General features: G+C 70.3%; 84 protein-coding genes and 3 pseudogenes. 46 read left to right on the forward strand and 41 right to left on the reverse strand.

From position 1 onward, the window contains the following. Positions 1 to 59: 59 nt before the first annotated feature. A pseudogene (locus tag ACIP6N_RS24170) lies at positions 60 to 1,724 on the forward strand (SpoIIE family protein phosphatase); the annotation flags it as partial. 303 nt (positions 1,725 to 2,027) lie between these two features. Next, complete coding sequence (locus tag ACIP6N_RS24175; protein WP_401818656.1) at positions 2,028 to 5,531, forward strand: phosphodiester glycosidase family protein; 3,504 nt, start codon at positions 2,028 to 2,030, stop codon at positions 5,529 to 5,531. 46 nt (positions 5,532 to 5,577) lie between these two features. Here ACIP6N_RS24175 and ACIP6N_RS24180 read toward each other — a convergent pair whose 3' ends face one another. From ACIP6N_RS24180 to ACIP6N_RS24195, 4 genes are all read right to left on the reverse strand, one after another. Beyond that, entirely contained in the window at positions 5,578 to 6,474 is an 897-nt protein-coding gene (locus tag ACIP6N_RS24180; protein WP_401818659.1) for an oxidoreductase, read from the reverse strand. A 417-nt stretch (positions 6,475 to 6,891) separates the two neighbouring features. After that, positions 6,892 to 7,029 carry a hypothetical protein gene (locus ACIP6N_RS24185; protein ID WP_401818662.1) on the reverse strand — a complete coding sequence of 46 codons (138 nt, stop codon included), beginning with the start codon at positions 7,027 to 7,029 and terminating at the stop codon, positions 6,892 to 6,894. A 16-nt stretch (positions 7,030 to 7,045) separates the two neighbouring features. Continuing rightward, on the reverse strand, positions 7,046 to 7,687 hold the full coding sequence (locus ACIP6N_RS24190) for a phosphotransferase (RefSeq protein WP_401818663.1): 642 nt from the start codon (positions 7,685 to 7,687) through the stop codon (positions 7,046 to 7,048). 108 nt (positions 7,688 to 7,795) lie between these two features. Continuing rightward, on the reverse strand, positions 7,796 to 8,380 hold the full coding sequence (locus tag ACIP6N_RS24195; RefSeq protein WP_401818666.1) for a TMEM165/GDT1 family protein: 585 nt from the start codon (positions 8,378 to 8,380) through the stop codon (positions 7,796 to 7,798). Between the two features lie 385 nt (positions 8,381 to 8,765). Here ACIP6N_RS24195 and ACIP6N_RS24200 point away from each other — a divergent pair, with 385 nt between their 5' ends. Then, positions 8,766 to 9,638, forward strand: a complete 873-nt coding sequence (locus tag ACIP6N_RS24200; protein WP_401818668.1) for a serine protease — start codon at positions 8,766 to 8,768, stop codon at positions 9,636 to 9,638. Between the two features lie 116 nt (positions 9,639 to 9,754). Here ACIP6N_RS24200 and glgX read toward each other — a convergent pair whose 3' ends face one another. The 7 genes and pseudogenes from glgX to ACIP6N_RS24235 form a co-directional block, all read right to left on the reverse strand. Then, positions 9,755 to 11,938: a glycogen debranching protein GlgX gene (gene glgX, locus ACIP6N_RS24205; RefSeq protein ID WP_401818671.1), complete on the reverse strand. Its 2,184-nt coding sequence runs from the start codon at positions 11,936 to 11,938 to the stop codon at positions 9,755 to 9,757. A gap of 153 nt (positions 11,939 to 12,091) precedes the next feature. After that, a complete protein-coding gene (locus ACIP6N_RS24210) occupies positions 12,092 to 12,955 on the reverse strand; it encodes a SigB/SigF/SigG family RNA polymerase sigma factor (RefSeq protein ID WP_401818837.1) in 864 nt (287 codons plus the stop codon). Positions 12,956 to 13,125: 170 nt separating this feature from the next. Next, the gene (locus tag ACIP6N_RS24215; protein WP_401818673.1) at positions 13,126 to 14,358 is read right to left on the reverse strand and encodes an ATP-binding protein; all 1,233 of its coding nucleotides are present in this window, start codon (positions 14,356 to 14,358) and stop codon (positions 13,126 to 13,128) included. Continuing rightward, entirely contained in the window at positions 14,355 to 14,972 is a 618-nt protein-coding gene (locus tag ACIP6N_RS24220) for an SAM-dependent methyltransferase (protein WP_401818675.1), read from the reverse strand. Before ACIP6N_RS24220 ends, ACIP6N_RS24215 begins: the two co-directional genes overlap by 4 nt. Continuing rightward, entirely contained in the window at positions 14,969 to 15,211 is a 243-nt protein-coding gene (locus ACIP6N_RS24225) for a hypothetical protein (RefSeq protein WP_401818676.1), read from the reverse strand. The genes ACIP6N_RS24220 and ACIP6N_RS24225 overlap by 4 nt, the downstream gene beginning before the upstream one ends. 140 nt (positions 15,212 to 15,351) lie before the next feature. Further along, positions 15,352 to 15,552, reverse strand: a pseudogene (locus ACIP6N_RS24230) (PIG-L family deacetylase); the annotation flags it as partial. Between the two features lie 194 nt (positions 15,553 to 15,746). Next, on the reverse strand, positions 15,747 to 16,706 hold the full coding sequence (locus ACIP6N_RS24235) for an acyl-CoA dehydrogenase (protein ID WP_401818839.1): 960 nt from the start codon (positions 16,704 to 16,706) through the stop codon (positions 15,747 to 15,749). Between the two features lie 359 nt (positions 16,707 to 17,065). Between ACIP6N_RS24235 and ACIP6N_RS24240 the strand changes: the two genes are divergently transcribed. From ACIP6N_RS24240 to ACIP6N_RS24270, 7 genes are all read left to right on the forward strand, one after another. Continuing rightward, a complete protein-coding gene (locus tag ACIP6N_RS24240; RefSeq protein WP_401818677.1) occupies positions 17,066 to 17,200 on the forward strand; it encodes a hypothetical protein in 135 nt (44 codons plus the stop codon). After that, on the forward strand, positions 17,197 to 18,345 hold the full coding sequence (locus tag ACIP6N_RS24245; RefSeq protein WP_401818678.1) for an enolase C-terminal domain-like protein: 1,149 nt from the start codon (positions 17,197 to 17,199) through the stop codon (positions 18,343 to 18,345). Before ACIP6N_RS24240 ends, ACIP6N_RS24245 begins: the two co-directional genes overlap by 4 nt. Positions 18,346 to 18,763: 418 nt before the next feature. Further along, a complete protein-coding gene (locus tag ACIP6N_RS24250) occupies positions 18,764 to 19,900 on the forward strand; it encodes a type III polyketide synthase (protein ID WP_401818680.1) in 1,137 nt (378 codons plus the stop codon). 157 nt (positions 19,901 to 20,057) lie between these two features. Beyond that, positions 20,058 to 20,606, forward strand: a complete 549-nt coding sequence (locus ACIP6N_RS24255) for a cupin domain-containing protein (protein WP_401818683.1) — start codon at positions 20,058 to 20,060, stop codon at positions 20,604 to 20,606. Between the two features lie 36 nt (positions 20,607 to 20,642). Then, positions 20,643 to 21,446, forward strand: coding sequence for an alpha/beta fold hydrolase (locus ACIP6N_RS24260; RefSeq protein WP_401818684.1), 804 nt, complete (start codon positions 20,643 to 20,645; stop codon positions 21,444 to 21,446). Continuing rightward, positions 21,446 to 22,711, forward strand: a complete 1,266-nt coding sequence (locus ACIP6N_RS24265; RefSeq protein ID WP_401818685.1) for a SpoIIE family protein phosphatase — start codon at positions 21,446 to 21,448, stop codon at positions 22,709 to 22,711. Before ACIP6N_RS24260 ends, ACIP6N_RS24265 begins: the two co-directional genes overlap by 1 nt. After that, a complete protein-coding gene (locus ACIP6N_RS24270) occupies positions 22,708 to 23,064 on the forward strand; it encodes an STAS domain-containing protein (protein WP_401818687.1) in 357 nt (118 codons plus the stop codon). The genes ACIP6N_RS24265 and ACIP6N_RS24270 overlap by 4 nt, the downstream gene beginning before the upstream one ends. Positions 23,065 to 23,409: 345 nt before the next feature. Here ACIP6N_RS24270 and ACIP6N_RS24275 read toward each other — a convergent pair whose 3' ends face one another. From ACIP6N_RS24275 to ACIP6N_RS24295, 5 genes are all read right to left on the reverse strand, one after another. Then, positions 23,410 to 23,802: an SCO5389 family protein gene (locus ACIP6N_RS24275; RefSeq protein WP_401818688.1), complete on the reverse strand. Its 393-nt coding sequence runs from the start codon at positions 23,800 to 23,802 to the stop codon at positions 23,410 to 23,412. A 3-nt stretch (positions 23,803 to 23,805) separates the two neighbouring features. Continuing rightward, positions 23,806 to 24,777: an ATP-binding protein gene (locus tag ACIP6N_RS24280; protein WP_401818690.1), complete on the reverse strand. Its 972-nt coding sequence runs from the start codon at positions 24,775 to 24,777 to the stop codon at positions 23,806 to 23,808. A gap of 121 nt (positions 24,778 to 24,898) precedes the next feature. Further along, entirely contained in the window at positions 24,899 to 25,267 is a 369-nt protein-coding gene (locus ACIP6N_RS24285; RefSeq protein WP_401818692.1) for a YciI family protein, read from the reverse strand. A 207-nt stretch (positions 25,268 to 25,474) separates the two neighbouring features. Next, positions 25,475 to 27,085: an MDR family MFS transporter gene (locus ACIP6N_RS24290; RefSeq protein ID WP_401818841.1), complete on the reverse strand. Its 1,611-nt coding sequence runs from the start codon at positions 27,083 to 27,085 to the stop codon at positions 25,475 to 25,477. 98 nt (positions 27,086 to 27,183) lie between these two features. Then, entirely contained in the window at positions 27,184 to 27,828 is a 645-nt protein-coding gene (locus tag ACIP6N_RS24295; RefSeq protein ID WP_401818693.1) for a TetR/AcrR family transcriptional regulator, read from the reverse strand. Positions 27,829 to 27,889: 61 nt separating this feature from the next. Between ACIP6N_RS24295 and ACIP6N_RS24300 the strand changes: the two genes are divergently transcribed. From ACIP6N_RS24300 to ACIP6N_RS24310, 3 genes are all read left to right on the forward strand, one after another. Further along, a complete protein-coding gene (locus ACIP6N_RS24300) occupies positions 27,890 to 28,882 on the forward strand; it encodes an aldo/keto reductase (protein ID WP_401818696.1) in 993 nt (330 codons plus the stop codon). 282 nt (positions 28,883 to 29,164) lie between these two features. After that, positions 29,165 to 29,368, forward strand: a complete 204-nt coding sequence (locus ACIP6N_RS24305; protein WP_041994569.1) for a cold-shock protein — start codon at positions 29,165 to 29,167, stop codon at positions 29,366 to 29,368. Between the two features lie 290 nt (positions 29,369 to 29,658). Beyond that, the gene (locus tag ACIP6N_RS24310) at positions 29,659 to 31,125 is read left to right on the forward strand and encodes a hypothetical protein (protein WP_401818698.1); all 1,467 of its coding nucleotides are present in this window, start codon (positions 29,659 to 29,661) and stop codon (positions 31,123 to 31,125) included. Positions 31,126 to 31,215: 90 nt separating this feature from the next. Here the strand turns inward: ACIP6N_RS24310 and ACIP6N_RS24315 are convergent, their stop codons facing one another. Continuing rightward, complete coding sequence (locus ACIP6N_RS24315) at positions 31,216 to 32,715, reverse strand: MFS transporter (protein ID WP_401818699.1); 1,500 nt, start codon at positions 32,713 to 32,715, stop codon at positions 31,216 to 31,218. Positions 32,716 to 33,020: 305 nt separating this feature from the next. Then, positions 33,021 to 33,662, reverse strand: coding sequence for a histidine phosphatase family protein (locus ACIP6N_RS24320; RefSeq protein WP_401818702.1), 642 nt, complete (start codon positions 33,660 to 33,662; stop codon positions 33,021 to 33,023). 231 nt (positions 33,663 to 33,893) lie between these two features. Here ACIP6N_RS24320 and rpmG point away from each other — a divergent pair, with 231 nt between their 5' ends. Both rpmG and ACIP6N_RS24330 read left to right on the forward strand, forming a co-directional pair. Then, complete coding sequence (gene rpmG, locus ACIP6N_RS24325) at positions 33,894 to 34,058, forward strand: 50S ribosomal protein L33 (protein WP_401818704.1); 165 nt, start codon at positions 33,894 to 33,896, stop codon at positions 34,056 to 34,058. Between the two features lie 72 nt (positions 34,059 to 34,130). After that, positions 34,131 to 34,379, forward strand: coding sequence for a type B 50S ribosomal protein L31 (locus tag ACIP6N_RS24330; RefSeq protein ID WP_401818707.1), 249 nt, complete (start codon positions 34,131 to 34,133; stop codon positions 34,377 to 34,379). Positions 34,380 to 34,476: 97 nt separating this feature from the next. Here ACIP6N_RS24330 and ACIP6N_RS24335 read toward each other — a convergent pair whose 3' ends face one another. Then, positions 34,477 to 34,935, reverse strand: coding sequence for a MarR family winged helix-turn-helix transcriptional regulator (locus tag ACIP6N_RS24335; RefSeq protein ID WP_401818709.1), 459 nt, complete (start codon positions 34,933 to 34,935; stop codon positions 34,477 to 34,479). Between the two features lie 156 nt (positions 34,936 to 35,091). On the opposite strand from ACIP6N_RS24335, the gene ACIP6N_RS24340 reads away from it, so the two are divergent. Continuing rightward, positions 35,092 to 36,306 (forward strand): MFS transporter, encoded by a 1,215-nt coding sequence (locus tag ACIP6N_RS24340; RefSeq protein WP_401818710.1) that lies wholly within the window; start codon positions 35,092 to 35,094, stop codon positions 36,304 to 36,306. 78 nt (positions 36,307 to 36,384) lie between these two features. Continuing rightward, positions 36,385 to 37,209 carry an aldo/keto reductase gene (locus tag ACIP6N_RS24345; protein WP_401818711.1) on the forward strand — a complete coding sequence of 275 codons (825 nt, stop codon included), beginning with the start codon at positions 36,385 to 36,387 and terminating at the stop codon, positions 37,207 to 37,209. A 146-nt stretch (positions 37,210 to 37,355) separates the two neighbouring features. Here ACIP6N_RS24345 and ACIP6N_RS24350 read toward each other — a convergent pair whose 3' ends face one another. Continuing rightward, positions 37,356 to 38,462: a DNA alkylation repair protein gene (locus tag ACIP6N_RS24350; protein ID WP_401818713.1), complete on the reverse strand. Its 1,107-nt coding sequence runs from the start codon at positions 38,460 to 38,462 to the stop codon at positions 37,356 to 37,358. Between the two features lie 232 nt (positions 38,463 to 38,694). Between ACIP6N_RS24350 and ACIP6N_RS24355 the strand changes: the two genes are divergently transcribed. From ACIP6N_RS24355 to ACIP6N_RS24370, 4 genes are all read left to right on the forward strand, one after another. Next, entirely contained in the window at positions 38,695 to 40,143 is a 1,449-nt protein-coding gene (locus ACIP6N_RS24355) for an acyl-CoA synthetase (RefSeq protein WP_401818715.1), read from the forward strand. 83 nt (positions 40,144 to 40,226) lie between these two features. Continuing rightward, positions 40,227 to 41,210, forward strand: a complete 984-nt coding sequence (locus ACIP6N_RS24360; protein WP_401818718.1) for a DUF2510 domain-containing protein — start codon at positions 40,227 to 40,229, stop codon at positions 41,208 to 41,210. A gap of 498 nt (positions 41,211 to 41,708) precedes the next feature. Continuing rightward, positions 41,709 to 43,193 carry a UDP-N-acetylmuramoyl-L-alanyl-D-glutamate--2,6-diaminopimelate ligase gene (locus tag ACIP6N_RS24365; protein ID WP_401818720.1) on the forward strand — a complete coding sequence of 495 codons (1,485 nt, stop codon included), beginning with the start codon at positions 41,709 to 41,711 and terminating at the stop codon, positions 43,191 to 43,193. Between the two features lie 99 nt (positions 43,194 to 43,292). Further along, positions 43,293 to 44,045: a YqjF family protein gene (locus tag ACIP6N_RS24370; protein ID WP_401818723.1), complete on the forward strand. Its 753-nt coding sequence runs from the start codon at positions 43,293 to 43,295 to the stop codon at positions 44,043 to 44,045. Between the two features lie 117 nt (positions 44,046 to 44,162). Here ACIP6N_RS24370 and ACIP6N_RS24375 read toward each other — a convergent pair whose 3' ends face one another. Continuing rightward, positions 44,163 to 45,164, reverse strand: coding sequence for an alpha/beta fold hydrolase (locus tag ACIP6N_RS24375; protein ID WP_401818724.1), 1,002 nt, complete (start codon positions 45,162 to 45,164; stop codon positions 44,163 to 44,165). Positions 45,165 to 45,406: 242 nt separating this feature from the next. Here ACIP6N_RS24375 and ACIP6N_RS24380 point away from each other — a divergent pair, with 242 nt between their 5' ends. Further along, positions 45,407 to 46,366: an SDR family NAD(P)-dependent oxidoreductase gene (locus ACIP6N_RS24380; RefSeq protein WP_401818727.1), complete on the forward strand. Its 960-nt coding sequence runs from the start codon at positions 45,407 to 45,409 to the stop codon at positions 46,364 to 46,366. Positions 46,367 to 46,535: 169 nt separating this feature from the next. Here the strand turns inward: ACIP6N_RS24380 and ACIP6N_RS24385 are convergent, their stop codons facing one another. Continuing rightward, complete coding sequence (locus tag ACIP6N_RS24385) at positions 46,536 to 47,012, reverse strand: spore-associated protein A (RefSeq protein ID WP_401818728.1); 477 nt, start codon at positions 47,010 to 47,012, stop codon at positions 46,536 to 46,538. Positions 47,013 to 47,392: 380 nt separating this feature from the next. Beyond that, positions 47,393 to 48,421 (reverse strand): LacI family DNA-binding transcriptional regulator, encoded by a 1,029-nt coding sequence (locus ACIP6N_RS24390; RefSeq protein ID WP_401818730.1) that lies wholly within the window; start codon positions 48,419 to 48,421, stop codon positions 47,393 to 47,395. 265 nt (positions 48,422 to 48,686) lie between these two features. Between ACIP6N_RS24390 and ACIP6N_RS24395 the strand changes: the two genes are divergently transcribed. The 5 genes from ACIP6N_RS24395 to ACIP6N_RS24415 all read left to right on the forward strand — a co-directional run bounded on the left by ACIP6N_RS24395 (position 48,687) and on the right by ACIP6N_RS24415 (position 55,911). Then, on the forward strand, positions 48,687 to 49,994 hold the full coding sequence (locus ACIP6N_RS24395; protein ID WP_401818732.1) for an ABC transporter substrate-binding protein: 1,308 nt from the start codon (positions 48,687 to 48,689) through the stop codon (positions 49,992 to 49,994). Between the two features lie 149 nt (positions 49,995 to 50,143). After that, positions 50,144 to 51,157 carry a carbohydrate ABC transporter permease gene (locus ACIP6N_RS24400; RefSeq protein WP_401818734.1) on the forward strand — a complete coding sequence of 338 codons (1,014 nt, stop codon included), beginning with the start codon at positions 50,144 to 50,146 and terminating at the stop codon, positions 51,155 to 51,157. Between the two features lie 18 nt (positions 51,158 to 51,175). Then, on the forward strand, positions 51,176 to 52,099 hold the full coding sequence (locus ACIP6N_RS24405) for a carbohydrate ABC transporter permease (protein ID WP_401818736.1): 924 nt from the start codon (positions 51,176 to 51,178) through the stop codon (positions 52,097 to 52,099). A 155-nt stretch (positions 52,100 to 52,254) separates the two neighbouring features. Continuing rightward, the gene (locus ACIP6N_RS24410) at positions 52,255 to 53,679 is read left to right on the forward strand and encodes a GH1 family beta-glucosidase (RefSeq protein WP_401818739.1); all 1,425 of its coding nucleotides are present in this window, start codon (positions 52,255 to 52,257) and stop codon (positions 53,677 to 53,679) included. Between the two features lie 285 nt (positions 53,680 to 53,964). Next, a complete protein-coding gene (locus ACIP6N_RS24415) occupies positions 53,965 to 55,911 on the forward strand; it encodes a protease pro-enzyme activation domain-containing protein (RefSeq protein WP_401818741.1) in 1,947 nt (648 codons plus the stop codon). 181 nt (positions 55,912 to 56,092) lie between these two features. Here the strand turns inward: ACIP6N_RS24415 and ACIP6N_RS24420 are convergent, their stop codons facing one another. The 3 genes from ACIP6N_RS24420 to ACIP6N_RS24430 all read right to left on the reverse strand — a co-directional run bounded on the left by ACIP6N_RS24420 (position 56,093) and on the right by ACIP6N_RS24430 (position 58,720). Beyond that, on the reverse strand, positions 56,093 to 56,338 hold the full coding sequence (locus ACIP6N_RS24420) for a hypothetical protein (protein ID WP_401818742.1): 246 nt from the start codon (positions 56,336 to 56,338) through the stop codon (positions 56,093 to 56,095). Positions 56,339 to 56,367: 29 nt separating this feature from the next. Then, positions 56,368 to 57,513 carry an anion permease gene (locus ACIP6N_RS24425; protein ID WP_401818744.1) on the reverse strand — a complete coding sequence of 382 codons (1,146 nt, stop codon included), beginning with the start codon at positions 57,511 to 57,513 and terminating at the stop codon, positions 56,368 to 56,370. Positions 57,514 to 58,132: 619 nt separating this feature from the next. Further along, a complete protein-coding gene (locus tag ACIP6N_RS24430; RefSeq protein ID WP_401818746.1) occupies positions 58,133 to 58,720 on the reverse strand; it encodes a hypothetical protein in 588 nt (195 codons plus the stop codon). A gap of 570 nt (positions 58,721 to 59,290) precedes the next feature. Here ACIP6N_RS24430 and ACIP6N_RS24435 point away from each other — a divergent pair. The 3 genes from ACIP6N_RS24435 to ACIP6N_RS24445 all read left to right on the forward strand — a co-directional run bounded on the left by ACIP6N_RS24435 (position 59,291) and on the right by ACIP6N_RS24445 (position 60,359). After that, a complete protein-coding gene (locus ACIP6N_RS24435) occupies positions 59,291 to 59,542 on the forward strand; it encodes a hypothetical protein (protein WP_401818748.1) in 252 nt (83 codons plus the stop codon). A 3-nt stretch (positions 59,543 to 59,545) separates the two neighbouring features. Then, the gene (locus tag ACIP6N_RS24440) at positions 59,546 to 59,923 is read left to right on the forward strand and encodes a toxin Doc (protein ID WP_401818751.1); all 378 of its coding nucleotides are present in this window, start codon (positions 59,546 to 59,548) and stop codon (positions 59,921 to 59,923) included. Between the two features lie 124 nt (positions 59,924 to 60,047). Continuing rightward, positions 60,048 to 60,359, forward strand: coding sequence for a hypothetical protein (locus ACIP6N_RS24445; protein ID WP_401818753.1), 312 nt, complete (start codon positions 60,048 to 60,050; stop codon positions 60,357 to 60,359). A 54-nt stretch (positions 60,360 to 60,413) separates the two neighbouring features. Here the strand turns inward: ACIP6N_RS24445 and ACIP6N_RS24450 are convergent, their stop codons facing one another. The 4 genes from ACIP6N_RS24450 to ACIP6N_RS24465 form a co-directional block, all read right to left on the reverse strand. Further along, complete coding sequence (locus ACIP6N_RS24450; RefSeq protein ID WP_401818755.1) at positions 60,414 to 61,142, reverse strand: class I SAM-dependent methyltransferase; 729 nt, start codon at positions 61,140 to 61,142, stop codon at positions 60,414 to 60,416. 27 nt (positions 61,143 to 61,169) lie between these two features. Further along, positions 61,170 to 62,336: an MFS transporter gene (locus tag ACIP6N_RS24455; protein WP_401818757.1), complete on the reverse strand. Its 1,167-nt coding sequence runs from the start codon at positions 62,334 to 62,336 to the stop codon at positions 61,170 to 61,172. A 31-nt stretch (positions 62,337 to 62,367) separates the two neighbouring features. Beyond that, on the reverse strand, positions 62,368 to 63,795 hold the full coding sequence (locus tag ACIP6N_RS24460; protein WP_401818759.1) for a PLP-dependent aminotransferase family protein: 1,428 nt from the start codon (positions 63,793 to 63,795) through the stop codon (positions 62,368 to 62,370). Between the two features lie 331 nt (positions 63,796 to 64,126). Beyond that, the gene (locus ACIP6N_RS24465) at positions 64,127 to 65,101 is read right to left on the reverse strand and encodes a phosphotransferase (RefSeq protein WP_401818760.1); all 975 of its coding nucleotides are present in this window, start codon (positions 65,099 to 65,101) and stop codon (positions 64,127 to 64,129) included. Positions 65,102 to 65,171: 70 nt separating this feature from the next. Between ACIP6N_RS24465 and ACIP6N_RS24470 the strand changes: the two genes are divergently transcribed. Beyond that, positions 65,172 to 66,119, forward strand: coding sequence for an NAD-dependent epimerase/dehydratase family protein (locus tag ACIP6N_RS24470; RefSeq protein ID WP_401818762.1), 948 nt, complete (start codon positions 65,172 to 65,174; stop codon positions 66,117 to 66,119). A 42-nt stretch (positions 66,120 to 66,161) separates the two neighbouring features. On the opposite strand, the gene ACIP6N_RS24475 is transcribed toward ACIP6N_RS24470, so the two are convergent. Beyond that, positions 66,162 to 67,358 (reverse strand): PP2C family protein-serine/threonine phosphatase, encoded by a 1,197-nt coding sequence (locus ACIP6N_RS24475; protein WP_401818764.1) that lies wholly within the window; start codon positions 67,356 to 67,358, stop codon positions 66,162 to 66,164. Between the two features lie 113 nt (positions 67,359 to 67,471). Continuing rightward, entirely contained in the window at positions 67,472 to 67,729 is a 258-nt protein-coding gene (locus tag ACIP6N_RS24480) for a hypothetical protein (protein WP_401818766.1), read from the reverse strand. 529 nt (positions 67,730 to 68,258) lie between these two features. Between ACIP6N_RS24480 and mptB the strand changes: the two genes are divergently transcribed. The 4 genes from mptB (at position 68,259) to ACIP6N_RS24500 (ending at position 72,045) form a co-directional block, all read left to right on the forward strand. Beyond that, entirely contained in the window at positions 68,259 to 69,689 is a 1,431-nt protein-coding gene (mptB, locus tag ACIP6N_RS24485) for a polyprenol phosphomannose-dependent alpha 1,6 mannosyltransferase MptB (protein ID WP_401818769.1), read from the forward strand. An 80-nt stretch (positions 69,690 to 69,769) separates the two neighbouring features. Further along, positions 69,770 to 70,984: a glycosyltransferase 87 family protein gene (locus ACIP6N_RS24490; RefSeq protein ID WP_401818843.1), complete on the forward strand. Its 1,215-nt coding sequence runs from the start codon at positions 69,770 to 69,772 to the stop codon at positions 70,982 to 70,984. Then, the gene (locus ACIP6N_RS24495; protein WP_401818771.1) at positions 70,957 to 71,613 is read left to right on the forward strand and encodes a peptide deformylase; all 657 of its coding nucleotides are present in this window, start codon (positions 70,957 to 70,959) and stop codon (positions 71,611 to 71,613) included. Before ACIP6N_RS24490 ends, ACIP6N_RS24495 begins: the two co-directional genes overlap by 28 nt. Positions 71,614 to 71,676: 63 nt before the next feature. Next, positions 71,677 to 72,045: a nuclear transport factor 2 family protein gene (locus tag ACIP6N_RS24500; RefSeq protein ID WP_401818773.1), complete on the forward strand. Its 369-nt coding sequence runs from the start codon at positions 71,677 to 71,679 to the stop codon at positions 72,043 to 72,045. Positions 72,046 to 72,080: 35 nt separating this feature from the next. Here the strand turns inward: ACIP6N_RS24500 and ACIP6N_RS24505 are convergent, their stop codons facing one another. From ACIP6N_RS24505 to ACIP6N_RS24515, 3 genes are all read right to left on the reverse strand, one after another. Next, complete coding sequence (locus tag ACIP6N_RS24505; protein ID WP_401818775.1) at positions 72,081 to 72,392, reverse strand: STAS domain-containing protein; 312 nt, start codon at positions 72,390 to 72,392, stop codon at positions 72,081 to 72,083. Positions 72,393 to 72,510: 118 nt separating this feature from the next. Further along, positions 72,511 to 73,764 carry an NAD(P)/FAD-dependent oxidoreductase gene (locus tag ACIP6N_RS24510; RefSeq protein WP_401818777.1) on the reverse strand — a complete coding sequence of 418 codons (1,254 nt, stop codon included), beginning with the start codon at positions 73,762 to 73,764 and terminating at the stop codon, positions 72,511 to 72,513. After that, the gene (locus ACIP6N_RS24515) at positions 73,764 to 74,387 is read right to left on the reverse strand and encodes an N-acetylmuramoyl-L-alanine amidase (RefSeq protein ID WP_401818778.1); all 624 of its coding nucleotides are present in this window, start codon (positions 74,385 to 74,387) and stop codon (positions 73,764 to 73,766) included. Before ACIP6N_RS24515 ends, ACIP6N_RS24510 begins: the two co-directional genes overlap by 1 nt. Before the next feature lie 325 nt (positions 74,388 to 74,712). On the opposite strand from ACIP6N_RS24515, the gene ACIP6N_RS24520 reads away from it, so the two are divergent. Beyond that, on the forward strand, positions 74,713 to 74,985 hold the full coding sequence (locus ACIP6N_RS24520) for a GlsB/YeaQ/YmgE family stress response membrane protein (protein ID WP_401818781.1): 273 nt from the start codon (positions 74,713 to 74,715) through the stop codon (positions 74,983 to 74,985). Between the two features lie 179 nt (positions 74,986 to 75,164). Here ACIP6N_RS24520 and ACIP6N_RS24525 read toward each other — a convergent pair whose 3' ends face one another. Continuing rightward, positions 75,165 to 79,262: a carboxypeptidase regulatory-like domain-containing protein gene (locus tag ACIP6N_RS24525; protein ID WP_401818782.1), complete on the reverse strand. Its 4,098-nt coding sequence runs from the start codon at positions 79,260 to 79,262 to the stop codon at positions 75,165 to 75,167. A gap of 803 nt (positions 79,263 to 80,065) precedes the next feature. Between ACIP6N_RS24525 and ACIP6N_RS24530 the strand changes: the two genes are divergently transcribed. Together ACIP6N_RS24530 and ACIP6N_RS24535 are read left to right on the forward strand one after the other, a co-directional pair. After that, positions 80,066 to 81,724, forward strand: coding sequence for an FAD-dependent oxidoreductase (locus ACIP6N_RS24530; protein ID WP_401818784.1), 1,659 nt, complete (start codon positions 80,066 to 80,068; stop codon positions 81,722 to 81,724). Further along, the gene (locus ACIP6N_RS24535; protein WP_401818786.1) at positions 81,721 to 83,217 is read left to right on the forward strand and encodes an ATP-binding protein; all 1,497 of its coding nucleotides are present in this window, start codon (positions 81,721 to 81,723) and stop codon (positions 83,215 to 83,217) included. Before ACIP6N_RS24530 ends, ACIP6N_RS24535 begins: the two co-directional genes overlap by 4 nt. A 47-nt stretch (positions 83,218 to 83,264) precedes the next feature. On the opposite strand, the gene ACIP6N_RS24540 is transcribed toward ACIP6N_RS24535, so the two are convergent. The 5 genes from ACIP6N_RS24540 to ACIP6N_RS24560 form a co-directional block, all read right to left on the reverse strand. Continuing rightward, the gene (locus ACIP6N_RS24540; protein WP_401818788.1) at positions 83,265 to 84,782 is read right to left on the reverse strand and encodes an LLM class flavin-dependent oxidoreductase; all 1,518 of its coding nucleotides are present in this window, start codon (positions 84,780 to 84,782) and stop codon (positions 83,265 to 83,267) included. A gap of 210 nt (positions 84,783 to 84,992) precedes the next feature. Next, positions 84,993 to 85,514, reverse strand: coding sequence for a MarR family winged helix-turn-helix transcriptional regulator (locus ACIP6N_RS24545; RefSeq protein WP_401818790.1), 522 nt, complete (start codon positions 85,512 to 85,514; stop codon positions 84,993 to 84,995). A 148-nt stretch (positions 85,515 to 85,662) separates the two neighbouring features. Next, positions 85,663 to 86,715, reverse strand: a complete 1,053-nt coding sequence (locus tag ACIP6N_RS24550) for an MBL fold metallo-hydrolase (protein WP_401818792.1) — start codon at positions 86,713 to 86,715, stop codon at positions 85,663 to 85,665. Positions 86,716 to 86,773: 58 nt separating this feature from the next. After that, positions 86,774 to 87,949, reverse strand: coding sequence for an NAD(P)-dependent alcohol dehydrogenase (locus ACIP6N_RS24555; protein ID WP_401818795.1), 1,176 nt, complete (start codon positions 87,947 to 87,949; stop codon positions 86,774 to 86,776). Between the two features lie 1,661 nt (positions 87,950 to 89,610). After that, on the reverse strand, positions 89,611 to 91,488 hold the full coding sequence (locus tag ACIP6N_RS24560; protein ID WP_401818797.1) for a LamG-like jellyroll fold domain-containing protein: 1,878 nt from the start codon (positions 91,486 to 91,488) through the stop codon (positions 89,611 to 89,613). Between the two features lie 1,085 nt (positions 91,489 to 92,573). On the opposite strand from ACIP6N_RS24560, the gene ACIP6N_RS24565 reads away from it, so the two are divergent. The 8 genes and pseudogenes from ACIP6N_RS24565 to ACIP6N_RS24600 all read left to right on the forward strand — a co-directional run bounded on the left by ACIP6N_RS24565 (position 92,574) and on the right by ACIP6N_RS24600 (position 97,998). Next, a complete protein-coding gene (locus tag ACIP6N_RS24565; RefSeq protein WP_401818800.1) occupies positions 92,574 to 92,849 on the forward strand; it encodes a hypothetical protein in 276 nt (91 codons plus the stop codon). 273 nt (positions 92,850 to 93,122) lie between these two features. Continuing rightward, on the forward strand, positions 93,123 to 93,935 hold the full coding sequence (locus ACIP6N_RS24570; protein ID WP_401818801.1) for a DUF6042 family protein: 813 nt from the start codon (positions 93,123 to 93,125) through the stop codon (positions 93,933 to 93,935). Then, positions 93,932 to 94,495, forward strand: a complete 564-nt coding sequence (locus ACIP6N_RS24575) for a kinase (RefSeq protein ID WP_401818804.1) — start codon at positions 93,932 to 93,934, stop codon at positions 94,493 to 94,495. The genes ACIP6N_RS24570 and ACIP6N_RS24575 overlap by 4 nt, the downstream gene beginning before the upstream one ends. 151 nt (positions 94,496 to 94,646) lie before the next feature. Further along, a complete protein-coding gene (locus ACIP6N_RS24580) occupies positions 94,647 to 95,000 on the forward strand; it encodes a hypothetical protein (RefSeq protein ID WP_401818805.1) in 354 nt (117 codons plus the stop codon). Between the two features lie 2 nt (positions 95,001 to 95,002). Beyond that, the gene (locus ACIP6N_RS24585; protein ID WP_401818808.1) at positions 95,003 to 95,227 is read left to right on the forward strand and encodes a hypothetical protein; all 225 of its coding nucleotides are present in this window, start codon (positions 95,003 to 95,005) and stop codon (positions 95,225 to 95,227) included. A gap of 482 nt (positions 95,228 to 95,709) precedes the next feature. Continuing rightward, positions 95,710 to 95,922, forward strand: a pseudogene (locus ACIP6N_RS24590) (helix-turn-helix domain-containing protein); the annotation flags it as partial. A 504-nt stretch (positions 95,923 to 96,426) separates the two neighbouring features. Next, positions 96,427 to 97,404 (forward strand): dihydrolipoamide S-succinyltransferase, encoded by a 978-nt coding sequence (locus tag ACIP6N_RS24595; protein WP_401818845.1) that lies wholly within the window; start codon positions 96,427 to 96,429, stop codon positions 97,402 to 97,404. Positions 97,405 to 97,407: 3 nt separating this feature from the next. Next, positions 97,408 to 97,998, forward strand: a complete 591-nt coding sequence (locus tag ACIP6N_RS24600) for a hypothetical protein (protein WP_401818810.1) — start codon at positions 97,408 to 97,410, stop codon at positions 97,996 to 97,998. Positions 97,999 to 99,128 lie beyond the last annotated feature (1,130 nt).

The raw sequence follows: 99,128 nt of genomic DNA on the forward strand, positions 1-99,128 counted from the left end.
CTGCCCCTTTCGGCCTCCTCCGGGAAGTGGGGCGCGCCGATCGGTGAGAGGCTGGCCGCATGGCTGATCGGGGCGCACCTCCGGCTGCCGTGTCGTCGCTGGACGACTGGCCCGCCCTGCCGGACCGCAGTCTGGCGCTCAACCGCATGGGCAGCTTCGACTGGGACCTCGAGCACGGACTCCTGCATCTCGACCGGGCCGCGCTCGAAGTCTTCGACATGCGCCCGGACGAGTACGACGGCCGTCCCGAGAGCCTGCGCAGACGGTTTCACCCGGCCGAGTCGGCGCGCCTCGGGGCCGAGGTGGCGCAGGCGCTGGAGGAGAGAGCCGACTCGTACGGCACGTACTACCGGATCCGCCTGCGCGACGGTTCACTGCGCTGGACCCACGCCCAGTCGTACATCCGGTACGACGAGGAGGGGCGGGCCCTGCGGGTCATCGGCATCGTCCGGGGCGCCGACCAGGAGCTGTCGGAGGCCGCCGCCCGGATGGAGATGGACGAGGGCCGCCGCAGGCTCACCGGCATAGTGGAACGGACCACCGCGCTGCTGGCACGGGCGGGAACCGTCCAGGACGTCATCGACGTGCTGAGTGACGAGGAGGCCCTGGGACACGTCCAGGCGGTCAGCATGATGCTGGGTGTGGTCGAGGGCGGCCGGATCAGGCTCGCCGCCGAGGGACGGCTCGGTTCCTTCGTACCGGAACTGGAGTACACCAGGGTCGACGGCCAGTACCCGATGAGCGAGGTCGTACGCTCCCAGCGGCCGGTCTTCATCACGTCGCGGGAGGAGTTCCGCAGCTCCTACCCGCAGCTCTGGCCCCACGTGGAGCCGCTTCCCTTCGCCTCGGGCGCCTATCTGCCGCTCATCGCGCAGGCCAGGCCGATCGGCGTGCTGGGGGTGCTCTACCGCAGGCACGGCGGGTTCAGCGACGAGGAGCGCAACGTCCTCGTCGCGCTCGCCAGCACCATCGCGCAGAGCCTGCAGCGCGCCATGCTCTACGACCAGGAACACGATCTCGCCGAAGGCCTCCAGCAGGCGATGCTGCCGCGCACCATCCCCACCGTGCCCGCGACCCGGATCGCCGTCCGCTACCGCGCCGCGCGCATCGGCCGCAACATCGGGGGCGACTGGTACGACGTGATTCCGCTGCCGGACGGCCGGTTCGGGCTGGTGATCGGCGACGTCCAGGGACACGACACGGACGCCGCGGTGGTCATGGGACAGCTGCGCATCGTGCTCTGGGCGTACGCCGCCGAGGGGCATCCGCCCGCGACGACGATGGCCCGCGCGTCGGCCTTCCTGCACGAGCTGGAGACCGAACGCTTCGCGACCTGTACGTACGCCGAGCTGGACCTGTCGACCGGGGCGCTGCAGGTCGTACGCGCCGGGCACCTCGACCCCCTGGTACGGCGCGCCGACGGCAGCTGCGAGTGGATCACGACGGCAGGCGGGCTGCCGCTCGGCCTCTCGGCGGATTTCGCGGGGGCCGGCGGGATCAGCTACCCGGTGACCACCGGGACGCTCGGTCCCGGCGACACGCTGCTGCTGTGCACCGACGGACTGGTGGAGCAGCCGGGCATCGACCTGGGCATCCGGCTCCGGCTGCTCGAGGAGACCGTGGGCTCGGGCCCCGTCGGCGTGGAGGAACTGGCCGACCGGCTCGGCCGGGTGGTGGCCGACGAGGTCGGCGGTGACGACATGGCCCTGCTGCTCCTGCGCCGGGACGACGCGGTGGTCCACGGACGCGGCTGACAGCCGACCACCGCGCCGGTGGCCACCGGGCCACCGTAGGGCCGCTCCTGACGTGCCCTCAGCGGCTCGGGCCGCCGGCATCGCGACAGCCGCACCCGGTCGCGCCGTCCCGGGCTTCACCCGGCCGGGCTCCCGCGGCACCGCCTGTTCTCCGTGGCGTTTCCCGGAAACACCGCTTCCCCGGTGTGCGCACCGCGATGCTGGCAGGTGACAGCGCTCACCGGTGCCGGTCGCGGTCCCGGATGGCGAACCCACCTTCCTCCAGGAGCAGTTGTGGGCCCAGACATTGCCGGGCGGTGCGCCGTGCTGTTCACGGCCGTCACCGTCCTGACGGCGGGGGCCGTGTCCCCGTCCTTCGCGGACACCGACCCCCGCCCGCACACCGTCGCCGAGGTGCGCAGACCCGTCGCGCCACCGCCGCCCGGGTCCGCCGGTGCGGCGACCGCGCCGAAGGCGGACGCGGTCGGAGCGGCCGGCGCGGACGGCATCGAGACGGCGAGCAGTTCCCGCCCGGTGGCCCCGGGCATCGAGCTCACCTCGTACGACCGTCTCGAAGCGGGTGCGTGGCTGCGCGTGGACTCCCTCTCCGTCGCCCTCGACGGAACCGGGGTCCGGGCGGACTATCTCTCCGCTGGCACCGTCTCCGACCGCCGCCCGGTCTCCGAACTGGCCGCCGGGCACGACGCGGGCCCCGGCCGCCGAACCGTCGCGGCGATCAACGCGGACTTCTTCGACATCAACGGGACCGGGGCGCCGGAAGGGCCCGGGATCGAGAACGGCGCGCTCGTCCAGTCCCCGGCGCCCGGCGCGGGCCAGGCCGTCGGGATCGGCCCCGGGAACGCCGGACGCGTGCTGCGGCTCTACTTCGGGGGCACGCTCACGCTGCCCTCCGGACAGCACCCGCTGGCCTCGTACAACGCGGCGAACGTGCCGGCCGGCGGCATCGGCGTCTACACCCCCGCCTGGGGCGCCGCCGACCGCGCGCTGACGGTCGACGCGGCGTCGCCCGTGGCCGAAGCGGTCGTACGCGACGGCAGGATCGTCGCCAGGACGGACCGGCCGGGCAGCGGCCCCATCGCCGAGGGCAGTACGGTCCTGGTCGGCAGGGAAGCCGGCGCCGAGGCGATCGCGGCGCTGCGTCCCGGCGATCCGGTGAGCCTGACGTACCGGCCGCGCACCGACAGCGGGTCCGTGCCGCGCACGGCGGTCGGCGGCCGCGAACTGCTGGTCGTGGACGGAGTGGCCCAGAACCACGAGGGCGAGGGCAACAACGTCGCCGCGCCCCGCACTGCCGTGGGATTCTCGCGCGACGGCAGCACCATGCAGGTGATCACCGTCGACGGCCGGCAGGCCGACAGCGGCGGAACCACCCTTACCGAACTCGGCCTGATGATGCGGAAGGCCGGCTCGTACAGCGCCCTGAACCTCGACGGTGGCGGCTCCTCGACGCTCGTCGCGCGCGAGCCGGGCAGCGACGTCCTGCGGCTGGAGAACAGCCCCTCCGACGGCAGCGAGCGCACGGTCCCCAACGGCCTCGCCCTCACCGCGCCCGAAGGCAGCGGCCGGCTCACCGGCTTCTGGGTGCGGACCCGTACGCCCGCGGCCGGCGCCCCGACCGTCGACCCCGTCACCGGCGGCCACCCCGAGCGGGTCTTTCCCGGACTGTCCCGGCGGCTCACCGCCGCCGGCTACGACGAGACGTACGGCCCCGCCACCGGAGCCCCGCACTGGCGGACCGAACAGCCCTCCGTGGGCCGGGTCGACAGCCACGGCGTGTTCACCGCACGCGCCGGCGGCACCACGGAGGTACGGGCGGAGAACGGCCGCGCGGCGGGCCGCACGCGCCTGACCGTGCTCGACAGGCTCGCCAGGATCCAGCCCACCACCCCGCGCGTCGGACTCGCGGACGCGCGGGCGACCGGCACCTTCGGCCTTGTCGGACTCGACGCCCACGGGGCGAGCGCACCCGTCGAACCCCGTGACGTACGGCTGGAGTACGACCACTCCCGCTTCACCGTCACCGACGACGGCCGGGGTTCCTTCACGGTGACCTCCCGGGCGGGAGGCGGCGCGGGACAGATCACGGCGGAGGCCGGCGGGGTCACCACCGCACTCGCGGTCAGTGTCGGCCTGGAGGAGCAGCAGGTCACCGGCTTCGACGACGCCGCCTCCTGGACCTTCAGCCAGGCACGGGCCGACGGCTCTGTCGCACCCGCGCAGGACAGCCGCACCGGCACCGGCCTCACCCTCACGTACGACTTCACCCGGTCCACCGCCACCCGCGCGGCCTACGCCAGTCCCGCCGCGCCGATCGCCGTGCCCGGCCGGCCGCAGTCCTTCACGCTCTGGATCAAGGGTGACGGCAAGGGCGCCTGGCCCACCCTGCATCTCAAGGACGGCGCGGGGACCGACCAACTGCTGCGCGGGGACTACATCACCTGGACCGGCTGGAGACAGGTGACCTTCGACGTCCCGGCAGGTGCCGCCACGCCGCTCAGCGTGTACCGCTTCTACCTCGCCGAGACGGCGGCCGCGAACCAGTACACGGGCGAGATCCAGCTGGACGACCTGACGGCGCAGGTGCCGCCCGCCGTGGACCTGCCCGAGCAGCCGCGTACGGCCGATCCACTGATCGGCTCCGGGGCGGCGGCCGAGGGCAGGGACTGGCGCTTCGCGGTGATGTCCGACGCGCAGTTCGTCGCACGCGAGCCCGACAGCGCGATCGTGGCGAAGGCGCGCCGCACCCTGCGCGAGATCAGGACGGCGAAGCCGGACTTCGTGGTCATCGACGGCGATCTCGTGGACGAGGGTTCACCGGAGGACCTCGCCTTCGCCCACCGGGTCCTGACCGAGGAACTGGGGGACGCCGTGCCCTGGTACTACGTCCCGGGCAACCATGAGGTGATGGGCGGTTCGATCGGCGCCTTCACCGCCGAATTCGGCCCCGCCCACCAGGTATTCGACCACCGGGGCACCCGGTTCATCACCCTCGACACCTCCAGCCTGACGCTGCGCGGCGGCGGACTGGACCAGATCGAGACCGTTGCCGCGCAACTGGCCGAGGCGGGCCGGGACGAGCGGATCGGCTCGGTGATGCTCATCGAGCACGTACCGCCCCGGGACCCGACCGGCCAGAAGGCGAGCGAACTGGGCGACCGCAAGGAGGCGGCGCTCCTCGAACAGTGGCTCGCGGACTTCCGGCGTACGACGGGCAAGGGCGCCGGCCTCGTCGCCGGCCATGTCGGTGTCTTCGACGCCTCGCACGTCGACGGAGTGCCGTATCTGATCAACGGGAACGCGGGCAAGGCGCCCTCGGCCCCCGCGGAGGCGGGCGGATTCACCGGGTGGTCGCTGGTCGGCGTCGACCGGGTCTCCCGGAGCGACTGGAGCGCGGCGCGTCGGAAGCCGTGGCGGGGCGGCCCCGACTGGCTCTCCGTACGGACCGTCGCCCGCACGGACGCCCTGACGCTGAGCGCGCCGGACGCGCTCGCCCCGGGCCACAGCGCGACGATCACGGCGACCGTCACCCAGGGGGAGCGGAGCATCCCGGTCGGCTTCCCGCTGAGCGCCGACTGGACCGGCTCGCCGAACCTGCGTATCGGGGACCGGAAGGAGGTCAGGCCCCGTCATACGGCGGTCTTCGACCCGGCGACCGGCACGCTCACCGCGCTCAGACCCGGGACGGTCGTCCTCGCGGTGACCGTGGGCGGTGTCACGCGGCGTACGGAGATCCGGATCGCGGTCCCGGCCGCTGCGGCGCGTCCTGACGCCGCGTGACGGGACCGGGCGCGGCGTGACGCGAGGTGGTGTGACGCGCGACGGGTCAGGACAGCGGGAAGCGCGTCGAGGTGAGGCTCTCCGACAGGGTCCACAACTCCCGCGCCAGATCCGGGTCCTCCGCTGCCGCGCTGCGCCGGACCAGGACCGGGTGGCCGCGCTGTCCGCCGCGGCCACCCGGGCCCACGTAACTCGCGCCCGGAAGGTCCTGGGTGGCGGCGAACAGCGTCGGAAGCGCCCCCGCCGCGCCGCCGCGCATGACGAGCCGCCCGATGGTGGAGGCGACGAGACTCATCGCCGGACCGAGGTGCCTGTTGATACCGGTGTTCGCCGCTCCCGGATGCGCCGCGAGGGCCCGGACGGGCGATCCGGCGTCCGTCAGGCGGCGCTGCAACTCCAGGGTGAACAGGAGATTGGCGAGCTTCGACTGCCCGTACGCCGCCGGGGCGCGGTACGGGCGGCGCTCCCAGTTCGGGTCGTCGAGGTCGAGAGTGGCGCCCTTGTGCGCGTTGGAGGCGACGGTGACCACCCGGTCGGTGATCCGGGGGAGCAGCAGATTGGTCAGCGCGAAGTGGCCGAGATGATTGGTGCCGAGGTGAAGTTCGAAGCCGTCCACCGTCCTGCGCAGCGGCATGTGGGCGACACCCGCGTTGTTGATCAGGATGTCGAGAGGGCGGTCCCAGGCGTCCGCGAACCGCCGTACGGAGGAGAGATCGGCCAGGTCGAGGGGGAGCACTTCGGTGCTGCCCGTCATGCCGTCGGCCGCGTGCCGAGCGCTGTCGGCGCTGCGGACTGCCAGGACGACCCGCGCTCCGGCGACAGCGAACGCCCGCGCCGTCTCCCGGCCGATCCCGCTGCCGGCGCCGGTGACGAGCACGGTGCGCCCGCCCTGCGGCGGAAGATCGGCGAGAGTCCACGGGGTGATGTGCGGTGCGGTTCCCATGGATCAAATGTAGGCGACGAAAACATTGTAGTCAATGACAACATGGGTGTGCTGGGCGCCTGCCGGACGGAGGTGTGACCTGCCGGTCCGGCGCCGGTGCTGCCGCTGCCCCGGAAGCGGCCGGAGCGTGCCACCTGGCCTCGCGTACGTCTGGGATCGCGAAGTCTTCGACCGGTACGCCCCCCGGATCCGCCGTGCCGCCGGGCGTTCCGGCGACGGCGCCATGGTCCAACCCGGCTGCGCGGAAGGCGCGTTGGCCTCCCGCTGTGATCGGATCGCCGGACCGCCCGATACCTTGCTCCCCGGCCAGGCCCGGGGACAGAGCTTCGTCCGCAGGTCCGTCGAGGTGCACTGAGTACGAACGGTGTCGGCGAAGCCCCGGTGTGATGGTGCGTGCGCGCCATCACACCGGAAGGCTCAGGGCCGGAGCAGTGCCTCGGTGAACGCCGCCTCATGGCGGGCGATGTGCGCCGCGTCCGTACGGTAGAGAGCGTCGTGCCCGGCGGCGATGTGCCCGGCGAACGCGGTGCTGCCCGCCCGCGCCTGGGCGTGCATGTGGACGACCAACTGCTCAAGACGCCCGCGCGGTGTCCGCCAGTACGGCTCTGCCGGCGGCGCCGAGCCCGTACGCGTCCGCGAACACCCTGAGCCTGCGGGCCTGTTCGCCGGCCGGCAGGGTGAAGTCGCCGTTGCCGGGTGCGGTCAGGGGGACGAACCGGCAGGCGGCACAGGCCAGATCCCAGACGCGCGGGCCGGGATGAGCGGTGTCGAAGTCGATGAAGGCGAGCGGTTCTCCGTCACGGGAGACGCAGTTGTACGGCGCGATGTCGCCGTGGCAGATGACCTCGGCGCCCGCACGGGGCGGCAGGTACCAGCGGGCGTCCTCCGGAGGAACGAAGTCGGCCGTGGCGTCGTGGCAGCCGCGCAGCAGCACCGCGACATCGCGCAGGACGGCGTCCGTGCGCACGTACTCCGGCAGCGGATAGCCGGGGACGTCACCGGGCAGGTAGTCGAGGATCTCCCTGCCCTCGGTGTCGAGGCCGTGGGCGCGCGGTGCGCCGGTGAACCCCTTGGCGCGCAGGTGGCCGAGGAGGGCGTGGACCGCGGGGGTCCACGCGCCCACGGGGCGGCGGACGGTCGAGGCGACGCGTACGACGTCGTTGACGCCGCCGCCGGTCAGCCGTTCCTCGTCGGAAGGCTTCGGCGCTGTCATGGCGTCGCGGCCTCCTCGCGCTTCGGGAGGCCGGAGTGGGGCCCCGCATACCGGCTTCGTGCCGCCCGCACAGTATGCACGGGCGGCCCTCGGCCCCGGGGGTCTTTGTCAGGCGGTGAAGACCTCGATCAGCGACCAGATGGCGAGGCCGAGCATGCACAGGCCGCCGATGCGCTGGACGGTCTTGAGCGGGACGCGCTTGGCGATGAAGCGGCCCGCGAGCAGCGCCAGCGCGGAGACGGACATGAGCGCCGCGGCCGCGCCGATGGCCGTGGACCAGGTGCCGTTGGTGGCCGCGAGGTTGGCCGTGGTGATCTGGGTGAGGTCGCCCCATTCGCTGATGAACACCGCCATGAAGGCGGTCGAGTAGACCGGCAGGAATCCGGTCGCGGTCTTGCCGTCGTCGGCGTCGTCATCGTCGCCGCCACCGGCACGCAGCAGCATGAACGCGCCGAATCCGAAGAGGAGCGCGGAGACCAGTTTGACGATCCAGTCGGGCAGCAGGCCGAGGAGGCCGCCCGCGCTCACCGCTATGGCGACGTGCACGATGAACGCGGTGGATGTGCCGAACCACACGTAGAGCGGGCGCATCCGGGTGCCCATGGCCAGGGAGGCGAACATGGTCTTGTCGGGAAGCTCGGCGAGGAAGATCAGCCCGAAGGCGGTGAGGACCGCCACGAGGTCGAGGTTCATTCCAGGGCTTTCATTAAGGACCGGGCCCAGGGATCTTCACGAGACGCTCTGCGGCGCCGGGAGGACCACTCGGCCCGGCACGACGGTGCACCCGCGAAGCCGCGGGTGCGTCAATGCCTGACCGAAGGTCTCGTCCACCACCACTCGCGCGGTGGCCCGGAGGCCGGGCCACCCTGACTGCGGGTGGCCAGTATGTCGACCGGCCGGTATTGCGGGACTACTCCCCTTCACTTTCATCATACCGGCTGCTGACCTGGGCCTCGGCCGCCGGGGGCGAGATCCGCGGAGGCAGGCGTGGTTGCCCGGCGCTCCCCGGCAATTAACAATGCGCATGACAAATCGCAGCAACTCTCGCAGCAGCATCGGCCACAGACGGGACCCCCACATGAAGAAGCCTCTCCTCGGCGTACTTCTCGCCGTCCTGCTCCTCGGTACGGGCGCGGCGCCCGCGCTGGCCTCGGGCCACGGCACGGCCGCGCCCGCGAAGACGTCCCTGCCCGTCGCGACGGCCCCCGCCCCGGCCGCGGCGGCCGACTTCGCGGGAACGGTGGCACTGAGCAACTGCTCCGGCTCCGTCGTCCGCACCGCCGGGTCGCAGCCGGACGACCCCGCCCTCGTCCTGTCCAACGGACACTGCCTGGAGAGCGGCTTCCCCGCCGCCGGAGAGGTCGTCCTCGACAAGCCGTCCTCCCGTACCTTCACCCTGCTGAACTCCTCGGGCGGCAACCTCGCGACCCTGAGCGCGAGCAAGGTCGCCTACGCGACGATGACCGACACCGACATCTCGCTGTACCAACTCACCAGCACCTACGCGCAGATCCAGAGCCGGTACGGGATCGACGCCCTCGAACTGAACGACTCCCGCCCGGCGCAGGGTGCGGCCATCAAGGTCGTCTCCGGCTACTGGAAGACCGTCTACAGCTGCGGCATCGACGGGTTCGTCCCCCAGTTGAAAGAGGGCGACTGGACCTGGAAGGACTCGATCCGCTACACCCCGGCCTGCGACACCATCGGCGGTACCTCGGGCTCTCCGGTGATCGACGACGCCACCGGCAAGGTCGTCGCCGTGAACAACACCGGTAACGAGGACGGCGGCCGCTGCACGCTCAACAACCCGTGCGAGGTCGACGAGAACGGTGACGTCACGGTGCACCAGGGCACCAACTACGCCGAGGAGACCTACCTGATCGTGCCGTGCGTGGGCGCGGGCAACGCGATCGACCTGAGCCTTCCCGGCTGCGCCCTGCCCAAGCCGTAGCGCACGCAGCCGAGTTGGCGGCTGCCACCAACAACCCTTCCTGGAAACGGGTTTCGGTGTCCTCCCCGTATGTCCGGGTGAGGACACCGACCGGTCCCGTGCATCCGCGGACGGGTTCAGCGGGCCTGGTGGATCGGCGTGACGGCGGCCGGACCCGACGTCCTGATGAGGACGAGTGTGCTGTGTGCCTCGGCCCGGACGGTGCTGCCCGCCTTGAACTCCGTCTCGTCCGCGACATCGGCGTCGGCCGCCGCCGCGGTGTCCACCGCGGTCTGCCAGCTGTCTCCGTAGGCCATCGGCGGCAGCAGGAAGTCGAGCGGCTCGTGGTGGCCGTTCAGCAGAATCAGGAACGAGTCGTCCGTCACCCGCGAACCGCGCGGACCCGGCTCGGAGATGGCGTCACCGTTGAGGAAGACCGCGATCGCGCGGGCGTCGTCCCGCTGCCAGTTCTTGTCCTGCATCGCCTTGCCGTCCGGCCGGAACCAGACCAGGTCGCCGAGCCCGTCGGTGCCCGCGTCGCCGCGGAAGAACCGGCGGCGGCGCAGCACCGGGTGGTCGTGCCGCAGTTGGATCAACCGCCGTGTGAAGTCGAGCAGTTCACGCTGTGAGGGGGTGATCTTCCAGTCCATCCAGGCCAGTTCGTTGTCCTGGCAGTAGACGTTGTTGTTGCCCCGCTGGCTCCGGCCCAGCTCGTCCCCGTGCGCGATCATGGGGACCCCCTGGGAGATCAGCAGCGTGGTCAGCAGATTGCGCTGCTGGCGCGCGCGCAGTGCCAGCACAGCGCGGTCGGTGGTGGGTCCCTCGGCGCCGCAGTTCCAGGACCGGTTGTGATTTTCTCCGTCCTTCCCGTCCTCACCGTTGGCGTCGTTGTGTTTGGCGTTGTACGAGACCAGATCGCGCAGGGTGAAGCCGTCGTGCGCGGTGACGAAGTTGATGCTCGCCAGCGGCCGGCGCCGGTCGTTCTGGTACAGGTCGGAGGAGCCGGTCAGCCGCGAGGCGAATTCCGCGAGTGCCGACTCCTCGCCGCGCCAGAAGTCCCGTACGGCGTCGCGGTACTTGCCGTTCCATTCCGTCCACAGCGGCGGGAAATTGCCCACCTGGTAGCCACCGTCCCCGACGTCCCAGGGCTCCGCGATGAGCTTCACCTGACTGACCACGGGATCCTGTTGCACCAGATCGAAGAAGGCCGAGAGCCGGTCGACCTCGTGGAACTGCCGGGCGAGCGTGGCCGCCAGGTCGAAGCGGAACCCGTCGACACGCATCTCCAGCACCCAGTAGCGCAGCGAGTCCATGATCAGCTGCAGCACGCTCGGGTGCCGCATCAGCAGGCTGTTGCCGGTCCCCGTGGTGTCGTAGTAGTGCTCCAGGTCGGAGTCGACCAGCCGGTAGTACGCGGCGTTGTCGATCCCCTTGAAGGACAGGGTCGGGCCCCACTCGTTGCCTTCGGCGGTGTGGTTGTAGACGACATCGAGAATGACCTCGATCCCGGCCGCGTGCAGCGCCTTGACCATCGTCTTGAACTCGTCCACCTGCTGGCCGCGGGTACCGGTGGACGCGTAGGCGTTGTGCGGCGCGAAGAAGCCGATCGTGTTGTAGCCCCAGTAGTTCGAGAGTCCCCGATCCCGCAGGATGCCGTCCTGCGCGAACTGGTGCACCGGCATCAGCTCGATCGCGGTGATTCCCAGCGCCGTCAGGTGCTCGATGATCGCGGGATGCGCGATCCCGGCATAGGTGCCGCGGATCTCCTCGGGCAGCGCCGGGTGCGTGCGGGTCAGGCCCCGTACGTGAGCCTCGTAGATCACGGTCTCGTGGTACGGCCGGTTCGGCGGCCGGTCGTCCTCCCAGTCGAAGGACGAGTCCGTGACCACCGAGACCATGGTGTGGCCGATGTTGTCGGCGGTGTTCTGCTCGGCGTGCTGGTCGAAACGGTAGCCGAACAGGGACTCGTCGCCGTCCACCTGACCGTCGATCGCCTTGGCGTACGGGTCGAGGAGCAGCTTCGCGGGGTTGCACCGGTGCCCCTGCGCGGGAGCGTACGGGCCGTGCACGCGGAAGCCGTACCGCTGCCCCGGCTCCACGCCCGGCAGGTACGCGTGCCAGACAAAGCCGTCGACCTCGCTCAGCGTGACCCGCTGCTCCGCCCCCGCGTCGTCGATCAGCGCGAGTTCGACCTTCTCGGCGACTTCCGAGAACAGGGCGAAATTCGTACCCGAGCCGTCGTAGGTGGCCCCGAGAGGATAGGGATGACCTGTCCATGATTCACGGCTCTGCGGCTTCTGTCGCTTCTGCGGTGTTTGCACTCCGTCACAGTATCGGCTCGATGGTGCCCGGTCGCGGCGAGAAGCGGGACGGCACGGACAGGACCGCGGCCAAGGAGAAGACCGCGGCCAAGAGAAAGACCGCGGCCCGCATGCGCGGCCGCGGTCTTCCGGCTCCCCGGAGCGGGGAGATGATCAGGCGTCGGTCAGCATCCCCGCGCGCAACTGCTTCAGCGCGCGGCTCAGCAGGCGCGAGACGTGCATCTGGGAAACGCCGAGGGCCTCGCCGATCTGTGCCTGCGTCATCTCCTGGCCGAAGCGCATCTCGATGATGCTGCGGGTCCGGTCGTCGAGCTTGCTCAGGAGCGGCGCGAGGGTCTGGAAGTCCTCGATCAGTTCCATGGCCGGGTCGCAGTCGCCGAGGGTGTCGGCATACGTACGGCCGCCCGCGGTCTGCCCGTCCTCGCCGCCGTCCGTGGGAAGGTCGAGAGAGCCCGCGGTGTAGCCGTTGGACGCGACGAGACCTTCGGTGACCTCCTCCTCGCTCAGCTCGAGCAGCTCCGCCAGTTCGGCGACGGTGGGCTTGCGGTCGAGGGCCGTGGCCAGGCGCTCCTGAGCCTTGGCGAGTTCGACCCGCAGCTCCTGGAGGCGGCGCGGCACATGTACGGCCCAGGTGGTGTCACGGAAGAACCGCTTGATCTCGCCGACGATGTACGGGACCGCGAACGTGGTGAACTCGACCTCGCGGGAGAGGTCGAACCGGTCGATCGCCTTGATGAGGCCGATCGTGCCGACCTGGAGGATGTCCTCCATGTCACCGCTGCCGCGGTTGCGGAACCGGCTCGCGGCGAACCGCACCAGCGACTGGTTCATCTCGATCAGGGTGTTGCGCGCGTACTGGTGCTCCCGCGTGCCCTCTTCGAGGACCTGGAGCTGATCGAAGAACAGCTTCGACAACGCACGGGCGTCCTTGGGGGCGACCTTCCCGGCGTCTTCGATCCACGGCAGACCGCCGACGAGAGGTCCGTCCCCCTCCAGCGGAATCGACTCCAGTTCCATGGGCCCGTTGAGCCTCGTGGACGGTGCGGAAATCGACATTGCGTCAGCCCTCTCGAAGTATGCGGTTCAGCGGGAGGGCTGCTGCCCCCGATACGCCGAGTCATACACACGTTCCAGAAAAACTTTTTGACGCGTCGGCCGGCGGGCCCCCGGCGGGGCTCCGCGTACGGTCACCGCGCCAGGGAGACGAGGGCCTTGATGCGCTTCCCGCCACCGGGGTACGGGGTGACGGTCACGTCCCTGGCAAGCCGCCGCACCAGGGGCCAGCCGTAACCGCCGATGGAGACGCCGTTCACGTGGTGCGCCACCGTGCTGGGCACGGCGCTGCTGCGGTCGGCGACGAGCAGCACCAGGCAGTCGCCGGTGAGTTCCGCCTCGAAGCGGGTGATGCCGCCGCCGTGCCGGATCGCGTTGGTCGCCAGCTCGGACGTCACCAGCAGAATGTCCCCGAGCACGGTCTCGTCGAGCCGGCCGACCCGCGCACGCAGCAGCGCCTCCACCAGGTCCCGGGCTGCCGCCGCGCTGTCCGGCACCGGTACCGGCGCCGGAAAGTTGTCGGCGTGGTCGCTGTCCGACTGCTCCACATTGGTCACACTGGTTTCACCCCGTACATCGGCGTCACTGCTCTTACAAGGTGCGCCTGCCCCGGGCTTCCGTACGCACACCCGGTCGCTGTCCGGCTGGTCGGCGTCCCGGGCCAGCGCGTCGAGTAAGGCACCGAGGCCGTGCGGGGCTCTGAAGTCGGGGCGGCCCGAGGTGAGTACGGGACACCGGTCCGTACGCAGGATCCGGCGGCCGCGGCGTTCGAGGGCCGCGACGAGGGCGCGGTCCTCGCTGTGGACGAGCGCGGGAAACCCGCCCGCCTCGCGGTACGGAGCCGCGGCGACGCCCAGATTCGCGCCGTGCACATGCGAGTGCGACCAGCCGGCGGCCCCGGCCGGACGATCCGCGAAGTAGCGGGCGTCGTGCCCGGCTGCCGTAGCCGGCCCGAGCAGCGGATGCGGGGCGATCCGTACGGTGCCCACGACGCACTCCCAGCCCCGGCCCGCCTGGTGCAGCTGATGGGCGAGCCAGTCGCGCGGCACGAGGGTGTCGGCGTCCGTGGTGGCGATCCACAGCCCGTCCCCGTACGTCCCCAGCAGACCGAGTGCCAGATCGGCCGCCGCCGCCCGCGCGGCCCCCACATTGTGGCGCGCCACCTCGACGACCCGCGCACCCGCACGGCGCCCCGCCTCGGCTGTCTCGTCGGCGCAGTCGTCGGCGGCGACCACGGTCAGCAGTCGGACGCCCGCGAGCGCCGGATGGCCCATGGCCGCCCGCACGGCCCTCAGAGCGTCGGGGAGGACCGCGGCTTCGTTGTGCGCGGGGATGACCACGGCGCAGGCGGCGGGACGGCTGTTCACACCAGGCCCTCTTCGGCGGCCGGGGAGAGCGGTGCCCGCCCGCCGGGCAGTCGGCGGGCGAAGGTGTGCAGGACGAAGTCGGGATCGCGAAGCTCGGTGAGCGCGTCGAGGCCGGGCGTCGCGAGCAGCACGGGCGCCAGCTCTGAACCGGTGAGCCGGTGTTCGGCCACAGGGTGGTCCCAGTGCACGGTGACGAGCGTCCCGCCGGGTTCGAGACTCGTCACAGTACGGGCGAGGAGGTCGCGCAGCGCCCGGTCGTCGAAGTAGTACAGCAGCTCGGACAGGACCACGAGATCGAAGGTGCCCCCGGGCCACTCGTCCGGCACCGCAAGCTGCCGCACCTCGACACCCGGCAGGTCACGGACGCGTCCGGCCGTGGCCCTGACCGCCGCGGGCACCCGGTCGGTCGCCAGCAGCCGGTCGCAGCGGTCCGCGAGCAGGCGGGTCAGCACCCCCACCGAGCAGCCCGGTTCGAAGGCGCTGCGGTACCCGCGGCGCGGCAGCGCGGCAAGGGTGAGGGCGTACTTGCGCTGCTCGTACCAGCGCCCCGCCAGATCCCACGGGTCCGGCGAGCGCGCGTACATGGCCTCGAAGTAGGCGAGGGGCGTGCTCATCGGAAGACCACCTCGAAGGGCCTGGTGTGATGGGCGATCTCTTCGGGCGGAAGGACCGCCGCGTTCTCCTCACCCTCCGCGAGCGGGGCGATCTGGCTGATGAACCGCCCGACGGCGCGGCGCTTGCGGGCCGCCGCCGCGTCCGGCAGGGGGATACGGGCGGCCACGCCCCACGGGACGCGAGGATCCGCCGGCCGGGCCCAGTGCCACATCCACACCGGATAGAGCCACAGCGGCACACCGGCTGTCTCGCACCCGGCGCCGGCGGCGCGGCCGGCCGCCTCGTGGTCACTGTGCAGATCGCCGGTCCGGCGCAGAGCGTGGCGTTCACCTCGCGCAGCAGCCTGACGAGGCCGTCCGCGACCCGTGTCTCGTGCCGGTGCACTCCCGTGTCGGGGACGCGCAGCCGCCGCGGCCGCACGTTCGGCAGACCGAGTTCGGACAGCGCGTGGCCGAGTTCCGCCTCGCGGATCCGCGCCAGCCCGGCGGCGGTGGCGCGGGTGCTGCGCGGGTGGGAGCCCTCGCCGTCCGTGACCGACAGCAGATGGACCTCGGTGCCGGCCGCCGCCAGCGCGGCCATCGCGCCCCCGAAACCCAGTACCTCGTCGTCCGGGTGGGCCGCCACGACCACGACGGGACCGGCGGGCAGCTCCGCCTCGGGCAGCCGCGCCAGCCCCGTCCAGGACGCCCAGCTCGCCTCCTCGGTGCCCGGCCCGTCGATGGCCCCGGCGGCGGAACCGGCCGGCGGGCCCGCGGCCGGCCGGCGGGCGGCGGTCACCGCTCGTCCTCGTGCCCGGCGAGCAGCCGGCCGAGTGCGGCCAGATCGCGTTCGGCGTGGTGCTGGCGGATGTAGACGGTCAGATCGGCCACGTTCCTGGCGTGCCGGGGGTCGTGGCACAGCGGGCCCGCGCCGGTCGCGCGTCCCACATGGGCGAGGACGTCGGCGCAGACCTTCTCGACCAGGGCGCGCACCCGCAGGCTCCGCACGCGGGCGCCGCCCGCCGTGTCCAGCGGGTCCGCGTCGATGTCGTACGCGGCGCGCTCCAGCACCGTGTCCGCCGCGTCGAGCAGCACGTCCACCGCCCCCAGATGAGCCGCCGTGTGGGGGTCGGGCGGGCGTTTCCCCGCCGACTCGGCGAGTGTGTCGGCGACGGCGTGCGCGCCGCCCAGCCAGCACGCCGCCACACCGATGCCACCGTGCTGGAAACCCGGGCGATCGATGTAGGCGCCGACACCGCCGACGGGGACGGCGGGCACGTGGTGGAAGGTGACGTCCGGGGTGTCGCTGCCTGCCATGCCCACCGCCTGCCAGGAGCCCTCCACCGGCCGCACCCCCGGGTCACCGACGCACACCGCGAACAGCCGTCTGCCCTCGGGGCTGTCCGCGGTGACCAGCGCGTGCGTACAGGCGTGCGCCCCCGTGCAGTACGGCTTGAGGCCGTTCAGCAGCGGTCCGCCCTCGCCCGGCTCCGCCGTGAGGCCGGGGCCCGGAGGCTGCGCCGCCCACACACCCCAGCGCTCGCCGGGGCCCGGCGGATCGGCGCCCAGCTCGTGCAGGATCGCGACCGCGTCGAGGTGTCCTTCGCCTAGCCGCGCAAGGCACAGGTCTTCGCGGCCCAGGCCGCACAGGGCGCGGAAGCGTTCGCGTGTGCGCCCTGAGCCGGGCAGCGGGGCGACCAGGGCGCCGCTGTCGACCAGGTCCGCGAAACGTGCCGCGACGCGGTGGCCGAGCATGGCCGGAGAAGTCGCTTCAGCGGTCAACTTTCCTCCCGGTGAGACGAGGCGTGCCCCGATCCCCCGCGCGGATCGCACCTGAGCGCCGATCCCTCCGCACTGCCTCGCACGGCGTCTCGGAGCGCGGCGGCGGCGCGGGCTCACCGGCGCCGCGAAGGCGCCGACTGGCCCCCCTCACCTTGCGCCGCGACGTCCGCGCTCGCAAACGTTGTGTCGTGGACCGCGCGGTCCGCCCGGCCGGGAACCGCGCTCCGCCACGCGTTTTCCTCGCCGAGCTCAGGAGATCCGGTCAGCGGCCGGTCCGGCGGGCGCGGCGTTCGTCCGACGCGGGTACGCCCACAGCGGTGCGGAGGAGTTCCATGTCGATCACAGTGGCCGATCACGTGCTGCGGCGGTTGCGCGAACGGGGCGTCGGTCACGTCTTCGCCCGTGCGGGTGAGTTCCTGGCCGAGCGCCGGCACGACGGCTCACCGGACGCGGGGGAGGACCGATGACCAGCGCCCCGGATGCCGTACTCCGCGACGCCGTACCACCGGACGCGCCCGCCGTCGACCGGCTGGACGTGTCCGTCTACACCGTGCCCACCGACGCCCCCGAGGCGGACGGCACGCTGGAGTGGGACACCACGACCATGGTCCTCGTCGAAGCGGTGTCGGGAACGGTCACCGGGCTCGGATGGACCTACGGGTCCCCGGCCGCCGCGTCCGTCGTCACCGGCCGGCTGGCCGCGCTCGTCACCGGACAGAGCGCGTACGACGTGGCCGGAGCGAACGAGGAGATGAGCCGCGCCGTACGCGATGTGGGGCGGCAGGGACTCGTCGCGGGAGCGATCTCCGCCGTCGACATCGCCCTGTGGGACCTCAAGGCGCGCCTCCTCGGTCTGCCGCTGGTCCATCTGCTCGGCGCCGCGCGGCCGGACGTCCCGGTGTACGGGAGCGGCGGCTTCACCACGTACAGCCCGCGGGAGTTGGAACAACAACTGCGGGACTGGACCCAGGAACAGGACATCCCCCGCGTCAAGATCAAGATCGGCGAGGGGCGGGGCCGCGCCCCCGACCAGGACCTCGACCGGATCCGCCGGGCCAGAGCCGTCATCGGCGACGAGCGTGAGCTGTACGTCGACGCCGACGGCGGCTACAGCAGGAAACAGGCCGTCATGATCGCGGAGCATTTCGCCGACTCCGGGGTGAGCTGGTTCGAGGAACCGGTCCCCTGCGACGATCTGACCGGGCTCCGGCAGATCCGTGAGAGCGTCCCGGTCGAGATCACCGCCGGGGAGTACGCCTACGACCTGCCCGGCTTCGCCCGCCTGATCGACGCCGGCGCGGTGGACTGCCTCCAGGCCGACGCCACCCGCTGCGGAGGTATCACCGCCTGGCTGGGCGCCGCTGCCGTAGCGCGGAGCCACAACCTGGAGATCTCGGGCCACCACGCGCCCCACGTACACGCGCATGTGGCGGCGGCCGTGCCCAACCTCCGGCATGTGGAGTGGTTCCACGACCACATCCGCATCGAGAACGCCTTCTTCGACGGCGCCCTCGACCCGGCCGGCGGAGTCGTCGCCCCCGGGACGTCCGGAGCCCCCGGGCTCGGACTGGAGATCAGGCGCGAGGCCATGGAGCGCTACCGGACCGCGTGAGCGGGACCGCGGGGCTCTCGCGGTGCTCCGGGGGACCGGCGGCTCCCGTCCCCGACAGCCGCCGGAACCTGCTCGTCGCGGCGGCCCCGCCGCGCGCGAGCCGTACCGCCCGGTGCCCGCACCCGGTCCTCACACCCGTGGCGTCGCGGGAGACCTCCGCACGGATCGCTCGCTCTCCGGCCGGCGGCTCCGGACGCTCTGACCGCACGCCGGTATGTCACCCTCCGTGGCGAAGTCACCCGTGCGGAGGCCGTCGACCCCGACTTCTCGCAGCCCACCCCGGACTACGCCCATACGCTCCGTAGCCACCCGCGCGGAGCCGTCCCCGGTCCTCCCCCGGTTGCGGGGTGGCGAACCACCCCGGAGTGTGGTCCGGAGTTGGGCCGCAGTTGAGTGGACAAACGAAGGAGAGCGCACCGTGGCGACCCTGTGCAAGCCCGCAGTCTCGGTCCCCGAGCATGTGATCACGATGGAGGACACGCTCGCCCTCGCGCGCTCGCTGCACGCGGATCACCCGCAACTGCCCCTGGCGCTGCGGCTGATCGAGAACACCGGGGTAACCAGGCGTCATATCGTCCAGCCGATCGAGGAGACCCTTCAGCACCCGGGCTTCGAGGACCGCAACCTGATGTACGAGGCCGAGGCGAAGGCCCGGGTGCCCGCCGTGATCCGCCAGGCGCTCGACCACGCGGAGCTGCGCCCGGCCGACATCGACATGATCGTCTACGTCTCGTGCACGGGCTTCATGATGCCCTCACTGACCGCTTGGCTGATCAACACCATGGGCTTCCCCGCCCACACCCGGCAGCTGCCGATCGCCCAGCTCGGCTGCGCCGCGGGCGGTGCGGCCATCAACAGGGCGCACGACTTCTGCTCGGCGTATCCGGGAGCGAACGTCCTCATCGTGGCCTGCGAGTTCTGCTCACTGTGCTACCAGCCGACCGACCTCGGTGTCGGCTCCCTGCTGTCCAACGGGCTGTTCGGGGACGCGGTCGCCTCGGCCGTCGTCCGCGGCAGGGGCGGCGCCGGCATCACCCTGGAGCGCAACGGCTCCCATCTCGTGCCCGACACCACCGACTGGATCGCCTACAGCGTCCGGGCCACCGGCTTCCACTTCCTGCTGGACAAGCGTGTCCCCGGCACCATGGAGCCGCTGGCCCCCGCCCTGCGCACGATGGCCGACCAGCACGGCTGGGACGCCTCCGGCCTCGACTTCTACATCATCCACGCGGGTGGCCCCCGCATCCTGGACGACCTCAGCCACTTCCTCGACGTACCCCCCGAGGCTTTCCGCTTCAGCCGGGGCACGCTCAGCCAGTACGGCAACATCGCCAGCGCCGTCGTTCTCGACGCCGTGCGCAGACTCTTCGACGAGGGCGGCGCGGGCGACGGGGCACGCGGCATCATCGCCGGCTTCGGACCGGGCATCACCGCCGAGATGGCGCTGGGCCGCTGGTCCAGCACCGGAGTGGACCAGGAGCGAGCGCTCTCGGAACGCCATGTCCTCGCGACGCCCGTACACGAGTCCGCGGCGGAATCGGTGAGCCGACGATGACGACGGACACGACGAGAGACGCGACGGCCGGCCCGGCGACCGGAGCGGGCGATCCGCACGTCTCCCCGCCGGCCGAAGCGGTGAATCCGGTCGCCCCGCCCGGTCATGCCGCGCCCATCTGCGGCCCCGAGCCCCGGCCCGTCACCCGGAGCGCCGCGTGACCGAGCTGACCGGACTGGATACCCGCCCGCGTACGGAGGGCCTGATCGTCCCGCCGGGCGGTGGCAAGGCCATCCACACCGCCGCCCAGCAGGTGACCTTCAAGGTCACGGGAGAGCACTCCAGGGTGTCCTCCAGCTTCGAGGTCGTCGTCCCCCCGGGCTTCGACGTCGGAGCCCACCGGCACACCCACAGCGAGGAGCTGTTCTACGTCCTCGACGGTGAACTGGACGTCGTCGCCTTCGAGCCCCGCGTCCTCAGTGACGACTGGCGCCACTGGGAGTCGGCTTCGGGCCTCAAGGCCGTACGGGCCACCCCGGGTACGGTCATGGTCGTACCGCCCGGCTGTCCGCACGCGTTCGCCAATCGGGGCGCCACCCCGGCCAGAATGTTCTTCCAGGCGTCCCCGCCCTCCGACCACGAGCGGTACTTCGAGGAACTGCTCGACATCCTCAAGGACGGCGATACGCCGGACCCGCTGGCGATCGCCGAGCTGCGTGTGCGCTACGACATCGAGCAGCTCACCCCGCTCCGGCACGACGCATAGCACCAGGCCCGCACCCGGCGTGCGAAAATGCCGGTCATGGACGTGCTGAGCAGGAACCACGTGAACGTGGCCGGACGCGTGGACGGGCCTGTGATGATGCTGTCGCACGGGTTCGGCTGCGACCAGAACATGTGGCGCCTGATAGTGCCCGAACTGTCCCGCCACTTCCGCGTGGTGCTCTTCGACCACGTGGGCGCCGGCAGGTCAGACCTCGCGGCCTGGGACAAGGAGCGCTACGCCACGCTCGACGGCTACGCCGAGGACGTGCGCGAGATCTGCCGTGAACTCGCCCTCGGCCCGGTGACCTTCGTCGGACACTCGGTCAGCTCCATGATCGGCGTCCTGGCCGCGGCACGGGAGCCGGACCTCTTCGACAAGCTCGTCCTGCTCGCACCCTCGCCCCGCTACCTCGACGACGGCGACTACCGGGGCGGCTTCAGCGCCGAGGACATCAAGGAACTGCTCGACTCCCTGGACAGCAACTATCTGGGCTGGTCGGCGGCGATGGGCCCGGTGATCATGGGCAATCCGGACCGCCCCGAGCTGGGGGAGGAGCTGACCAACAGTTTCTGCCGCACCGACCCGGACATCGCGCGGGCCTTCGCCCGTACGACCTTCCTCTCCGACAACCGCGCCGACCTCGCCCGCGTGGGCGTGCCCACCCTGGTGGCCGAGTGCGCGAACGACGCGATCGCTCCCGCGGGCGTCGGCGAGTTCGTCCGCTCCAAGATCGCCGGCAGCGAACTGGTCACCCTGGACGCCACCGGGCACTGCCCCCAGCTCAGCGCGCCGGAGGCCACGGCGGCCGCGATCGTCGCCTTCGCGGCCGCCACCGCATGATGAGCGCGACCGGGAACGCGCCGGAGAACCCCGGACCGGGCCCGGGTCCTGACGCCGGGGACGATGCGGCGAAGTCCGCCTTCTCGGCGCTGCTGGAGGACAGCGCCGAGGACCTGTACGAGAACGCGCCGTGCGGCTATCTCTCCACCCTGCTCGACGGGCAGATCGCCAAGGTCAACACCACCCTGCTGAGCTGGCTCGGCTTCGACCGCGACGACCTCGTGGGCCGCAGGCGTTTCTCCGACCTGCTCACCGTCGGCGGCAAGATCTACCACGAGACGCACTTCGCGCCGCTCCTGCGGATGCAGGGCGAGGTCAGCGGTATCGCGCTGGAGCTGAAAACGGCCGACGGCGGCCGGCTGCCGGTCCTGGCGACCTCGGTCGTCAAGACGGGCAGCGACGGGCAGCCGCTGCTGATCCGTACGACCCTCTTCGACGCCCGCGACCGCCGCGCGTACGAGACCGAGCTGCTGCGCGCCCGGCAGGAGGCCGAGCGTGAACGCGAACGGCTCCAGCGGCTGGCCACCACGCTCCAGCGCACCCTGCTGCCGCCCGCGCTGGCCCCCGTACCCGGCCTCGACGTCGCCGCGCACTACCACATCGCCTCCGCCGACGAGGTCGGCGGCGACTTCTACGACCTCTTCCCCCTGGCGGCCGGTGCCTGGGGACTGTTCCTGGGCGATGTGTGCGGCAAGGGCGCCGCCGCCGCTGCCGTGACGTCCCTGGCCCGCTACACGCTGCGCGCCGCGGCCGTCTACGACCCCGACCCGGCGTCGGCGCTCGGCAGCCTCAACACGGTGCTCCACCACGAGTACCAGGGGGACGACCCCCGCTTCTGCACCGCCATCGCCGGACTGCTCACCCCGGACGACGGCGGATTCACCGCCACCCTGGCCGGCGGAGGCCACCCGTCGGCCCTGCTGCTGCGCGCCGACGGCACCGCCGGCTACCTGCCCACGCCCGGCGGGCAGCTCATCGGCGTGCTGCCGGACGCCCACATGGTCTCCACCACCGTACGGCTGGACCCCGGCGACACACTGCTGCTGTACACCGACGGACTCACCGAGGCGCACACCGCCCTGGCCGGCGGGCGCTACGGCGACGAAGCACTCCTGGACTTCGCCCGCGACCTGGCCCCCACCACCGCACCGCACGCGGTCGCCGCACTGACCGACCTGCTCGAGGCCTTCGGTGAGGGCCTGGACGACGACGCCGCGGTCCTCGCCGTCAGCGTGCCCACCGCCCCTTCGGAAGAGCCGCAGTGACCGAACTGACTGTCAACACGCTTACCACCTCGGCCGGCCCGGTGCTGGAACTGTCGGGTGAACTCGACCACCACAGCGCCCCGCACGTCCGCGACGTCCTCCAGAGCCTGCCCGTCCGGTCCGGCGAACAGCTGATCATCGATCTCGGCGGGCTCACGTTCTGCGACTCCAGCGGCATCACCGTTCTGATCGCCGCGAGAAACCGTGCCCTGAAGGCCGAGGCGGGTATCGCTCTTGCCGCCGTCCCCGACCGGGTCGTCCGGGTGTTCCGCATCGTCGGCCTCGAACAGGTCTTCCCGGCCCATCCCACGGTCCAGGACGCGGCCGACGCATGGCGGGGCGCGGCAGGCTGAGCCGCGCACGCGCCCGGACGGAGCGGAGCCTCGCCGCCACCGCCGGGCCGGCCCGCCGGCGACCGCCCCGCGGTGGCGAACGTGGACGGCCGGACCATCCTCGGAGTATTCGACAACGGACCGGAAGCGGGCCGTCGACTCCTTCCGCCGGCTGGCCGAACCGGACGTCCGGACCGCTGTCTTCGGCCACGGCGACCCGCTCACCGGCGGTGCCGGGACCGTGCTGAGGGCACCCGTGGCAACGGCCGTCTGAGCCTGTCGGCGATGCCCGGCCGGGCGCCATCCGGGCCCGGCCTCTCGCCCCGCGCCCCGTACGGCAGCGGGCGAGATGCCCAACCGTGTGGCTCAGCAGTCGCGGAACTCCGGTGACTGGTTGAGGATCTGCGAGCGCAGCGAAGTGAAGCGGGTGTGCGTCTCGCCGCCTTCGTCGCGGGGCCGGAAGACGGCGACCCGGTGGCAGTTCATGAAGGCCAGAGCGACGCCGAAGTGCCGCTCCAGGCTGCCGCGGATGGCGTCACTGGCCAACGCGCGCAGGAGCTGGCCGCGCTCTGCTTCGGAGGGCGGCGGTGTCTGGTTGTCGGCGAAGTCGGCTTTGCTGTTGCGCAGTTCTTCCGCCAGAGAGGCGATGAGGGTGTACGCGTACGGCAGTGAGGTGCGGACGGTTGCCACGAAGTCCTCTTCGCGGACCTGGCCCCGCTCGGCGTCGGCGAGCAGCTTGGGGGAGACGTCGAGTGACATGAATCAGGCTTCCTTTTCTGTGAGTTGGAGGAGGGAATCGTTAAGCCGGAACGCGGGATCGACCTGCTGTGCGAGGTCGCTCCCGGTGGAACGGTCGCCCCGGGCGGCAGCGTTGCGGAGGTGGAACTCCACCGCGTGCCGCTGCGAGGCGTCCCAGTCCCTGGGGCGGGCGTCGACCGCGGCGCGAAGCTCGCTCAGGGTCCGGAGGTTGTGCGGTTCGAGGTCGCCGTCCGTACGGCGCCCCTGTTCCTGGGCCCGCACCCAGGGGGAGTGGACGCAGTACGCGAGGAGATCGTCTCCGACGTGCTCTTTGAGGAAGAGGAGATCGTCCTCGCCGGTGACCTTGTTTCCGACCACGGCGATCGTGATCCCGAACTCCCTTGCGTGGTCGCGGTACTGGCGGTAGACGGAGACGCCCTTACGCGTGGGTTCCGCCACCAGGACCGTCAGGTCGAAGCGGGTGAAGAGACCCGAGGCGAACGCGTCAGCCCCCGCCGTCATGTCGACGACGACGTACTCCCCGGGCCCGTCCACGAGGTGGTTGAGGTACAACTCGACCGCGCCGAGCTTGGAGTGGTAACACGACACCCCGAGATCGCTCTCCTCGAACACCCCGGTCACCATCAGCGGTACCCCGCCGATGTGCTGGACGTGGCGGGTGTGCACCGGGTCGTCGCCGAGCAGTCGGAGCAGCCGCGAACCCCGCCCCGGAGGAGTCGTCTTGATCATCGCCTCGCGTGAGGCGATGCGCGGATTCTGACCGCGCAGATAGTCCTTGATCTCGCCGACGCCCGCACTCAGCGGCAACGCCGTGAAGGCCGAACCGCCGCCGGGGGAGAGGGCTTCGGCGAGGTGCTGGTTGATGTCCCCGTCGATGGCGACGACTTGAGCACCGGAGATTGCCAGATGGCGGGCGAAGAGGGCGGACAGCGTGGTCTTGCCGCTGCCGCCCTTTCCGACGAACGCGACGCGCACAGCTAGCGACTCCTTTTGAAAATGAATGTCATGTCGCTAGGTTTTATGTGTTGGCTGACTCCATGTCAAATCACCACGCGCCGGGACACGCCGGGCGCCCCGCGAAAGGCCGCGCCCGGCCTCAGCCCTCCGCCTCGCCGTGGAACGGCCGTACCTCGATCGGCAGGGTGGTGGCCAGCGCCGCCTTGCGCCCCCAGTCGAGGGCCGCGTCGGGATCCGGCGCCCGGACGATGCACAGGCCGCCCAGGTACGAGGTGCCCTCGGCGTACGGCCCTCCCGTGTACGGGCCTTCGCTCACGAACGTCTCGCCTTCCACCGCGCGCACCACCGCGGCCGTGTCGGGGGAGCCGAGGCCGCCGGCGTAGACCCAGGCCCCGGCGGCCCGCAGCTCCGCGTGGAAGGCTTCGAGGTTCCGGCCGATCTCCGCGAGCACACCGGGTTCGGGCGGCTCTCCGACGGGCTGCATCACGCTGAGCAGATACTGATTCATGAAGGGGCTCTCCTCGCCGTCGCGCCGGACCGGGCCGGCCGCTCACTCGCTTGTCCCCACCCTCTATACGAAGGGACTCGCGCCGGACCGGCGCCGGACACGGGCAAGCGGCGGAACCGTGCGGGATTACCGCCCGTACGCCGACGGCCCCGGCCCCGCCCAGGAGGGCGGGACCGGGGCCGTCGGGTGTCGGCCGTACGGTGGGCGTCAGGCCACAGGAGTGGCGGGCGACGTCTCCGAGCCGTCGTCAGGGAGCCGGGTCTGCGCCGGCTCCGCGGTGAGTGCTTCACCGTTCAGCGCCTCTTCGGCGCGCGTTTCCTCGGCGAGGCGCTCCATGCCGCTCGTGGTCTTGAGCGGCTTCTCCTTGATGAAGATCACCGTGATCAGCGCGAGCAGCGCGAACGGGGCGGCGACGAGGAAGAGGTCCGCGGTGGCCACGCCGTACGCGTGCTCCACGATCTCCCGCATCGGCGCGGGCAGGTCGGCCAGGTTCGGCACGGCGCCCGAGCCCGAGGGGGCCTGGCCGGACTCGCCGAGGCTCTTGGACATCTCCGTCGCCACCCGGCTGGCCAGTACCGCGCCCAGCACGCTCGTACCGATCGTGCCGCCCATGCTGCGGAAGAACGACAGTACGGACGTCGCCGCGCCCAGCTGCGACGCCGGTACGTCGTTCTGCGCCGCGAGCACCAGGTTCTGCATCAGCATGCCGATGCCGATACCGAGGACCGCCATGTAGAGGCTGAGCAGACCGAATCCGGTGTCTGCGCCGATGGTGGACAGCAGGCCGAGACCGGCCGTCATGATCACAGCGCCGGCGACCAGGTAGATCTTCCACTTGCCCGTGGCGCTGATGATCTGCCCCGCGACGGTGGAGGAGACCAGCAGACCGAGGATCATCGGCAGGCTCATCAGACCGGCGGCCGTCGGGGACTTGCCCAGCGAGATCTGGAAGTACTGGGAGAGGAAGACCGTGCCGCCGAACATGGCCACGCCGACCAGCAGGCTCGCGGTGGTCGTCAGCGCGACCGTGCGGTTACGGAAGATCTTGAGCGGGATGATCGGTTCCGGGACCCGGGTCTCCACGAAGACGGCGGCCACCAGAAGGACGACACCCGCACCGGTCAGCGCGGCCGTCTGCCAGGACGCCCAGTCGAACTGGTTGCCCGCCAGGGAGGTCCAGATGAGCAGCGAGCAGACGCCCGCGACGATCAGGAACGCGCCCAGGAAGTCGATCTTGACTTCACGGCGGGTCGTGGGCAGTTGGAGCGTGCGCTGCAGCAGCAGGATCGCGGCCAGCGCGAAGGGAACGCCGATGAAGAAGCACCAGCGCCAGCCCAGCCACGAGGTGTCCACCAGCAGACCGCCGATGAGCGGTCCGGCCACGGTGCCGATGGCGAAGACGGCCCCGAAGATGCCGGAGTACTTGCCGAGCCGGCGCGGCGGGATGACGGCCGCCATGACGACCTGGGCCAGGGCGGTCAGACCACCGGCGCCCGTACCCTGGACGACCCGGCTGAAGATGAGCAGGCCGACGCCCTGCGAGAAGCCGGCGAGGAGCGACCCGACCACGAACATGGCGAGTGACAGCTGCAGGAGCAGCTTCTTGTTGTAGAGGTCGGACAGCTTGCCCCAGAGCGGCACGGTCGCCGTCATCGCCAGCAGTTCGGCGGTGACGACCCACGTGTAGGAGGACTGGCTGGCGCCGAGGTCGGCGATGATGCGGGGCAGCGCGTTGGCGACCACGGTACTGGCCAGGATGGCGACGAACATGCCGGCCATCAGCCCCGACATCGCCTGGAGTATCTGCCGGTTGGTCATGGAGGTCGGCGCCTGTTCAGGCGCCTCTGCAGCGGTCAAGGTGTCCTTCTTCGGTGTCCGCGGATGAGATGCACGGAAATGAAACGAAAGGGTGTCTGTCAGTGTCCGGCCGGAGCCGAGGGTGCGGGAAGGCCCGCGGCGAGATGGGAGAAGGCCTTCCGGAAGACATCGGTGAAGGCGACCGTCCCCGGCGGCTCCGAGCACCAGTGCTCGACGGCGACCCGTACTGCGGTCCCCGCGACGGCGGCCAGCAGTCGCGGGTAGAGGCCGGGGGAACCGGCTCCCTCCGGTGCCGCATGGCCGAGCCGGGCCGCGATGGCCTCGGCCAGTTCCAGCTCCTCGGCCATGTGCGCGCCGAGTCCCCGGACCAGCAGATGCGGCGATCGCTGGAGCACCTTGCCCCGCAGGAACCAGATCTCGTGGCGCTCCTCCACGTCGGCCAGTTCGGTCGCGAAGGCCTCGCGTACGACGTCGAGGGGCGGCAGCGCGGCCGGTGCCTCGCGCACCGCACTCCGTACCCGCTCGCCTATCTCCTGGTCGACCATGACGAACGCGTCGTCGTGGCTGTCGAAATAGTTGAAGAACGTACGGGGTGACACGCCGGCGGCCGCGCTGATCGCGTCGACGGTGACATTCTCCGCGCCGTGCTCTGCGGCAAGCCGAACCGCCGCCTCCGCCAAGGCGGTTCGAGTGGCCTGCTTCTTGCGCTCGCGGAGTCCGGGCACGGGTCCTTCGGTCCTCATATATTGCAGAGTATGCAAAGGTGCAGGCTCTGTAAAATGCATCCCGCGCCCCGGACGTAGCATGCTCCGTATGGAGCAGCGTGTACTGGGCAGGACGGATCGAGAAGTCTCCGTCATCGGACTGGGAACCTGGCAACTCGGCGCCGACTGGGGGGATGTGTCCGAGGCGGACGCCACCGCGGTCCTCGACGCCGCGGTCGAGTCGGGTGTGACTTTCTTCGACACCGCGGACGTCTACGGCGACGGGCGCAGCGAGCAGTTGATCGGCCGTTACCTGAAAGACCGGCCGGACGCCGGGGTGTTCGTCGCGACCAAGATGGGACGCCGCGCCGACCAGCTGCCGGAGAACTACGTACTGGACAACTTCCGCGCCTGGAACGACCGGTCACGGGCCAACCTCGGCGTGGACACCCTGGACCTGGTGCAACTGCACTGTCCGCCCACCGCCGTCTACTCCTCGGACGAGGTCTTCGACGCGCTCGACACCCTCGTCGCCGAGAAGCGGACCGCCGCCTACGCGGTCAGTGTGGAGACCTGCGAGGAGGCGCTCGCCGCCATCGCCAGGCCGGGAGTGGCCAGTGTGCAGATCATCCTCAACCCGTTCCGGCTGAAGCCGCTGGAAGAGGTGCTTCCCGCCGCCCGTGCGGCGGGTGTCGGCATCATCGCGCGCGTGCCGCTGGCCTCAGGGCTGCTGTCGGGGAAGTACACCAAGGACACGGTCTTCGCGGCTGACGACCACCGTTCCTTCAACCGGCACGGCGAAGCCTTCGACCAGGGTGAGACCTTCTCGGGGATCGACTACGAGACGGGCCTGAAGGCCGCGGCCGAGTTCGCCGGGCTGGCTCCCGAAGGCGCCACGTCCGCCCAGACCGCGCTGCGCTGGATCGTCCAGCAGCCCGGCGTCACCAGCGTCATCCCGGGCGCCCGTTCCGTCGCGCAGGCCCGCGCGAACGCGGCGGCCGCGGCTCTCGCACCGCTGCCGCAGGCAACGCTCGACGCCGTGACGGAGCTGTACGACCGCTCGCTGCGCGCGGAGATCCACCACCGCTGGTAGGACACGCGGGCGCCGCCGCGCGCGGCGCCCGTACCGCCGGCGCCCGTACCGCTCGGGTGACTTCGTGGGCGGCACGCATGCAAGAGTTGGTCGATTCTGTGGCTGTATCGCTTCGGGCCATGTAGCGTCTTGATCAGCTGTCGTGGTTCCGAAGTACCGCTCGCCCGTGACGCACCGTCACGGGCGTTTGTGCTGTTCAGCGTCTCTAAGGACCAGGGCGATCACCTCCCGGGTTCCCCGCACCGTGCGGGGAATCTTGCGTTCCAGATACGGAGACTCGGCATGGCCAGCGGAACAGTCAAGTGGTTCAACTCGGAAAAGGGCTTCGGCTTCATCGCGCAGGACGGCGGCGGCCCCGACGTCTTCGCGCACTACTCCAACATCGCGACGTCCGGCTTCCGTGAGCTGCAGGAGGGCCAGAAGGTCACCTTCGACGTCACGCAGGGCCAGAAGGGCCCGCAGGCGGAGAACATCCTCCCCTCCTGACCTTCTCTGAGCGGGACCGTCCGAGGGGCCCGTGAGGGCGCGGACATCAGGGCGCCGGCCCGGCGGGAGGAATCCCACCGGGCCGGCGCCTTTCGCGTGGCGCGCGCGAGCCGGCCCGCAGGCCCTCCCGCTTCCGGGGTCCTGCTGTCCCGGGGACCCTCCGATGCCGCTCCCGGATGGCGCAGTCCTCCGATACCGGGATTGGATGGGGCGAAGGGTGCGCTGCGACGGCGCACGGTGACCATCACGGGGTGAGCAGGCCCGTGGAGTTCGGTAAAGGGAGCCGCGCCATGTCTCTTGACCCCAACCCCTATGCGAAGGACTTCAAGGACTCTCTCAGTCCGCCCGGGACCGGTCTCCCCACCACCGGTCCGGCCGGAAGAGCCGGGCTTCCTGACGCGGCCGGGCTTCCGGAGACCGCCGTGCTCTACGGGCCCGCCTGGCTGACCGGTCCGACGGACCAGGCCGGTCCCCTCGATCCCCGGAGCACACGGATACCCGACACCTCTGAGAGCCCTGAGATCCCCGGCGTCCCGCCGGTGGAGCCGGGGGCGGAGCCGATCCGGACCCTCCTGTGGACGGCGGCGACCCACCGGCCGCTCGACGAGGTCGTCGCCCTGGTCGGCCTGCTGAAGCGGACCGGCGTTCTTCCCAACTCCGCGGACGAGGCGCTGCGCGCCGCGGCGGTGGCCCGTCCGCTCGACGAGGTCCGGCAACTGGTGACCATGCTGCACGACCGTCCGCACGACGCGGACGAGGCCGATACGACGCTGCGGGCGGCGGCCGTCGGGCGGTCGATCGAGGACGTGGCCCAGCTCGTGAGCATCCTCCTCGCCGATGAGAACGAGGGCCGCCCACCGAACGCGGCCTCATCGAACGCGGCCTCACCGAGCGGAGCTTCGGCCGGGGGGAAGGCGAAATCCTGGACGAAGCCCCAGGCTCCCGCCACGCCCCAGCCCAACTCCGAGCCCAACTCCGAGCCCAACTCCGATCCCGAGGCCCGGTCCGGGACCGAGCCCAGGGTCACCCCGGAGGCCCGGCATGAGGTCCGATCCGAGGCCGCCCCGAAGGCCGGGCCCGAAGCTCAGCCCAAGCCCCAGCCCAGGAATCCGCCCACGCTCCAGCCCGGATTCCCCCTCAAGTCCCCGGCCGTGCCGCAGATGCCGGCGGCCGACGAGGACCGGACGCGTGATTCGGGCAGCCGGCCCTACGCCTACGGCCAGGCCGCCGAACCCGCGCCGACGCCCGTTCTGCCGTACGTCCCGCTGATCGCCCCGCAGCGGCCCCTGGCCGACTCGCCGGGTCTCGTCGCGACGCTCGCAGGACCGGCCGACGCACGGCAGCGGGGCTTCGCCGCCTCCCCGGCTCTCGGCTCGGTTCTGCGCTGGCCCGCGACGGCGGCTCTGTTCGTCATCGGCGCGATCCACCTGCCGACGGACCTCGCAGGGCTGCGCTCCGGCGGGTACGGCCAGATGCTGCCCATGATCGTCACGGCCCTGTGCCTCATGCTCGGCCTGTGGCTGGTCCTTCAGGACACCGCGGGTGTCTGGGCAGCCGCCGCGGTGGTGGCCGCCGGGGTCTTCGCCCTCCACGCGCTGGCCGGTTTCGGCGCCACGGACCTGCTGGCGGGCAGTCTGGGTGACGCGTTCGGCGGAGCGAGCGCGGTGGCCGTGATGTGTGCCGTGATCGCCGCGGCACTCGCCGGATCCGCCCTGGTGCTCAGGCAGAAGACGGCGGACACCGCCCGCGACATCTGACCGCCGCGGGCCCGGACGCGAGGACGCCACCGACGTACATCGTCGGTGGCGTCCTCGCGCGGGTGTGTTCCGGCCGTGCGGTACGAGCCGTCAGACAGCCGGGGCCGTGGGTGTGCCGCCGGTCTTCTCCCCCGCGTTCTTCTGGATGGACAGGGGCGCGGCGATGTCCTCGAGGGACTTGCCCTCGGCCGCGACGGCGAAGAAGATCGCCACCAGCCCCGCGAGGACCATCAGCGCCGCGCCGATGCAGAACGCGATGACGGCGTCGCCGACGTTCCCGCTTCCCGTGAGGTCGGCGAAGAGCAGCGGCCCGGAGATACCGCCCGCCGCCGTGCCTATGGCGTAGAAGAACGCGATCGCCATGGCGCGGGTTTCCATGGGGAAGATCTCGCTGACGGTCAGGTACGCGGAGCTGGCACCGGCCGAGGCGAAGAAGAGCACGATGCCCCAGCAGAGCGTCATCGTCGTCGCGTTGAGCCAGCCGCTGTTGAAGAACCACGCTGTCACGAAGAGCAGCACCCCCGAGAGGATGTACGTGCCGGCGATCATCTTTTTGCGGCCCACGGTGTCGAAGAGCCGCCCGAGGGCCAGCGGTCCGAGGAAGTTGCCCAGGGCGATGGCGGCGAAGAAGTACCCCGTGGAACCGCTGGAGACGTCGAAGAACTTCACCAGGATCGAGCCGAAGCCGAAGGTGATGGCGTTGTAGAGGAAAGCCTGCCCGACGAAGAGGGAGAAACCGAGAATCGCCCGCTTGGGGTAGTCGCGGAAGAGCGTCTTGGCGATCTGTATGAAGCCGATGGACTTCCGCTGCTCAATGGTGATCGATTTCGCCGGCTCGGGCAGGGGCCGGCCCGTCTCCGCCTCGATCTCCCGTTCCACCCCGGAGACGAGTTCGTCCGCGCCCTCCGACTGACCGTGGATGAACATCCACCGCGGGCTCTCCGGCACATGACGCCGCACCAGCAGGATCACCAGCCCGAGGACGACGCCCAGCGCGAAGGTGAGCCGCCATCCGAGGTCCTTGGGGAAGATGTTGGTGTCGAGGGCCAGGACGGACAGCAGAGCGCCGCCCATCGCGCCCAGCCAGTAGCTCCCGTTGATGATGAGGTCTACGCGTCCCCGGTACTTGCTGGGAATCAGCTCGTCGATGGCCGAGTTGATGGCCGCGTACTCACCGCCGATGCCGAAGCCGGTGAGGAAGCGGAAGATGAAGAACCACCAGACGGAGAAGGACAGCGCGGTCGCGGCCGTCGCCGCCAGGTACACCGCGAGGGTGATGAGGAAGAGCTTCTTCCTGCCGAACCGGTCGGTGAGCCAGCCGAAGAACAGCGCGCCCGAGCAGGCGCCCGCCACGTACAGCGCGGCGGCGAGGCCCGTGACCTGCGCGTCCGAGATGGGCAGTCCGCTGCCGTCCTCGGAGAGCCGGCTCGCGATGTTGCCGACGACGGTCACTTCGAGCCCGTCGAGGATCCATACGGTCCCCAGGCCGATGACGATCATCCAGTGCCATCGGGACCAGGGAAGGCGGTCGAGTCTCGAGGGGACCTGGGTGGTGACGGTCCCGGACGACGAATCTCCGCGTTGGCTCATTGTCTCCTCCTGGCTGTCAGCGGCTCCGTCGCCGCCGCATGTGCGGGCTGCGCGTACCCCAAGATCAAACGGGATAAACGGCCGTTCTGCCTCCGGAGTCGGCCCGAGCAGGGCAGAGATCATGAGATGGCGGCCCGCTGTGTGCCGCCCGGCAGGGGCGCGGCCGCATCGTCATTCGTGAGCCGCGCGCCGGCCGACGACAGACACCCGGCGGATCCGCCCGGCTGCCGGGGGACCGGACGGGACATGACAGAGCGGCCGGGCCGCGGCTCGACCGGACGGGACGCGACGGAGGGGAGCAGGGGTCAGGCCACGTCCGGCCGCTCCTGGGCGGCGGCGCGCAGGACGCTGTCGGGCAGTTCGAGATTCCAGGCCGCGACGACGGGGCGGCCGTGCTCGGTGCCCAGACGCGAGACGGTCCCGGTTTCCAGCCGGAAGAGGGCGCCCGCCGCGGGCTCGAGGCCGAGGTAACGCGCGGTCAGCACGCGCAGGAAGTGGGCGTGCGAGACCAGGGCGACATCCTCGTCACCGGACGCGAGGGCGTTCAGGGCCCGGGCGAGCACCCGGTCGGCGCGCGCCCCGACCTCCGCCGGGCCCTCGCCGGGGTGCTCGGCCGGACCGGGGGCGACGCCGTCGGTCCACAGGTTCCAGTCGGGGCGGTCGCGGTGGATGTCGACGGTCGTGATGCCCTCGTAGCCGCCGTAGTCCCACTCCCGCAGGTCGGGGGTGAGGCGGCGGTGGCCGAGGCCCGCCAGTTCGGCGGTGCGCACCGCGCGGGCCAGGGGACTGACCAGCGTGAGTCCGACCGTCCGGTCGGCGAGCAGGGGCGCGATCGAGCGTGCCTGGCTCTCGCCGTGCTTGGTCAGCGCGAGGTCGGTGTGACTGGTGTGCCTGCCGGACAGGGACCAGGCGGTCTCTCCGTGCCGTACCAGGATCAACTCGCCCATGGATGGCCTCCTTCCCGCTCTCCGCGCCCCGCCGGCCGAACCGTCGGCAGCGGCGGGCTTCCACCGGCCGTCATCCTCATTGTCCCTTGTCACGGCGACGGGGACATGACGGGAATGGCGCGGAGGACCGTCGCGTTACAGCGACATACCGCTTGATGAAAACGACAACCACCCCGGGCCGGGCGATCCGGCTGCGGGGCGGGAGTCCGGCAGCAGCGTCTGGAGGAGCCCATGGCACGCAGTGAGACCCGCCCGGTGATCACGCTCCGGTCCACAGCGGGTACCGGTCACACGTACGTGACGCGCAAGAGCCGGAGGAACGACCCCGACCGTCTCTTCCTGCGTAAGTACGACCCCACGCTCGGTGAGCATGTCCTGTTCCGCGAGGAACGCTGACGCAGCCGGCCGGCGTGCACGACGACGGGTGAACCGTCGCTCAACCCCCCGTTCCGAGGAAGGATTCCCGCCATGAAGCCTCATATCCACCCTGTCTCCCGCCCGGTCGTCTACCGCGACAAGGCGGCGGGAGCGGCCTTCCTGACCCATTCCACGGCCGACTCGACGAAGACCGTGCAGTGGGAGGACGGCAACACGTATCCCGTCATCGACGTGGAGATCTCGTCCGCGAGCCATCCGTTCTACACGGGCAAGGGGCGCGTGGTGGACACCGCGGGCCGTGTGGAGCGCTTCGAGCGCCGTTACGGCTCTCGCGGCTGACCCGCACTCCGGCGCGGGTAACCAGCGAAAAGAGCCGGGCGGCTCCCTCATCAGGGAGCCGCCCGGCTCTTTTCGTGCGCCCGCGCCCGGCGCGCTGTCACACGACGGCGTCCAGTGACTCAAGGGTCCTGACCAGGGGCGCCAGCTGCGGGTTCTTGGCCGCCTTGTCCAGGGCCTCGCGCAGCGCCGCGTCATTGGTGGGCCTGGCCTCGGAGAGCAGCCGCAGGCCGGCCTCGCTCACGTTGGTGTAGATGCCGCGTCGGTCGGTCGGGCAGAGGTAGCGGGTGAGCAGCCCGCGGTCCTCCATGCGCGTGACCAGCCGGGTGGTGGCGCTCTGGCTGAGTACGACTGCGTCTGCCACCTGCTTCATCTGAAGGTGGCCGCCTTCTCCGTCGTGCTGCCGGCTGAGGCTGTCGAGCAGGTTGTACTCACGGACGCTCAGCGCGTGCCCGGCCTGGAGGGCGCGCTCGATATGCGTCTCGATCCGGCCGTGCAGCAGCGAGAGGGCGCACCAGCCCTGCGTGAGACCGGTGAGCGCGGTGTCCGTGGCGGTCATGGAGGCTCCTGCGGGAGAGGTGAAGTGCGTGAGTGCGGGTGTACCCAGGGTAGAGCACGGCTGCAATATAAGGCGCTTGCATTTAATCAGCGCGTGCAAGTATTGTCTGCGCTCGTAAACCGCACACGCAACCTCCCTCTGGAAGGCGAACCACCCATGCCTCTCGCGCTCCTCGCCCTGGCCATCGGGGCATTCGGGATCGGGACGACCGAGTTCGTGATCATGGGGCTGCTCCCCGAGGTCGCGGCCGATTTCGGCGTCGCGATCCCCACCGCCGGCCTGCTGGTGACCGGATACGCCCTCGGCGTCGTCCTGGGCGCGCCGGTGATGACGCTGCTCGGCACCCGGATCACCCGTAAGCGGATGCTGATGCTCCTGATGGGGCTGTTCGTCGCGGGCAACGCACTCTCCGCCCTCGCACCGGACTTCGGCCTGATGCTCACCGGACGCGTGATCGCCTCGCTCGCCCACGGCGCGTTCTTCGGTATCGGCTCCGTGGTCGCGGCCGGTCTGGTCGCCCCGCACAAGAAGGCGGGCGCCATCGCCATGATGTTCACGGGACTCACCGTCGCCAACGTCGTGGGCGTACCGCTCGGCACCTTCATCGGCCAGAACGCGGGCTGGCGCGCCACCTTCCTCGGCGTCGCGGGGCTGGGCGTCCTCGGCCTGCTCGGCATCGCCAAGCTCGTTCCCGAGCAGCCGAAGGCCCCGGGCGTACGGCTGCGCCACGAACTGGCCGCCTTCCGCAATGTCCAGGTGCTGCTCGCCATGGCGATGACGGTCCTCGGCTTCGGCGGTGTCTTCGCCGCCATCACCTACATCAGCCCGATGATGACCGGGACCGCCGGTTTCGCGGACTCCTCGGTGACCTGGCTGCTCGTGCTCTTCGGGATCGGCATGGTCGTGGGCAACCTCGTCGGAGGCAAGTTCGCCGACCGGCATCTGATGCCCATGCTCTACGTGTCCCTCGGTGCGCTCTCCCTGGTCCTGGCGCTGTTCACGCTCACCGCCCACCACAAGGTCGCGGCAGCCCTCACGATCCTGCTGATCGGAGCCCTAGGCTTCGCGACCGTACCGCCGCTGCAGAAGCGGGTGCTCGACCAGGCGTCCGCGGCCCCCACCCTGGCCTCCGCCGTGAACATCGGTGCGTTCAACCTCGGCAACGCCCTGGCCGCCTGGCTCGGCGGGCTCGTCATCGCCGCGGGACTCGGCTACACCGCACCCAACTGGGTGGGCGCCGTCCTCGCGGGATCGGCCCTGCTGCTCGCACTCCTCTCCGGCGCGCTGGAACGGCGTACCCCCGCCCCCGGGCGAGTGGTCGCCACCGGCGCACACGACCCGGCTGTTGCCGCCCCCGCCGTCCGCGGCTGACACACGCCTCCCCAGGCGCCGCAGCGCGTATCCGGGCCACCCTGGATACGGTGAAATCCCTCAAGGAAAAGGAAAACGATGGTTTCCGTACCCAATGTCGTACTCAACAACGGCATCGAGATCCCGCAGCTCGGCTTCGGTGTCTTCCAGGTCGATGACGAGCGGACCACCGGTGCGGTCCTGTCCGCCCTCGACGCGGGCTACCGCAGCATCGACACCGCCGCCGTCTACGGCAACGAGGCGGGCGTCGGCCGCGCCCTCGCCTCCTCGGGCCTGCCCCGCGAGGACCTGTTCATCACCACCAAGCTGTGGAACGCCCAGCAGGGGTACGACTCGACCCTCGCCGCGTTCGACGCCAGCCTCGACAAGCTGGGCCTCGACCACGTGGACCTCTACCTCATCCACTGGCCGGCCCCCGCCCGCGGCCTGTACACCGAGACCTGGCGTGCGATGGAGAAGCTGCTCGCCGAAGGCCGGGCCCGGTCCATCGGCGTCTCCAACTTCCAGCCGGCCCACCTCCGGCGGCTGGCGGAGGAGAGCGGAGTGGTGCCGGCCGTCAACCAGGTCGAGCTGCACCCCGGGCTCCAGCAGGCGGACCTGCGCGCCTTTCACGCCGGGCACTCCATCGCGACCGAGGCATGGAGCCCGCTCGCACAGGGCGCCCTGCTGGACGAGGAGGCGATCACCGAGATCGCCCGGCGGCACGAGAAGACGCCCGCCCAGGTCGTCCTGCGCTGGCATCTGCAGCTCGGGAACATCGTGATCCCCAAGTCCGTCACCCCGGCGCGGATCCGCGAGAACATCGATGTGTTCGACTTCGAACTCGCGGACACCGACATGGACGCGATGGCCACGCTCGACCGGGGCATGCGTATGGGACCCGACCCGGACGTACAGAACTGACATCCCGGGACACGGAGCGGCCGCCCGGCCCGCGCGGGTGGCGCGGCTCACAGGTGGCGGGGGCGCGGCGCGGAACAGTCCGCCGCGCCCGGCCGTTCACCTGACAGGAGCCCTGGCCGGCTCCCCCCGTGCCGGCCGGGGCTTCCTCATGCCGGCGCCGTCAGGACGAACGGCGCCGTGCCCCGGCTCACGCCGTTGACCTGAATCTCGATGGCGTGGTCGCCCGGGTAGAAGGTACGGGTGGTGATGGGCCTGAACGAGTGACGGCGGCTGAGGGCGGCCGACTGACCGGGCGCCAGCGTCCTGGTGGTGAGCTTGAAGACCTTCGGTGCCGTCGTGCCGTTGGCCCTGCGGAAGTGGATCGCGTAGTCGATCGCCAGCCGCGCCTCCTCGGTGGACTCGTTCAGCAGCGTGACCTCGAAGAGCAGTTCGCCGCCCACCCGCACCTCGGAGGCGCCCAGCACGGGGCCGGTCACCGTGAGCGCCGGGGGAGGTGTGAAACCCAGCAGGGCCAGCGCCTCGGGATGGCCCTGCTTGACCAGCGTCCGCATCGCGTGCCGGACCGTCTTGAGGGTGTGCTCGCCGGGCGCCGCGGCCCAGGCGGTCGCCGTGTGCACGGCGACATCCGGTGCGGTGTGGCTCAGGTCGTTGAGGTGGTTGGCCACCGAGCGTCTGACGTACTCGGACTCGTCCCGGTACAGGGCGTGAAGAATCGGAAGGGTCGCTTCCGGACGCTCCGCCAGCGGCCGGACCCGTACCGCCCAGGGCAGTCGCGGCCGCGTCCCCTCACTGGCCAGACGCCGTACGTGTGCGTCCGGGTGGGCCGTCCACTCGGTGATCACCGCCAGGGCGCGGTCGAGGTCCGCGTTCAGCAGTCGGCGCAGCGCGAACTCGGCCGTCAGACGCGGGGTGAGATCGGCGAGCAGGGACAGCACCCGCTCGAACGCGTCCGGGTCCTGCGAGGCCAGCGCCCGCGCCGCGGCCGCCTCCGTGACCGGCCAGATCATCCAGCCCGTGAACCCGGGGTCGCCGAGCACGGCGCGCACCACGTCCTCGAAGTCGCCGTAGGCGGGCGGCAGATCGGTGAGGAGCGCGTCCCGCAGCAGATCGTTGCGCGCCCGCAGCCCGGAACCCGCCAGCGAGCGCGCGGCGAGGTGCACGGCGGGCAGCCCGAGCTGCGGGGCCGCTCCGGAGAGGCAGTCGATCAGACCTGCGACCGCGGCGGGACCAATGAGTTCATCTGCTGTCGGCACGGCCACAAGATAGACGGTGACCGGGCCCCCGGTCATGTGCCGGCCGCGCGGTCGGTGGCCTGTCCCGCCAGTGACGGGGCACCCGCTGTGGCCATGATCGCGCGGGTGGTGCCAGGCTTCGGACCACCGGCTCGGTCCGGGCGCGGGTCCCGACGCCGTCGAACGGGGCCGGCGCCGGTCCTGTTCGACGGCAACTTCGACGGCAACTTCGACGACGCAAGGAGAACCACGCGTGTCCCTTCTCTTCCCGGCCCTCGCCACGGGCTCGGAGCTGCCCGCGCTCCGCTTCGGCGAGCGCACGCTCACCCATGCCCAACTGGCCGCCGCCGCCGGATCGCTGGCCGCCCGGATCGCGGACGAGCGGCGGATCGCCGTCTGGGCCACACCCACGCTGGGCACGGCGGTGGGCGTGGTGGCCGCACTGCTGGCGGGGGTGCCGGCCGTCCCCGTCAACCCGAAGAGCGGCGCGCGTGAACTCGCCCATATCGTCGCCGACAGCGCGCCCACGCTCGTCCTCGCGGAACCGGGCGCCGAACTGCCCGCCGCCCTGGCCGCACTGCGCCGGGTCGATGTCGACCCGGAGACGGACGGCGCCGCCCCGGCCGCGCTGCCCGCCGAACCGTCCCCCGAGTCGCCCGCACTGATCGTCTACACCTCGGGCACCACAGGTCCGCCCAAGGGCGCCGTCCTGCCGCGCCGCGCCATCGCCGCCACCCTGGACGCGCTGGAGGACGCCTGGCAGTGGACCGCTGCCGACGTACTCGTCCACGCGCTGCCGCTCTTCCACGTCCACGGGCTGATCCTCGGCATCCTCGGCCCGCTGCGCCGGGGCGGATCCGTACGCCACCTCGGCAGGTTCGACACCGCCGGGGTCACCCGCGAACTCTCCTCCGGCGCCACGATGTTCTTCGGCGTTCCGACCATGTACCACCGCATCGCCGAGGCGCTTTCCGACGATCCGGCGCTCGCCAGGGCGCTGGCCGGGGCCCGGCTGCTGGTGTCCGGCTCCGCGGCGCTGCCCGTGCACGACCACCGGCGGATCTCCGCCGCGACCGGCAGCCGTGTCATCGAGCGGTACGGCATGACGGAGACCCTGATGAACACCAGCGTCCGTGCGGACGGCGAACCCCGCGCGGGCGCGGTCGGCGTACCACTCCGGGGCGTCGAACTGCGCCTGGTGCACGACGAGTCGGGCGAGACGATCGAGGCGTACGACGGTGAGACGGTCGGCGAGATCCAGGTGCGGGGACCGAACCTCTTCAGCGAGTACCTGAACCGGCCCGACGCGACGGAGGCCGCCTTCACCGACGGCTGGTTCCGCACCGGGGACATGGCGATCCGCGACCCCGACGGCTACGTCCGTATCGTCGGCCGCAAGGCCACCGACCTGATCAAGAGCGGCGGCTACAAGATCGGCGCGGGCGAGATCGAGAACGTCCTGCTGGAGCATCCCGGGGTACGGGAAGCCGCCGTGACCGGCGAGCCCGACGACGACCTCGGCGAACGGATCGTCGCGTGGATCGTCCCGGAGCATGCCGGGAACCCGCCCGGCGCCGAGGAGTTGGCGGACCATGTGGCGGCACAGCTCGCCGCGCACAAGCGGCCGCGTGTGGTGCGCTGTCTTGAGGCGCTGCCCCGCAACGACATGGGCAAGATCATGAAGCGTTCGCTCCAGGGCTGACCGGCGCCGTCTCCCGGACCCGCCACCCGGATTCTCATGGGCCTCTCAGCAGCCGTTCAGACAAGATGCCTAGAGTGAGAGCCGTGACGTACTCGACTCCGCCCGGCTGGCACCCTGATCCGGGACACACAGGCGAAGGACCCCGCTCGGAACGATGGTGGGACGGATCCGCCTGGACCGACGAGGTCCGTTCCACCACTCCGCCGGCATGGGGACCACCGGCCCTCCCGCCCTACCCCGCGGGTCCGCCGCCGGGGCCGGGATCCGGGAACCGGGGCAAGCGGATCGTCCTCGGCGCCACCGTCCTGGTGGTGGTACTCGCCATCGCGGGCGGGTCCTACCTGCTCGGGCGGAACGGAAGCGGCAACAGCGCGTCGGGCAGCGGCGGTTCCACCTCCTCCGAAGCACCTTCGCGGCCCGGTCAGCGCGCCCCCGGGCCCGGTGGACCGCAGGGCCCCGACGGGTCCGACGGCGGCGGTTCCGGCCTCCCCGGCGGACCCGGCGGCGAGGGCGGCCTCCCCCAGCCGGAGACCGAGGACGGCTTCGCGACGGACGGCGCCAGCGGGATCAGCATCCCGGTGCCGGACGGCTGGACCGGCCAGTCGGGAAGCGTCGGCGCCGGAGTCTCCACCGGGGACTACCCCTGCCCCGGGGACACCTCGGAGACCTGCGCGCGCGGCGGAGTGAACTCCGCTCCCGCCGCGGCCCTCAAGATCGACGCCGACACGGCCAAGGCGGCGGCGGAGAAGGACATCCCGGCCAACGCCACCCAGTCCTACGGCGGCACGACGTACGGGAAGATCTCCTCGCACCAGGAACTGAAGTCCGAGGCGGTCACCGTCGCGGGCCAGAAGGGCTACCTGGTGCGGTGGAAGGTCGTGACGAGCAAGGGCGACGACGGCTACGTACAGTCCCTCGCCTTTCCGTCGCCGTCGCACCCGTCCCTGATGGTCATCGTGCGCTCCGGCTTCGACATCAACGACAGCGCGCCGAAACTGTCCGTCATGGACGACATCACCCACGGCATCAAGGCCGCGTCCGGCAGCGGCGGCGGCCAGGGCGTCTGACCGCAGGCGCGCCCGCGCCACCTGATGTCCCGCCGCGCCCGGCGGACCGCTCCGTGCGGCCCGCCGGGCGCGGCGCCGTAGCCGGGGGAGCGCCGGAAGCGTCGTCACCGTCGCCGGGAGAGCCGCGCCCGACGTACACTCGCCCCATGGTCTGTACACGCGCGGTGAGGGAGTGCCTACAGCACGCTCCCTGTGCGCTGTGTGCCGCCGCCGCGGTGGCAGCGAGCCCAGGCCCGGCGTACGTGCCGCGGGCCGGCTGCCGCGCCCTGCACGGCCACGGCTAGCGCGCCGCGCCCTCGCGGCCTCAGCCGGCCTGTTCTCACGTCCGGACGTTTCCGGCCCCCGGCCCCCGGATCACGCTGTGCGCCGGGCCGCTCTCGCGTACCTCACGTACCGCCCCACCCCCGCACCACTTCCGCGACGCGTTCGCCGTACCCACAGGTGCCCCTCGGGCGACCGGAGGGGCGGCCGCCGCGCCGCACCTTCGAGAGGACCCCTGTGAAGCTGAGCGATTTGCTCGCCGGCCACGACCACGAGATCCTGCGGGGCGATCCGGAGACGGCGATCACCGCGGGCACCTGCTTCGACGCCCACCGGGCCACGCCCGGCGCGCTGTTCATCGCGGTCCCCGGACACCGTGAGGGCGGCCCCGAGTCCATCGGCCCCGCCCTCGCGCGCGGCGCCGTCGCCGTACTGCTCGACTCCGAGATGCCCGCACCTCCCGCCTCGGTGTGGGCGGACACGGACGCATGCGTCGTACAGGTCCCCGACACGCGCGTCATGGCCGCGGTCGTCGCCTCCCGTTACCACGGCGAGCCCGGGCGCGCGATGGACATGATCGCCGTCACCGGCACCAACGGGAAGACGTCCGTCTCGTACATGGTCGAGTCCGTGCTGCGGCTCGCGGAAGGTGCCACGGTCGGGGTCATCGGCACCGCGGGCAGCCGGATCGGCGACGAACTGATCCCCATGCCCAGGTCGGTGCTGACCACCCCCGAATCGCCGGACTTCCAGTACCTGCTGGGCGTGATGCGCGACCGCGAGGTGGCGACCGTCGTGCTCGAAGCCACCTCGATGGGGCTGCTGAACCACCGCGTCGACCACTCCTTCATCGATGTCGGCATCTTCACCAACCTGACGCAGGACCACCTCGACGACCACGGCACCATGGAGAACTACCGGGACGCCAAACTCCGTCTGTTCCAGGGGCTCTGCCGGCGCGCCGTGGTCAACGCCGACGATGAGGTGGGCGCCGGCATCAGCGCGCTGATGCCCGGCGCCGTGACGACGTACGCCCTTGACGCGGAGGCCGACTACCGCGCCACGGACCTCACCATGGACGCGCTCGGCACCCGCTTCACCCTGCACCACGACGGACGCAAGTATCCCGCCGCGATCCCCGTCCCCGGACGCTTCTCCGTTGCCAACGCGCTGGCCACCGTTGCCGCGTGCCACCTGCTGGGACACGATCTGCGGAGCCTGGTCGGCGCTCTCGACCGGATGCCCCCGGTCCCCGGGCGGTTCGAGCGTTACGAGACGCCCGGCGGCACCTCGGTCATCGTGGATTACGCGCATTCGCCCGACTCGCTGGAGAAGGTGCTCACCACGATCCGCGATTTCGCGCGCGGCCGTGTCATCACCGTCTTCGGCTGCGGCGGCGACCGCGACATCACCAAGCGGGCCCGGATGGGCGAGATCGCCGGAACCCACTCCGACCTGTGCGTTCTCACCTCGGACAACCCGCGCGGCGAGGACCCCGAGACGATCCTCGACCAGATCACCCCGGGCCTGGCCGCGACCGGTGCCCGCTACGAACGGCTCGCCGACCGCCGGAAGGCGATCGCCTTCGCCCTGTCAGCCGCGGTACGCGACGACATCGTCCTGATCGCGGGCAAGGGCAGTGAGCCGTACCAGATCGTCGGTGAACAGCTCATCCCCTTCAGTGACATGGCGACGGTACGTGAGCTGGCCGGTAAGCCGTAGAACGGTCGGGGTCCTTCCGGGGGCGTTCGGTACGTCAGGCGCGGGACCCGCCCGTCCGGAGTCCGGGCGGACGGGCGGGTCCTCTGCCATGCTGGCCGGGTGCCGCACACCGCCCGTCTACCCGAACCGGTCACGCCCGATCCGCCGGGGCCGGAGCCGAAGCCGCTGCTCACCCAGTCCTGGCTGGATCTGACGTCTCTGCACTGGGCGGTGGATCCCGCGGACGTCGCGCCCCTGCTGCCGGCCGGCACGGTCCCCGACACCTTCGACGGCCTCACGTACGCGGGACTCATCGCCTTCCGCATGTACCGGATCGGCTTGCTGGGCCTGCCGGGGCTCCCGTATCTGGGTACCTTTCCGGAGACGAACGTACGGCTCTACTCGGTCGACGGGCACGGGCGGCGCGGTGTCACCTTCCGCTCCCTCGACGCGGCGCGGCTCATCCCCGTGGCCGTGGGCAGGTGGCCCTTCCGGCTGCCCTACGCCTGGTCCCGGATGACGGTCGACCGTGACGGCGACACACTCACGTACACCAGTTCCAGAAGGCTGCCCGGGCCACGGGGCGCGCACAGCCGGATCGCCGTACGGATCGGCGGACCCGTAGCGGAGCCGAGCGCCCTCGAACACTTCCTGACAGCCCGCTGGGGGCTGCACACCACCACAGCCCGGGGACGCCCCCGCTTCCTGCCGAACACACACCCGCGCTGGCCGCTGCACCGCGCCGAGCTGACCGAGTGCACCGGGAATCTGCTGACCGCGGCGGGTCTGCCCGAGCCGTCCGGGGATCCGGTGAGCGTGCTCTTCTCACCCGGAGTCCCGGTACGCTTCGGCCGCCCCGTCCGAGGGGCCTGACGCAGGTCGGCCGTCACGCCGGGCAGCCGGATGCGGTCGTGCCCGCACGGGCGGACTCTTCTGGTGTGCGGCCCTGCGACCAAGAGATCCGCTGAACAGCCGAGCGCGCCAAGGGCGTTACCTCGGGGCCACGGCCGTCCCGTACGTCTCGGGCTCGCTGCAGTACGCGAGCCCGTCCAGCGGGCGGTCCGTGCAGAACCTGGCGACGAGATCGGCGAAGTCCGCGATGCGCTCCACCGGGGCCAGGTGATCGGTCTCGGTGATGGTGAGGAAGCGTGCCTCGGGCAGCTCCGCGGCCACCTCGCGCCCCATGGCGGGTGTGCACAGTGTGTCGTGCTCACCGGTGACCACCAGACTCGGCACGGCCGGCACCGGCCCTGGGCGGTACCAGTCGTGCCGCATCAGCCGGGTGTTGTGCTCGGCCGACTTCCTCAGCTGCTCGGGATCCTGCCCGGCGATCTGCTGGTAGACGAGACGGGACACGGCCGCGTGTTTGCGTACGCGACCTGTGCCGGGCGGTGACATGAAATGGTCGGCCAGTTCGCGGGCGATGATCTCGGTCTCGCCGCGATCGATCATGACGGACCAGCGCTTCATCGCCGCCGCGTAGTCCGGCGGGATCCTGGTGGTCATACCGACCAGCATCAGCCGGGCGACCATCCCGGGACAGTTCTGGGCGAACCGCAGTGCCAGGGATCCGCCGTAGCAGGCGGCGACCAGGTTGACCCGCTCCACCCCCAGTTCGGTCAGCAGGTGCCGGAGGGCGGCGGCCAGGAAGTCGACACCGTACGTCGCGGGAAGGAAGTCCGCGGTGCCGTAGCCGGGCAGGTCCACGGTGATCACCTGGCCCAGCGGGCTCAGCCATTTCTCGTGCCGCACCCAGGAGTTGCGGTCCTGGGAGGAACCGCCCAGCACAAGCACCGGCTCGGTCAGCGGACTGTCCTGGTGGACGATGCGGCAGGTGTAGCGGAAGCCGTCGAACGTGAGGTCCCGCTCTTCCACCCGGCCCGCCTGGCCGCCTCCTCTTCCCTCGGTCGCCTGTCCCGGGATCAGCGGGCGAGCGCCGGGTGATTCCTGGCCCTGGGCGAGGACGGCTTCGATGGACAAGAGTGACTCCATGGCTCCTAGTCGGGCAACAACGTCCCTGCCTAGCAGTTGCCTTGCTCCAACCGGACATCACTGACCCGATCGTGGGCGGTTCGCGCCCCGGGACCCGCTGGTGAATTCGACACTCGCTCGTCCGGGCCCCTCCGGCGGCCCCTCCGGCGGCCTCCGCGACAACCCCTCGGCGGGGTGAAACCGGGCGGGAGCGGTGCGGTCGGATTGACTTCGAGCGCACTCCAATTCGTAGCCTCGGGAACATGACTACGCCCCAGCACAAGATCGGATCAGGGTTCGGCGCCGCAACCACCGCGGCGGAGGTCCTGCGCGGTACCGACCTCACCGGAAAGCTCGCGATCGTGACCGGCGGCTACTCGGGCCTCGGCCTCGAAACGACCAGGGCGCTCGCCGGCGCGGGCGCCCAGGTCGTCGTTCCCGCCCGCAGGCCCGGGGCGGCGCGGGAGGCCCTCGGGGCCCTGGACGGCGTCGAGGTCGACGAGCTGGACCTCGCCGACCTCGACAGCGTCCGCGCCTTCGCGGACCGCTTCCTCGCCTCCGGCCGGGACATCGGCATCATCATCAACAACGCCGCGATCATGGCCTGCCCCGAGACCCGGGTCGGCCCCGGATGGGAGGCGCAGTTCGCGACCAACCACCTCGGCCACTTCGCACTCGTGAACCGTCTCTGGCCGGCCGTCGCGAGCGGTGCCCGCGTCGTCGCGGTGTCCTCGGGCGGTCACCGCCGTTCGGCCGTCCGCTGGGACGACGTCCAGTTCGAACGGGGATACGACAAGTGGGAGGCCTACGGCCAGGCGAAGACGAGCAACGCCCTGTTCGCCGTACAGCTCGACGCGTTCGCCCGTGAGTCGGGAGTCCGCGCCTTCTCCGTCCACCCCGGCGGCATTCTCACACCGCTTCAGCGCCACCTCACCCAGGAGGAGATGAGGGCCGCCGGCTGGATCGACGAGGACGGCAAGCCGGTCAACCCCGCGTTCAAGAGCCCTGAGGCGGGCGCCGCCACGCAGGTGTGGGCGGCGACGTCCCCCCGGCTGACGGACATGGGCGGGGTCTACTGCGAGGACTGCGACATCGCCGAACCCGGCAGCGCCGACACGGCCGGTGGAGTACGGGCGTACGCGACCGACCCCGAGCAGGCCGCGCGGCTGTGGCGGCTGTCCGCCGAACTCACCGGAGTCGACGCCTTCGCGACGTCTGCCTGAGGCGTCAAGACAGCCCGAGGCGCGACGTCCGCCTGAGGCGCCAAGACCGCCCCGAACCACGCTTCACCCCGGCACACAGGCGCCTCCCCGCCGGGTCCGGTCAGCGGCCGGACCCGACGGAGAAGCGGGGCTGAACGGGCCGGGCCCGGGAAGGACGCGGCCCGCGAACTCAGCTGCTCTGGTCCTGCGACAGGGTGCCGCAGTTCGTGTTGTCCTTGCCGCCCCTCTCCGAACCGATGACGCCGTACCAGCTGACGCACTTGCCGGCTGCCTTCGCGGAGACCGGACCGGCGTACTTGGTGTAGTAGCCCGAGTCGCTCACACCCTGCCCGGACCCCGCGACACGGAGGGAGGCGACCATCCAGACCCTGGTGCCGGTCCTGGTGCGCAGCGTCACCACGCAGTTGTTGCCGGTGACGCGGTCGTACGTCAGGAAGACGGTGCCGAGCTTCCCGACCTCCGCCGAGTTGACCACCGTGTAGCCGGGGCCGCACTCGCCGCCGTACGTGGCCTGGGTCGCCACGGCCCGCGCCGGCGAGGCCCCGGCCGGCGCCGACGCGCCCGCCTGCGGTGCGACGAGAGCGGTCCCGCCCACGAGGCCGGCCGCGAGGATTCCCGACACCACGCCACGCTGAATGAGTTTCATGTCATTCCCCGATTTCTTCGTTGTTCTCTGTCACTTGGCTGACGCTGGTCAGGCGTCGCCTTATTCGACCCCGGGAACCCGGGCGGCGGGGGTGGAGACGCGTGGCGTGTTACGAACTTGTTGCAAATCGGGATCTAAGAGGCAAATAGTACGATCGCGACGGCGTGTCGCGCGATTCCGCATCCCGGCCGTGAGACCGATGACCCGGTCGGGATTTGCACGCGCCGGTGTCCGGCGCGGTCATCGTGAACCTCCGGCCTGCTGCGATCTGCGTACCCACTCCGATCCGATGGGTCATTGTCGTCTGCTGCCATGTGCGTAGATGATCTACGCATCCGGGCGCTCCCACACCCCTTCCCGGAGCGGTCGCACGCCTCTTCTCAGGTCGTCTGACGCTGCGTCAGAGTCGTCGGCAGTGTGAGGTGTCTGCGCGGTCCGGCGGGGTCCTCGATCTCTGCCAGCAGCAGGCGTGTGATGCTGCGTCCGATCTCTTCGATGGGCTGGCAGACGCTGGTCAGTGGCGGGACGGTGTGGCGCGCGATGGGCGAGTCGTCGAAGCCGACGACCGCCACGTCCTCCGGGACGCGCCGCCCGCGCTCCCGCAGCTCCGTCAGCGCGCCGGCGGCCATGACGTCGGACGCGGCGAACACAGCGTCGAGGCCCGGGCGCCTTCCGAGCAGCCCGGCCATCGCCGCGCGGCCGCCCTCCTCGGTGAAGTCGCCTGGTACGGCGAGCAGTTCGTCGGGCTCGGCCCCCCGCTCCGTATGGGCGTCGCGCCAGCCCTGGAGGCGACTGCGGCCGACGTCCATGTCCAGGGGGCCGGTGATCGTGGCTATCTCGGTACGCCCCTGGTCGAGCAGGTGGCGAACGGCCTGCGCGGCCCCGCCGAGGTTGTCGGAGTGCACGTGGCTGAGTGATTCGCCGGGTGTGCGCCGGCCCGCGAGAACGGTCGGGATCTGCAGTTCCTCCAGGAGCGCCGGCAGTGGGTCGTCCTGGTGGACCGAGACCAGCAGCACACCGTCCACACGGCGTGCCTCGACGAACCGCGTCAGGCGTTTCAGCTCGCGTTCGTCGCGTACGAGAATGAGCAGCAACTGAAGCTCGGTTTCCGCCAGTTCGGTGCACACACCGCGGATGACGGCGGAGAAGTACGGCTCGTCCGCCAGCCGCTGTTCCGACTCCGGGATCACCAGAGCGATGCTGTCGGTCCTGCTGGTGACCAGGGAGCGGGCGGCCGGATTCGGCACATAGTTCAGCTCGGCGATGGCGGCTTCCACAACGGCCCTGGCCCGTGCGCTCACGCCCGGGGCGCCGTTGACGACCCGGGAGACCGTTCCCCTTCCCACGCCCGCCAGTTGGGCGACCGCTTCAAGAGTTGGCCTCTGACTCTGCCGTCGACGGCTGCCCATCACGTCTCCTGACTCTCGCCCCGGTGCGGTGTGCGGCGTTCACCAGGGGATTGTGGCGTGTGATTTGTGTGCTGATGACGCGACTTCAGACCTTGGACACATTCCTGCAACGGAAACGTCTTCGACTCTTGACAGTGCTCGCGTCTCTGGAGAGTCTTCCACAACCCGTTGGGAGCGCTCCCAGTTTTCGGCGCAGACGGGTCGTCAGTTCTACTCACCGTGAGCGCAGCGACGCGCGTCAGGGCGCCGCTGCAAGGAGGAAGCCATGGGCACTGCCCGTAAGCGCTTCGGTTCCACCCTCGCATCCGTTACCGCGGCTGCCGTGTCCCTCGTCCTCGTCGCCGGCTGCGGAAGCAGCGACGACTCGGGCAAGGCACGAACCAAGGACGGCAAGACCGTCATCAGCATGGGACTTTTCGGGGTCATGGGGTTCAAGGAGACCGATCTCCTCGACCGCTACATGAAGGAAAATCCCGACATCACCATCGAGGCCGATGTGGCCGGTGACGAGCAGACGTACTACACCGCGCTGCAGACACACTTCGCCGCGGGCAGCGGCCTGAAGGACATCCAGGGCATAGAGATCGGCCGCGCCAAGGAACTCGTCGACACTCAGGCCGACAAGTTCGCGGACCTCTCCAAGACGTCGGGCATCGACAGCTTCCTGCCGTGGAAGGAGAACCAGGTCTCCACCAAGGACGGCAAGGTGCTCGGTCTCGGCACCGACATCGGCCCGATGGCGGTCTGCTACCGCAAGGACCTGTTCGAGCAGGCGGGCCTGCCCACCGACCGCACCGAGGTCGGGAAGCTGTGGGCCGGCGACTGGGCCAAGTACATCCAGGTCGGCCGCGACTTCAAGGCGAAGTCCAAGGCGGACAAGGTGTCCTACATGGACAGCAGCAGCGGCCTGTTCAACGCGATGATCTACGGCGATGAGAAGCAGTTCTACGACGAGGACGGCAAGCTCATCTACCAGGACAACCCGGTCGTCAAGCAGGCCTGGGACCTGTCCTCCGACGCCGCGAAGGAGGGACTGACCGCCAAGCTGCGTCAGTTCCAGCCGGGTTGGGACCCGGGCCTGGCCAATGGAACCTTCGCCACCACCGTCTGCCCCGCCTGGATGCTCGCACACATCTCCGAGAAGGCCGGTCCCGCGAACAAGGGCAAGTGGGATGTCGCCAAGGCCCCGCAGGGTGCCAACTGGGGCGGCTCGTTCCTCGGTGTGATGGAGAACAGCCCGGTCAAGGAAGAGGCCAAGAAGCTCATCACCTGGCTGACCGCGCCCGAACAGCAGGCGTACCTCTTCGAGAAGCTCGGAAACTTCCCGTCCTCGAAGACCGCGATCGACATGCCCGAGGTCGCCAACGGCACGTCCGCGTACTTCAGTGACGCGCCGATCGGCAAGATCTTCGGCGAGGCGGCGAAGCAGATCCCGTCCAAGCAGGTGCTGGGCCGCAAGGACGGCACGATCAAGGACACCTTCACTGCGGGCCTCCAGCTGATGGAGGAGGGCAAGAGCCCCGACGAGGCGTGGAAGACCACGGACGAGCGCATCCGGAAGCTGGCCGGCTGACTCGCGGGGCCGCCGGACCCGGCCGGACCTGATCCCGGCCGGTCCGGCCGCCCCGAGCCTCCGGCGGCCGGTGCCCCTCCCGGCCCGGCCGCCGCTCCACCACCTCACCCTCACCCGCTCCACCGAGCACTCCACGGAAGGAAGCCCGAGTGGCCACCTCCACCCCGGCAGCCCCCATGGGCGGGCAGCCGCACCCCGCCTCAGCCGGTCATCCCGGAAAGGGCGGCGCCGACGGCGGGGACTCCCGGCAGTCGCGGCGCAACATCCTTCACCGCCTGGACCTCGGGACGGTGCCGTACGCCTTCGTCGCACCGTTCTTCCTCATCTTCGGCGCCTTCGGCCTCTACCCGCTGCTGTACACCTTCTGGATCTCGCTGCACCGCGTCGAACTGTCCTCGATGGATCTGATGGAGTGGCGCGGGCTCGCCAACTTCACGGAACTCTTCGAGGACGACCGGTTCTGGAACGCGCTGAGCAACACCTTCACCATCGGTGTCATCTCCACCGTCCCCCAGCTGTTGATGGCCCTGGGCCTGGCACACCTGCTGAACTACACCCTGCGCGGCTCGGTGTTCTTCCGGGTGGCCGTCCTGACCCCGTACGCGACCTCCATCGGTGCCGCCGCACTGGTCTTCTCCATGCTCTTCGAGCGCGACTTCGGCATGGTCAACTGGGCACTCAACCTCGTCGGTTTCGACGGCATCGCCTGGGAGAGCGAGAAGTGGCCCGCCCAGTTCGCCATCTCCACCATCGTGATCTGGCGCTGGACCGGCTACAACGCCCTGCTCTACCTGGCCGCCATGCAGGCCATCCCCAAGGACCTGTACGAGGCCGCGGCCATCGACGGCGCCTCCCGCTGGCAGCAGTTCCGCAAGGTGACCGTGCCCGGCATCAGCGCGACGATCGTCTTCACCATCGTGCTGTCCACGATCGGCGCGACCCAGCTCTTCGGCGAACCGATGATCTTCGGTCAGGGCCCCAACGGCATCACCGGCGGCGCGGACAACCAGTACCAGACGCTGGGGCTGCTGCTCTACGAAGAGGGATGGAAGAACTACCAGATGGGCCGGGCGGCGACGATCGCCTGGGCCATGTTCCTCATCCTCATCGTCATCTTCGTCCTGCAGCGTGTCATCGCGCGCTTCACGTCCCGTACGTCCTGACCAGGGAGCCGCAGCCCCATGACCACCGACATCGCACAGGTCCGGCCGCAGGCGCGCGACCTGAACCCGCCCGCCGCGGCCCCCGCCCGCCGGTTCAGCCGCGCACTGCGGCCGGGCGCCGGACGCCAGCACCACGCGGGTCCCCTCGCCTACATCCTGCTCGGTATCGCCGCGCTGGCCTCCCTCTTCCCGCTGTACTGGACGATGGTGGCCGCCTCCACGGACAACACCCGGGTGTCGCAGACCCCGCCGCCCTTCGTGCCCGGTCCGAACCTGTTCGAAAACCTGGGCCGGGCGTGGCGGGAAGCCTCGATGGGGCAGGCGATGCTGAACAGCATGATCGTGGCGGGAACGATCGCGCTCGCCACGGTCTTCTTCGCCACGCTGGCCGGCTTCGCCTTCGCCAAGCTCAGGTTCAGAGGCCGCAACCTCCTGCTGATGCTGGTCATCGGCACGATGATGGTCCCGCCGCAGCTCGGTGTCGTACCGCTGTTCATGATGATGGCCGATCTCGGCTGGGGGCAGTCGCTGCCCTCCGTCATCTTCCCGACGCTGGTCAGCGCGGTCGGCGTGTTCTTCATGCGCCAGTACCTGAAGGAAGCCCTGCCCGACGAGCTGATCGAGGCCGGACGGCTGGACGGGGCCCACTCACTGCGCATCTTCTGGAGCATCGTCCTGCCCATCGCCCGCCCGCCGATGGCCGTGCTGTTCATGATCACTTTCGTGCACGCGTGGAACGACTTCTTCTGGCCCTTCATCGCGCTGGACATGACCAACCCGACGGTCCCTGTCGCTCTGACCCAGCTCAGTGCCGGGTACGTGAGGGACCAGTCGGTCATCATGGCGGGAGCGCTCCTCGGCACTCTGCCGCTGCTGGCGATGTTCATCGTCTTCGGCCGGCAGATCGTCGGCGGCATCATGCAGGGCGCCGTCAAGGGCTGATCCCGGGCCCGCCGCACGCATCGCTCCACACCACACCGTCACACCGCACAGCCGCACCACATCACACCACACCGCCGCACGCGCACCGCTCCGTGCGGCCGCCGCCTGCCCGACACCCCGTCGCACACGCACACTTCACCCGTGGAAGGACCCTTGTGGCCACCTCAGCACTCAGCTTCCCGCCCGGTTTCCTCTGGGGGACGGCGACCGCCGCGTACCAGATCGAAGGCGCGGCCCGGGAGGACGGCCGTACGCCGTCCATCTGGGACGTCTACTCCCACACTCCGGGCCGGGTACGCAACGGCGACACCGGTGACATCGCGACCGACCACTACCACCGCTGGCCGGAGGACATCGAGATCATGTCCGATCTCGGGGTCGGCGCCTACCGCCTGTCGGTGTCCTGGCCCCGGGTCCAGCCCACCGGCAGCGGTCCCGCGTCCGCGAAGGGCCTCGACTTCTACCAGCGGCTGACCGACGGCCTGCTGGAGAAGGGAATCCAGCCGGTCGTCACGCTCTACCACTGGGACCTGCCCCAGGAGCTGGAGGACGCGGGCGGCTGGCCCGAGCGCGCGACCGCCTACCGCTTCGCCGAGTACGCGGGCATCGTCGCCGACGCCCTGGGCGACCGGGTGAAGACCTGGACCACCCTCAACGAGCCCTGGTGCAGCGCGTTCCTGGGCTACGGATCCGGCGTGCACGCCCCCGGCCGCACCAACGCCGCGGACTCCCTGCGCGCGGCCCACCACCTCAACCTCGGCCACGGCCTCGCGGTCAGGGAACTGCGGGACCGGCTGCCGTCCGACGCCAAGGTGTCCGTCACCCTCAACCTGCACCACGTACGGCCGCTGACCGAGGGCCCGGCGGACGCCGACGCGGCCCGCCGTATCGACGGCACGGCCAACCGGGTCTTCACCGGACCGATGCTGGACGGCGCCTATCCGGCCGACGTCATGGAAGACACCGCACAGCACACCGACTGGTCGTTCGTGCAGGACGGCGATGTCGGACTCATCCACCAGCCGCTGGACTTCCTCGGCGTCAACTACTACTCGCCGACGCTGGTCTCCCACCATTCGGGCCCGGCCGTCCACGGATCCGACGGCCACGGCGCGAGCGAGCACAGCCCCTGGCCCGCGGCGGACAGCGTCGCCTTCCACCAGACCCCCGGTGACCGGACCGCCATGGGCTGGACGATCGACCCGAGCGGCCTGTACGAACTGCTGCTGCGCGTCAAGAAGGACCACCCGGACCTGCCGGTGATGATCACCGAGAACGGCGCGGCCTTCGACGACTACGCCGCACCCGACGGCGAGGTCAGGGACCCGGAGCGGATCGCGTACCTGCGCCGGCACCTGACCGCCGTCCACCGGGCCATCGAGGCGGGCGTCGACATCCGCGGCTATTTCCTCTGGTCGCTCCTGGACAACTTCGAGTGGTCGTACGGCTACGGCAAGCGCTTCGGTACGGTCTACGTCGACTACGCGTCGCAGCGCAGGACGCCGAAGTCCAGCGCCAAGTGGTACGCGAAGCTGACCCGCAGCAACGTTCTCCCGGCGGAGGAGTCCGTCACCGGGTAGCCGCACCACCCCGGAGAACCGGCCGGTGCGGTGGACCGCAGTGTCACACCGCCCCGGCCGGGCATCCGGTGCGTCCGGTGCCCGGGCGCCCTCCCGACGGCCCGGTCCCGGCATCGCGGATCCTCTCCCCAATCGATCACTTGGGAGGGACATGACACGTCATTGGTGTTCCTTTGGCCAACACATGTCCCCGTTATGAACGTTTGATCGACAGAGTGGCACATTGCGTGTGACTACCAACTTCCGCGCCTGTCACACGCGTTCACTCGCAACGCAGGGGGTTCTATGAGATCCAGCCGATCGCGCCTGCGCACCGGAATGACCATGGCGGCGGCACTGCCGCTGGTCGTCGGTGCCCTGGCACTCGGCACACCGTCCGCGGGGGCCGACACCGGTCCCGCCGGGCGCGACACACTCCACGGCGCCAAGCCGCTGTGGGCGACCGCGAAGGCGGACAAGGGCAGCACGCCCGACTCCGGCCAGGTCACGGCCCGCGTCTACCTGGCGGGACGCGACGCCGCCGGTCTGGCGCAGTACGCCAAGGAGGTGTCCGACCCGAACTCCGCCTCGTACGGCGCGTACTTGAGCGCCAAGCAGGCCGACGCGCGCTTCGGAGCGACGAAGCAGCAGATCGCCGAGGTCACCGCCTGGCTGACGTCGTCCGGGCTGAAGGTGACCGGCTCGACCCGGCACCACCTGACCGTGAGCGGGTCGACAGCGGCGGTGGAGAAGGCTTTCTCCACCCAGCTGCACAACTACACCAAGGGCAAGAGCACGTACCGCGCGCCCTCGACGACGCCCTCGGTACCCGGTTCGCTGCACGGAGCGGTGCTCACCGTCACGGGCCTCGACAACGCGCCGCACATGGTGAAGCACGACGAGACGCTGCCGCCGCCGGACGCGGTCTTCCGCAACGCCGGTCCCTTCTCGACGTACTTCGGCTCGAAGACCGACAAGTCCCTCCCGTCGGCCTACGGTTCGAAGGCGCCGTTCGCGATCAAGGGCTACACCGGCAAGGAACTGCGTTCCGCCTACGGAGCGAAGAACTTCACCGGCAAGGGCGTCACCGTCGCCATCACGGACGCGTACGCCTCGCCCACCATCGCGCAGGACGGCAAGAAGTACGCCAAGCGCAACGGTGACAAGAACTACCGCGCGGGCCAGCTCTCCCAGGTGCTGCCCGCCGACTACAACAGCACCGAGGACTGCGGCGCCTCCGGCTGGTACGGCGAGGAGACCCTCGACGTCGAGGCCGTGCACGCGGTGGCACCCGACGCCGACATCACCTACGTCGGCGCGGCCTCGTGCTACGACGACGATCTGCTGGACTCGCTCAGCGGCATCGTCGACGGACACCTCGCCGACATCGTCTCCAACTCGTGGGGCGACGTGGAGGCCAACCAGACACCGGCTCTGGCGGCCGCCTACGACCAGGTGTTCCAGCTGGGCGCCGTCGAGGGCATCGGCTTCTACTTCTCCTCCGGCGACTCCGGCGACAACGTCGCGGGCACCGGTACGAAGCAGGTCGACGTCCCGGCCAACTCCGCCTGGGTGACGGCGGTCGGCGGTACCTCGCTCAACGTCGGCAAACAGGGCACGTACCAGTGGGAGACCGGCTGGGGCACGCTCCAGGCGGGCCTGGGCGCCGACCACAACTGGACCGGCTTCCCCGGCGCCTACACCTCGGGCGCGGGCGGCGGCACCAGCGCGGCCGTGCCGCAGCCGTACTACCAGAAGGGCACCGTCCCGGACGCCCTCGCCACGGCGAACGGTGGGGCGCCGATGCGCGTCGTCCCGGACATCTCGGCCGTGGCCGACCCGAACACCGGCTTCCTCGTCGGCCAGACCCAGACGCTCCCCGACGGGACGCTGGGCTACGACGAGTACCGCATCGGGGGCACCTCGCTGGCCGCACCGGTCATCGCGGGCGTCCAGGCACTGGCGCAGGAGGCGCACCACGGTCTCCCGATCGGCTTCGCCAACCCGGGGATCTACCAGCGGTACGGCACGTCGGCCTACCACGACGTGACCGACCACCCGCTGGGCGCCGGCCGTGATGTCGCGGTCGTACGCAACGACTTCGTCAATGGTTTCGACAACACGGACGGAATCAAGACCTCGCTGCGCACCCTCGGCAAGGACAGCTCGCTGTCGTCGGTCGTCGGGTACGACAACGTGACCGGAGTCGGCAGTCCGGCGGCCGGATACGTCACGTCGTACCGCGACCGCTGACGGCTCCTCACCCGCAGAGCGGCACAGAGCACGACCAGCACAGAGTAAGACCAGCACAGAGTAAGACCGGCACAGAGCAGGACCGGCATGCGGCACGACGGCGCGGCCCCCGCACACCGCGGGGGCCGCGTCGTGCTGTCCCGGTTCCGCCCCCGGGAAGGACCGGCTCAGTGCCAGGGGTTCAGTGGAACTGCGGAACGATGAGATACAGCCCGTACAGCACGACGACCGCGCAGGCGAGGAAGCACAGCCCGGCCACGGCCACGGCCACGGACAGTGGCCCCGCCCTGCCGCCGTTCTCCGGCCCGGTTGTCTCCTCGCCCATGGCCAGCGCGCGGACGCCGAGCGCGAAGACGAAGACGATGCCCACGGTGGCGGCCACGCTCACCAGCGCCACCTCACCCAGCGCGCTCCAGTCCAGATGCATGGGATTCCCTTCCTCGCCCGCGTGGCGGGTCATACATGGGTCTTGGTGACGTCGCGGCGGACAGCCACTTTGTAGTCGTCGTTGACGTTGCCGGCCGTCACCGGATTACGGCGGGACGCGACCACGATGAAGGCGGCGACAGCCGCCGCGACCACGGCGATGACCACCACGCCGAGCGTCCCGCCGTGCACGACGACCGCCGCGGCGACCCCGCCGACGATCGCGGCGGCGGGAATCGTCACACACCAGGAGACGACCATCCGTCCCGCGATCCCCCACCTCACCTCGGCCAGCCGCCTGCCGAGCCCCGCGCCGAGAATGCTCCCGGAGCAGACCTGGGTGGTGGACAGGGCGAAGCCCAGATGGGCCGAGGTCAGGATGACCGTGGCGGCCCCCGACTCGGCGGCGAACCCCTGCGGAGCGCGGATGTCCGCGAGCCCGCGGCCCATGGTCCTGATGATCCGCCAGCCGCCCAGATACGTACCGAGACCGATGGACAGCCCCGCGGAGCCGATGACCCACAGCGGCGGTCCCGCGCCCGGACCGAGCACGCCGGCGGAGATCAGCGTCAGGGTGATGACGCCCATGGTCTTCTGCGCGTCGTTGGTGCCGTGCGCGAGGGAGACGAGAGAGGCGGAGGCGACCTGGCCGAGCCGGAAGCCCCGGTTCACCGAGGACTCGCGGCTGCGTGAGGTGATCCGGTAGGCGGTGTACGTGGCGATCAGCGCGGCTAGGCCGGCGATCAACGGCGAGGCGATCGCCGGGAGCAGGACCTTGTCGATCACCTCGTCGAAGTGCACGCCGTGGCGCCCGGCTCCCACCCACACGGCTCCGATCAGCCCGCCGAACAGGGCGTGCGAGGAACTGGAGGGCAGTCCGAGCAGCCAGGTCGCCAGATTCCACATGATGGCGCCCACCAGTCCCGCGAAAATCATCCCCGGCGTGACCAGGTTGTCCGCCACGATGCCGCCGGAAATCGTCCTCGCGACCTCCGTGGACAGGAAGGCGCCCACGATGTTGAGCACGCCGCTGATCAGGACCGCGACCTTGGGACGCAGCGCTCCTGTGGCGATGGACGTGGCCATCGCGTTCGCGGTGTCATGGAATCCGTTGGTGAAGTCGAACGCCAAGGCGGTGACGATCACCATTGCCACAAGAAAAGTGATCTGGTCCATTCGCCTCATGAAAGCGCAGGGACCCGCCCCCGGGGGAGTTCCGCCATGCGGACACCAGCGGGTTCCCCCCAATGATTCGTCAGCTCGGCGAACGGACGTTCCTCACAGCGGCGGCGCGCCCGCGAGCAACTGCGCGATCGCGGTGCCGAGAGCGATCTCCGGGGTCCGCACGCTGTCTCGGCGAGCATGACCACGACGGCGCCCCGCAACCCGGCCGGCAGGCCGCGGACGCCCTGTCGGCGTCGACGCCGGCCCCGCCCTCCCCGGGTCGCGCATGCATGCGGATGCATGTCAGTGAGCTTGTCCGGCCGGCGCGCGAGCGGGTTCAGGACGCTCTCGCGGGTTTCCTGCTCGCTGCGGCCCATCGGGGAAGGGAGCGTACTGCGTGGGCAGTTCTGCCCCTGCTCCCGGTAGCGCTGTACGACGGCGTCCAGCCAGGACATCGCACACGCGGCGGCGCGTCCTGCCAAGTGACCAGGCCCGGTTCGTGCACGGGACGGCGCTCGTCGTGGACGGCCGCGTACCGGCGACCCGTCCGGGCCCGTCCTCCGACTGATCGACCGGCGGGCCCCGCGCCCGGGCGTCCTCTGCCTCCGGTCGCGGACCCGAACGAGAGGCCTCAGGCGCGTGCCCGGTAGAGGCCGCGGCCCGCACGGTCGGCCCGGGACGTGGCGACGAGACGGTCGAGTGTGCTCCTTACGGCGTTGATGCTGCCGGGAGTGGCGTCGCGGCCCAGTGCCCGCGCCACATCGCGGGCCCGGACGGCGTCCTTGCCCGCGCCCGACAGCACGGCGAGCACTTGCTCCGTCAGACCGCCGGCCTGCTCGTCCTGGTCCCCCGCCGACGGTTTCGCCTTCTTCGGCGCCTCCGACTTCGCACGCTTCGGATTGGCGGTCTTCTTCGCCGGGATCCGCTTCTGCGCCGCCTTCTTGGTCGCCGCCTTCTTCGGAGTCCCCGCGACCGTCCCGGGCCCGGTCTCCACCGCGGCCGGCGGGCCTGCGGGGGCAGGGGCCCGGTCCGCCGCAAGGGGAGCGAGCGAGAGCGCCTGAAGGGCGTTCAGCGCGGTCCGCACGGATTCCAGCCGGTCGGTGACCACGGCCAGTTCCTTCTCCAGCGACTGCTGGTGCTCCTCGAGATGAGGAAGTTCCTCCCGCAGAAGCGCTGTTGTCGCCTCGACGCTGTGGGGCGTGCCGGATGCGGATGTCATGAGTGTGCCTCTCTGATTCTTGTGACTGCCAGTGGTCTGTACGGGTGACCGTTGTGCCACAGCGTAGGCGTTGGCCCGTACCAGTGGTTCTGCACCGGTGGGAAAAGCAGCGGCGCACGGGGCGTTCAGCAGCCGGCGGACCGGGCAAATGCACTGGTTCTGGAGCCAGTTGGCCGCCGGGGCTCACACTCCCCGAAAGAGGTGCGCAGTGTTGACCGCATCGCTCCCGCCCCCACCCCTCCCGTCCGGCGGCTGTCTCGCTGGTCCGGCAGGCGTCTCGTCGCGCGCACGTCCACACGCGTCGCCTCGGCCACACCGCCGACGGCGCCGCGGCCCGCCCGCTCCGGCCAGGGGCGTGCGGGGCGCGTGCCGGTGTGTGCGCAACCGCCGGAAGGACGGCCGCGCCGCCCAACGCCATGGAGCCCGGGCCGGGTTGGGGGACCGGGGTGTGGCGGACCGCTCGGTGAGAATCCGTACGCCCCGCGGTCCCCGCACCGGTGAGGTACCCGGCCGCATACGTCCTGACCTGTGGATATGCCGGGGCAGGTACCGGAGTGATAGCTTCAGCCCATGGCTGCTCTCAATGTGGACTTCCCCGACACGGAACTCCAGGAGATCCGTGAGATCGCCGCGGAGCGCGGAATGACGATGAAGGCGTTCGTACGCTCGTCGACGGCGGACGCGGTCGCCCAGCACCGGGCGCTCAAAGAAGGCGCCGGCGTCTTCCGCAGGGTCTTCGGTGACTCCGCGCTCGCCGACGCCATCGCGGACGCGGGCATCGACGACGGACCCGGCGCCGGCACCACGGGCCGGGCCGCCTGAGAGATGCCGACCGCACTGTACGTCGATGTGCGCTGGCTCCTGCGACAGCAGGAGGGCGTCCTGCCCGACCAGCCGGTGGTCTCCGACTTCTCGGCGCTGGTCGCCGCCGTCGCACGCCACCGCGTCGATCCGCCGCGGCTCGGTATCGACTCCGATCCGGCCTGGCGCGCGACAGCCCTGCTGCACACCCTCGTCGCACTCAGACCGCTGCCCGCCTACAACGTACGGTTCGCCTGCGCCGTCGCGATCGCCTACATGACCATGAGCGGCGAGGGCGTCGACGCCCCGTACGGCGAGCTGGTCGAGCTGACCAAGCAGCTGACCAGGGAGAAGACGGACGTCTTCGCCGCGGCCGACCGCATACGCTCCTGGCGGATCTGACCGCCTCCGCCGGACGAGCCCATGGAAACAACCGCCAGGTGATCGCGGCGCAAAGCTGGGCAGGACTACAGAGGGGCCGCAAGGCTCACCCCGCCCGACGGGGGCCGCCCACGAAGGAGTCCGAATGACCACCTACGTCATCACCATCCCCGGTACGTTCCTCCGGGACCTCACCGACGCCTCCCGCACAGCGGTGGTGGAGGGGCTGCGTCCCGCGGACCCGCAGCACACCACGCTGGGCGAGGCTCAGGACCTGGACATCCTCACCGTCAACGAGAACGGCACCTTCAGCATCAGGCTGGAGATCGAGGCGGACAACAACCGAGGCGCGGAGGCCGCCGCCAAGGAAACCGCCGCTGCCGCGCTGCGGGACGCCGGATTCTCGGAGAACGAGGCCCCGCTCGGTCCGCCGACCGTCACCGGCATCGACATCTGATCCCCGCACACGGACCGCCCCGCCGCGCACCGGGCCGCCTCCCGCGCGCACGGCTCACGCCCGTCGGGCCACGACCAGCGCACAGCGGGGAGTACCGTCGGGCAGCGTCCCCAGGCCGGGCAGCGTACGCAGCTCCGTGGTGAACCCCGCCAGAGTCAGTTCGGCCAGCACGTCCGGCAGCCGGAACGTGCGGTAGTACATGACGAACGGCGGGTGCCACACCAGATTGCGCAGCCGCATCACGCTGTCGAAACCCCACAGGGCCCAGTAGAGCCGCGAGCCGACCCGGGGCGGCGCGGGAAGCGGAAAGACGAAGCGGCCGCCCGGCCGCAGAGCCGCGTACGCCCGGTCGAACAGCGCGGGCCGCTCCCCGGGCAGGAAATGACCGAACGCGCCGAAGCTCACGGCCAGGTCGAAGGCACCGGTGAAGGGGAGAGCGCGCGCGTCGGCCCGTACCCACTCCACCGGAGGCGCGCCCGGTACCTCCGGCAGGGCGGCCGCCGCGGCGGCGAGCATCCCGGCGCTGAAATCCACACCGGTCACCCGTTCCTCGCACACCTCCCGCAGCACACCGACGCCCGCTCCCGTGCCGCAGCAGATGTCGAGCCCCGTGCGGAAGGGACCCAGCGGCCGTACGGCGCGCACCACGGCGTCGAGCAGATGGTCAGGTGTGCGGAACGGCGTCTGGTCGAACTTCGGCGCGAGCAGGTCGTAGCCGTGCTCGATGGACGAGAGCGCCTGCACGGCGAGTTCGCGGAGGGTCGGGCCCGTGGGGGAGAACATCACTGGCCAGCCTAACGGTTGGGACGCTCAGAGCGCGGTACGGGTCCGCGCGCGGTGACGGGCGGCGCCATAACCGAGGACCGCCAGGCACACCAGCCCCGTGTCCGTCCCGGCGACTCCCGCGAGACCGCTGTGCGTGAAGGCCGCGGTTCCGAGCTGAGCACCCAGGGACCCGCCGAGGAAAGCAGCCGACATGTAGACGGTGTTGACGCTGGAGCGGGCCTCGGGAACGGCGGCGAAGATCCGGGTCTGGTGGGCGACCTGCGCGCACTGCGTCCCGACCGTGAGGACGAACATGCCGAGCGCCAGAACGACGAGAGTGCCGCCGCCGAGGGCTATGAGGACGACGGAGACCGCGACCAGCGCCAGGCACACGCCCAGCACGGCGAGCGGACCGCGCCGGTCGACCTGCGCCCCGGCCGCCGGCGTCAGCAGGCCGCCGGCCAGCCCGACCAGGCCGAACAGCCCGGCCTGCCCCGTCGACCAGCCGAACTGGCCGGTCAGTTGAAGCGTCAGTACCGTCCAGGTGGCGTTGAACGCGCCGAAGACGAAGAACTGGATCCAGGCGGCCTGCCGCAGAGCCGGCTGCGCGCGGACCAGCCGGGGGAGTCCCGCCAGGAGCCTGCTGTACGAAGGAGCCGGCGGCGGGAATCCGTCCGGCAGCACGCGGAACAGGGCGACGGCCACGAGCAGGCTCAGCGCGGCGAAGACGAGGAGCACACTCCGCCAGCCGACGGCCTGTCCGACCAGTCCCGCGACGACCCGGCTGCCGAAGATGCCGCAGACCAGCCCGGTCATCAGCACACCGACGACGGCGCCCGACCGTTCCCGGGGCACCAGGCGTCCCGCGAGCGGGATCAGGACCTGCGGGACGACCGCGGTCACCCCCGCGACCACCAGCAGAGGAGCCAGGACGGCGGTGGACGTGGCCGTGGAGGCGAGCGCCAGCAGCAGCGCCGTACTCACCAGCAGGACGGTGACCAGCCTGCGCGGACGCATCCGGTCACCCAGCGGAACGAGCAGCAGGATGCCCAGGGCGTAGCCGAGTTGGACGGCGGTCGCCAGCGTCCCCGCGCTGCCGACACCGATCCGCAGGTCGTCGGAGACCAGACCCAGCAGCGGTTGCGGAAGATAGACGGTGCTGACGGCGACGCCGCAGGTGAGCGCGTAGAGAAAGGCGGTGGCGGCACGCATCCACGCATCCTGAACGCAGCCCGCGGCGAAGTCAACGGAGCGAAGCCCAGGCCGCCGCGATCCGGTCCACCGCGTCCCTCAGACGGTCGGGCCGCTGGGCGAACGGCAGCCGGAGCCAGCGCTCCAGCCGGTCCTGCGCGCCGAAGTGGGCGCCGGGTACCAGGAGTACGCCGTGCTGCTCGGCGGCGGCGACCAGCCGTGGACCGACCGGGGCGGGCAGCCGGCACCAGAGATTCAGACCGCCGTCCGGCAGGCGGAAGGACCAGTCGGGGAGCCCGCTGCGCAGTGCGGCCGCGAGAGCGTCGCGCTGCTCGCGCAGTTCCCGGCGCCGGGCCTGGAGGACCGGTTCCGGCTCAGCGAGCAGTTCACAGAGCCACAGTTGCTCGAACAGCGGCGAACCGAGGTCCAGCGAGTCCCGGGTGCCGGCGAGCCTTCCGATGAGTTCTTCCGGAGCCCTGAGCCAGCCGATGCGCAGCCCGCCCCAGTGGGACTTGGCGGGCGACCCGACCGTGATCGTCCACCGCGGCGCGTAGGCGGCCAGTGGTGGCGGCGCCGGGGTGCCCGCGGCGAGCCCGTAGTCGAGATCCACCGCCGATTCGTCCACCACCGTGTACGTACGCGTGGCAGCCAGGACGGCCCCCAGCCGCTCGCGGCCCGCCGCGTCCAGCTTCCGGCCCGTGGGGTTGTGGAAATCCACCATCAGGTAGGCGAGGCGCGGCGAGGTCTGGCGCAGCGTGGCCTCGATGCCGTCGATGTCCCAGGCCCGGTCGGCGAACGCGTCGACCGGCACAGGTACCGGCTGAGCCCGCGCCGCTGCCACCGCGCCCAGTGCGTGGGGATAGCCGGGCTGCTCGACCAGCACCCGGTCGCCCGGGCCCGCCAGCAGATGGAGCGCCAGCGCGAAGGCGTGGTGCGCGCCGTTGGTGATCATGATCTCGGACGGCTCTGTCGGCAGACCACGCGCCGTGTAGCGGGCGGCGACGCGCTCGCGCAGCGGCAGGATGCCCAGGTCGTCGTAGGTCTCGTCGTACAGTGCCTCCCGCATCGACCGCTGCGCGGCGTCAAACGCGGGTTCGAGCCCCTGGGCCGCGGGCGGCGACGCGCGCGCCAGATTGATCAGATCGAACGCGCCGGGCAGGACCGGGCCGCTTTGTCGCGCACCGGGAGGGGCGGCCGTCCAGGAACCGGCGCCCTGGCGGGACGCGATCAGCCCGGTGTCCCGGAGATGGTCGAGAGCCGCACCGATCATGGTCCGGCTCACACCGAGCGCGAGAGCCAGCTCGCGCTCCGACGGCAACCGGGTGTCCGGCGGCAGCCGGCCGTCCCGGACGCGTGTCTCGATGGCGTCGGCCAGATCCTTCCCGCCGGAACGCGGGCCGCCCGTGCGCCAGTCTCCGAGCGTATCGGCCAGCCTGGCGGCGGAGATACGTCCGCTGAAGGGCGGCGGTGAAGGGGTCATACGGCCACGGTAACGAAATTGGCTATGGAGCGGGCATGGATAGCAGACCACTCAGGTGATCATGGCTGAAATGGACCTTCATCCCGTTCCCAGTCCGGGCCACGCCTCCCCGCAGAGCCCCGCAACTGCCTGCCCGGCTGGTCCTTCACGGCCCCGGTACACCAGGTGCGTGAAAGGAAACCCCGGCCTCACAGTCCGGGACGAACTCCACCAGGCGCTCGCTTCGGTGACGCGGCCAAAGCGTCGGCCGCGTCACCGCGGCGGTGTCCCTCCTCGTGCTGCCGCTCGTCGTGCGGCGTCCCGCCGCGACGCCCGGTGCAGAGAACCGGCCTCAGCCCATCGCCCCCACCGACCCGGGCGTCCCCGCCAACGACCGTGCGTCCGAGACCAGTTCATCGATCCACCGTGCCGACTCCGGCACCACCCGGACCCCGTCCTCCACCACCCAGCGCAGCGCGAGCAGTGTCCAGCAGAGACCGCCGATCACCAACTGCTCCCGTACGGACGCGGGGTCCGCCCCCGCCTCCTCGGCGAACACCCCGGGCAGCGAGGCCACTTCCACCTGCTGCGCCCGACCATGATTCCGAGCCTCGCGCAACAGGCAGTACAGATCGCCCAGATGGGCGTGCACATACGCGAGCGGCCAGTCGACCGGCACGACACGGCCACCGGTCCCGAGGACCAGGTTCTTCGCATGGAAGTCACTGTGGACGAGCGTGGCCGGGTGCGCGCCGGGGTCCGCGGCGAGCAGTTCGAGCCGGCCGGCCAGCACCCGGGCAGGCCCGTCCAGCGCACCCGCGAGGTCCGGCCGCAGGCGCGCCAGCGCCGCCCCGGTGACGCGTGCGGTGTCCGCGAAGTCCGCTGTCGTACGGCGCGACCCCGCCCCGAGCGCCGGGAGCGAGGCCAGCTCACGCGCCGCGACGGCCCGCATCCGCGCGAGCGTGCGCACCGCCTCCCGGTAACCGCCGGCGGTGGGCCGCTGCTCCAGTGTGTGCTGCCCGGCATCCTCCAGGACGAGGACGACGGGCTCGGTTCCGCCGCCGCCCCGCGCGGCGATGAGCCGAGGCGCCGGTACCCGCAGCGGAGCAACCAAGTCCCGGTAGCGGGCTGCCTCTTCGGCCATCTCGCCGGTGCCGCGCTTGACCACCACGGAACGCGGCCCCATGCCCGCCAGTTCCAGCCGCCACACCTCCGACAGCCCCCACAGGCGCAGCCGTTCACCCCGTAAGGGCAGCACCCCGTGCCCCAGCAGTCCGGCCGCGTCCCGCAGCCACGCGGGAAAATCGGTTTCCGTCACGTACGTCACCGCGACATCATCCTTCGCGCCCGCGCATCCGCGCAGAACATCCAGCGGGAACGCTCAACAGGAGTCCACTGTGCGCCTGCTCGTCCTCGGCGGTACGAAGTTCCTCGGCCGCCACCTCGTCGCACACGCCCTGGCCGAGGGCCACCACCTCACCCTGTTCAACCGCGGCAGGACCGGCCCGGACCTCTTCCCCGGCGTCACCCGGCTCGTCGGCGACCGTACGGCCGACGGCGATCCCGCGGGACTGGCCGCGCTGGCGGGCGGAACGTGGGACGCCGCCTTCGACTTCAGCGGATTCCTGCCCCGGCAGGTCGCCGCCACCGCCCGCCTGCTGGCCCCCCGCGTCGGGCACTACACCTTCATGTCCTCGATCGCCGTCTACCCGAGGACCGCCGCGGCGGGCCGTACCGAGGAAGCCCCGATCCACGGTCCGGTCCTGCCGCAGGGCGGCGCCGAGCCGGCAGGTTTCACGGCCGAGACGTACGGCCCGCTGAAAGCCGCCTGTGAACGGGCCGCCGAGGAGGCGTTCCCCGGCCGGGCCACCTCCATCCGCTCCGGACTGGTCACCGGCCCGGGCGACCCGTTCGGCGCGCTTCCCGGCTGGGCCCTGGCGATGGCGGGAGAAGGACCCGTCCCCTGCGCGGCCCGCCCGGAGCAGCCCCTCCAAGTGACCGACGTCCGCGACCTCGTGGCCTTCATGATCCGTACGGGCACCACACCGCTGCCCGGAGTCTTCAACGTGATGGCGCCGCCGATGACGTTCGCCGCGATGCTGGAGACCTGTCGCCTCGCCGCCGGAGCCGGACCCGCGACAGTCCGCTGGACACCGGACGAGAACGTCGACGAACACGCCGCGGGAATCGTCCAGCCCCACGACGGAAACGACGACGGCGTGTTCCGGCTGTCCTGCGAACGCGCCCTGACCGCCGGCTACCGGCCGCGCCCCTTCGCGGACACCGCCAGGGACACCATCGCCTGGGCCCGCGAGACCCGCGCGGTCTTCACCAGCCCGCACTGAACCGCGGCCCGACCGAGACCCGGTCCGCACCGAGCCGCACACTCACTGGCGCGGCGGCCGCCACTCGATCAGCAGCAGTGTGGCGTCGTCCTGCAACCGCTTGTTCTGCCGGCCCAGGATCGAGTGGATGAGCCGCCGCAGCGCCTCGGGCGCGGGCTCACCCGCCGCCGTGGCCCGGATGATGGAGTCGGTGAAACGGTCGAGGCCGAACTCCGCGCCGCCCTCGATACGGGACTCCGTCACCCCGTCCGTGTACATCAGCACCCGGTCACCCGGCTCCAACGCGACCTCGTGGACCTCGCGCGGCCCCTCCGAGAACCGCGCGGGCATCCCCATCGGCGGCTGTGGGGCACGTTCCAACGCCCGGTCGAGCACTCGCTCGTTCCGGATGAGAAGAGGCGGCGGATGCCCGCAGTTGCACCAGCGGAAGATTCCGCCGGCCAGGTCCAACTGAGTGACGACACCCGTGCAGTACTGCTCGGGCAGCCACTCGGCGAGCGCCCGGTCGATGGCGGCGACGAGTTCCGGCAGCTCGGCGTCGGCCCGGCGGGCGTTGCGGCAGCCGGCCATCGCGACGGCCGTGGTCAGCCCGGACGCCAGGTCATGGCCCATGGAGTCGAGGATCGCCGCGTGCAGCGTCGTGTTCGTCAGCGAGTGGTCGAACGCGTCGCCACCGATCCGGTACGCGGGCTCCAGCACCGCTGTCGACAGCGCGCGGCCGTTGCCGATCGTCCGCGGCGGCAGCACGGCACGCAGCATCTCCGCCGGCAACTCCATCTGTTCCGTACGGGAGCGCCGTGCGAAGCTGTCGCTGTACGCCCGCTTCGAGGTGACGACCATGGCGAGCACGGACGCGAGCATCCGGCAGCGGCGCAGCCGCGTCGCGTCCAGCGTCTCCGTCCGGATGCCGAGAACACCCAGCCGCTCCTCGCCGTCGACCAGCGGCAGCCAGACGGCGAGCCCCGCCGCGGGGGAGTCGGTCACCTGCAAGGAGAGCGTGCGGTAGGCGTAGCCGGCCTTCGAGGAATCCACTCCCAGCTGCGGCAGCCCCTCGGTCAGGGGCACCAGGTGCCGCTGCTGGAGGTCGACGAGATACACGACGACCTCGTGGAGCCCGATCGCCGTGGCGCACCGGTTCACCACCTTGGGCAGGTCCATCGGCGCCGCCGCGTGTGCCTCGGAGAGCAGTTCCTCCAGCAGCCATTCGCCGGGCCCGTGCGCCGTGGGCTCACTCCCCATCGGCGATCACCTCCTCCACCGCAGTCTCACACCGGCGCCCCCGTTCTGCCCTTCCTGCCCACCTGGGCGGGCGGCGGCGTACCGCTACCGGCCCGCGGCGCGCGCCGCGGGCATCACCTACGCGGCCCGCCGAAGCCGGGGCAGATACGCGGTGACCCCTTCGGCGCGCCGGGAATGTCCCCGGCGGACAGGATGCCGAGATCGGCCACCGCAGCCAGGAACTCGGGTTCCCACGCGCGGTGCGCGTCCGGCGCGTCGGCGGCCAGGACGGTGTGACAGCGGGCGAAGGCCGCGACGATCCAGAACACCGCCTCGCGGTGCAGACCGCCGTCGATGAGTTCCCGGCTCCCGTCGATCGCGATCGGCCGCACCCCGCGCCCGCAGCTCTCCGGGACGTCCCGTCGGATCGTCGATCACCGTGTCCGTACGAAAACCGCCCGCCAGATGGCAGGAGGCCGGCACCGCGTCCGCCGAGGACAGCTCGCTCCAAGGCATGTGGCTCACCTCCAGCAAGGCGCCGTCATGACGGAATCTGCCGAGCCCGGCCTGCGGCCCGTCCGGCTCGGTGACCACGACGACATCGACGTCGGAGGACGGCGACAGCTCCGCGCCGTCCGGCAGCCCCACCGTGGAACCGCTGAAGTACGCCCCGCCGTAGCCGGCGGCGCCCCGCGCGTGTTCCGCCACCCACCGCGCCGCCACCCCCGTGCCTGACCGACCTTCACCGGACCATCCCCGTATCCCCGTCCCACACGTGCCCCGTGCCGGGCACAGCGGCCGCCGATCGTATCCGCGGGATGCGAGACCGGCGACCCCGCGCGGCACGGTGGTTGTGTGCCTGCCACCCGGTCGTGGCGGCGCCGTTGCCTGCTGGTCACCGTGGGCTGCGAGCATCCTCGGATGCTCGCTCTGAACGTGGACGTCGACCCGAACCGGTGCCGGATGCTGGGGCTTGTGGGGTCCGTCGCGCTCACCGCGGGCGGACTGACCGCGGGCGCGCTGCCGTTGGCCGAGGAACCGGCCGCCACATCCGGGCGAGCCGCACTGGGCCTGATGTGCGCGTACTTCGGGATCGTCCTGCTGATCGCCGCCTGGTGGTGGCTGGGCCGCGCGGTACGCGGCACCCGGCCGCTCGCCGTACGCGAACTGCTGATCACACTGGCCGTGTGGGCCACCCCGCTGGTGCTCGGACCGCCGCTGTTCAGCCGGGACGTCTACAGCTATCTGGCGCAGGGCGCCATGGTCGACGCGGGCCTCGACGTCTACACGAACGGTCCGCACGACCTCGGCGGGCCGCTCGCGGCGGAGGTCGCGCCGGTGTGGCAGCACACCCCGGCCCCGTACGGGCCGGTGTTCCTCACCGTCGCGTCGAAGGCCGCCGCGCTCGCCCGGATCGATCTGCCGGCCGGAGTCATCGGCATGCGGCTCGTGGCGCTGGCCGGCGTCGGGCTGATGATCGTCTTCCTGCCCCGGCTTGCCCGCCGCTGCGGCGTCGAACCGTCCGCCGCGCTGTGGCTCGGCGTGCTCAACCCTCTGGTACTGCTCCATCTCATCGCGGGGGCGCACAACGACGCCCTGATGCTGGGCCTGCTCTGCGCCGGGCTCGCGGCGGCCCTGCACGGATGGTCCGTGCGCGCGGCGGTCCTGATCGCGCTGGCCGCGCTGGTCAAGGCACCGGCCGCGATCGGTCTGCTGCTGGTGGCGGACGTGTGGTCCGCGCGGTTCGCGGGCCGGGCCCGCCTGTTCAGGGCTGCCGTGCTGACCGGCGCCGTCGCGGTGACCACCACCGTCGCGGTGACCGCGCTCAGCGGCACCGGATACGGCTGGCTCGGCGCGCTCGGCACGCCCGTCTCCTCGGACAACTGGTCGCTCACCAGCGGCCTCGGGCGGCTGACCGGCCTGCTCCTCGACCAACTCGGCGGCGGACACGGCGCACTGGCGCTGCCCGCGTGGCGCTGGTTCGGACTTGCCGCCACCGCCGTCCTCGTCCTGGCCCTCTGGCTGCGCCGTACGGCCCTCGGCCCCCTGTACGCCATGGCGCTGAGCCTGCTGGCCGTGTTCGTGCTCGGCCCCGCGGCGAGACCCTGGTACGCGCTGTGGGGACTCTGCCTCATCGCCGTGTCCGCGCCGGCGGGACGGGTACGGAACTGGGCCGCGGCCGGCAGCGGGATCCTCGCGCTGGCGCTGCTGCCGAGCGGATCGCCGCCGGACGGGCTCCAGTTGTCCCTGGCGGTGTGCGGCGGAGTCTTCGCACTGGTGGCCCTGTGGTGGATGTTCTTCCTGACACCGGAGCCCGGAATCGCCACCACCCGCCCCCGGACCGCCTCATGAAGCGCCAGGACCGCACCACGAGACGGCGGGACCGCGCCACGAGACCGCAGGACCGCACCACGAGACCGCCGCGCGCCGCTCTGACCGGACCGGTGGGCAGACCGGTCACCGCGGTGTTCCTCGTGGTCGCCACCGCCGTGTTCCTCGTGACCGTCCCGCTGTTCCGCGACTTCTTCGACGTCGGCGTCTACTACGGCACCATCGACCAGTGGGTCCACCACGGCGGCCGGATCTACGACTACCTCAGCCCGGGCACGCGATACGGCTTCACCTATCCGCCCTTCGCGGCCGTGACCATGCTGCCGATGGCACTCGTCGCCTGGCCCGTGGCCGTCGGCGTCAGCATCGCGCTGAGCGCCGCCTCGGCGGCACTGCTGCTGCACTGGCTGGCCGGCCCGGTGATCCGGCGCGAGCGCTGGTGCCGCTGGTTCGCCTTCGTAGTCGCCGGCTGCCTGTTCGCGCTGTTCGAACCGGTCCGCGACACCTTCAGCTTCGGCCAGGTGAACCTGCTCCTCGTCGCGCTGGTCTTCGCCGACGCGCGTCTGCTGGCCACCGGCCGCGGCCGGTACGCGGGCATCGGCATCGGCCTGGCGGCCGCCGTCAAACTCACCCCCGCGCTGTTCATCGGCTACCTGCTGATCACCGGGCGCCGCCGGCAGGCCGCCCTGGCCACCGGCACCGCCGCCGCGGCCACCCTGCTGGCCGCGCTCGTCGACCCCGGGGCATCCAGGACCTTCTGGACCGCGGCGCTGTGGGACACCGACCGTGTCGGCTCACTCGCTTATGTCTCCAACCAGTCCCTCCAGGGAGTCCTCGCACGCCTCCAGCCCGACGGCGGCGGCCACCTGCTCTGGCCGGCCTGCGTACTGCTCGTCCTCGCGGTGTGGGCGTACCGCGCCCGCACGGCCGCACGCGACGGCGACGACGCGGCCGGCTTCGCGCTCACCGCCCTGGCCGCCTGCCTCGTCAGCCCGGTGACCTGGGTCCACCATCTGGTCTGGGCGATTCCCGCACTCGTCCGGTTGACCGACACCGCCCTGCAGCGCGCGCGCCGCGGGCACCGCGATCTGCTCGTGGTGTGCGCCGTGCTCTACGTCATCCTGTGCAGCAGCATGGTCTGGCTGTGGCGGGAGGACTCGACGGGCGTGGGCGCGTTCCTCGGATCGAACGCGTACGTATGGATCACGCTCGGACTTCTGCTCGCCCTGCCGGTGAACAGGCGCCCGCCCGCCGCCACCGCACCCGCGGCGTCTGGGAAAGTGAGTTCATGGGATTCACACCGGACACCACTCTGATCCAGCACGTCGACGCACTCCTCGACGGGCAGCGCCCCCTGCCCATCGTCGCCGCGGGCGACCCGGTGCTGCGCCGCCCCACGGCCCCGTACGAGGGACAGCTCGGGGACGAGCGCCTGCACCGTCTCATCCTGGCGATGCGCGAGTCACTGCACGCCGCTCCGGGCGTGGGGCTCGCCGCGCCCCAGGTGGGAATCGCGCTGCGGCTCGCCGTCATCGAGGACCCCGCCCCGGTGACGGACGAGGTACGGGAGGCCCGCGGCCGTGTCCCGCTGCCCTTCCGCGTCCTGGTCAACCCGGTGTACGAGGGCGTGGGCGACACCCGCGCGGCCTTCTTCGAAGGCTGCCTCAGCGTCCCCGGCTGGCAGGCGGTCGTCGCCCGGCACGCACGCGTCCGGCTCCGCGGACAGGACGAGAGGGGCAAGGCGTTCGACGAGGAGTTCGCGGGCTGGCCGGCGCGCATCGTCCAGCACGAGACCGACCACCTCGACGGCACGCTCTACCTCGACATCGCCGAGACCCGGTCCCTTTCCAGCACCCAGGACGTGCTGGAACGCTGGTCACAGCCCACGCCCGAAGTGGCCGCCGGGGAACTCGGGTTCACACTGCCCGGCGCGCGGCGGGCGTGAACCGGCCCGCCGCCCGCCGGCCCGGCGTGGTGTGCGGTACGGGACAACGGGCACCCGGTGGGCATGACAGATCCTGCTGACACCACGACGTCACACTGCCCGGGCGAGGAGGAGGTGCCGGTCATCCGCGCCTTCGTCAACGCCCTCAACAGCGGCGACCTCGACGCGTTCACGGCGTGCTTCTCCGACAACGGCGTGGTCAACGACGCCGGACATGAAATACGCGGACGAGCGGCCGTCGCCGACTGGGCCGACAAGGAGTTCCTGGCCGCCGGAGGCCGGATCGAGCCGACTCACGTCCATCCCGTGAGCAGCCTCGGAGGCGACATCGTCCTCGAAGCACACGTCACCGGCGCGCACCGCGACGGCCCCGGCACACTCATCCTCACCCTGGACGGCACCACGATCGCCCTGCTGCTCCTGCGGAGTTGAGCGGTTCTCCCGCGTCAGCCCACGACTCTCCCGCGTCAGCCCGCGACCGCCCGCTCGACGCTGGGATACAGGCTCAGCACCTGATCGGCGCCCGTGACGGCGAACAGCCGCTGAAGCTGCTCCGAGGGTGCGGCGATCCGCAGGGACGTCGCTTCCCCCGTCCGCAGAAGGAGGTTGAGGAAGCTGGAGTCACCGAAGGTGACGTCCGTGATGTCGAGGACAAGCACGCGATGGGCAGCGGCGGCCGCCTCCAGCGTCTCCCGCAGCGGGGCGAGGCTGTCGATGTCGAGGTCGCCGCGGGCTGCGACGACGCAGACGCCCTCCCGCGGGTAAGAGGCGTCGGCCACGTCCTGGGGTGTACGACGGGCTGCATCGGAAAGGGCGTTGTCTTCTGGCACAGGTCTGGGCACGTGCAAAGTATGCCGGTTGCCGCCGCTCCCCGTGCCGGGTCGCCGGCAGCGGTCCTTACACCCCGCCCCACAGGCCCGCGTCGCGCCGTACCTCACGCGCGGCCCGCGCCCCGGAAGCCAGCGCGCCCTGCACGGAACCCGTCGCCCGGTGGTCCCCGCACACATAGCGGCCGGCGCCGGCACGAGACGGAGTGCTCAGCCGCAGCGGGGGCACCATCGCGGGCAGTGCCTGCTCGACGGTCCGCACAGCCACCAGGTCCCAGCCCGAGGTGTCCGCCTCGTACACCTCGGCCAGCGCGCGACGCACCGCGCTCTCCCGCCCGGGGGAGTCCGGGCCCAGCACCGAGGTGGAGATCAGTGACACGCCCCCGGGCGCGTAACCGGGCACCACCTCGCTCAGCACACAGGTGTTGAGGAAGCGGCGGCGCTGATCCGTCAGCAGCGTCGGTTCCGCCAGCGGCGGGACACCGGCCGCGTGGTAGTAGGTCGTTGTCAGCCGGTACGGCGGAATCTCCAGCCCGGGCAGCAGAGTCCGGGCGGACTCCGGACCGGTCGCCACCACCACCCGGTCGGCGGCCAGTTCATCCCCGTCGGCCAGCAGTACGCCGGAGTCGGTGAGTTGCGCGACCGGGCTGTCAAGGCTGACCGTGCCGGGCGGCAGCCCGTCCGCGAGTTGCTGGGGCACCGAGCCGATCCCGCGCGCGGGCAGGCACAGGGTGCCGCGCAGCATGCTGCGCCAGACGAGATGGAAGAAGCGGCTCGACGTCTCCAGCTCGTCCTCCAGGAAGACTCCGGACAGGAACGGCCGGAAGAACCGCTCGACGAACTCCTCGGACAGGCCGGCCGCCGCCAGCGCCGACCGCGTGGTGTGTTCAGGACCGCCCTTCACCACCCGTGCGGGCGCGAGCATGTCGCGCGCGGAGAGAACACCGAGCGCCAGCAGATCCCGCGTTCCGGCGAGCCTGCCGGGAAGCAGGCCGGCCGCCTCGCGCGGCCGCCGCGTCGGATCGGTGAAGCGGAGCCTGCCGTGCCCGGTGTGCACCAGCACACCGGGCGTGAACGGCCGCAGTGCGAGTTCCCGGAGCGCGAGACGCCCGCGTACCTGTGGATACGAGGTGTTGAACACCTGGAATCCGCGGTCGATGACGAATCCGTCGTGCCGGTCGGTACGCATCCGTCCGCCGACGCCGTCGGACGCCTCGATCACCCGGACCGCGAGACCCGCGGCCACCAGATCATGGGCGCACGCGAGCCCCGCCAGACCCGCGCCCACCACCAGCACATCGGGAGCCGCACGCTTCTCCGGCATCAGAACCGCCCCTTCCCGTGTCCGTGAGCGGCCTGCGCGCGCTTGCGCAGCCGGGCCACGGCCCGCCGCAGCCGGGGCAACTCGTCGTAGAGCGCGGATCCGGGACAGTCGGTCTCGTACGCGTCCCGGTGCCCCGAGATCACGTTCAGCGTCATCGACGCGCCTTTCCGTACCCGGCTCTCGTCGTTGCTGGACGTCAGCCGTACCCGCCCCAGCGGATTCGCGCGGGGAGGCAGCTTCCACGCCGCGACGGCGGCGATCGCCTCCAGCATGGGACGGGGCACCTTCTCACCGGGGCCGTAGTGCCCGAGCGCCGCGATTCCCACACTCCTCGCGTTGAACCCCTCCGTGTGCGCCCCCAGTACGGTGCGGTCCCGTCCGCCGGCGCGTCCCTCGTAGATGTTTCCGCAGCGGTCGACGACGTAGTTGTAGCCCAGGTCGCTCCACCCCAGATCGTGGATGTGATGCTCCTCCATCGACAGCAGCATGACGGGGACGTCCTTGCGGCAGTCATAGATGTTGTCGTGATTGGTGTGATGCACGAACACGGCCTGTACGGAGTCGACATACGCGGGCTTCTCCACCACCGACTTCTCGTCGGCGTGCCACACCGATCTCGGCACGATGACGGGCCGCGGCCCCGAGACGAGGCGCGGAGGCTCAGGGTGCCGAGGCTCCGGCGTCCTGTGTTCCGGAGCCGCACATGTCACGAGGAAGGCCAGCGGCAGAAGCGCCACCCCCTGCCTGAGCCTGCGGGGCCACATTCCCCCACTCTGGCCCCGGCCCGGCGCGCTGCCCACCCCGGCCACGCCAGTCGGGTGAAGAGCCCTGCCGCTCCGGCCGGGGCATGACGCGCGCGGAGTTCCCTCCATTCGTGTTTGGGCTCCGGCTTCGGGGCTACACGACGGGCTGTAAGAACGTCATAAAGCTTCAGGAAGGGTCTCGACCATGGGCATCATCGCCTGGATCATCATCGGACTTCTCGCCGGCGTCATCGCCAAGCTCCTCGTCCCGGGCAAGGACCCCGGCGGCATCATCGTCACCATCCTGATAGGAATCGTCGGCGGTCTCCTCGGCGGATTCCTCGGCAAGGTCATCTTCGGCGTCGACTCCATCGACGGCTTCTTCGACCTTTCGACGTGGATCGCCGCTGTGGCCGGATCCGTGATCGTGCTGCTGGTCTACCGCCTCGTCACCGGCCGGGGCCGCGCACGCGCCTGACCCGCCCGCAACTGGACTCAGTTCTGTTCAAGACACTTCCCGCCATGGCCGCCACCCGTAATCCGGGGGCGGCCATGGCGCGTTTTCCGCCCCCCGGGACGGCGGAAGCCCCGCCGGGCCGGACGTGCTCGCGCACGCCCGGCCCGGCGGGGCGGGAAACCTGTTCCGCCCCTCGGGGCCTATTTTCTCTTCAGGGTGAAGTCGCTCGTGACGGTGGCCTTCTTCTTGATCTTCACGGTCGCCACGGCCGGCTGATAGCCGTCCTTGGCGGCGATGACCGTCAGCGGGTTGTTACGGGCGTCGAGCCACAGCGTGTAACCGCCGTCCTTGCCCGTCGTCAGCGTGTAGCCCGCCGCCCAGCTGTCGAGCTGTACGGTCGCTCCGGCGACCGGCGCGGTGTCGCCGGACGCGGTGGTTCCCAGCACAGTGCCGGTGATCTTGCCCCAGGTCTTGGGCGGTGCCACATGCAGCACCACCGGGACCGCGGGCACCTGGTACGGCGTGTCACTGGTGAGGGTCAGGGCCGCGCTGTAGTCGCCCGGCTGTGTCACCTCCGCGACCGAAGCGTCCAGGGTGACGGTCACCTTGGCGCTCTTGCCCGGCTGGAGCGTGAGTTCCTGCGCGCTCTCGCTCAGCCAGCTGACGTCCGCCGTCGCCGACTGGTCGTAACCGGGCAGCGTCTCCACGGTGGCGACGGGTGAGGCCGTGCCGGTGGCGCCCCCCACCTTGTAGAGGCCGACGGCGCCACCGCCGCGGTAGACGGCGGCGTTGGCGTTGGGAAGCGCGGTCCAGGTGCCGTCCTCCGGGTCGAAGGCGTAGCCCTGGTTGGTGATGTTGTTCTGCGTGATGCCGCTGGAGGCCAGCAGCAGTCCGTTGGCCGAGGTGTACGCCGAACCCCACAGGCTGACGGGCATGTCGGCGACCGGGGACCAGCTGTCGCTGTCCGGGTCGTAGACGTTGGCGTGCTTCACCTCGCCGTCGTCCGTCACACCGCCGCCGCAGTAGAGGCGTCCGTCGATCCCGGCGCAGGAACTCCACGCGATCTGCTCGGGGTACGCGGCCAGTCGGGACCAGGTGTCGGTGGCCGGGTCGTACGCGCTGACGTCGCTGGTACCGCAGGTCTGCGCCGCGCAGCCGCCGACCGTGTAGAGCTTGTTGTCCAGTACGGCGGTGCCTGAGCCGGCGTAGGGCCGGGGCGCGTCGGCGCCGGTGGTCCAGGTGTCGGTCCCGGGGTCGTAGATCTCCAGCTTGGAGCTGGGATCACCGTTGGGCCCCCAGCCGCCGGCGGCGTAGAGCTTGCCGTTGATGAAGCCGTGGGCCGGATCCTCCCTGGTCACCGTGGCGCCGGCCAGTTTGGTCCACGCACCGGCGACCGGGTCGAGTACGTACAGATCCTTCGTGTCCGCCGAACCGTTGTACCCGAAGGCCGAGTAGACCTTGCCGTCGAAGGTGTCGACCGCGTTGTCCATCAGCGCCAGCGGCAGATCGGGAGCGGGCAGCCAGGCGTCACCCGCCGCCGGATCGGCCGCGAGGCCGCGGGCCGCCGGGTGGGCCTTGCTGGACAGCGGGGAGAAGTCGCCCTTGACCCGGTTCAGCGGCGCACCGGCCGCGGACTCGATGCTGAACCCGCCGGACCGCTCGCCCAGTTTCACGGTGGCGTCCGCCCCGCCGGTGTTCTTCACCGTGAGGTTCTTCGTGGTCTGCGAGCCCCAGGCGGCCGACACGTCGACCGACGCGGGAGCCACGGTCAACTGACCGGCCTTGAGGGAGTATTCCGCGTCGACGGCGCTGTCGGCACGCACCTTCACCGACTTGGTGACGCCGGTGTAGTGGGCCTTGGCCGCGGTGAAGCCGTGCGAGCCGAGGGCCGAGAACAGGGCGTAGAAGCCGTCGCCGAGACCGGGGTCGTCGGGTGTGGCAGCTGTCACCGTGCCGTGCTGGGGATCGTCCTCGCCGGTCACCGAGGCGCCGACCACTCCGGCCGAGGTGTTGGCGTCCGTCACGGTTCCGGTGACCAGGCCGCCGGGTGTCGGTGTGAAGTCGCGCTGGCCGACGAAAACGTTGTCAATGGACCACAGCCAGCCGTACGAACCGGTGAAGTGGAAGCGCAGCCGCACCGACTCCTTGCCTGCGTAGTCGCCGAGCGGGACCTCGACCTTGGAGGGGGAAATGGTGGCGGTGGAGGACCAGACCTGGGACCAGGTCGCGCCGCCGTCGGTGGACGCCTCGATCTGCGCCTTCTGCGCGTCGTAGCCCCTGTAGTCGGTGTCGAAGGACACCTCCGGTGAGCTCTTCCCCGTGAAGTCGTACACCGGGCTGACCAGTTGGGAGTCCTGGGTCGCCGTGGTCCCGTAGTGGTCGCTGTCGACGATGGCGAAGGCGCCGTCCCCGCCAGTGGTGTTGCCACGGCCTCCCGGGTCTCCGAACTCCCAACCGCCCTTGCTTCCGGCGGCATTGATGACGCTCCAGCCCTCCGGTGCCTTCTCGCTGGAGGCGAAGGGCTCGGTGGTGCCGGTCAGCTTCAGGTCGTAACCGGGCGCGGTGGCCGCCCAGGGATCGGCCGGTACCGGGAAGTTCGCGGTCTGTGCCGCGTCCTTCACCGTGATCTTCTTGGTCAGCGACTCGTAGCCGGGGTAGGAACTGTCGACGCGCAGTGTGTAGTCATGCCCCTGCGGCAGTGTCATGTCGTACGCGCCGGTGAGCGGATCCGTCCACACCGGACCGCCGGGCACCCCGTCGACGGTGATCCTGGCGTACAGCGGCCAGTCGTGTCCCGAGCCGTCGGTGACCTTTCCCGACACCGTACGGCTGGGCACCGCGGTCAGGCCGAAGTCCTTGGTGAGGGTGTCGCCCTCGGCGATGACGACGGTGGTGGTGTCGCTGGTGGCGTACCCGTAGGCATCGACACCGACGTCGTACGTGCCGACCGGCAGGGACAGTGTGTACGCGCCCCTGGCATCGGTGTGCGTGGTGCTGGTTCCCGCGGTGACGGTGGCACCGGAGAGCGGCTTCCCGGTACCGCTGTCGGTGACGGTGCCGCCGAGTTCGCCGTGCGGACCGGAGCGGAACGCCGACAGACCGTTGGGCGTGCCCAGACCCGTCGGGCCGTCATAGCCGGTCCCCGCCGTGCAGAGGTAGGCCGGCGTGCAGCTGCCGTTGTTGCCGGTGGTCACATCGTTGAGCCCGCCGCCGGACGTGGCGTACGGATACGCGTTGGGGTACGTTCCCGCGACCGGCGTGCCGGCGGAGGCGTACACACCGGCGATGATCGGTGAAGCGGCGCTCGTGCCGCCGTAGACCGACCAGCCGCCACCGCCGAAGGTCTGATAGACCGCCACGCCCGTGGCCGGGTCGGCGACCGCGGAGACGTCGGAGACGCTGCGCATGTCGCAGCCGGTGTCCTTCTGGAAGGCCGGCTTGGGCTCGTACAGCGAGCAACCGGAGCCCGGGCCGAAGCCGTTGCTGTTCCAGACCGACTCCGACCAGCCGCGGTCCGTGCCGTCGTCCTTGACCAGCGAGGTGCCGCCGACGGAGGTCACGTACTGCGAGGCCGCGGGGTAGGCCACCCCGTAGTCGTCGTCACCGGAAGAGGCGACGACGGCGACACCCGGGTGGTTGTAGTAGGCGTCGTACGTCGTGGTCTCGGCCGGGTCCTCACCGCTGCCGGGGCTGCTGTCGTACTGGGTGCCGTACGAGTTGGACACGTACTTGGCGCCGAGTGCCACGGCCGTCTCCACGGCGTTCCCGAGGTCTTCGAAGCCGGGTGAGTCGGCCTCGACCAGCAGGATGTGCGCGCTCGGGGCCGCGGCGGAGACCATGTCCAGGTCGAGCGAGATCTCGCCGGCCCAATCCGGGTCGGGGCTCGGGTAGTCGGTGCCGCCGCGCTGGTCCACCTTGGTGAGGCAGCCGTTCGCCGCGGTGCACGCCGGCAGGCCGTACTGCGCGCGGTAGACGGCGAGGTCGGCGTCGGCGGTGGGGTCGTCGTAGGCGTCGACGATGGCGACGGTCTCTCCCGCGCCCCCGTCGGCGGGCAGGCTGTAGGCGTCCTGCACGTCGCCCGCGCCGTAGCCGGACGGGTCGACGGAATGGGGCATCACACCCTTGACGGCCTTCACGTCCGTACGGCGCAGCGCGAAGCAGCTGGCCTCACCCTTTTCGGGCGCCGAGCACGCTCTCTCCAGAGGGACGTGGTCGCGTGCGGCCTTCGGGGACGTGTGCGACGCCGAGGGGGCGGCGGGCGCCGCGGCCTCGGCCGGGAGCTGGACACCGAGTGTCATGAGTGCGCAGGCGCTGAGCAGAGCGAGGCCGGCGGATATCCTCCGCCGTAAACGTGAACCGGATCTTTCCCGTGTGCGCAAGACAGGACTCCCTTGGAATTTTTCAGGGGCCGACGCGGACACTTCCCTGTCGGCGGTGAATATCTTCCTCAAATTCACTGGAATTCAATCTGCGTCCATCGGCCTGCGTTTGTCCACAAGGACCGTGTTACGAGTGTGTGTCGCCGTGACATTTCGACTGGAATGAGACATGGACGCAGGTGAGCGAGGTTTATCGCGAATCATCGAACTCATTCGAGCCATATGTGCGGGAAGTGATTGACGTCGCCGTGCCGACTGGAAAAAGGCAGGCCGAACGGGGCCCTGTCCATCGCGAGGAAAAGGCCCTGACGTGACGAAGAATTACCGCTGGCCCGGCATCAGGAAATGCGTGGGCCGGCGCGTTCCGGTGCGTGGGGCGGCGGAAGGGCGGCAATCGGCCGGTCGTGCGGGAAGCGTCTGGACATGGACAGCCCTTCGACGGTCTTCACGGTGATGCTGGGGGTAACTCTGACCGGCTCATGCCATGCGGGACAACATCCGCAGGGGTGCGCGTCCGCGCAGTTGCGCATGTGAGAGCAGCCGGAAAGCGGCCAGAACGCCGGCGGACCCCGGCCCCACCCGCCCGGCCGGTACATCCCGCGCTCACGGCGTAACGTGGAATGCCGTAGCCATGGCTCGCGGGTCTCGCCCTCCTCACCCGCCGGCCTCGACGCCACAAGACGACACCACAAGGCCGCGGTGAGCAGCACAGAGGTGGTGGCATGGTAAATCCGACGATCTTGACCGTCGACGACGATCCGACGGTCTCCAGGGCTGTGGCCAGGGACATCAGGCGCCGCTACGGAGACCGGTACCGAGTCGTACGCGCCGCCTCCGGAGCCGACGCGCTGGAGGCACTGCGCGAGATAAAGCTGCGCGGCGACTCACTCGCGGTCATCCTCGCCGACTACCGGATGCCGAACATGAACGGCATCGAATTCCTCGAAGAGGCGATGGACCTCTTCCCACTGGCCCGGCGCGTGCTGCTGACCGCGTACGCCGACACCGGCGCGGCCATCGAGGCGATCAACGTGGTCGACCTCGACCACTACCTCCTCAAACCGTGGAACCCGCCGGAGGAAAACCTCTACCCGGTGATCGACGAACTCCTGGACGTCTGGCTCACCACCCCCGACCCCGCGGCCGACGAGATCCGCGTCGTCGGACACCGCTGGTCCGCCCCCTCCTTCGCCGTACGCGACTTCCTCGCGCGCAACCTGGTCCCGTACCGCTGGTTCCAGTCCGACGAACCGGAAGGATCCCGGCTGCTCGCCGCCGCCGGAGCCGGCGAGAGCGACGTACCGGTGGTGATCACCGCCGACGGCGCCTCACTGATCGCCCCGACCGACGCGGAACTCGCCGCCCACGTCGGCCTCACCACGACCCCGACCTCGGACTTCTACGACCTCGTGGTCGTCGGCGCCGGCCCCGCCGGCCTCGGAGCCGCGGTGTACGGCGCCTCCGAGGGACTGCGGACCGTCCTGGTGGAACGGCAGGCGACCGGCGGACAGGCCGGCCAGAGCAGCCGGATCGAGAACTACCTGGGATTCCCCGACGGAGTGTCCGGAGCCCAGCTGACCGACCGGGCCCGCCGCCAGGCCCTGAAATTCGGCGCGGAAATCCTCAGCACCCGCGAAGTCGTCGCCCTCGACGTGGCGGGCTCCGGACGGATTCTGCGCTTCGGCGACGGCACCTCCATCACCGCCCACACGGTGGTCCTCTCCACGGGAGTCTCCTACCGCAGGCTGACAGTGCCAGGACTCGAGGAGTTCTCCGGGGCCGGGGTCTTCTACGGATCCAACGTCACCGAGGCGCACACCTGCGCGGGCGAGGAGGTGTACCTGGTGGGCGGCGCCAATTCCGCCGGACAGGCCGCCGTCTACCTCTCCCGCTACGCCCGGCGCGTGCACCTGCTCGTCCGCGGCGACGGTCTCGGCCGCTCCATGTCCAGCTATCTGATCGATCAGATCACGGGCATCGACAACATCGAGGTCCACCCGTGGTGCGAAGTCGCCGACGGCAAGGGCAACGGCCACCTCCAGCAGCTGACACTCCGCGACGTCCGCTCCGGCACCACCGACACCGTCGACACCTCGTGGCTGTTCGTGTTCATCGGCGCGGAACCCCGTACACAGTGGCTGGAAGGCGTCGTCGCCCGCGACCCGCGCGGCTTCCTGCTGACCGGCCCCGACCTGGTGGTCACGGGGGAGCGGCCGGCGGGCTGGCCACTGCCCCGCGACCCGTACCACCTGGAGTGCAGTGTGCCCGGTGTGTTCGCGGCCGGTGACGTACGCGCGGCGTCACTCAAGCGCGTGGCGTCCGCCGTGGGCGAGGGCGCGACCGCCATCTCGCTGGTCCATCGTTATCTGGAGGCACAGTGAATGCTTCGGCTCCCGAGGATCGCGCACACGCCCCGGACCGGCTGACCCCGGAGGAACTGCGCACACTCTTCCTGTTCGAGGCGCTCGACGACGACCAGCTGAACTGGCTGGTGGAGAGAGGGCGCGTCGAGGAACGGACGGGCGGCAGCCCCGTATTCCGCCAGGGCGAACCGGCCACCTGCTTCTTCGTGCTGCTCAGCGGCGCCGTCTCACTGAGCCGCACCCTGCACGGCGACGAGATCGAAGTCAGCAGGACCGACCAGCGGGGGGTGTACGGCGGCGCCATGCAGGCCTACCTCGGCGACCGCGTCGAGCAGGTGTACGCGAACACGCTGCGGGCCGTCAGCGACGCGGAGTTCTACGTGCTGCCGGCGGACGAGTTCGCCAACGCCGTGCGCACCTGGTTCCCCATGGCGCTGCACCTGCTGGAAGGGCTGTTCTTCGGCACCCGCCTGACCAACAAGATCGTCGGCGAGCGCGAACGGCTGGTCGCTCTCGGGTCACTCTCGGCCGGTCTCACCCACGAACTCAACAACCCCGCCGCGTCCGCAGTCCGTGCCACCGCGGCGCTGCGCGACCGGGTGACCGGCGTGCGCCACAAGCTCGCCGTGATCGCGGACGGCCGGATGGACACCTCACGGCTGCACGGACTGGTGGAACTCCAGGACGCCGCGGTCAAACAGGCCGGCGCCGCCCCCGCGATGTCCGCACTCGACGCCTCCGACGCCGAGGACGCGGTCGGCGACTGGCTCGAAGAACACGGCGTGGACGGAGCCTGGGACCTGGCACCGGCCATGGTGGCGGGCGGACTCGGCGTGCCCTGGCTGGAGACGGTCGTGGACACCGTCGGTGAGGACTATCTCGACTCGGCGGTGCGCTGGCTGGCATACGCCATCGACATGGAACTCCTGATGGGCGAGATCGACGACGCCGTCACCCGGATCTCCGGCCTGGTCGGAGCGGCGAAGCAGTACGCCCAACTCGACCGCGCCGCCCAAGTGCCGGTCGACGTACACGCGTTGCTCGACGCCACACTCACCATGCTGCAGGCGAAGATCCCCTCCGGCATCCGGGTCGTCAAGGAATACGACACCGGCCTGCCGCCGATCCCCGCGTTCGGCGCCGAACTCAACCAGGTGTGGACCAACCTCATCGACAACGCGGTCGACGCCATGGGAGAGACGGGCACCCTGACCCTGCGCACCGGCAGAGAAGGAGACCGGGTGCTGGTGGACGTGATCGACACCGGATCGGGAATCCCGGAAGACATCAGGGCGCGCATCTTCGAGCCCTTCTTCACCACCAAACCCGTCGGCGAGGGCACCGGTCTTGGACTCGACATCTCGTACCGGATCGTCGTCAACAAACACGGCGGTGACATCCGGGTCTACTCGAAGCCGGGTGAGACCCGGTTCCAGGTGTGCCTGCCGATCACCGAGGAGCCCGAGGCCGACGCGGACCCGTCAGCCTCGGACAAGCAGCCCGCCGAGTGACCGTATGAACGGGGACCCGGACACCGTCGCGTCCGGGCCCCGGCCGGTCACACGTTGATGTTCAGCCGGTCCAGCGGTTCGACCAGTTCCTCTTCCTCGTAGTCCAGGTGGGAGGTGAGGACACGGTCCAGAAGTTCCACACACCGGTTCACGGCGTCGATCCTGGTGTCGTCCTTGACGAGCGCGACCAGCGCCTCGTCCAGCGCCACGAGCACGTCGGCGATGACCTCGTGCTCCTCCTCCAGCTGCTCCAGCACGGGAGTCAGCGAATCCTGCTTCTCCTGGAGCTCGGGGAACATCATCTGATCCTCGATGGTGTGGTGCGTGGTGAGCGTGCGGCAGTACGCGGCGCAGAACGATCCCAGTGTCCAGTGGTTCTGCCGCATGGTGAGGTTGTTGATCAGCGACCTGGCCGCAGCGGCCTCGCTGTCACCGCTCGCCACCTGGGCGACGGCCTCCCGGATCTGCTGCATCTCCTGGCGCAGATTGTTGTGAATGAGGACCAGGCGCGTGCCCGTACCACCGGGGCGGGGAGTGTGCGCGGTGCCACCCGCGAGCTTGGGCGCGCGGGGGCGCTTGTGCTCCTTCAGCGGATCGGCCGCCCACAGATCGACCTGCTCGGGTTCCCCGGCGGCTTCCGGCTCGGTCGAGGTCGCGGTCGCACGGGTCCCCCGGGCTCGTTCCACCTCGGCGCGGACGAGCGGAGCGACCTCCTCGGTGAAGATCCGCAGCTCCCGTTCCGCGTCCTGCGGGGACGGAGCCAGCATGAATCCGCTGATGCCGTGCTCAAGGACGAGTTCGGTCAGCTGCGCGGCCCACACGCGCGGGGGGCCCGCGAGGAAGCCGCTGCCGCCGAGGCCCGCGAAGCTGCCGTTGACCGCGTAGATCCTGCGGATCTCTCCCGGATCACGTCCTGCGTCGGTGGCCCCCGCGTCGAGGATCGCGGTCATCTTCCCCAGCTCCGCCGGAGGCGCGTACATGGACGACGGCAGCCAGCCGTCTCCCAGCCGTCCGGTCAGCTCCAGCATGCGCCGCTTGTACGAACCGACCCACAGACCCAGGGGATGCGCGGGAAACGGGCCCGGCTGAACGCCCTGGAGCGAGTAGTAACGGCCCTCGCGGTGCAGCGGGGCGGTTCCGGGAGTCCACAGATCACGGATCACGTGGATCGCCTCTTCGAGCGCGTCCACCGCCTCACCGGGCGAACGGCGCTCCCCGCCCATCGCCACGATCGCGTCCCAGAACGCCCCGGCGCCGATTCCCAGCTCGGCCCTGCCGTCGCTGAGGATGTCCAGGCTGGCGATGCTGCGCGCCAGCACCGCGGGAGGCCGCAGGGGCAGGTTCGCGACATGCGGGAACAGCGTGATGTTCTCGGTGCGCGCCGCGAGGTTGGACAGCAGTGTCCAGGTGTCGAGGAACGACGCCTGGTAGGGGTGGTCCTGGATTCCGAGGAGATCCATGCCCCACTGATCGGCGAGTGTCGCGAGCCGGATCACTTCCGCCGGGTCCACCGCGCTCGGGGTGAGGAAGGCGCCGAAGCTGAGATCGTGCTGGAAGTCCGTCATGGTGAACGTGTTGTCCTTTCGCGGGGGCGCGCTCGCGAAGCCCTCGTCCGGCCTCCTCACCGGTGCGGTCACCCGTGCTCGGCGGAAGGGGCGTGACGGCCGGCCGCCGCGGCAGGCACGGCGGAGGCGGACGGGGAGCTGTGCCGTATGGAGAGAGAGGGGTGGCGGCGCCTGCCGCTCGTTCGTCAGGCGCCGTGATCAGGCTCGGTCTCAGGCGTCGGCGGACTCGGTCAGGCCGATGGTCCGCCAGATACCCGCAAGCTCGGTCAGCTGTTCTCTGCTCAGCCTGCCGAGGAAGTCCTGGCGAAGAGTGGTCAGGTGTACGACGCTGGCCTGCTCATAGGCACGGCGTCCGGCCTCGGTCAGTACCGCGTCCAGACCCCGGGCGTCACCCGTGCACGTCTGGCGTTCGACATAACCCTGGGTTTCGAGGTCGTCGACGATACGGGTCAGGCCACTGCGGCTTATCAGCAGTGACGCGGCGACATGTTTCATCCGCATCCGGCCCTCCGGGGCCTCGGCCAGGGTGAGCAGCACCTCGTAGGAGGAGGTCGCGAGTCCTTCACGGGCAAGGAGCTGTTTGTCGAGTTTCCGCAGCAGCCGCACGTGGGTGCAGAGGAACCCCAGCCACACCTCACGCTCCACATCATCGAGCGGAGCGGAGGACGTGCTCTGCGCCGGGATCAGCTCCTGCGCCGAAGGAGTTACCTGGGCTGCGGTGCTGCGGGGCACGAGATCCTCCATTGATTCGTCTCGCAACGAATAATATCAGTGGGATATCGGACATAGAGATAAGCGGATGGTGCGGCGCGGCGCCGACCGGGTGGGAGGGAGACGGGTCTCCCTCGCCCCTGTCCCACCCGGTCGGCCGCGCTTGCGACTACTGCGGAAGGATCCGCTTCTCGAACCGGCTCGTGAGGCCGTACTCCAGGCGCAGGGCCTCGAGGATCGTGTAGGCGTGGTACTTGGTCATGACGTCTGCCGCGGCGAGACGGTCGCCCCAGTTCTGACCGTTGTCGGTGACCTTCTCCAGCGTCTTCTTGGTGACGTAGTTCGTCATCTCGTTGAAGTAGTTCTCCCACAGGAGCCAGGCGTTGCTGAATCCGTGGCGCTGGATGAACTCCAGGTCCTCGGCCTCATCAAGGGCTTCCTTGGCGAAGTCGATGATGTCGTTGGTGTAGGCGCGGGAGGCCAGAGCGTCCTCGCGGGTACCCCAGCGGTTGACGTGACCGGAGACGACAGCCTTGAAGTCGTACTCCAGGATCCAGTCGTGCGCCTCGGCCCAGCCGCGGATGTTCTCGGAGGCGTCGCAGTTCTTGAACGCGCTCCATCCGGGGCTGATGATGTCGATGGCGGCGAGCACCTTCTGCTCGCGCGCGTAGACGAAGATGTTGCCCGGCGTGTGGTTGGTGCCCTTGTAGTCCAGGTCCACCTTGACGCCGTTGACGTCCAGCGTCTCGTGGGTGGAGAACGTCTCGGTGGGCACCGGCGCGCCACCGTTCAGGTCCGGCCAGCGCTGGAGCATCTCACGTGTGTAGTCGTGGGCTATGTACGTCACGTCCGGCCCGAACATGTGGGCCGCGCCGACGTGGTCCGAGTGGAAGTGGCTGTAGATGAAGTGGGTCACGGGCTCGTCGGTGACCTCACGGATCGCCTTGAGCAGGTTCGTGCCCAGCAGCGGCGGGGCGTCGACGACGATGACACCGTTGCCGGTGCGGATGAACATGTTGTCGTAGGCGCCGGACGTCACGTAGTGGACGCCGTCGTTGATCTCCTCGACGTGGTAGCCCTTGGCCAGCCGGTCGGGCAGGAACAGCGTGCCGTACGCGTCGGCCGGAATCGGGCGGTAGTCGGTGTGGTCGTTGAGCGGCATACCGGCCGCGCCAAGCCCGTACCGGTCGGTCGGGACACCGGGCTTCTCGAAGTTGCTCACGGGATGCTCCTTTGGGTTCTTGCGATGGTGTGTGGTGCGTGGGGGCGTACGGGCGTGATCAGTGGGACACGCGCAGTACGGGCTTGATGGCGGCCCCGGTCTTCGTGTCGGCCACGGCCTGGTTGATCTCGTCGAACTCGTAGAAGGTCACGAGCCGGTCGAACGGGAACTGCCCGGCCCTGTAGAGGTCGATGAGCTGCGGGACGAACAGCTGCGGGATGGAATCGCCCTGGGCGACACCGCGGACCGTGCGTCCGCCGAGGAGAGCGTTCATGTTCACCGGCGCCTCGGCTCCGGCGGGCGCGCCCCCGATCTGTGCGGCGGTACCCAGGGGAGCGAGCACGTCGACGGCGAGGGTGAGCATGTGGGGCAGCCCGGTGACCTCGAGGACGTAATCCGCGCCGGAACCGGTGATCTCCGCGATGCGTTGCGCGGTGTCCTCTTCCGTCCCGTTGATCGTGTGGGTGGCGCCCAGCTCCGCCGCCAGGGCAAGCCGCTCGGCGGAGATGTCCACGGCGATGATGGGGCTCGCTCCGACGACGCGGGCGGCCATCACAGCCGCCAGCCCGACGGTGCCGGTTCCGAAGACCACCACGGCGGCCCCGGCCGGAATCTGCAGCGAGTTGAGTACCGCGCCGGCCCCGGTCTGCAGACCACAGCCGAGGGGGCTCAGCAGGTCCAGCGGGACATCGTCGGGAACCCTGACCACATTGCGCTCGGTCGCCACGGCGTGCGTGGCGAAGGAGGACTGGCCGAAGAAGTGCCCGTGGATCTCCTCGCCCGCGTCCCCGGCACGGCGCCGGAGCGCGTTGGTCCCGTCGAGGCGGGACCCGCCGAAGTTCATGGGGAAGGACTGCGCGCAGTACGCGTAGTTTCCGCTCAGGCAGGGCTTGCAGTGCCCGCACGCCTGGTACGACATCACCACGTGGTCCCCGGGGGCCACCGAGGTGACCGCGCCGCCGACCGCCTCCACGATGCCGGACCCCTCGTGCCCCAGCACCGCGGGAAGCGGAGTGGGCAGGTGCTGGTCCCGGACGTGTACGTCCGTCTGGCAGACACCAGTGGCGACGACCTTGACGAGAACCTCGTCCGGCCTCAGACGGGTGTCGAGATCAAGTTCCTGGAAGTCGAAGGGCTCCCCCTTCGCACGGACAACCGCGGCCTTCACCGCGATGGTCCCCGAGTCGGTACTCGGGGGACCGGACGCGGGGACCGCGCCGTCTTCTGTCGTCATGATCGTTCTCCGAACCGGAATTTCAACGCCGTACGAGCCGGGGAGAGTGCCACCGGACCAGGGCGTTGGCTGTGGACGAACACCCAGTCGTGCAGGTAGTTCGTTCTGCAACGAACAGTATGCCAGCATCGTTGAATGGTCAACCATTGTGAATTCACCCCGCCCCGGGGCCCGTCGCGCGGTCGCGAGGTGGGGGCCGGGTGTTGCCCGTCGGGTGCGTGGAGTCGCGGGGTGCCGACTCGCCCGCATCGAAGATCCGTGGCAGGGGTCAAGCCCTCTCCATCGAAACACGAAATATCAAAAATCGGACATTTGGGTCGGATGGGGGTACGGGTGCGCGAACGCCTACCAGGCAAGACGCCTTCGCCGGTAAGGAAGCGCGTGGTGTCTTTCGGCTGTCGCGGGCAGTGCCGTGCGCGCAGAGTGGTGCCACGTCACGAGGCGTGGCGGACCGGGATCGGCGGTTTCGTGGGCGCGATGCGGGGAGGACACTCTCGCCGACGGTCCGGTCCGGCTCGCTTCGAACCGGCTTGACGATGCGCTGGAGGCGTCAGCTCGCCGCGTGCGTTTGTGCGGGGCCCCGGAGTCGAAGCTCCGCAGCAGAGCCGCGTCCGCGCGGCGGCGGCTCCGTACTCCACCGCGACCAGGCCGGCGAGCGGACAGCCGAAGCCACCACCGTCAGATCCGGTCGGCGGGCTGGGTCACGGTTCAGGGGTGATGCCGAGCAGGGCATCGGCGGCGCGGGATTCGCCGCGACCGCCACCGGCTTCTCGGCCACGCTGAAACCTCCGGAGCGGTTTCTGGTACCTCTCAACGATCTCGCGCCGCGCCGGCACTGTTCGTGTCTCGCGCAATTCCGTTTGCAGTGCTGAGGAATAGCACGGATAACCCGAGAATTCGGCGCGTACAGCAAGAAGCTGCTCCGATATGTCAACTCTGCGCTGCGCCAGGGAATCGAGAGCGCCATCCGTCCGTCGGCGAGTCGACCGGGTCAGCGTCCTGGGAAGCTGTGAGCCTTCGGGAGAAGACCGGCTGAGGCATACGGCTGATCACCCCGGACAGCGCTGCCGCCAAGAGGACCAGCGTGAACTCCGTCAGCAATCCCTCACGGGCGCCACAGCTGGAAGAGCCTTCAATCGGGAATCGCGTCCACCAATTTCATGCTCTTCACCTCGTGGGGAAGGGCGACCGCCTCGCACAGCCCGCACGGACCGAGGAAGCGCGACAGCGAGACGGGCCCGGCTGCGCCAGAGCAGCACAGGCGCGAGCAAGGAGACTGTGCGTCACCGGCCTGCGGCCTGCGGAAACCGGTGCGCCCACCTGGACATCTTCTTGCGCCTGGTGACGAAGCCGCAACGGAAGATGTCATGGGGTGATGAGTAGTGACTTCGCCATCAGACGTGGGAGTTGAAGCCCCCGGCGGGGCCTGTGCCACTTGTCGAGGTGACGGCGCGACAGGGGAGGAGCCACTCCGCCGCGTGCTTCGAGGAATTGGTGTCAGTCAGTGAACATGACTGACGCGGTCAACGGGCCCGTTGGCGAAGGGAGCGAGACGTGCTGGTCGTCATAGCCGTTGAGTTCGTCGCGGGGTGTACAAGCAAGCTGCACGGATGACATCAGCCCCAGCCCCCGGCCGGGCCGGGGGCTGGGGCTGTCAAAGATCAGGCCGGAGGAGCGAGGAAGTCCTTCGGCTTGAGAGGCCGGTTGACGATGCGGGTGTCGCCGATCCAGCCGTAGAAGCCCTGTCCGAACTTCTCGTTGGACTGGGTGCCACCGATGACGAAGGGCTTGCCGACGGTGGCGATACCGTTCGACCTGCGGGTGGGGTTACGGGCGATCTTCGAGCCGTCGACGTACATCACGGTGTGCTCACCGTCGTTGACCATCGCGATGTGCATCCAGCGGCCGACCGGAACGGCGTGGCTCCACGACGTGGGGTCGGTGTCGTCGATGTACGGGTACGCGATGAACTGCAGGAACCGCTCGGGGGAGAGGTTCAGGCTGCAACTAGGGTCGTCCTGCGACCAACCGGTGGTCTTGCCGGCGTCACCGTTGCGCCCGGCCCAGCTGAAGATGCCCATCCAGTCGTGCTTGCCCTCGAAGGGCGCGGGCAGCTTGATGAACGTCTCGAGGGTGTAGCCCGAGGTGAACTTCTCATTGTTCAGCGGGGCCTTGGGCCCGGTCATGAGAACCGCGCCGCGGTCGGGCGACTGCCCGCCGTCGAAGAGCAGGCTCGCGTGCGCCGGCTGGCCCGCGTGGTGGTCCTTCGACCAGGTGAGAACTTCGGCGGCGCTGGTGTGCAGACGGCTGACGGTCAGGTCGTTGCCGTTGCCGGTCAGGTCGCGGGCGACCTTTCCGTCCTTCACCGGCTTGCCCGCCTTGGGCGCGTCCGGCAGGCCGGCGGAGTCGAAGCGCCAGTACGCGAGGGTGCCGCGCGGCATGACGGCACCGGCGGGGCGCGCGTCCTGCTCCTTGACGGGAGCGAAACCGGCGAAGCGCGCGTCGAAGTCGATGTCGAGGCTGAACCGGTCGACATCACCGGTCAGTTCGATGGTCTCGGCCTCGAGCAGCGTCCGCTTCTTCGGGTCGCGGGCGAGGAACCACGGCGAGAACGTCTCGACGTCGATGACATCGCGGGCGAGGTCGAAGTTGTACAGGCGGATCATGCCGGCGCCGCCGTAGTAGCGGTCCTGGTAGTTGGTGATGTGGACGTGGACATCGTTGCCCGCGTCGTTCTTCAGGACCGTACGGCCGGGCGGCCAGTAGTGTCCGCCCATGGTGAGGAAGATCTGGTCATTCGAGCGGATGAGCTGGTCCCAGATCCGCTGACCGTTGTCCGACAACTGCGCGGTGCCGTCGTCCTCGGCCCAGGCGATGTCATGGGTGGTGAGGATGGCGGGCAGCTTCTTGTGCTTCTTGAGCACGGACTGCGCCCACTTCACGCCCTTGTCGGAGATCCGCCAGTCGAGGGCGAGGATCAGCCACTCGCGGCCGCCGGCGTACAGCACGTGGTAGCTGTTGTAGCCGTCCGGGGAGGAACCGCCGAAGGTCGGCATGGGCTGGTAGCGCTGCGGGCCGAACGCGTCGAGGTAGGCGGACTTGCCGCGCTGGTCGTCGCCGCCGTTGATGTCGTGATTGCCGGCCAGGACGCTGTAGGGCACCTTGCCGTCGAGGGTGGTGAAGGTCTCTGCGGCCAGCTTGATCTCGTCTTTGGTGCCGTGCTCGGTGACGTCACCGAGGTGCGTCATGAACGCGATGTTCGCGGACCCGCGCTCGGACACGAGGTAGTGGAACGTTTCGCGGAGCGGCTCCGGGTCGGAGCTGTCGGCGTCGAAGAGGTACTGCGTGTCCGGGAGGACAGCCACGGCGAACCGGGGGCTCTCCGTCTGAAACTTGCCCCCGCCCGCTGCCGCCACCGTCGCTGCCTGAGCGGGCGCGCCGCCCAGCATCGTCACCGCCGCGCCCGCGGCGGGCACAGCGATCGCCGCTGCGAGCAGCGCCCGTCTGTCGACCTTCTTCTGGTTCTCTGCCGTACTCATGGTGCACTCCGTTGCTGGACGCTCTGTCAGCGGCAGTGTGCTGACCTGCTGTGTCCGCCCGGTGGCGGGCATCTGAACGGCAATGGCCATGCTTCGTACAAATGGGCAGGTCGGGTGGTTTTGTGGGACGAGAACAAGCCAACCCCCATTCCCCGGCCGAACGCGGAGGCACCACCATCTACGCGCCGGGGACGAACAGTTCCGCCCGAAAGCCGAACACAGGTATTCCCCCGCCTGCCCCGTCAAAACGGGCAACCACCGATAATGCCTTTTGAACACCTCCGCAGCTTCGAGTGCTCCACTCCGTCCCTGTCGCGCGGGGACGGTTGCCCGCTGTCTGACCTCAACTGCCTTGCGAGCCGGGCGAAGAGACACTGCCGAGGGAGGACGAGGCCGGTGACCGGCTGTCGCTGCGGCCTGCCCATACGCGGACTCCGCCCGCGGCCACACCTTCTGCTACGCCCTCCGATCACCCCACTCGGCTGCCGGGCGGTTGGCCAGGAGCCGCAGTGCGGGCCACCGAAATCCCCGAGGTTTCACCACCGGTGCTGTCCTGGGTGGTCTGCTGACGGACAGGCGGTTGGTCCTGCCGGGTGCCGCCAGTGTCAGGCTCGGCCTGCCGCCGATCGCCTCCGACCTCGCGAAGACCGGTGAGTACGGCTGGTCCTCCCCGGCAGCACTGATGTCGCCGGCCGTGTCGATACCCGGCAGCTCCACCAAGAGGCGGCAGTCACTCGGCCACCACAACCGGCGGTCCTGGTCGGCGGCCTCACCCGGAAACGGACCTCGACTCACGAAAAATCCCGGGGATGGACACGCGGTGGGTTGTTTCCTCAGCTTTTCCGCTGATGGCCCGTACTCGGTCGGGTGAAGGAACCCACCAGGGTGCCCGGGCGTAATGCCGTACAGCGTGCACAGCCGGGTCACCGGTCTCTCCGCCCTTGACGCCCCCGGAGCCCGGCTCTATAGAGGCGCCCGATCCAACGACCCCGCGCCCGCGACGGCACGAGATCAGAGCAGGGTCAACACCACGGAGAATCTCCTGTAGATCTGGCGTCATGTAGCCCAGCGACCTCAGACCGCTCATGGCCCGCCGCCAGGCCGGCGGATCCCCCTACAACTACAGCCAGTTCCGTGACGAGCCGGCACTGACCGCTCTTCAATGGCCGGACGACGCGCTGGAGCAATTTCCCTTCGACCACGGCGACGACGGTGCCTTCGCCCACGACTACGGCGGCACCGACCTGCACAACGCCACATGGCGGCTGGAGACGATCCCGGCCGCGGACTTCCACAGCATGCCGACCGGAGCGTCGGACGCCGACTGCATCGAAGGCTACGCCGAGAACCCGGTGCACTGAGTCACGGTCCGACCCCCGCAGGCCGGGCGATGCTGGGAAGAGCGCGGGACGCGGCTACGCCCGCCACTCCTCATCGACCGGCGCCTCCTGACCCCGTCGGACAGCGGACTGCAGGTCCGGCAAGGCCGCACGCGCGTCGGCGTCCTGCGCGGCCGCCTACGCGAAGAACTGCGCGTCACTCCAGAGCACCAGGCCTGGGTCGACGCCCGTGAGAGCGCTGCACTGTGATGGGTACGCTGCGAACCCCCAGCCGTTTTCGAGGAAGAGCTACAGGTGACTGAGAACCCGTCTGCGCGCGGCCCGCGCCGGGACTTGGCGATGCACAACGACTGGTTCGTCTCAGGCTGGAACCACGTCCTGCCCCGCCAGGGCCTCTCCCTGACCCTGCTGATCGGGACCGCCTGCCAGCCCGGCTTCACCGGCTCCCTGGACGACCTGGTGCACGAGATCTTCAACGGCCACTGGGACATGATCGGCGGCGACCTCGACAGCGCGCTCACCTTCTCGTGGCCCGACGAGGAATGGGACCACGAGAAGGCGCCAGAGGGCCGCGAAGCGTGCGAAGCGAGCCGATGGGAACAATTCGGCGCCATGCTGACGACCGCCGGCTACCCCGTCCCCACAACCGTGCGGGACCTTTCCGAGCTCTACCTCACATGGGGCCTGGCACACCGCCAGGAGACACCGTCCGGCCCCCGGTGGTCGATGCCCGCGGCCCTCCCGCTCCCCGGCGACCTGCTGCCCCTGGACGCCGAACTCACCAAGCTCCTCGACAAGATCCGCTGGACGCTGCGCACCGGCCCACTCGTCAACACCCTCATCAACCACCTGGTCGACGATCTGGGTGAACCGCAGGAGACCCTCACCTCCCTGGACCGTCTCGCGGACGCCACCAGCCTGGACGCCGATGACGTCCGACTCGCCCTCGCGGAACTCGTGGAGGACGGCGACGCCCGCGTACAGCGCGGCCAGGAGCCGGCCGACGCGGAACGCCTGGACGCACACCAGCGCTTCCGCCTGGTCATGGACTGGGAACACCTCCACGAGCACCGGATGCAGCTAAGTCTCACGGGCGACGACACGTGACGCCCAGCGCACCCGGCACGGTGGGGACCAAGGACACGCGCCTGATCGTGGTCCGCGGCAACAGCGCCTCGGGCAAGTCCTCCATCGCGGCCGGCCTGCGCGAGAAGTTCGGCCGCAACCTCGCCATCGTCGGCCAGGACAACCTCCGCCGGATCGTGCTGCGCGAACGCGACCGGCCCGGCGGCGCCAACATCGGCCTGATCGACCTCACCACCCGCTACGCCCTGGACAACGGCTTCCACGTCGTCATCGAAGGCATCCTGTACGCAGACCGCTACGGCACGATGCTCCATGACCTGGTACGCGCCCACCGCGGCATCTCACGCTGCTACTACGTTGATGTGCCGTACGCGGAGACGGTCCGCCGGCACGCGACGAAAGCCGATGCCGAGTACCTCCAGCACGTCACGCCCGACCACCTCAGCGACTGGTTCCGGGAGAAGGACCTGCTGCCCGACGCGTTGGAGACCGTCATCGACGCGGCCAGCACCCTTGACGACACCGTCCAGCAGATCCTGCACGAGAGCGGACTGGACCAGGTGCTCCCGATCGACCGCTGATCGTCCGACCGACCACCACCGGCCACGGGAGCGGCCCCGGATCCCAGCACTTGCACGCACGCCAGTGCGATGCTGCGCGCTTTGTGCTGACTCTCGCCTTGCTCACCCTGGGAGACTGGAGGCCACCATTTCAGCGGCGAGAAGCGAGCACATGGCGGCGAAGACGGATCCGGCGAAGTTGGCGCGGCAGGCCCGAGACCTGATCGAGGAGTTCAACTGCGTAGTGCTGGACGACGCGGAGGAGCTGCCGGTGCCCGCTCTGTCGGAAGCAACCCAGGCGCTGAAGTCGTTGGTTGACCGGCTGCCGCAGGCGTTCGAGCAGACCGCCGACGTCCTGGAGCTGCTGGCCGCCAACGACAAGATCACGTTGGAACAGGGCCGCAACTCGAAGGCCGAGGCGGCCACGACTGCCGCAGAGCTCCGGAACGCCGCGGCGGACAGCGAGCAGCTGGCGAAAAGCCTGTCCCACCCCGCCTCGGCCCTGTTCCTCATGGGAGGCCGCTAGACATGCCCGACCGGCCCTCGCCCGAAGAGATCGAAGCCGCCCGCACGCCCGCCGGCGGTTGGAAGCGCGACCAACTCGCCGCCTGGGGTGTCTCGTGGCCTCCGCCCAAGGGGTGGAAGGACGAGCTGATTGGGCGCTGGGAGGCCGCACAGCCAGACGGCGCACCGCCGCCCCAGCACCGACCGGCCCCGGCCGACTTCGCGCAGGACATGCTCGACTTCGGCTGACCCGACGACGGCGGGGCCAGACAGGATCACCCTGCCCGACCCCGCCGGTCGTTCCCGGCTGTTCACCGGCTGAGGTGGATGCGCGGCCCCCACGCGAACTCGAGGTCGTCCAGCAGGACGTCCTCCAGTTCCTTCTCCCACTGTCCGTGCAGACCGAACGGGTTGGTCCCCATACGCTCCAGGATGACCAGGGTCTCGGGTTACCGATCAGCGCGTACCGGCCGCGCGAGGCGGGCCTACTGCCCGGCCCTACGCGCGCAGCATCTCCTCCAGACGCGCACGATGCTGCTCCACGAATGCTTCCAGGCGCTCGATGTACCCAACGCCCGCTGGGCCGTTGAAGCCCGCAGCCTGTCGGTGGTCGGCTGCGGGCCCCGACGGCTGCCGGGACCCGCATCGCGACCCCATGACTCAAGAATATGCCCAATCAGCATTCTCTATGCGTTATTCGCATTTTATTGGGGTAGGGTGTGTTTGTGTTGATGGGTACTGAGGAGACGTTGCGGGTGACGGTGGCTGCGATTGTGCATCGTACGGGTGAGCAGCAGTCCGTTCTGGCCGAGGTGTTGGGGCTGACGCAGAGTCAGGTCAGTCGCAGGCAGCGCGGGAGGGCGACGTGGACGCTGACGGATTGTGATCGTCTTGCCGCTCACTGGGGGATGCCGGTGCTGGATCTCCTCGCGGGCCCGACGCACGCGCTGGCGAAGCTGCCCGCGGACCGCGTCACGCCCGGCGGGCAGCAGACGCTCGTCCCTCTCGACATCCCCTCGCCGCCACCCGACCGGACCCCGGCCCAGGCCCCGGCCCCGGCCCCGGCCCAGGCTCCTGCTCCGGCTCCGGTCGTGTCCCCGCCCTCGGGCTCGGCCTCGGGTTCGGTTCCCGTTGCGGGCCCGGCCTCGGGTCTGGCTTCGGCTCCTGCCCCGGCTCCTGCCTCGGCTTCGGCTCCTGCCCCGGCTTCGGGCGTGTCCTCGGCTCCTGCTCCTGCTCCGGCTCCGGCTCCTGCTCCGGCTTCGGCTTCGGCTCCTGCCTCGGCTTCGGCCTCGACCCCGCCCCCTGCTCCGCCCTCGGGCCCGGCCGCGCCCTCGGGCTCGGCCTCGGGCTCGGGTCCGACTCCAGTTCCGGTCGTGTCCCCGCCCTCGTCCCTGGCTCCTGCTCCGGTCGCGTCCCCGGCCCTGGTTCCCTCGGAGCCAGCGTCGGCCGTGCTGCTGGTTCCGAAGAGGGTGGCGCCGCCCGCGGGTCCGCTCGCGGACCGCGTTAATGGACGTGTCGGGGAAGAGCTCGCCGCGCATGGCGGTGACCGGGCGGCCGCGCGTGCCGCGCTCATCAAGACAGCAGTCCCGGACGTGATGGCGTTGTTCGCAGCGTCCCGGGTCGGTGGCCGCTACGAACACAGTGAGTTCCCGCCCACCGTCGAGATCCTGAAGAAGGCGTCACAGAAGGGCGCGGACCAGGTCTGGGAGGCCCGCCCGAAATGGCGCCTGGAGGAGCTCCACCGCGCCGCACGCGGCGGCCACGTCACTCTCGATGTCACCGCCCTGGACATGAACGCCGCCTACCTCTCAGCACTGAAAACATGGTTGCCGATCGGGAAGCTGGTCCACTCCGAAGGAGAGCACCACGACCCGAAACGCTCCGGTATCCACCGCGTCACCCCCGCCGCCTGGAACCAGCCGGACCTCCCCTCACCACTCGGCGCACGGAAAGTACCGGGAGACCTGTGGATCACGGAAGCAACCCTCCGACTTCTTTTGCGTTGCGCGAAGCTCGGCTATTGCGAGGCACCGGTCATTCATGAGTCGTGGACATCCGGCGCATCCGAGGGGCTGTTGGAAAAGATGCGCCGTACTCTCGCTGACGTACGCAAAGAAGCCATTACGAAGAATGATGAAGTGGCCCTGGAATACGTGAAGTCCATGTATTCTAAGTTCGTGTCGACGATCGGGGAGAGCAGCGCGAACCGGGAAATCCGACGCCCTGACTGGATGCACATCATCCGCTCCCAGGCATTCGCGAACCTGTGGCTCAAAGCGCATAAAGCACACACAGCGGGCCTGACGGTCGTTCAAATGTCCGGCACCGACGAACTCCACGTCGCCGGAGACTGGCAACAGGTCTTCCCACAGGGCCGCGACCTGTCCCAGGTCAAGGCCAAGACCATCTACACACTGGGGGAGTAGCCCATGGCCGGCGGAGCGACCGACCTGTGGGGCGAATGGCAGAAACACGGCGCCCAGGGCCTCAGCGGCGCGCAAGCCCTCGCCGGCGAACTGGACCGGATCACGCGTGAAGGCGGCATCGCCTCGCCCGTCACAACCCACCGCGGACTCTCCGCCCGCCTCCGCTACCTCAACACCCGCCCCGGCCGCGAAATCCTGCGCGAACACGGCGTCTCCGCCCGCCTGCTGCGTTCCTGGGAACGCGGGACACGCCCCAGTGCTCCGAAGCTGGAAGCGGTCGAGCGGGCCTATCAGGAGCGCCGCAGGGACAACCTGGTGCGTTCCGGTGCTCTCAAGCGGCTCCTCGACAACGACGGGCGTGGCCGTCGGATCGAGATCTATCCTGTCGATCAGACGGGCGTGGACGAGAGGTATCGCCGGCCGAACGTCAGTGAGCGCTCTGTGCAGGCTCGTTATGTCTGGGACGACATGGTCGATGCCTGGGGGAGGGGTGACATGCGCACCCTGGATGAGATCTGGGACGACATCATCACCGACCTGGATTCCGACTATGCGGCATACGCATATGTCGGTTCCATCGGAATCGGGGCCTGAGACCAGGGACTCCTGACAGCGGCTGGAGCTGGCTCGTTGAACACGGGGCGGGTCCGCCGGCCGGCGGACCCGCCCATCTGCGTGAGATCACCCCGTGGCCTCGCCCAGTGGTCTCACGACGATTACATGACCGCCATGGTCGATGCGCTGGCCGCATACGAGACTTGATCCCTCGATCTGGTCGACCACCGAGGACGACTCCGGTGCTGCCTCCAGTGGCCCGTTGGAGGCGGTCTCGGACTACGGGCGGTGTCTGCCTGACGTGGGATCAGTACGACGGGTGCTGTCGTTGGAGGCCGTTGGTGGTCGGAACATCTACGAGCTGTCCGAGGAGGTGCTGCTGTACGTTGACCACCCGCCAGGTCGCGGCCGACACCCAAGCGTGGCCCACGCACGGAAGGGACGGCTGGATGCCCGGCCCGTCTGTATCAGCGGGGACCGTTGGGCGAGGCCGCCGTGGACACCTGGGCATAAGCCCGGCTCTCTTCCAGCTGAAAATTGACGGTCAATCAGGATCTTCACCGGAACGGCCCTCGCTCACAGTCAAGGGCCATTCCGGTTTCCCTGAAGACGGCCCCGGGCACGGCTCCTTGCCTTTCGACTACCAGTCGAATGCGGGGCCGTGTGAGCGCCCGGTGCGGGAACACGGCCCGTCGCTGCATTCGGGCGCCCGGCCATATCTGTAGTGGAAAATCAAGTTTATCGAAGGAACAGATTCCGTCTTCGTGGAGGGGCTTTTTCCGCATACAGCTTCGCGAAATTGACGTGCCCGGCATCAGAGTTACATGACCCCTTGACACCAAAATTGGTGTAGACCACTTGACGATGGTCGGAAGAAGCTACGGCGCCTCCGGAGGAGGGGCCAACCTCGAACCAGCTACCTTGACATATCATCAGAGACGAACACTTCCTGTAATGGAAACGGCCCGTGAATCGAAGCCGCGAAAACTGGCAACAAGAACCAAGACCACAACGAACAGGCCAATACACCACATCTGACCAGCACAAACAAACACACCGGCAACCATCCCCGTAGCCAGCCAAGGTCAGGCCGGAGGCCGGACCCACGGGCCGAAGGCCCGGCCTCGACACCGAAGGTGACGAGGCATCAAGCGCCGAAGGCGCAAAGG

This window comes from Streptomyces sp. NPDC088725 (genome assembly GCF_044751305.1).
Taxonomy (GTDB): Bacteria; Actinomycetota; Actinomycetes; order Streptomycetales; family Streptomycetaceae; genus Streptomyces.

Coding starts and splice junctions, on each gene's coding strand:
- ACIP6N_RS24180 (WP_401818659.1), bottom strand. CDS start 6,474: ATGGGAACCGCACCGCACATCACCCCGTGGACTCTCGCCGATCTTCCG.
- ACIP6N_RS24185 (WP_401818662.1), bottom strand. CDS start 7,029: ATGCACGCCCAGGCGCGGGCGGGCAGCACCGCGTTCGCCGGGCACATC.
- ACIP6N_RS24190 (WP_401818663.1), bottom strand. CDS start 7,687: ATGACAGCGCCGAAGCCTTCCGACGAGGAACGGCTGACCGGCGGCGGC.
- ACIP6N_RS24195 (WP_401818666.1), bottom strand. CDS start 8,380: ATGAACCTCGACCTCGTGGCGGTCCTCACCGCCTTCGGGCTGATCTTC.
- ACIP6N_RS24200 (WP_401818668.1), top strand. CDS start 8,766: ATGAAGAAGCCTCTCCTCGGCGTACTTCTCGCCGTCCTGCTCCTCGGT.
- ACIP6N_RS24210 (WP_401818837.1), bottom strand. CDS start 12,955: ATGGAACTGGAGTCGATTCCGCTGGAGGGGGACGGACCTCTCGTCGGC.
- ACIP6N_RS24220 (WP_401818675.1), bottom strand. CDS start 14,972: ATGAGCACGCCCCTCGCCTACTTCGAGGCCATGTACGCGCGCTCGCCG.
- ACIP6N_RS24235 (WP_401818839.1), bottom strand. CDS start 16,706: ATGCTCGGCCACCGCGTCGCGGCACGTTTCGCGGACCTGGTCGACAGC.
- ACIP6N_RS24240 (WP_401818677.1), top strand. CDS start 17,066: ATGTCGATCACAGTGGCCGATCACGTGCTGCGGCGGTTGCGCGAACGG.
- ACIP6N_RS24245 (WP_401818678.1), top strand. CDS start 17,197: ATGACCAGCGCCCCGGATGCCGTACTCCGCGACGCCGTACCACCGGAC.
- ACIP6N_RS24260 (WP_401818684.1), top strand. CDS start 20,643: ATGGACGTGCTGAGCAGGAACCACGTGAACGTGGCCGGACGCGTGGAC.
- ACIP6N_RS24265 (WP_401818685.1), top strand. CDS start 21,446: ATGAGCGCGACCGGGAACGCGCCGGAGAACCCCGGACCGGGCCCGGGT.
- ACIP6N_RS24275 (WP_401818688.1), bottom strand. CDS start 23,802: ATGTCACTCGACGTCTCCCCCAAGCTGCTCGCCGACGCCGAGCGGGGC.
- ACIP6N_RS24285 (WP_401818692.1), bottom strand. CDS start 25,267: ATGAATCAGTATCTGCTCAGCGTGATGCAGCCCGTCGGAGAGCCGCCC.
- ACIP6N_RS24290 (WP_401818841.1), bottom strand. CDS start 27,085: ATGACCAACCGGCAGATACTCCAGGCGATGTCGGGGCTGATGGCCGGC.
- ACIP6N_RS24295 (WP_401818693.1), bottom strand. CDS start 27,828: ATGAGGACCGAAGGACCCGTGCCCGGACTCCGCGAGCGCAAGAAGCAG.
- ACIP6N_RS24300 (WP_401818696.1), top strand. CDS start 27,890: ATGCTCCGTATGGAGCAGCGTGTACTGGGCAGGACGGATCGAGAAGTC.
- ACIP6N_RS24305 (WP_041994569.1), top strand. CDS start 29,165: ATGGCCAGCGGAACAGTCAAGTGGTTCAACTCGGAAAAGGGCTTCGGC.
- ACIP6N_RS24310 (WP_401818698.1), top strand. CDS start 29,659: ATGTCTCTTGACCCCAACCCCTATGCGAAGGACTTCAAGGACTCTCTC.
- ACIP6N_RS24315 (WP_401818699.1), bottom strand. CDS start 32,715: ATGAGCCAACGCGGAGATTCGTCGTCCGGGACCGTCACCACCCAGGTC.
- ACIP6N_RS24320 (WP_401818702.1), bottom strand. CDS start 33,662: ATGGGCGAGTTGATCCTGGTACGGCACGGAGAGACCGCCTGGTCCCTG.
- rpmG (WP_401818704.1), top strand. CDS start 33,894: ATGGCACGCAGTGAGACCCGCCCGGTGATCACGCTCCGGTCCACAGCG.
- ACIP6N_RS24330 (WP_401818707.1), top strand. CDS start 34,131: ATGAAGCCTCATATCCACCCTGTCTCCCGCCCGGTCGTCTACCGCGAC.
- ACIP6N_RS24335 (WP_401818709.1), bottom strand. CDS start 34,935: ATGACCGCCACGGACACCGCGCTCACCGGTCTCACGCAGGGCTGGTGC.
- ACIP6N_RS24340 (WP_401818710.1), top strand. CDS start 35,092: ATGCCTCTCGCGCTCCTCGCCCTGGCCATCGGGGCATTCGGGATCGGG.
- ACIP6N_RS24345 (WP_401818711.1), top strand. CDS start 36,385: ATGGTTTCCGTACCCAATGTCGTACTCAACAACGGCATCGAGATCCCG.
- ACIP6N_RS24375 (WP_401818724.1), bottom strand. CDS start 45,164: ATGGAGTCACTCTTGTCCATCGAAGCCGTCCTCGCCCAGGGCCAGGAA.
- ACIP6N_RS24380 (WP_401818727.1), top strand. CDS start 45,407: ATGACTACGCCCCAGCACAAGATCGGATCAGGGTTCGGCGCCGCAACC.
- ACIP6N_RS24385 (WP_401818728.1), bottom strand. CDS start 47,012: ATGAAACTCATTCAGCGTGGCGTGGTGTCGGGAATCCTCGCGGCCGGC.
- ACIP6N_RS24390 (WP_401818730.1), bottom strand. CDS start 48,421: ATGGGCAGCCGTCGACGGCAGAGTCAGAGGCCAACTCTTGAAGCGGTC.
- ACIP6N_RS24395 (WP_401818732.1), top strand. CDS start 48,687: ATGGGCACTGCCCGTAAGCGCTTCGGTTCCACCCTCGCATCCGTTACC.
- ACIP6N_RS24405 (WP_401818736.1), top strand. CDS start 51,176: ATGACCACCGACATCGCACAGGTCCGGCCGCAGGCGCGCGACCTGAAC.
- ACIP6N_RS24415 (WP_401818741.1), top strand. CDS start 53,965: ATGAGATCCAGCCGATCGCGCCTGCGCACCGGAATGACCATGGCGGCG.
- ACIP6N_RS24420 (WP_401818742.1), bottom strand. CDS start 56,338: ATGCATCTGGACTGGAGCGCGCTGGGTGAGGTGGCGCTGGTGAGCGTG.
- ACIP6N_RS24425 (WP_401818744.1), bottom strand. CDS start 57,513: ATGGACCAGATCACTTTTCTTGTGGCAATGGTGATCGTCACCGCCTTG.
- ACIP6N_RS24430 (WP_401818746.1), bottom strand. CDS start 58,720: ATGACATCCGCATCCGGCACGCCCCACAGCGTCGAGGCGACAACAGCG.
- ACIP6N_RS24435 (WP_401818748.1), top strand. CDS start 59,291: ATGGCTGCTCTCAATGTGGACTTCCCCGACACGGAACTCCAGGAGATC.
- ACIP6N_RS24440 (WP_401818751.1), top strand. CDS start 59,546: ATGCCGACCGCACTGTACGTCGATGTGCGCTGGCTCCTGCGACAGCAG.
- ACIP6N_RS24445 (WP_401818753.1), top strand. CDS start 60,048: ATGACCACCTACGTCATCACCATCCCCGGTACGTTCCTCCGGGACCTC.
- ACIP6N_RS24450 (WP_401818755.1), bottom strand. CDS start 61,142: ATGTTCTCCCCCACGGGCCCGACCCTCCGCGAACTCGCCGTGCAGGCG.
- ACIP6N_RS24455 (WP_401818757.1), bottom strand. CDS start 62,336: ATGCGTGCCGCCACCGCCTTTCTCTACGCGCTCACCTGCGGCGTCGCC.
- ACIP6N_RS24460 (WP_401818759.1), bottom strand. CDS start 63,795: ATGACCCCTTCACCGCCGCCCTTCAGCGGACGTATCTCCGCCGCCAGG.
- ACIP6N_RS24475 (WP_401818764.1), bottom strand. CDS start 67,358: ATGGGGAGTGAGCCCACGGCGCACGGGCCCGGCGAATGGCTGCTGGAG.
- mptB (WP_401818769.1), top strand. CDS start 68,259: ATGCTCGCTCTGAACGTGGACGTCGACCCGAACCGGTGCCGGATGCTG.
- ACIP6N_RS24495 (WP_401818771.1), top strand. CDS start 70,957: ATGGGATTCACACCGGACACCACTCTGATCCAGCACGTCGACGCACTC.
- ACIP6N_RS24500 (WP_401818773.1), top strand. CDS start 71,677: ATGACAGATCCTGCTGACACCACGACGTCACACTGCCCGGGCGAGGAG.
- ACIP6N_RS24510 (WP_401818777.1), bottom strand. CDS start 73,764: ATGCCGGAGAAGCGTGCGGCTCCCGATGTGCTGGTGGTGGGCGCGGGT.
- ACIP6N_RS24520 (WP_401818781.1), top strand. CDS start 74,713: ATGGGCATCATCGCCTGGATCATCATCGGACTTCTCGCCGGCGTCATC.
- ACIP6N_RS24525 (WP_401818782.1), bottom strand. CDS start 79,262: ATGACACTCGGTGTCCAGCTCCCGGCCGAGGCCGCGGCGCCCGCCGCC.
- ACIP6N_RS24530 (WP_401818784.1), top strand. CDS start 80,066: ATGGTAAATCCGACGATCTTGACCGTCGACGACGATCCGACGGTCTCC.
- ACIP6N_RS24540 (WP_401818788.1), bottom strand. CDS start 84,782: ATGACGGACTTCCAGCACGATCTCAGCTTCGGCGCCTTCCTCACCCCG.
- ACIP6N_RS24555 (WP_401818795.1), bottom strand. CDS start 87,949: ATGACGACAGAAGACGGCGCGGTCCCCGCGTCCGGTCCCCCGAGTACC.
- ACIP6N_RS24560 (WP_401818797.1), bottom strand. CDS start 91,488: ATGAGTACGGCAGAGAACCAGAAGAAGGTCGACAGACGGGCGCTGCTC.
- ACIP6N_RS24565 (WP_401818800.1), top strand. CDS start 92,574: ATGGCCCGCCGCCAGGCCGGCGGATCCCCCTACAACTACAGCCAGTTC.
- ACIP6N_RS24580 (WP_401818805.1), top strand. CDS start 94,647: ATGGCGGCGAAGACGGATCCGGCGAAGTTGGCGCGGCAGGCCCGAGAC.
- ACIP6N_RS24585 (WP_401818808.1), top strand. CDS start 95,003: ATGCCCGACCGGCCCTCGCCCGAAGAGATCGAAGCCGCCCGCACGCCC.
- ACIP6N_RS24600 (WP_401818810.1), top strand. CDS start 97,408: ATGGCCGGCGGAGCGACCGACCTGTGGGGCGAATGGCAGAAACACGGC.